This is a genomic window from Stutzerimonas stutzeri SDM-LAC, assembly GCF_000235745.1.
Lineage (GTDB): Bacteria > Pseudomonadota > Gammaproteobacteria > Pseudomonadales > Pseudomonadaceae > Stutzerimonas > Stutzerimonas stutzeri_H.
Map to the genome: position 1 here is coordinate 1 of NZ_AGSX01000043.1, position 113,809 is coordinate 113,809.

Sequence of the window (113,809 nt, forward strand, 5' to 3'; positions counted from 1 at the left end):
CCACCTGGCGCATTACCTGAGCTGGCTGTAACGCCTGCCGCTTCCGAGTTTGTAAAAGAGGACCCTGAAATGACCCGTTTCCGCGACACCGAAATCCGCGCCGCCCGCGGCACCACCCTGACCGCCAAAAGCTGGCTCACCGAAGCGCCGCTGCGCCTGCTGATGAACAACCTCGACCCGGAAGTGGCCGAGAACCCCAAGGAGCTGGTGGTGTATGGCGGCATCGGCCGTGCCGCGCGCAGCTGGGAATGCTTCGACAAGATCGTCGAAGTGCTGACCCGCCTGGAAGACAACCAGACCCTGCTGATCCAGTCCGGCAAGCCTGTCGGCGTCTTCGAAACTCACAAGGATGCGCCGCGGGTGCTGCTGGCTAACTCCAATCTGGTGCCGCATTGGGCGAACTGGGAGCACTTCAACGAACTGGATCGCAAGGGCCTGGCCATGTACGGGCAGATGACCGCTGGCAGCTGGATCTACATCGGCAGCCAGGGCATCGTCCAGGGCACCTATGAAACCTTCGTCGAGGCCGGCCGCCAGCACTATGGTGGCGACCTCAAGGGCCGCTGGGTACTGACCGCCGGCCTGGGTGGCATGGGCGGCGCGCAGCCACTGGCCGCTACCCTGGCCGGGGCCTGCTCGTTGAATATCGAGTGCCAGCAGAGCCGTATCGATTTCCGCCTGAAGACCCGCTACGTCGACGAGCAGGCCAACGACCTCGACGACGCCCTGGCGCGTATCGACAAGTACACCGGTGAAGGCAAGGCGATCTCCATCGCGCTGTGTGGCAACGCCGCCGAGATCCTTCCGGAACTGGTACGTCGCGGCGTGCGGCCGGACATGGTCACCGACCAGACCAGCGCCCACGACCCGCGCCACGGCTATCTGCCGATCGGCTGGAGCTGGGACGAATACGTCGCCCGCGGTAAGACCGAAGAAGAGGCGGTGGTCAAGGCCGCGCGTCAGTCCATGGCGGTGCACGTGCGGGCCATGCTGGACTTCCAGAAGATGGGCGTGCCGACCTTCGACTACGGCAACAACATCCGTCAGATGGCGCTGGAGGAGGGCGTCGACAACGCGTTCGACTTCCCCGGTTTCGTGCCGGCCTACATCCGCCCGCTGTTCTGCCAGGGCATCGGCCCGTTCCGCTGGGTAGCGCTGTCCGGCGATCCCGAGGACATCTACAAGACCGACGCCAAGGTCAAGGAGCTGATCCCCGACGACGCGCACCTGCACAACTGGCTGGACATGGCCCGCGAGCGCATCAGCTTCCAGGGCTTGCCGGCACGCATCTGCTGGGTCGGCCTGAAAGACCGGGCGCGCCTGGCCCAGGCCTTCAACGACATGGTCGCCAGTGGTGAGCTGAAGGCGCCGATCGTGATCGGTCGCGACCACTTGGACTCCGGCTCCGTGGCCAGCCCCAACCGCGAGACCGAGGCGATGCAGGACGGCTCCGACGCCGTCTCCGATTGGCCGCTGCTCAACGCCCTGCTGAACACCGCCGGTGGCGCCACCTGGGTCTCGCTGCACCATGGCGGCGGCGTCGGTATGGGCTATTCGCAGCACGCCGGGGTGGTCATCGTCGCTGACGGTACGCCAGAAGCCCGGGCCCGTCTCGGACGGGTGCTGCGCAACGATCCGGGGACCGGGGTGATGCGTCACGCCGACGCCGGTTACGACATCGCCATTCAGTGCGCCCGCGAGCAAGGACTCGACTTGCCGATGATCGCCGCTACCCAAGGAGCCGACGCATGAGCCTGTTCAACCTGATTCCGGGCCAATTGACCCTGGCACAGCTGCGCGCGGCCTACCACGCGCCCCTCCAGCTGCGGCTGGACGACAGCGCCCACGCCGCGGTCGAGGCCAGCGTTGCCTGCGTCAACGCGATCATCAGCGAAGGCCGCACCGCTTACGGCATCAATACCGGTTTCGGCCTGCTGGCCTCGACCCGCATCGCCAGTGAAGACCTGGAAAAGCTGCAGCGCTCGCTGGTGCTGTCGCATGCCGCCGGGATTGGCGAGCCGCTGGACGACGCCATGGTGCGGCTGATCATGCTGCTCAAGGTCAACAGCCTGGCGCGCGGGTTCTCCGGCATTCGCCTAAAAGTCATCGAGGCGCTGATCGCCATGATCAATGCCGAGGTCTACCCGCATATTCCGTTGAAGGGGTCGGTCGGGGCTTCCGGCGATCTGGCACCGTTGGCGCATATGTCGCTGGTGCTGCTCGGTGAAGGTCGGGCGCGTTACCAGGGCCAGTGGCTACCGGCCCGGGAGGCGTTGGCGGTGGCCGGGCTCGAACCCATGACCCTGGCCGCCAAGGAAGGCCTGGCCTTGCTCAACGGCACCCAGGTCTCCACCGCCTACGCCTTGCGGGGTCTGTTCGAGGCCGAGGACCTGTTCGCCGCGGCCACCGTGTGCGGCGGGCTGACCGTCGAGGCGGCGCTGGGCTCGCGGGCTCCGTTCGATGCCCGCATTCATGCCGCGCGCGGTCAGCGTGGGCAAATCGATGCGGCGAGCGCGTTCCGCCACCTGCTCGGCGACAGCAGCGAAGTCGGCCACTCCCACGAGGCGTGCGACAAGGTGCAGGACCCGTACTCGCTGCGCTGCCAGCCGCAGGTCATGGGCGCCTGCCTGACGCAGTTGCGCCAGGCCGCCGAGGTGCTGGCGGTGGAAGCCAATGCGGTCTCCGACAATCCGCTGGTGTTCGCCGCTGAAGGCGATGTGATCTCCGGGGGTAACTTCCATGCGGAACCGGTGGCCATGGCCGCCGACAACATCGCCCTGGCGATCGCCGAAATCGGCGCGCTGAGCGAGCGGCGCACTTCGCTGATGATGGACAAGCACATGTCGCAGCTGCCGCCGTTCCTGGTGGCTAATGGCGGGGTCAACTCCGGTTTCATGATCGCCCAGGTCACCGCCGCGGCCCTGGCCAGCGAGAACAAGGCCCTGGCGCACCCGCACAGCGTCGACAGTCTGCCGACCTCGGCCAACCAGGAAGACCATGTCTCCATGGCTCCGGCCGCCGGCAAACGCCTGTGGGAAATGGCTGCCAATACCCGCGGCGTACTGGCCATCGAATGGCTGGGCGCCTGCCAGGGCCTGGACTTTCGCGAAGGGCTGAAAAGCTCGCCGTTGCTCGAACGGGCGCGTCAGGTGCTGCGGGCCAAGGTGCCCTACTACGTCGAAGACCGCTTCTTCGCGCCGGATATCGCGGCGGCAGAGGCCCTGCTCGCCGAGCGCGTGCTCAACCCGCTGCTGCCCAACGGGATGCTGCCTTCGCTGAACCCATAACGCTGTGACGCTCTCCTGGCCTGTGCCAAGGCGCGGGCCAAGGGGGCGCTTTGTCGCGAAAAACAACAATAAAAAACGAAAGGAACTCCAATGAATTCAATCGTATTGGCTGTATTGGCCATGGTCACGCTGTCGATGATGCGGGTCTCGGTGGTCTTTGCCCTGGTGATCTCCGCAGTAATCGGCGGGCTGACAGCGGGGATGCCTATCGAGGCGATCATCGAGGCCTTCAACGAGGGGCTCGGCGGGGGCGCCTCGGTGGCTCTGGCGTACACGACCCTGGGCGCGTTCGCCGTGGCCCTGTCGCGTACCGGTATCGCCCAGCGATTGTCGGCCCGGGTCGTCGAGCACCTGGGGCACAGCCGACACAAGTCCGGCGAGCTGGCGCTGGTCAAGTGGATCATGCTGACCTGCCTGGTGCTGGCCGGCTTTGCCGCTGAAACCGTGATTCCGGTACACATCGCCTTTATCCCGATCCTGGTGCCGCCGCTGCTGCATGTGATGAACCGCCTGCAACTGGACCGGCGCCTGACCGCCTGCGCGATCACCTTCGCCATCACCGTCACCTACATGTCGCTGCCCATCGGCTTTGGCACCATCTTTCTCAACGACATCCTGATCGGTAACGTCAACGATGCCGGCGCGGCTCAGGGTTTGGCGGTCAGCCGGGAAATGGCGCCACAGGCCATGGCGATCCCGGCGCTGGGCATGGTTCTGGGGCTGGCGATCGCAGCGTTCAGCTATCGCCGCAAACGGGCCTATCAGGACTTGCCGGTCGCCGGTGAGCATCTGCGCAGCAACGCCAAGCCGTTGGGTGCGCGCCAGCTCGGGCTGATCGCCGCGGCCCTGCTGCTTGCGCTGGGGGTGCAACTGTGGAGCGGTTCGATGATTTTCGGCGGGCTGGTGGGCTTTGCCGTGATTTCGGTGAGCGGCGTGATCCGCTGGGGCGAGCAAGACGATGTGTTCACCCAGGGCATGCGTTTGATGGCACTGGTGGGCTTCATCATGATCGCGGCGGCCGGTTTCGCCGCGGTGATGAAGGCCACCGGAGAGATCCCCAGCCTGGTCAGCAGTTCGGCAGAGCTGATCGGCGACAACCGCGGCATGGCGGCGCTGATCATGTTGCTGGTGGGGCTGCTGATCACCATCGGCATTGGTTCGTCGTTTTCCACGGTGCCGATCATTGCCTCCATCTACGTCCCGCTGGGGCTGGGCTTCGGCTTCTCGCCGCTGGCGATCATCGCCCTGGTCGGCACCGCTGCGGCGCTCGGCGACGCCGGTTCGCCGGCTTCAGACTCGACTCTGGGGCCCACCGCGGGGTTGAATGCCGATGGCCAGCATGACCATATCTGGGACACGGTGGTGCCGACCTTCCTGCACTTCAATCTGCCGCTGATTGCAGCCGGCTGGCTGGCGGCGATGCTGCTCTGATTGCCCGGGCACACTCGGGTCCCTGCACCTCGGCCACGGTGAACGTTATCATCCGCGCATCGCGCGTCGACATTAAGGGGGCCTGAGTGGCCAGCAATACACCACGCTACCGGGTCATCGAGGAGTATCTGCTCGAACGCATCAGCGCCGGCGATTTTCCGGTCAATCATCAGATCCCCGCCGAGGAGCAGCTGGCGCGGGATTTCGGCGTCAGCCGGATGACCGCCAACAAGGCCATCCGCGATCTGGTGCAGAAGGGCTACCTGATTCGCCAGGCCGGGCTCGGGACCTTCGTCACCGACCGCAAGGCCGAGTCGTCGCTGCATGAGGTACTGAATATCGCGTCTGAGGTCAGGGGTCGGGGCAACGACTACAGCAACCAGGTTCTGCGCTGCGAAGCGATCGAGGCGGATGACGAAGTGGCGTTGCGGCTCGCTGTCCGGGTGGGCACACCGACCTTCCACAGTATCCTGGTGCATCGTGAGAACGGCGTGCCGATCCAGTTGGAAGATCGCTACGTCAATCCGCGCTGGGTACCCGATTACCTACAGACCGATTTCGCCCGCCACACGCCCAACGAGGTGCTGGTTGCGGCCTGCCCGATCTCCGACGTCGAACACGTGGTCGAAGCCGTGCTGGTCGATCGCCAGACCGCCGAATGGCTGGCCATGGACTCGGCTATCCCCTGTCTGAGCATGATTCGCCGGACTTGGTCGGAGGACCACCTGGTCAGCTACGCGCGGCTGATCCATCCCGGAGACCGCTACAAGTTGCGCTCGGCGCTGGGGCCGCGCGATTTCGCCTCGGCGTCGCCGCGACGGGGCAGATGAGGCCGCGGTCCCGGTCGCTCGGGGCGGGCAGGGCTAATCCGGTCCGTTCGCTGTCAGGCTGACGCGGGTCCCCGCCTGCCCCTGGATGATCGCCTCGATATCGCCGAGCGAACCGATGACCGCCGTCTTGCCGGTCTTGCGGGCAAACTCGCAGGCCGCCTGTCCCGTGGGCCCATCGAGCCAGCTGCAAACAGCGCATCCGCCAGTGCGCTCGCAAACCAGGTGTGCATCTAAATCCGGATTTGCTGTTTGGATTGCATGCTGGTTACGCCCCGTTGTCCGAAGAGCTGCGACCAGTTGCATGGGCATATCAGGCGGGTCTGTCGGTATTGAGCGCGTTCTGCTGGGCGGCGATTCAGTTGCGGTCAGCGACTACGCCGATGATGAACAGCACCAGTAAAAGAACCGGTGCAAGCGTGTAGTTATTGAATTGCGCCAGGCCCTTCGCGAGCCAGGGACTGAGATAGATGATGCCGAGCCCGTAGACCAGGGCGCAGAAGACCACGAAGGCGAGGGTGCGCAGGATGAAATTCAGGCCACCGATGTTCTTCTGTACCCAGGCGTTCAGCGCCGGTCCGAACAGCACGAAGAGCGTGGCCATGATCGCCAGGGAAATATCGAACAGGTGGTGACGGCTCCAGCGCGACAGGGTGGCGATGAGGTCGAGTACGAGATCCATGCAGGGTCCTTAGGGCAGGAAAAGTTGTAGCAGGTCGTTGAGAAACAGCTGGCCTTTGGCGCTCGCAACCAGCCGCTGCGGGTCTGGCTCCAGCAGACCGCGCGCTTCGGCTTCATGCCTGCCGCTTGCGAGCAGGTCCGGGTCTAGACCGGTGCGCTGAGTGAACAACAATGAAGGCACGCCGTCGGTGAGGCGCAGCACGTTCATCAGGAATTCGAAGGGCAATTCGTCCGCGGCGAGTTGCTTGTCGCCGGCACGAAAGCGCTTCGCGGGGTCCAGGTAGTCCTTCGGCAGGCGGGTTTTCCAGTGGCGCCGGATCGCTCCGTTCGGCCTTGTCCATTTGCCGTGTGCACCGGCGCCCAGGCCAAGGAAATCGCCAAAGGTCCAATAATTGAGGTTATGCCGCGCCTGCCGACCGGGTTGCGCGTATGCCGAGGTTTCGTATTGCCGATAGCCGTGTGCAGCGAGCAGCGCCTGTCCGGCTTCCTGAATATCCCAGAGGGTTTCATCTTCAGGCAATCGGGGTGGCTTGTTCCAGAATTCGGTGTTCGGCTCGACCGTAAGCTGGTACCAGGACAGGTGCGTTGGCTGTTGGGCGATGGCAATGCGCAGGTCGCTCAGCGCGTCCTCCAGGCTCTGCTCGGGTAGGCCATGCATCAGGTCCAGATTGAAATTATCGAAGCCCGCGGCGCGCGCCATGTCAGCGGCCCGGATCGCTTCGTTGCCATCGTGGATGCGGCCGAGGGCTATGAGCTTGGTGGGCTGAAAGCTCTGCACCCCGATCGACAAGCGATTGATACCGAGGCTGCGATAGTCACGGAATTTCGCCTGCTCGAACGTACCCGGGTTGGCTTCCAGGGTGATTTCAATGTCATCGGCGAACCCGACCCGTTGCCGCATGCCTTCGAGGATTCGCTCCAGCGCGCTGGCGGAAAACAGGCTCGGCGTGCCGCCGCCGAAAAAGATCGACGTCAGCCTGCGGCCCTGTACCTGCTCCAGATCCGCATCCAGGTCCGCCAGCAGCGCGTCGACATAAGCGTCTTCGGGAAGCGAGGCGCCGGCAGCGTGGGAATTGAAGTCGCAGTACGGGCATTTGCGCACGCACCAGGGAATGTGAACGTAGGCCGCCAGTGGCGGCAGCGCTAGGCGCGATGCCGCAGGCGGCTCCGGAGCGCCGCCGCTGGGAACTGCGATCATGCGATCCCCAGCCGCTGCTTGAGCAGGGCCATGGCACGGGCGCGGTGGCTGAGCTGGTTCTTGTCCTTCGGTGTGAGCTCGGCGCTGGAGCAGTCACGTTCCGGCACCCAGAACAGCGGGTCGTAACCGAAGCCATGCTCCCCTTGGGCGCTGTGCAGAATGCGGCCCTGCCAGAGCCCTTCGCAGAGAATCGGCAGCGGATCGTCGGCATGCCGCAGCAACGCCAGCGCGCAGACAAACTGAGCGCCGCGCTCGGCGTCCGGCACGTCCTTCAGGGCGTCGAGCAGCTTGGCATTGTTTGCCGCATCGCCCTGGCCATTGGCATAGCGAGCCGAGTAGATGCCGGGTGCGCCGCCCAGATGATCCACCGCCAGGCCGGAATCGTCGGCCAGTGCCGGCAAGCCGGATATGCGCGCCGCGTTGCGTGCTTTGAGAATGGCGTTCTCGACGAAGGAAAGGCCGGTTTCCTCAGGCTCGACGTCGCTGAACTCACCAATCGAGCGTACGCGCACGGCGTCGCCGAGCATGGCTTGCAGTTCCTTAAGCTTGCCGGCGTTGTGGCTGGCCAGCACCAGTTCTTTGAAAAGCATCATTCGTCCGGGAAGACTTCTTGGCTGAAGTCGAAATTGATTGCCGCGGCGCCGGCAGGCTGCACGTTCAGGTTGAAGCGCAGGGTTTCTTGCGAGTCGAAGGGGAACTGTGCCAGGTAGTAGATGGCCTGCTCACCTTCTTTCAATTGCTTGAAACTCAGCGGGTAATCCTGCCCGAGCAGGTTCTTCACCGTGCCACTGACCTGCGCCGCGGTCGGTTTGCCGGACTTGAGTACCGATATGTTGACCACACCTTGAGCCTTGCTGCGCACGAGCCCGGCTGCAGCGGCGATGTCGGGCTGCAGGAAGCTGGAATTGAAGGCGATGTAGTGCACATCGTATTCGCCAACGCTGTGTTTGCGCTCGGCCACGGCGGGCAGAGCAAACAGCAGGGCGAGCAGGCATATCAGGCTAGATTTCATGGGTTACCTCCAGCGATGAGCGGTCAGCGGACAGCTCCGGTGACACGATAGATACCGATTTCACCAATCAGATTAGGCCACAAGCGACTCGCCACGCCGTGCTTGTGATGGCGATCCACGGCCAGACGTTCAAGCACCCGGGCACCGAGTTCGTGGGACAGTCGCTCGAAGTCCTCAAAGGTGCAGAAGTGAATGTTTGGCGTGTTGTACCAGGTGTAGGGCAGAAAATCCGATACCGGCATGCGGCCCTTACTGGCCAGGTACCAGCGGCAGCGCCAGTGACCGAAATTGGGGAAGGTGATGATGCATTCGCGGCCGACCCGTAGCATCTCCTCGAGCAGCTTGTCCGGGTAGTGGACCGCTTGCAGCGCCTGGGTCATGACGACCATGTCGAAGCTGTCACTGGCGAAGTTGCCGAGGCCCTTGTCGAGGTCCTGCTCAATCACGTTGACGCCTTTCTCAACGCAGGCGGCGATGTTGTCGGGGTCGATTTCCAGGCCATAGCCGCTGACCTGCTTGTTGTCCCGCAACCACGCCAGCAGGTCACCGTTACCGCAGCCCAGGTCGAGCACGCGGCTTCCCGCCGGTATCCAGTCTTGGATGATGTCCAGGTCGGCGCGCATATGGGTTCCTTATACGGCGATGCGGTTCATGTAACCGCGAAAGGCCTGCAGATAACGAGGGATCGGAATCAGAAAGGCGTCGTGGCCCTGCGGAGCGTCGATCTCCAGGTAACAGACGTTTTTGCGCGCCGCCATCAGCGCGTCGACGATTTCGTGCGAGCGCTCAGGCGAGAAGCGCCAGTCGGTGGTAAACGAAATCACGCAGAAATCCGCCTTCGCCGTCGACAGTGCCTTGGCCAGGTCATCTTCGTAGGCTGCGGCCGGGTCGAAATAGTCCAGTGCCTTGGTCATCAGCAGATAGGTATTGGCATCGAAGCGGCCGGAGAACTCTTCGCCTTGATAGCGAAGATAGCTTTCGACCTGAAATTCGACGCTGTTGAAATCGTAATTCAGCTTTTCGCTCTTGAGCCCACGGCCAAACTTGGTGCCCATGGCGTCGTCGGACAGGTAGGTGATATGGCCGACCATGCGCGCAAGCATCAGGCCCCGCTTGGGGATCACGCCCTTCTCTTGAAAGTGGCCGCCATGAAACTCCGGATCAGAGAGGATGGCCTGGCGCGCGACCTCATTGAACGCAATGTTCTGCGCTGACAGCTTGGGTGCCGAAGCGATTGCTACGCAATGTCGCACGCGCTCCGGGTAACTCATGGTCCATTGCATGGCCTGCATGCCACCGAGGCTGCCGCCGACTACAGCAGCCCACTGCTCGATGCCGAGCATGTCGGCCAAGCGGGCCTGGCTGTTGACCCAGTCTTCCACCGTGACGACCGGGAAATCTGCGCCATAAGGTTTGCCCGTGGCTGGGTTGATGCTGCTGGGACCCGTCGAACCATTGCAGCCGCCGAGGTTGTTCAGGCTGACCACAAAGAAGCGGCTGGTATCGATGGCTTTGCCCGGACCGATACAGCTGTCCCACCAGCCCGGTTTGCGGTCGTCAGCATCATGGTAGCCGGCTGCGTGGTGATGGCCTGACAGCGCGTGGCAGATGAGCACGGCATTGCTGCACGAGGCGTTCAGCTCGCCGTAGGTTTCGTAGATCAGCTGGTAATCGTGCAGCGTGCGGCCGCAGGCGAGTGCCAGCGGCTCGGCGAAATGCGCGACCTTCGGACTCACCAGACCAACGGAATCGGCTGGAATAGCTGTGGGCATCGACCCTGGCTCGTGCTGGAAGAAGGCGGCAAAGTCTAAAGGTTAGCGCGCTTCAATTCATCCTCAATCGCAACGCTGGTGTCAGCCGAGGCAGGCGCCGGTAAGGCTGACGACCTTGCCTTGGCGCCGGATCGGTGCCGGTTTCCGTAGCAGCCGTAGCATTTCACCGGCCTCGGCCAGTTGTTGCTCCAGCTCAAGGCTGTAACGTGCCAGCAGGCGACCGCGTTGGCTGCTTTGCTGACTCTCCTGCGCCAAGCTCTTGAGGCGCAGCATGTGCGCTTCCAGTTGCTGCTTATGCTCCAACGAATGCTGCATCAACGGCAGCAGCGCTTCGTTGGCCCAATGCCCGGCTTCCTGGCGCAGCCGCTGATGCATGACAACCACTTCTTGTACGAGCGTAGCGAAGAAGCGTCGGGTCAAGGTGCGCTGCTCGGTGAGCAAGGTCTTGAGCTGCAGACGGAACTGATCAGCCTTGCTTTGCAGGCCTTTGAGTTCCTTCTGGTACTGCTCCAGGCGGAACAGCGGAGCGTCCACACCGTGCAGCGGGTTTTCGTCGTTATGGCGCCGGTAGATGGCCGAGACCATCTTGTTGGCCAACGCCGCCTCGTGCTCAAGAGCACTGAGGTCCTGCTCTACGGAACGGAAGAAATGCACGATGCTGAGGTTGATACCCAGTGTGGTCAGGCTTCCGGTCAGGCTGCGGCGCAGGCGAGAGAGGTGTTCCTCGAGGCGTTCTGGGCGCACTGTCGAACGCAGAAGCTCGCCCTGGCGTTGCAGTAGGCGCTGGTTGGTTTTCAGTTGCAGCAGGCGCTTGTGGTGCTGGTTATGGTCATGGCGGGTACGGGCTGTCAGCTCCAGGAGCATCTGGCCGCTGTCCTGGCGATGGCTGTCGAGCAGTTGGCATTGCTCGCGGACCTTTGCCAGTCGCTGGGTCAGGATGTGCTGGCTGTTTTGCAGTAGCGCTAGTACCTGGCGTACCACCTGCTGTTCCAGCAGATGTTCCTTCTGAGCGAGGATGCGCTCGCTGAGCAAGTGCTCCAGCGCAACCAGTTGACTGCGCTCCAGCAGCTGCTGATCGCCGCGGATCTTAGCCAGCAGCGCCTGCTTGGCTGAGAGTGGAAGCACATCCGCGACGGCAATTCCCAGCTGTTGCGCCGTGGCGGCCTGCATCCTTTGGATTGCGGCATTGACGAAGGCTTCGCCGGAGACGTCGTCCCACAGGACATCGATCTTGTTCAGCACGGCGAACAGACGGTTGCGTCCACCGTCGTCGAGTTGGCGAATATGCTGTTGCCAGATCCCCATGTCGCTGGCCGTCACGCCAGCGTCGGCAGACAGCAGGAAAATCACCGCGTGGGCGTTAGGCAACATCGACAGGGTGAGCTCCGGCTCGCTGCCGAGCGCGTTGAGGCCGGGCGTATCGAGGATGCGCAGGCCCTGGCGCAGCAGGGGATGGTCGAAGTTGACCATGGCGTGTCGCCAGGCCGGCACCATAACCTCTCCGTCTGCATCCGAGCCCTCTAGCGCGTCGGGATGGAAGCCCAGCTGGATGGCCTCCTCCACGGGCATCGACTTGGTGGAAGCCACCTGGCCGAACGCTTCGACCATGGCGTCAGGGTTGGCGGGATCCAGCGCAATGTTTGTCCATAGGCGTGGGGCTCGCTTGAGCTGGGCGATGCTGGTGTCGTCCAGGCGGGACTCGATCGGCAGCAGGCGGATGTACGAACGATCAGCACGCGGATCGAAGAACAGCTCGGTTGGGCACATGGTGGTGCGGCCGGCACGCGACGGCAGGATGCGCTGGCCGTACTCGGAGAAAAACAGGCTGTTGATCAGCTCCGTCTTGCCGCGGGAGTACTCGCCGACAAATGCAAGGGTTATATGATCGGTGCGCAGCAGCTTCAGCGCGCGGTCGAGCCTGGCTTCAACCACATCCGAGTTCAACCGGTTGTGCGCCAGCCAGCTGCGGTAACGCGTTATTTCGCGGATAAGGTCGCGTTTCCAGGAGACGTAGGCATCCACTTGCCGATCGAGTCGTTCCATGGTCGTGTTGCTTCCTGAAAGGCGTAAGGGGCGATTATCCCTGTCGCCTGGTGTGGGTCAATCGAGCCTTTTGTGAACCACCGCCCAAAGACTGCACAAGACTTTAGGCGGTTTCGGTCTCAGATCAGCGAGCGCAGGATGTTGGGCATGTGAGTCATCATTGCCAGGTTGCCAATCACCAGCATGTCGATCAGTTTGATCGCCAGAAACGCGAAGATCGGCGAAATATCCAACCCACCCATGCTCGGCAGCAGACGGCGGAAGGGCGCCAGCGCCGGCTCGCAAATCTGGCTGACCAGTTGGGCGCCTGGGTTGTGACTGCCCGGTGCAACCCAGGACAGGATCACGCTGATGATCAGCGCGTAGAAGAAGATGTTGATGAACAGCCCGGTCACACCAATGACGGCCCAGACCAAGAGCTGCAGCGGATTTCCGATGGTGCCGAATGCAATCATCAGGATTGCGGCCATCAGCAACACTTGGACGATGATCGCCAATACCAGCGACGACAGATCGAGTCCGCCGACGCTGGGGATCACCCGGCGCAAAGGCTTCAGCAGCGGGTGCGTAGCGCGCACGATGAACTGGCTCAGTGGATTGTAGAAATCAGCTCGGACCAACTGCAGAATGAAGCGCAACAGAACGATCAGCAGGTAAAGGCTGCCGAGCGTCTGGACGATCAGGATCAGGGCTTGCGAGAGTTGTGACATGAAGGTTCCTTATTTGCCCAGTTGTTCGGCGAGCTCGGCCGAGCGTCGTGCGGCTGCGTTCATCGCCTGTTGTACCAGGGTCTCGAAGCCGCTCGCCTGAAATGCTTGGATCGCCGCTTCGGTGGTTCCGTTCGGTGAAGTGACCCTGCGCCGCAATTCGGCCGCTTCGACGTCGCTTTCGCAGGCCATCCGCGCGGCGCCGAGTGCGGTGTGCATGGTCAGCTGAGCCGCCGTGGCGCGAGGTAGGCCCAGCTGTTCACCAGCGGCGGTCATGGCTTCGATCAGCAAAAAGAAATAGGCCGGGCCGCTGCCGGAAACCGCGGTCACGGCGTCGATCAGTTCTTCCTTATCCAGCCAGAGTGCCAGACCCACCGCCGACAATAGCTGCTCGGCCTGTTGCCGTTGTGCATCGTTGACCTGGGCGTTGGCATAAAGGCCGCTAACGCCCTGACGCAGCAGCGACGGCGTATTCGGCATGCAGCGCACGATGGCCCGTGGTGTTTGCTCGCCGAGCCATGTTTGCAGGCTTGCGCAATTGATGCCGGCAGCGATCGATACGATCAGCTGGTTCGGCTGCAGATGCGCGGCCAGATCACGACAGACCGCTTGCATCACCTGCGGCTTGACGGCGAGCACGATGACATCGGCTCCAGCCAGCGCCTGACCGTTATCGGCAAAGGTCTCGACGCCGTGGGTTGCGTTCAACTCATCACGTTTGTCGGCGCCGGGATCGCTGGCGCAAATGGATGCGGCTGGAATGCCCTGGGCACGCAGCCCGCCGATCAGGCTGGCGGCCATGTTGCCGGCGCCGATGAAGGCGATACGGGGTGTGCTCATGCGTGGGTTCCTTTATTCATTCGGAGGGACATCCGTAGCTGTCTGCGACGGATAAGCGCGGGCGCCGAACAGGGCGGTGCCGATGCGGACCCAGGTGGCGCCTTCGGCGATGGCAGCCTCCATGTCGTGGCTCATGCCCATGGAGAGGGTGTCGAGACCGAGGTCGAGCTCGTGCCGCAACTGACGCAGGCGGGCGAAAGCGGCGCGTTGCTCGGCCGGGTCTTCAGTCGGCTCGGGGATCGCCATCAGTCCGCGCAAACGCAGACGAGGCAGGGCGGCAATGGCGTGGGCCAGCACCGACACGGCCTGCGGTTCGCAGCCGGACTTGCTGGCTTCGCCGCTGACGTTAACTTGCAGGCAGATGTTCAGGGGCGGCAGCGACTCGGGGCGCTGGTCGGAGAGACGCTGCGCGATTTTCAGACGATCCACCGAGTGGACCCAGTCGAAGTGCTCGGCGATCTGCTTGGTCTTGTTCGATTGGATCGGCCCAATGAAGTGCCAGGTGAGAGGAAGCTCGGCAAGCTCGGTCTGTTTCTGCAAGGCTTCCTGAAGATAATTCTCACCAAAATCGCGCAACCCGGCGTCGCTGGCCTGGCGAATGGCCTCGGCCGATTGAGTCTTGCTTACCGCCAGCAGATGCACCTCGCCGGGATTGCGCGCTACAGCTTGCGCCGCCTCACGGATGCGCGTTCCGACCTTTGCAATATTCGTCGCTATCGTGGACATTACCTGCGCCTGCCACCTTAGGGTCTGCGCGGCATTCTACCTGCTTGCTTGTAATTGGGGAGTCCCATGGATATCACAGAGCTGCTGGCCTTTAGTGCCAAGCAGGGAGCGTCGGATTTGCACCTGTCTTCCGGCTTGCCGCCGATGATCCGCGTCGACGGCGATGTACGCCGGATCAATCTCCCCGCGATGGACCACAAGCAGGTACACGCGCTGATCTACGACATCATGAATGACAAGCAGCGCAAGGATTTCGAGGAGTTTCTCGAAACCGACTTCTCGTTCGAGGTGCCTGGCGTCGCCCGCTTCCGGGTCAACGCCTTCAACCAGAATCGCGGTGCTGGCGCAGTATTCCGGACCATTCCGTCCAAGGTGCTGACCATGGAAGACCTCGGCATGGGCGAGGTCTTCCGCAAGATCACCGATGTACCGCGCGGGCTGGTGCTGGTCACCGGGCCGACCGGTTCGGGCAAGTCGACCACCTTGGCGGCCATGCTCGATTACCTGAACAACACCAAGTACCACCACATCCTCACCATCGAGGACCCGATCGAATTCGTTCACGAGTCTAAGAAGTGCCTGGTCAACCAGCGCGAAGTGCACCGTGACACGCTCGGCTTCTCCGAAGCACTGCGCTCGGCGTTGCGTGAAGACCCGGACATCATTCTGGTCGGAGAGATGCGCGACCTGGAAACCATCCGCCTGGCGCTCACCGCCGCAGAAACCGGCCACCTGGTATTCGGCACCCTGCACACCACCTCGGCGGCCAAGACCATCGACCGGGTAGTCGACGTGTTCCCGGCTGAAGAAAAGTCCATGGTCCGCTCGATGTTGTCGGAATCATTGCAGGCCGTGATTTCCCAGACCCTGCTGAAGAAGGTCGGCGGTGGTCGGGTAGCGGCGCACGAGATCATGATCGGCACCCCGGCAATCCGCAACTTGATCCGCGAAGACAAGGTGGCGCAGATGTACTCCTCGATCCAGACCGGCGGATCGCTGGGCATGCAGACGCTGGACTCCTGTCTTAAAGGCTTGCTGGCCAAGGGGCTGATCTCGCGCGACGCTGCCAAGGAAAAGGCCAAGCAGCCGGAAAACTTCTGAGAACTATTGGGCCTGGCGCTAGGCCGGGCCTCTTCGCATTGCTATAGCGCGGCTACGCCCGACTACGAGAACGACGATGGAATTCGAAAAACTGTTGCGCCTGATGGTCGAAAAGGGCGGCTCCGACCTCTTCATTACAGCGGGCGTGCCGCCGTCGATGAAGGTCAATGGCAAGATCCTACCCGTCAACAAGACCCCGATGTCGCCGGAGATGACCCGCGAGACGGTCCACGCGGTGATGAACGAGCAGCAGCGTCGAGAGTTCACTGCAAACCACGAATGCAACTTCGCCATCAGCGCGCGTGGCATTGGTCGTTTTCGGGTCAGTGCCTTCTATCAGCGCAACCTCGCCGGCATGGTATTGCGCCGTATCGAGACCACCATTCCCACGCTGGAAGACCTGAAACTTCCAGAAGTGCTGAAAAAGCTGGCGATGACCAAGCGCGGCCTTGTGCTGTTTGTCGGTGCGACCGGTACCGGCAAGTCCACGTCGTTGGCCGCGATGATCGGCTACCGCAACAAGAACTCCAGCGGTCATATCATTTCCATCGAAGACCCCATCGAATTCATTCACCAGCACCAGAGCTGCATCGTCACTCAGCGTGAGGTCGGTATCGATACGGACTCGTTCGATGTGGCGCTGAAGAACACCCTGCGCCAGGCGCCGGATGTGATCCTGATCGGAGAGGTGCGGACCCGCGAGACCATGGACTATGCCGTGGCATTCGCTGAAACCGGTCACCTCTGTCTTGCAACCCTTCACGCCAACAACGCCAACCAGGCGCTGGACCGAATCATCAACTTCTTCCCGGCTGATCGGCAGCAGCAGGTCTGGATGGACCTGTCGCTGAACCTCAAGGCCATCGTTGCCCAGCAACTGATCCCGACGCCCGATGGCAAAGGCCGTCGCGCGGTGATCGAGGTGCTGATCAATACGCCGCTGGCGGCTGATCTGATCCGCAAGGGCGAAGTCCACGAGCTCAAGTCGTTGATGAAACGCTCCACCGACCTCGGCATGCAGACCTTCGACCAGGCGCTGTACAACCTCTATGTCCAGGGTGAAATCACGTACGAAGACGCCTTGGCGCATGCCGACTCCTCCAACGATCTGCGCTTGATGATCAAGTTGGGTTCGGAAACCGACGGCGAACACCTCACCAGCGTTTCACAAGGGCTGACGCTGGAAGTCAGCGACGACGATACGAGTCGCAGCTTCCGCTAATCATGCCTGTCCGGGTCGCTCGATGCGCTTGCCTGGACGGGTGGCGACACGCTCTGCCTGACCGTCACGTTGCGCTCCAGCCCGGGCATGGCTCATCAATTGGGGGATCAGCGGCCCTTCCGGCAGGTTTTTCCAAAAACGTACCGGCAGATTCGACTGCAGCACGTCAGGGTTGAGCCGCGCCGGATTGAAGGTGCTTTCGTAATAGGTCTTCCACAGTTCGGCCTCGGGATCCTGCGCGGTCTGCGCCAGCTCCCGCCAGGTGGGCGGGCAAGGATTGGCGTAGTGCATCACCTGGCCATCCCACAGCACCGCATCATCGGGCGTTGCGATCATCCATGAATGCAGCCCCATCCGTTCGGCGAAGTGCGGCGTCGCGCTGATCAGAATGTCGTGCGCGGGCTCGAACCAGGCTGCATAGTCCGGCGCGTTGCCTCGGTTCGTTGGTTTGAAGCGCAAGAATGCATGCAGATGATGTGCTTCGCGGCGTACCGCCTTGATCCTGGCATGGAGCTCGCTGCCATCAGCATCGCCGACCAGTCGTGCCGTGTGGTCGCCTTTGGCGACTCGCCAGAGAATGCGGTACAGCAAGCTCCAGCGGTCAGCTGTACGAAAGCGCGCAGCACTTTCCAGCTCGACGAGCAGCTGTCGAGGGATGCGTATGGGTGGCCTGGGCTCGAGTGGTTCGGGCGCAACGGACTCGCCGAACAAGCCACCCGTCTCGCCTCCAGCCAGCCATTCCACCTGATGCGGGGCGATTGCGCTGCGGAGCAAGCCGCGCGCCGCCTCGCGCCAGCCATCGAAACGACCGTCGAAACGAACCTGCAGCATCACCAGAGCCCCATCTGCAGCGGGCCGTCGCTAAGCTGTTGGCGCAGGGCGGACGACTCCCGGTAGGCCAGGCTCGGGCGATAGTCATGGGTAATAACGAAGGGCTTGGCTTTTTCCAGCGAGCAGCGAAGTCGTGTCAGGTCTTCGAAGCGGATACGCTTCTGCCGGCGCAGGGCGACCAGTCGTTGAGCGCTGAGCATGCCTATGCCGGGAATGCGCGCGATTAGCGTGGGCTCGGCACGATTCAGGTCAACGGGGAAATGCTCGCGATTGGACAGCGCCCATGCCAGTTTCGGATCGATATCCAGCGGCAGATTGCCCGGGCCAGCCAGCAATTCGCTGGCCTTGAAGCCATAGCCGCGCATCAGGAAGTCCGCCTGATACAGGCGATGTTCGCGCAGCAGTGGTGGGGCATCAAAGGGCACGGTCTTGGGGCTGTGCGGAATTGGGCTGAAAGCCGAGTAATAGACGCGCCGTAGCCTGAAGTCGCCATATAGCGATTGGGCGGTGTGCAGAATGGTGCTGTCATCAGTGGAGTCAGCCCCGACGATCATTTGTGTACTCTGACCTGCCGGTGCGAAGCGTGGCGCTCGCTGTTCCGCTTTTGCTTCGGCCTCGCCTTCATGAATGGCATGCATTGCTTGCTTGATGGTCGCCACCTGTTTTTCAGGTGCCAGACGAATCAGGCTGGCCTCGGTCGGCAGCTCGATGTTCACGCTCAGGCGGTCAGCGTAACGGCCCGCCTCCGCGATGAGTTGCGGGTCGGCATCCGGGATCGTTTTCAAATGTATGTAGCCGCGAAATTCGTGCTCTTCGCGTAGCAACCTGGCTACGCGGTTGAGCTGCTCCATGGTGTAGTCAGCCGAGCGAATAATCCCGGAGCTGAGAAACAGCCCGCTGATGCAATTGCGGCGGTAGAAATCCAGTGTCAGCGTCACCACTTCTTCTGGAGTGAAGCGTGCGCGCGGCACATCGCTGGAGCGCCGGTTGACGCAGTACTGGCAGTCGTACAGGCAAAAGTTGGTCAGCAGAATTTTCAACAGGGCCACACAGCGACCGTCCGGGGTGAAGCTGTGGCAGATGCCCATGCCATCCGTGGCGCCGAGCCCGCTGCGGCCTTTTGAGCTGCGTTTGGGCGCACCGCTGCTGGCGCACGACACATCGTATTTGGCGGCATCAGCCAGGATGCTGAGCTTTTCAATCAACTGCATAACGGTCACCATGATACTGGTTGTATGTACAGTATCATGGCGAATCAGGTGAGTGGTGTCCGCTCGGCAGGCGCTGCAATTGGCGGGAATCGGATAAGCTCACGAAATACCGAACCGGACTACGAGGCTCAGATGCGTCAAAACACCCATAGCACCCTGATTGGCTACCTCCTGTGGATATTCGGCTTTCTCGGCTCGCACCGTTTCTACTATGGCAAGCCGATTACCGGCACCATCTGGTTCTTCACGCTCGGGTTGTTTTTCGTTGGATGGATTATCGACCTGTTTCTGATCCCGTCGATGGACCGTGAAGCCGACCTGCGCTTCCAACCTGGGCCCATCGATTACACCGTCGCCTGGATTCTGCTGACCTTTCTAGGGGTATTCGGTGTGCATCGGATGTACCAAGGCAAGTGGATTACCGGTCTGATTTACCTCTGCACGGGCGGGCTGTTTTTCATCGGTGTGCTCTATGATTTCTGGACGCTGAACAGCCAGGTGTCGATGCAGAATATGGAAAAACGCATCGATCGGTAATCGTGCGCCGACCGTTCGCAGTCCTGTTCGGCTGCGAACGACCGGTGACCGGGGCTAGCCGACGAAGGCAACCCGTCCATCAACCAGGGTGTAGCGTACCGCCCCGGGCAGGCAATGCCCGATGAAGGGGCAATTACGGCCTTTCGAGTGCCAGCGTTCGCCGGCAAGGGTGGAGCTGCTCGGGTCGAAAAGGACGAGATCTGCGGCTCCGCCAATCGACAGCTGGCCAGCCGGCAACTGTAGCGCTGCCGCCGGACCGCTGCTCAGACGAGCCAGCAGCGTCGGCAAATCCAGCATGCCGTCTTCAACCAAGGTCAGGGCGAGAGGCAGGAGAATTTCGGCGCTGCTGATGCCCGCTTCGGTCTCGCCAAACGGGGCTTGCTTGGCATCCGCTTCATGCGGTTGATGATGGCTCGAGATCACCGAGATGACACCGCTCTTCACCGCCTGACGAAGACCTTCACGGTCGGCAGCACTGCGTAGAGGCGGCTGCACATGGTAGAGACTAGAGAAACCGTGCAGCGCTTCGTCGGTGAGGATCAGCTGATACATCGCCACATCGGCGGTGACTGGCAGGCCGCGAGCCTGCGCATCGGCGATCATCTGCGCGCCGCGGGCCGTGGTGAGCTGGCTGAAATGCGCGCGCACACCGGCCTGCTCTACCAGCAACAGGTTACGCGCCAGGGCGATGGTTTCCGCTGTTTCCGGAATCCCTGCCAGGCCGAGAAAGGCCGCCGCCGGGCCTTCATGGGCCAGGCCGCCCACGGACAGATCGCTGTCCTGAGAATGGATGACAACGGTGAGATCGAAGGTTGCGGCGTATTCCAGCGCCCGGCCAAGATTGCGGTTGCTGGTGAAATTGGCCAGGCCATTGCCGAAGGCGACGCAGCCAGCATCGCGTAACGCCACCAGCTCGGCGAGCTGCTCACCCGCCAAGTTGCGCGTCAGGGCGCCGATCGTGAAAACCTTGGCATGACCGGACTCGCGGGCGCGGTCGAGGATCAGCTCGGCAACCGCCGCAGTGTCCAGTACCGGCTTGGTCTGCGGCGGGCAGCACAAACTGGTAATGCCGCCAGCCGTTGCTGCGAGCGTTTCGCTGGCGATGTTGCCCTTGCGGCTATAGCCCGGCTCGCGGAGGGCGACGGACAAATCGACCAGGCCGGGTGCGGCGACCAGGCCCTGGGCGTCGATGGTGTGTGCTGCGCTGAAGCCTGCTGGCGCCTGGCCGATCGCAACGATCTTGGCGTCCTGGCAGTAGATATCGGTGATCTCATCGCGCCCGCTGGCAGGGTCGATCAAGCGTGCACCGAGGATTTGGGTTGGCATCAGTTCTGCTCCTCGGCTGCGTATTCATTTTCGAGCTGCCGTTGGGCAGTCTGGCCGCTCATCGCCATGGAAAGCACCGCCATACGGATTGCGATGCCATAGGTCACCTGGTTGAGAATGACCGACTGAGGACCATCCGCCACTGCCGACTCGATCTCGACGCCACGGTTGATCGGACCGGGATGCATGACGATGGCGTCCGGCTTGGCCAGCGCCATACGCTGGGTGGTCAAGCCATACAGGCGATAGAACTCGCCTTCGCTGGGTAGCAATCCGCCCTGCATGCGTTCGCGTTGCAGGCGCAGCATGATCACCACGTCAACGTCGCGCAGGCCCTCGTTCATGTCGTGATAGACGCTGACGCCGTACTGCTCCAGGCCAACGGGCAGCAGCGTCTTCGGGCCTATGACACGGATGTCCGGGCAGCCCAGTGTTTTCAGCGCAAGCATGTTCGAGCGAGCGACGCGCGAATGCAGGATGTCGCCGACGATGGCCACCGAGAGTTTTTCGAAATCGCCTTTGTGCCGGCGAATGGTGAGCATGTCGAGCATGCCCTGGGTCGGGTGGGCATGGCGCCCATCGCCGCCATTGATGATTGCCACGTCAGGGCAGACATGCTCGGCGATGAAGTGTGCGGCGCCGGAATCGGCGTGCCGCACGACGAACATGTCGGCCGCCATCGCCTCGAGGTTGCGCAAGGTATCGGTAAGCGTTTCCCCCTTGCTGGTCGAGGAGGTCGATACGTTCAGGGTAATCACATCCGCCGACAGCCGCTTGGCCGCTAGTTCGAAGGTCGTGCGGGTGCGCGTGGAGTTCTCGAAGAATACGTTGCAGACGGTCTTGCCCCGCAACAGCGGGACCTTTTTGACCGCCCTGGCGCCAACTTCGAGAAAGGAGTCGGCGGTGTCGAGGATTTCGGTAAGTAGCGCGCGCGGTAAGCCATCCAGCGAGAGGAAATGGCGTAACTGACCATTGTCGTTCAGCTGGAGTGGGCGCTTGGCGTCGGTTGGCGTCATCGCGAGGGTCTCAATTAGGGGAGGCGAGGGTCTGGAACTCGAGCGTTAGCGGGGATGGGCCGAGTAGCTTTACCCGTTGGTCAGGACCCAGCGAAAGTGTCGCGCCGACGACGTCCGGCCGGATCGGCAGCTCGCGGGCATTGAGGTCTAGCAGGCACACCAGGCTGACGCTGGCCGGCCGACCGTAGTCGAACAACTCGTTCAGGGCTGCACGAATGGTGCGGCCGCTCATCAGCACATCATCGATCAGGATCAGATGCTGACCTTCGATTTCGAACGGTAGGTCTGAAGGACGGACCTGGGGATGCAGACCGTTCTGAGTAAAGTCGTCGCGGTAGAACGAGACGTCCAGGATCCCCAGTGCTTCGTTCTTGGCTCGTTGTTCAAGCAGCGCCTGGGCGACCCAGACACCACCCGTGCGGATGCCGATGAATCGAGGCTCGCTTATGCTCCGGCTCTTGAGGTGCTGATCCAGCATTGCATCCATTTCCGGGAGCAGCTGGTCGGGATTGGGTAGGGTCATGATTTCTCCTGAGACCGCTTCAGGCGGTTTGCTGGGCGCTCAGCCAGCCTTCGAGTAAAAGAGCCGCGGCCAGGGCATCGACGGGGCGCTCACGATAACCACCGCTCTGGCCGCCACGCAGGCGCTCGCCTTTGGCTTCGTATGTCGTGAGGCGCTCGTCGTGGGTGTGTACCGGCAGGTTGAAGCGGCCGTTGAGGCGGCGGGCGAATTTCTCGGCGCGCGCGCTCATCTCGCTGGCACTGCCGTCCATGTTCAGAGGCAAGCCAACTACCAGCGCATCCGGCTGCCACTCACGCAGCAGCGCCTCGATCTGCGACCAGTTGGGCACGCCATTTTCCGCCTTGAGCACGCAGAGCTCGCGGGCCTGGCCGGTGACCGCCTGGCCGACGGCGACGCCGATCTGTTTGGTGCCGTAGTCGAAGCCGAGCAGCAGACGTAGCGTGCTCATGCGTGGCCCACCTGGCTGCTGAGCAGTCTCAGATCGACCCCCAGCGATGCCGCAGCAGCATTCAAACGCTGACCGTAGGGCAGGTCGAACAGAATCTCTGGCTGTGCCTGGCAGCTCAGCCAGGCATTTTCGGCCAGCTCCGCTTCCAGTTGACCGGGCTCCCAGCCCGCATAGCCAAGGGCAATGAAATGCTGCTTGGGACCGTAGCCGTCGGCAATGGCGAAGAGAACATCCTGGGACGTGGTTACGCCGAGCGGGCCCAGGTCAAGCGTTGCCTGAAACCGGGCGTCGGCAGGGTGCAGCACGAAGCCTCTATCGGTCTGCACCGGGCCGCCGGAAAAGATCGTGAGGTCCTGGCTGCTGGCATCGCCAGGCTGATCCGGGCGAAGCTGCTCGAGTATGTCCGCCAGATTCAATCCACTCGGGCGATTGACAATAAGCCCCATCGCGCCCTCCCGGTTATGTTCCACCAGATAGATCAAGGCCTGGGCGAAATTGGGGTCCGCCATATGCGGCATGGCGATCAGAAAATGATGCTTGAGGTAGCTGGGCGAGGTTGCGTTCATGGCTGCTAGCTTAAGCGTTGCGGGCTGGGCCGTGAAGCGGCCGCGCCAGATGCCGTGACCGGATACGGTGTGCTCGTTTCCGGCTAGCGGCTGGACAGACGGTCGCCGCGCTCGAAGCGCCAGGTTCTGATGATTTCCACCTGATCGAAGTTCTGCGCCAGCTCACCCGAAAAAGGCGCGAAAGGTGCGGCAAGCCTGACAATGCGCATGGCGGCCTCGTCGAGCATCGGCTGGCCCGAGGACTCGAGCACTCGAAGCTCCTGTACCGCGCCGTTTCGGTCAACGACCACCAACATGCGCAAGCTGCCGTAGATGCGTTGACGGCGCGCCTCGTCGGGATAGTTCAGGTTGCCGATGCGCTCGACTTTCTTGCGCCATTCGTCACGATACCAGGCGCTGATGTCGCGCATGGTGGCTGCGCTGTTCTGACGGCTGACACGCGGCCGCTTGGCATACTGCTCGACCTGTTGGGCGAGTTCGGCTTCAAGGCTGGCTATTTCCGCGCTGAGCTGCGAACTGTCATAGACGGGAGCCGGTTGCGCCTGCGGCTGTGGCTTGTTCTTTTGTGGCTTTGCCGGTGTTTTTTCAGGCTGCGGGGCACGCGTCGCTACGGCTGTCTTGGGCGCCTCGCTGGGGCTGCTCGGCGGTGGCGATGAAGCGGGCGACACCTTGCGCACCTGAGTGTCCTGGAACGGCGCTTGCTCGGTTGTTTTTGGCGAGGCCTTATGCTCCAGCGTGCCGCTGCCTTGCTGGTTGTCCTGGGCCAGGAAATCTGCGTCCTTGGGCTTCTCTTCGCTTTTGAAGGTGGACAAGGTTATTTCGAGCGATTTGCTGGTCTGCTTCGGTTCGGACAGGGTAAATCCGAGCCCAAGGATAAGCGCGCCGTGCAGCGCGGCTGCAAGAAAAATTGTGAAGCCGAGACGGTCCGCCGGACGGACGTCAGAGCGCGCAGTGGAGGGTTGGCGTGTAGCGGCGTTCATCGCATTACAGTCGGCTCGAAGTGCGCGCAGTCTGCCCAGCACGACCGTAAAAGTCTATGAACCAGGCGGCAGGTTTGATGAGTCGGTATGACGGTGCGTCTACCAATGTGCAGTCGGTAATCCCGTCTGCATCGAACCGGAGATTGCGGTTGGCGGGGCCGCCAACCGCGTGTCCGTTAAGCGTTGGACTTGCTCGGCAATTTCGCTGCAATAGCGTCCATCAAGTGCTCGCCGATGCGGGTATCGAACGCATTGTCGATCTCGCGGATGCAGGTCGGGCTGGTGATGTTGATCTCAGTCAGGAAGTCGCCGATGACGTCCAGTCCGACGAACAGCAGGCCGCGTTTGCGCAGCTCCGGCCCCACAATTGCCGCGATTTCCTTGTCGCGCGCTGAAAGTGGCTGCGCGACCCCGCGTCCGCCAGCGGCAAGATTTCCGCGGGTTTCGCCAGCAGCCGGGATGCGCGCCAGACAATAGGGCACCGGCTCACCGTCGATCATCAGGATTCGCTTGTCGCCATCCTTGATCGCCGGGATATAGCGCTGCGCCATAATCTGGCGCCCGCCATGCTCGGTCAGCACCTCGAGAATCACCGACAGGTTCGGGTCGCCTTCGCGGTGGCGGAAAATCGACGCGCCGCCCATTTCATCCAGCGGTTTGAGAATGATGTCACGCTGCTCGCGGGCGAACTCCCGCAGAATGTCGGACCGCCGACTGACAAGCGTCGGCGGCGTGAGTTGCGGGAACTGGGTAGCAAAGAACTTCTCGTTGCAATCGCGCAGGCTCTGCGGACGATTGACTACCAGCGTGCCGGCCTGCTCGGCAAGCTCCAGCAAGTAAGTAGCGTAGACATACTCGCTGTTAAAAGGCGGGTCCTTGCGCATCAGGATGACGTTGAGGTCAGCGAGAGCGCTGTCTATCTCTTCCCCTGTTTCGTACCAGTGTTGGGGGTCGTTGAAGACCTGGATTGGGCGCATGCGGGCGCGCGCCTCGCCCGCAAGCTGGTAAAGATCGCGCTGTTCCATGTAGTAGATCGTCCAGCCGCGGTCCTGGGCTGCCAGCAGCATGGCCAGGGAGCTGTCTTTCTTGAAGGCGATCTGCGCGATTGGGTCCATGATGATCCCGACGCGAACAGTCATGTGGTGGTCTCCAACGAGGGGCAGGTCGTGCTGCCAGAGGCTTGAAATACCGATGCAGATTGGCGGCGGATGTGCGCTGGGTCAAGGAAAATCCCGTTGCTCCGGCGGCAGATAGCTTGCATTTGAGGAGTGTGCTAAAAAGGTCCGGCGATTGGGTGCAGCCCATCGATGACAGGGCCTCCGGCGCACTGACATAACGATAAACTACGACTCACCGAGGCGATGGTAGGGCGAAATGGAACAGCACTCCGAGGGCTTGAAGGTCATGGTGATCGACGATTCGAAAACGATTCGTCGCACCGCCGAAACGCTACTGAAGAAAGTAGGTTGTGATGTGATCACGGCGGTGGATGGCTTCGATGCGCTTGCCAAGATCGCGGATAGTCACCCGCGCATCATCTTCGTCGATATCATGATGCCCCGGCTTGATGGCTATCAGACCTGCGCGCTGATCAAGAACAACAGTTCTTTCAAGTCCACGCCGGTGATCATGCTGTCCTCAAAGGATGGTTTGTTTGACAAGGCCAAGGGCCGGATCGTGGGGTCAGACCAGTACCTCACCAAGCCTTTCAGCAAAGAAGAGTTGCTCGGTGCTATCAAGGCTCATGTGCCTGATTTCGCACCGGTAGAGCAAGTATCCTGAAGTTCGGCCCTGTGCCGCTGAAGCCTTTCCCACGGAGTAACCATGGCTCGCGTTCTGATTGTTGATGACTCGCCGACCGAGATGTACAAGCTGACCGCCATGCTGGAAAAGCATGGTCACGCCGTTCTAAAAGCCGAAAACGGTGCCGATGGCGTAGCGCTTGCGCGCCAAGAGAAGCCGGACGCGGTCTTGATGGATATCGTCATGCCCGGCCTGAACGGTTTTCAGGCCACCCGTCAGCTGACCAAAGATGCTGAAACCAGTCACATTCCTGTGATCATTGTGACCACCAAGGACCAGGAAACCGATAAGGTTTGGGGCAAGCGCCAAGGGGCCAAGGACTACCTGACCAAGCCGGTGGACGAAGCGACACTGCTGAAGACCCTGAACGCCGTACTTGCCGGTTAATCGACGTTCGGGATTCGGACAAGGGAAGTTGCCAGCATGTCGGATACGTTTACGCCTTTTCAGCGACTTCTGGAAATCGACGCCCGTTGCCGAGCGTTGGCGGCTGGTCTGCCTTCGCAGCAGGAAGCTATCCAGACCTGGGCTGGCATCGGTTTTCGAATGGGGGGGCGTTTGTTCGTTGCCCCGATGGGGGAGGTTGGCGAAATACTCCACGAGCCACGCTATACCTTGCTGCCCGGTGTTAAATCCTGGGTTAAAGGTGTGGCCAACGTCCGCGGTAGGCTTTTGCCTGTCATGGATTTGTGCGGTTATCTCGGGCTTGAGTTGTCGCCGCTACGCAAGCAACGTCGTGTGTTGGTGGTGGATCACCAGGAAGTGTTCGCGGGATTGACGGTCGACGAAGTGTTCGGCATGCAACATTTTCCGGTAGATGCTTTCTCTGAACAGTTGCCTCCTGTCGAGGCATCGATTCAACCATTCATTCACGGTGTCTTTCAGCGCGAGCAGCCCTGGCTGGTCTTCAGTCCGCATGCGCTTGCCGCGCACCAGACATTCCTGGACGTGGCGTATTGATTTAGGTGGGGTCGGCTGATGCCGGCCTTTTGGTTCTTGGAAGGAAACGTAAGGGTGGTCCAGGCGGGGGCCGGAAAAAATGAAAAAAATGAACGCGAATGCATTGCTGGCAGGGGTACGTAGCAATACGTTGATCGCCGGCCTGTTTATCCTCCTGATCGTTTCGATGGTGTTGCTGTTCGTGAACTTCGCGTACATCAATACACAGGCCGACTACGATAACGAGTACGTTGGACACGCCGGTGAGCTGCGAGTTCTCTCCCAGCGCATTGCGAAGAACGCGGTTGAAGCGGCCACCGGTACTCCCGAGGCATTCGACTCGCTGAAAGATGCTCGCAACGACTTCAGTGAGCGTTGGGGCTATCTCTCCCTTGGCGATGAGCGCATTGGACTGCCAGCAGTGCCGGATTCGCTCCAGTCTGAAGTGGCGGCAGTGCAGCAGGATTGGGATACGTTGCGGCAGAACACCGACGCGATCCTTGCGAGTGAGCAAACCGTACTGTCTTTGCATCAGGTTGCAGCCACCCTCGCCGAAACCATTCCGCAGCTCCAGGTCGAGTATGAGGAGGTCGTGGACATCCTTCTCGAAAGTGGCGCCCCAGCCGCCCAGGTTTCCGTGGCGCAGCGTCAATCTCTGCTCGCCGAACGTATTCTGGGTTCGGTCAACAAGGTGCTTTCTGGCGATCAGGACTCTGTACAGGCGGCCGACATGTTTGGTCGCGACGCCAGCCTGTTTGGTCGGGTACTCAGCGCCATGCTCGAAGGCAACGAGGCCATGGGAATCAGCCGGGTCAGCGATGTCGAAGCATTGGACCGACTGGCCGCAATTTCCGAGCTGTTCCAGTTTGTATCGGGTTCGGTAGACGAGATTCTGGAAACCTCACCGGAACTGTTCCAGGTACGAGAGTCGTCGAATAGCATTTTCGAGGTCTCGCAGACCTTGCTCGACAAGACATCCGAGCTGACGCAGGGGCTGCAAAGCCGTGCCGAAGCCCGCTACATCAATACCCTGGCTGGCTATGTTCTTGGTGCCTTGGCGCTTGCCTCGATTCTGCTGATCGGCCTGGTCATGGTTCAGGTTACCCGTCGTCGGTTGAGCGAAACCGCGGAAAAGAACGAGCGTAACCAGACTGCGATTCTGCGTCTGCTTGACGAAATTGGCGACCTGGCTGACGGTGACCTGACAGTAGCCGCCACGGTTACCGAAGACTTCACCGGCGCCATCGCCGACTCGATCAACTATTCCATCGACCAGTTGCGTGACCTGGTGGAAACGATCAACCAGACCGCCGTGCAGGTGTCCGGTGCGGCTCAGGAAACGCAGGCAACCGCAATGCATCTGGCCGAGGCATCCGAGCATCAGGCTCAGGAAATTGCGGGTGCGTCGGCTGCGATCAACGAGATGGCTGTGTCGATTGACCAGGTATCGGCCAACGCCGCCGAGTCCTCGGCGGTAGCCGAGCGTTCGGTAGCCATCGCGAACAAGGGTAACGAGGTGGTGCATAACACCATCACCGGTATGGATAACATTCGGGAGCAGATTCAGGACACCTCCAAGCGAATCAAGCGTCTCGGTGAATCCTCACAGGAAATCGGCGATATCGTCAGCCTGATTAACGACATTGCCGACCAGACCAACATCCTCGCATTGAACGCCGCGATCCAGGCCTCTATGGCCGGTGACGCTGGCCGAGGCTTTGCGGTCGTTGCGGACGAAGTACAGCGTCTTGCGGAGCGCTCATCCGCAGCAACCAAGCAGATCGAAGCGTTGGTTAAGACTATTCAGACCGACACCAACGAAGCCGTTATCTCCATGGAACAGACCACCTCCGAAGTGGTACGAGGTGCTCGCCTGGCCCAGGACGCAGGGGTCGCTCTGGAAGAAATCGAAAAGGTATCCAAGAGCCTTGCGGCGCTCATCCAGAACATTTCCAACGCAGCTCGCCAACAGGCGTCGTCGGCTGGTCACATTTCCAACACCATGAACGTCATTCAGGAAATTACCTCGCAAACCTCGTCGGGTACCACCGCTACTGCGAAGAGCATTGGTAACCTCGCCAAGATGGCCAACGAGATGCGGCATTCGGTATCCGGCTTTACCTTGCCGGATGCGCAGGATCAGGCCTGACTTGAGAGCGCAGCGGCCTGAAATGGGCCGCTGCGGAAGTTCATGGATAAGGGGCAGGGCATGCAGCCAGGTGTTGATTGGTCACTGAGACCCTTGGCTGATATGTCAGCTGCAGAGTTCAACGACTGGCAGGCCCTGCTCGAGGAACGCTCTGGCATGGTCGTAACCGAACAGCGTCGGACCTTTCTTCAAACCAATCTGAGCAGCCGTATGCGCGAAGTCGGGGCGCAGGACTACGCGAGTTATTATCGTCAGGTCACGGACGGCCCCCGGGGCGCTGTGGAATGGTCCACCCTGATGGACCGTCTGACGGTCCAGGAGACCCGCTTTTTTCGTCACCCTCCGTCATTTGCCGTGCTTTCGGCTTACATGAAGCAGCGTGTCGAGTCGCGAGGCGCCACGCGGCCCTGGTCGTTGTGGAGCGTCGGTTGCGCGAGCGGCGAGGAAACCTACTCATTGGCGATTTGTGCAGCCGAGGCGCTTACCTGCACCAGCGGCGAAACACACTTCGGTGTGATAGGAACCGATATCAGTCTCAGCGCCTTGAACCGTTCGCGCGACGGCCTCTATGTTCGTCGCCGGCTCGAGCAACTGGACCCCGGCTTGCGCGATCGGTATTTCCAAGCGCTGGCGGATGATCGCTTCCGAGTGGTACCCAGCCTGGCAGCAAGGGTGTGCTTTGCCCGACTTAACGTGCTGGAGTTGGCCAGTGCGCCAATGTCCGATGTGGACGTCATTTTTTGTCAGAACCTATTGATCTACTTCCGTCGCTGGCGCCGCCGCGAAATCCTCAATCGTCTTGCCGAGCGCCTGGCGCCGGGAGGGCTGTTGGTTATTGGTGCGGGTGAGGTGGTCGGTTGGCAGCACCCGGAGCTGGTTCCGGTGGCTGATAGTCAGGTTCTGGCCTTTACCCGGAAATGTTTATGAGCGGAGTCGCTATGGGTGATCGGCACGATTATGTCGCCCTGGAGTGGGTGAAAGGCGAGATTGCCGAAACGCTGAAGCAGGCACGGCAGGCCTTGGAAGCGTTCGTCGAAAACCCGCAAGACTCGACGCGGATGCGCTTCTGTCTGACCTACGTGCATCAGGTGCAAGGCACCTTGCAGATGGTTGAATTCTATGGCGCTGCACTGCTTGCCGAGGAAATGGAGCAGCTTGCCCGCGCGCTGTTAGACGAAAGCGTCGCCAGCCAGACCGAAGCGCTTGAAGTGCTCATGCAGGCGATTTTGCAAATGCCGGTTTATCTGGATCGTATCCAGAGTGCTCGGCGCGATCTGCCCATGGTTGTGCTGCCGCTGCTCAACGATCTCCGGGCGGCGCGTGGCGAGAAGCTGTTGTCGGAAACCAGCCTGTTTTCGCCAAACATGTCCGCGCGGGCGCCGGCCTTATCGGGCGAGTTTTTGGCGCAGCGGCAGACCGAAGATTTGCCAGGTCTGTTGCGAAAGCTACGGCAGATGCTGCAGGTCGCCTTGGTCGGGGTCATTCGCAATCAGGATCTAGCGACCAATTTAAGCTACATGGCGCGAGTTTTCGCGCGTCTGGAAATGCTTTGTAAGGATGCACCTTTGGGCGCGCTGTGGCAGATCGCGTCCGGCGTGGTCGAGGGGCTTGCCAGTGGCGCTGTCGCAAATGGCACCACGGTTCGGAACCTGTTACGCCAGGTCGACAAAGAGCTGAAGCGTCTGGTTACGCAGGGCGCTGAGGGCATCAATCAGGCGGCTCCTGACGAGCTGACCAAGAATCTCCTGTTCTATATCGCCAAGGCGCCGGCCCAATCGCCGCGCATCCAGGCGTTGAAGGCTGAGTACAGCCTGGATGATGCGTTACCCGACAGCACTTTGGTCGACGAAGAACGGGCACAGCTGGCGGGGCCGGATCGCGGCGCCATGCGCTCGGTTGTGGCGGCGTTGTGCGAGGAGCTGGTTCGGGTCAAGGATAGCCTGGACCTGTTCGTACGCAGCGACCGTATGACACTTACGGAGGTGGGCGCACTGCAGCCGCCTCTGAAGCAGATTGCCGACACGCTCGCCGTGCTCGGTTTCGGTCAGCCACGGCGGATCATTCTGGAGCAGATCAGTCTGGTCGAAGCCCTGGCCAATGGGCAGCAGGAGCCTGACGATGCGGCGTTGATGGATGTCGCCGGTGCCCTGCTGTATGTCGAGGCGACGCTCTCCGGCATGGTCGGCGGTAATGCAGTCGAGCATCGAGGTGAAGAAAGTCACCTCCCGACCACCGATGTCGGTCAGATTCATCGCTTGGTTATCCGTGAGGCGCGTACGGGACTGGAGCAGGCGAAAGACGCGATTATCGAGTTCATCGCCTCCCAATGGAACCATCAGCATCTGGCCCGCGTTCCTGAACTGCTGACCCAATCCCGTGGGGGACTGGCGATGGTTCCCCTTGCCCGAGCCGCAGCGTTGCTGGATGCCTGTAACCGCTACATTCAGGAACAGTTGCTCGCGAAGCAGGCGATTCCGGACTGGCAAAGCCTGGATACGCTTGCTGATGCAATAACCAGCGTCGAGTACTACCTCGAGCGTCTCAGCGAAGATTGCGGCTCGCAGGGCGACCTGATTCTAGACGTCGCCGAAGAGAGTTTGCAGGCGTTGGGCTATCCGCTCAGCGTGCAGCTTTCGAGTGAGGTTGAAGAAACCAACCCTGAGAGCGCTTTTGAACTGTCCGATCCGCTCGATGAGATCGAGGTGCTGTCCTTCGAGCCAGCTCCGGAGCTTGAGCCTGCCATTGAGATGCAGGACCAGCGCTCGACCGAATCAGACTTACCGCAGACTGAACCGCATTCGTCGGCATATGCCGAGTTGGCTAGCCAAGATGGGTTGGCCAACGACAGTGCGGCCGAGGCTGAAGCGTTCGACTGGTCTGGAGAGACCATTGAACTGACTGAGCCAGAAGCCACGCAAGCAAATCCCGTCGGGACGGAGGACGTCACGAGCGACACCGAAGGGCCTGCCAATGATTTGCTGGGCTACGAGGTGGAGTGGAACGAGGCTGAAATGGCCGCGCTCGATATGCCCGAAGTCTTGCTACCCGGCCTGATGGCGCAATCGGTTCCCGACGAACCGGCTATGACCATGCAAGACGTAATGGTTGCGCCTGTTACCGCCATCAATCCTCCGGCGCGGGATGTACCACCGAGTCTGCTGCCGCCGCCTGAAGGTGAGGAGGCAATCGATGATGACTTGCTCGAAGTGTTCATCGAAGAAGCCGCCGAGGTTCTCGAAACCATTGCCGAGCACCTGCCACGCTGGTGCGAAGATCCTTCGGACAAGGACGCGCTTGGCGAGGTGCGGCGCGCGTTCCATACGCTCAAGGGCAGCGGGCGTATGGTCCGGGCGTTGGTCATTGGCGAACTCGCCTGGGCTGTCGAAAACCTGCTCAATCGGGTTCTTGACCGCAGCATTGAGGTAGGCGAGCCGGTCAAGAAGCTAGTGGGTGATGTGGTAGCGCTGATGCCAGCACTGGTCGAAGAGTTCGCAGCCAAGGCACAACGCCAGCGCGACGACGTTGATCGCCTGGCCGCCAGCGCCCACGCTTTGGCCCGAGGGCAGTTGCCCGAACCGGACCCGGAGGGCGGTGCCGCGCTTGAGGAGCAGGCCCGGGAAGAAGTCGGTGAAGAGGTACTGGATCCGCAGTTGCTGGAAATATTCCGCAACGAGGCTGAAGCGCATCTTGCCACGCTTGTCGATTTCCTTGCCGATTGCGCGCAGCGCCTGCCGCAACCTGTGACCGACCCTTTACAGCGCGCGCTGCACACGCTCAAGGGCAGTGCGCATATGGCCGGAATTCTGCCGATGGCGGAAATCGCCACGCCGTTGGAAAGAATGGTCAAAGAGTTCAAGGCCAACCTGATTCAGATGGATCTGGCTGAGGCTGAACTTCTACATGCCGCAGAGCAGTTGCTCAGACGCGGATTGGAAAATCTCGAGCATAAGCCGCTGGCGCCCATCGAGGGAGCGCAAGCGTTCATTGCTCGCGTGCATGAGTTGCATCAGGCCCGACTGGCGGACGCCAGCGAGCGAGGTGACAGAGAGCACGGCGAGCCGCGCGACCCTGGCATGATCGCGCTGTTTCTGTCGGAAGGTATGAACATTCTTCTAGACGCCGAAGCGCTTCTGCAGAGCTGGCGTGAGCATCCTGCCGAGCGGCAGGAATTGACCGCGTTGTTGGAAGAGTTGACAACGCTGGGACTTGGCGCCCAGATGGCCGAGTTGCCACAGATCGACACACTGTGTCAGGTGCTGCTTGATCTCTATGCCGTTGTGCAGGAAGGGCGTCTAGCGGTCAGCGCTCGGTTCTTCGACGATGTCGAACAGGCACATGAAGCCCTGGTCGGGATGATGGATCAGGTCGCGGCAGGCCTGCAGGTGACCGGCCAGCCCGAGCTAGTGGCCAGACTTGAGAAGTTGCTTGCCGAGGCGATTGATCCGCTTACGCTGGAACAGCCGCTCGACGAAGTTTCCGTAGATACATCTGCCACCTTTGCTTCGGCAGACAGTGCCCCCGAGCCTCTAGCCGAAGCCGAAGCCGAAGCCGAAGCCGAAGCCGAAGCCGAAGCCGAAGCCTGGCCTGTCGAGCCTGCGGTGGAGGACGAGCTGGACGGAGAAATGGTCGAGATTTTTCTCGACGAAGCCGTCGACCTGCTTGAGAGCGCTGGTGGTGCACTGGAGCGCTGGCTAGGGGACCCGTCTAACCAGTTGGCGTTATCGGCCTTGCTGCGTGACTTGCATACACTCAAAGGCGGCGCGCGCATGGCACAGATTCGGCCGATCGGCGATTTGGCACATGAGCTCGAGACGCTCTATGAAGGGCTTTCAGACGGGCGCTACGTACACACGAATGACCTCGCCACGCTGCTGCTGCGCAGCCATGATCAGCTAGCGGTGCAACTTGAGCAGCTGCAGGCGCACCAGCCAATGGGTGCCGCTATGCGGCTCATCGAGCAGATTCGCGCGTATCGGCAAGGTGTTGCGCCGAGCTTCGACCCGGCTGTTTCGTCCGACGACGAAATGCCAACGGCCAACGCGGCCCCGCAGGGGGCTGGGCTCATTGCCGAGCTGCCTGAGCAGGTCGAAGCTGCAGAGCCCCCTGACGACTTTTTGAGTGGGTCTGACACGGACTCCGATGGCCTTGATGCCAGCCTTCCAGCGGACGATGCGCTCGCGTTTGAAGCGTTGGATCAGCCATTGGCGCAGGCCGCTGTAGAACTTTCCGAAGAGCCCGAGCCAGCCGAGTCACAGGAGCCAACCCCGGCGGCCGATTCAGGCGATACCGGTGAGGTCCGTTGGGAAAGCCGAGATCCCGAGCTCGTTGAAATCTTCCTCGAAGAAGGCTTTGACATCATCGAGCGTGCCGGAGCATCGCTTCAGCGTTGGATGGAAGATGTCGGCAACAGCTTTGAAATTGAAGCGCTGCAGCGGGACCTGCATACCTTGAAGGGCGGCGCGCGGATGGCCGATATCCGCGAGATCGGCGATCTAGCCCATGAACTGGAGTATCTGTACGAGGGACTCTGCGCCGGTCACTACCGCGCCAGCGAGACTTTGTTCACCCTGCTACAGACCTGCCATGACCGGCTCGCAGCGATGCTCGATGCCGTACGCGCATTCCGGGAACTGCCGGACGGACAAGACCTGATCGCGACCATTCAGCGTTTCCGGGCTAACCCCGACGAGCAGTTGAGCATGCCCAGCAGCGTTGCTCTGAAGGCAGCGGAAGAGGCTGCTCAAGGTGCCGCCGAAGCTGAGATTCTGGACATTTTCGTCGAGGAAGCGGACGAGTTACTGGAGGAAATGGAGACCGCCCTCGAGCGCTGGGAAGCCACGCGAGATAGCGCGGGTCCTCTGGCCGACATGATGCGCGTGCTCCATACGCTGAAAGGTGGTGCACGGTTGGCGGCGCAAGGTCGCCTGGGCGATATGGCGCACGACCTGGAACAACGTCTCAGCGAGGCGCAGCTGCAGGGTAACCCGTGGACCGACAGTCTGTTCATGGACGTGCAGGGCGGCTATGACGCGTTGCTCAACGAGGTCGAGTCGATGCGCTCGCGGCTTATAGCTGAGCCTGAGTTTGCGACAGACCGACAGCTGCAGGAAAGCCAGCCGGACGACCACCCTGAGTCGTCGGTGATCATGCTCGAAACCCCCATTGTGGCCGCCAGTGCTCAGGCTTCGGTCAACAGTGCGCCGGCCAAGGTCCTGCCATTCATCCGGCGCGCTGAGCAGGCCGCACTGGATGCCGCATCGCGCCGCGCACCGCAGGAGCTGGTGAAAGTACCGGCTGAGCTTTTGGAAGGATTGGTCAACCTGGCGGGTGAAACCTCGATTTTCCGCGGACGGGTCGAGCAGCAGGTCAGTGACGTAGGCTTCACGTTGGGCGAGATGGAAGCCACCATCGAACGCGTGCGCGACCAGCTGCGGCGGCTGGATACCGAGACCCAGGCGCAAATTCTCAGCCGCTATCAGGCCGAGGCGGAGCGTGCGGGATACGACGATTTCGATCCGCTGGAAATGGACCGTCACTCGCAGCTGCAGCAGCTGTCACGGGCATTATTCGAGTCCGCATCTGACCTGCTGGATCTGAAGGAAACCCTGGCCGCACGTAATCGCGACGCCGAAACCCTGCTGCTGCAGCAGGCGCGGGTCAACACGGAACTGCAGGAAGGCCTCATGCGCACCCGCATGGTCCCCTTCGATCGCTTGGTGCCGCGGTTGCGCCGAATCGTTCGTCAGGTGGCTGGTGAGTTGGGTAAGCAGGTCGAATTCCATGTCGGCAACGCCACGGGTGAAATGGACCGCAGTGTGCTCGAGCGCATCGTTGCGCCGTTGGAGCACATGCTGCGCAATGCCGTTGACCACGGTATTGAGGTAGGCACCAAACGTGTTGCGGCCGGTAAGTCCGAGCAGGGCAACATTCGTCTGGATCTGAGCCGCGAGGGCGGCGATATCGTTCTGGCGTTGAGCGATGACGGAGCGGGTATCAATCTCGAAGCCGTCCGTCGCAAGGCGATTGAGCGCGGCTTGATGCAGCCCGGTAGTGAACTGTCGGACCATGATGTGCTGCAGTTCATCCTGGAGGCGGGATTCTCTACAGCTGAACAGGTGACCCAGATATCCGGGCGTGGCGTCGGTATGGATGTGGTGCACTCCGAAGTCAAGCAGCTCGGTGGCTCCATGAGCATCGAGTCGACGCTGGGCAAGGGAACACGCTTCCTGATCCGTTTGCCATTTACCGTGTCGGTCAACCGGGCGCTGATGGTGTACTCCGGTGAGGATCTTTATGCGATCCCACTCAACACTATCGAAGGTATCGTGCGCGTATCGCCGTACGAACTCGAGGCCTATTACCAGCCTGGGGCGTCGCGCTTCGAATACGCTGGCCAGACCTATGAGTTGCGCTACCTCGGCGAGCTGCTGAACAACGGTCAGCGACCCAAACTGGTCGGGCAAAGCCTGCCGTTACCGGTGATCCTGGTGCGTTCGAACGAGCACAGTGTAGCGGTACAGGTCGATAGCCTCGCCGGCTCCCGCGAGATTGTGGTGAAGGGCCTGGGCCCGCAGTTTGCCACTGTCCCGGGTATTTCCGGCGCGACCATCCTCGGCGATGGCCGGGTGGTGGTGATCCTCGACCTGCTCGCGACGATTCGAGTCCTGCATGCGCACCTGCTTACCCAGCAGCAGCCATTGCGCCTGTTGGGCGACGAGGAACCGGCCGAGGTTGAAGTCGATCGGCCGACCTTAGTGATGGTGGTGGACGACTCGGTAACTGTGCGCAAGGTCACCAGCCGTCTCCTCGAGCGGAACGGAATGAACGTGCTGACGGCCAAGGACGGTGTCGACGCGATTACGCAGCTGCAGGAGCGTAAGCCGGACATCATTCTGCTGGATATCGAGATGCCGCGAATGGATGGCTTCGAAGTGGCAACGCTGGTGCGCCACGATGAGCATCTGAAGGACCTGCCAATTATCATGATCACCTCGCGTACCGGTGATAAACACCGGGATCGGGCCATGGCCATTGGCGTCAACGAGTATCTGGGCAAGCCCTATCAGGAATCGCTGCTGCTTGAGACGATCCAGCAGTTGGTCGCCCGTCATGAGTGAAGTCAGCCTCGCGCGCATTGGGGTGATCGCAGACACCTCGCTGCAACGCCATGTGCTGCAGCAGGCTCTGAGCGCAAACGGTTACACCGTCGTACTCAATTGCGACCCGGCACGGATTGAGGAAGCCGACCTCATGGCGGCGCAAGCTGATCTGTGGCTTGTCGACCTGGCGCAGACGGAAGACTCTCCGCTGGTCAATGCCTTGCTCGAGCGGGACAGCTGTCCGGTGCTGTTCGGCGAGGGGCACGCACCGGAGCGGCACTCCGAGCATTATCCGCGCTGGGAACGGCGCATGTTTGGCAAGCTGAAGCGGTTGGTCGGCGACCCATCCCGGGTAGTGGGTCCGCGCCTTGAAGTGCTTCGCGGAGAAGCGGAACGTGCCACTCGTCTGACGTTGCCTGGCGCGCTACTGGCTGCGGCTGATTCGGCGTCCGGCGAGCCTGCCCGCGAGGTGTGGTTGCTGGCTGCGTCGCTGGGTGGCCCCGAGGCGGTAAAAGCTTTTCTCGATGCCTTACCGGTAGGGCTGCCGGTTGGCTTTGTCTACGCCCAGCATATCGAGGCAAGCTTCGAGTCGGCCCTGTCGCAAGCGGTGGGACGACACAGTGAGTGGAGCGTCAATCAAAGCCGGGCAAACGACTCGATTCGTTGTGGCGAAGTTGTGGTGGCACCTGTCAGCGAAGAAATGGGCTTTGGCAAGGACGGCGCCATGCTGCTCTCCGGGCGCAGCTGGCCGGAGCCTTACAGCCCGTCGGTGGATCAGATGATGCTCAATCTGGCGCAGCAGTTCGGTAACCGCTGTGGTGTCATCGTCTTCAGCGGCATGGGCAGCGATGGCAGTGCTGCAGCCGCGTATGTTCTACGTCAGGGCGGCAGGGTCTGGACTCAGCGTGCCGACTCCTGCGTCTGCTCGAGCATGCCCGACAGCCTGCGCGAGGGCGGCTATAGCTCGCTCAGCGGCGATCCGCGCGAACTGGCTCAGGCTATGGTCAATCACTTTGCGCAGCAGGCCAGCCAGCCTGTTGCCGCTCTGCAACTGGATAACCCATGAGCCAATCCGCTATTACGCAAAATGCTTCTGCCAGCCTGACCGGGCTGCTGGTTCCCTTGGCCGACCGTACGCTGCTGTTACCCAACGTTGCGGTTGCCGAGCTGATTCCATATCGCGCTCCTAATTCAGCGCACGGTAACCCATCCTGGTTTCTTGGGCAGGTGTCCTGGAGAGATCTGACATTGCCTCTTCTGTCGTTTGAGGCGGCATCCGGCGGTCAGCCTGAAACGGGCCCAAGGGCACGTGTGGCCGTGCTCAACGCCTTGGGCGGCCGCGATCACGTCAAGTTCATCGCTTTGCTCGTTCAGGGCATTCCACGCTCGGTCAAGGTTGATCCAAGCTTGGCGCGCTCGGACGTCACGCTCGCGCCGCTGGAGTTGGACGCGGTCAATCTCGGTGACGTTCAGGCGCGCATACCGGACCTCATCGCGCTGGAGCAGAAACTGGCGGATGCTGGCCTGATCTGAGTAGGGTCAAGCCGGCGGTGCGGGAAGCCGTCTGGTCAGCCACCCTCCGTATTTCATTCATGCGCCCGGCTGGAAATCGCCCCAAAGTTGCTGCGCGAGACTAAGCGCTACCACCGGTGCGGTCTCGGTGCGTAGCACTCGTGGTCCCAGTCGGGCCGGTTGAAATCCGGCGCTACGCGCCTGCCCGATCTCGGCGTCATTCAGGCCACCTTCGGGGCCGATCAGAAACGCTAGCGTGGCTGGCGGCTTATGTGCCGATAGCGGTTCAGCCACAGGGTGCAAGACCAGCTTCAACTCCGCTTCCAGCTTGATCCACTCCTGTAGCGGTGTTGGCGGATGGATGATCGGAATGACCGAACGACCGCACTGCTCGCACGCGCTTACGGCGATCTGACGCCAGTGCGCCAGGCGCTTATCGGCCCGCTCATCCTTCAGGCGGACTTCACAGCGCTCGCTGATGATCGGTGTGATCTCCGCAGCCCCTAGCTCGGTCGCTTTCTGGATTGCCCAGTCCATCCGTTCGCCCCGCGACAGGCCCTGGCCGAGATGAATGTGCAGCCTCGATTCCGGCAGCCCGGCGAATTGTTCGCGCAGCGTTACCGCCACCTGCTTCTTGCCCACCTCGGTGAGTTCGCCGCGATATTCCGCGCCGCTGCCATCGAAGAGCTGTACGGCTGCACCTACGTTCAACCGTAGTACTCGGCTGATGTAGTGAGCGGAGGCCTCCGGTAGCTGCTGGAGGCCAAGCGATAATGGCGTGTCGATGAAAAAGCGGGAAAGGCGCATGGCTGGCTACGGGATAGAAAGGGAGAGGGAGTTTAATGGCCAACCGGGCGCGCCGGTAACCTCAACCGGCTAACCGGGATCACGAAATTCATCCGGCGCGCCTGCTGGGACCGTAACGCTGATATCTGCTCGTGTCGCAATGTCGATGCCCTCGGTTGCGACCTCGGCAAGAAAGTCGATCTGTTCCTCGGTGATGGTGTACGGCGGTAGAAAATACACAACGCTACCTAGCGGGCGCAGCAGCGCACCTCGCTGTAGCGCGTGTTGGTATACCTTCAGGCCGCGACGTTCCTGCCATGGATAGGGCGTCTTGCTGGCGCGGTCCTGGACCATTTCGATGGCGAGCGTCATTCCGGTCTGGCGCACCTCGGCAACCTTCGGATGATCGCTTAGGTGAGCCGTGGCTGTTGCCATGCGTGCTGCCAGTCGCTTGTTGGCTTCGATGACATTGTCTTGTTCGAAGATATCCAGCGTGGCCAAAGCCGCTGCGCAGGCCAGCGGGTTGCCGGTATAGGTATGCGAATGAAGGAAGGCGCGCAAGGTGGCGTAGTCGTCGTAAAACGCCTGGTACAGCTTGTCTGTGGTCAGCACGGCTGCCATCGGCAGGTAACCGCCGGTCAGGGCTTTAGACAAGCAGAGGAAATCCGGCGTGATGCCGGCCTGTTCACAGGCAAACATGGTGCCGGTGCGGCCGAAGCCAACCGCAATCTCGTCATGGATAAGATGCACATCGTAGCGGTCGCAGGCCTCGCGCAGCAGCGTGAGATAGATCGGATGGTACATGCGCATACCGCCTGCACCTTGAATCAGGGGTTCGACGATCACTGCGGCAATCTCGCCATGATGCTCGGCCAGCGTCTGTTCCATTTGGGCGAACATGGTGCGCGAATGTTCTTCCCAACTCACGCCGTCCGGGCGCAGGTAGCAATCCGGGCTCGGTACCTTGAAGGTGTCCAGCAGGAGCGGCTTATAGGTGTCGGTAAACAGTGCGACATCGCCCACAGACATGGCCGCAACCGTTTCGCCGTGGTAGCTGTTGGTCAGGGTGACGAACCGCTGCTTGTCCGGGCAGCCGATATTGCGCCAATAGTGGAAACTCATCTTCAGCGCGACTTCGATGCCGGTCGACCCGTTATCGGTGTAGAACACCCGATCAAGCCCGGCAGGCGTGATATTAACCAGCCGTTCCGACAGCTCTACGACCGGCTGGTGGCTGAAGCCGGCAAGCATGACGTGCTCGAGCTGATCGAGCTGATCCTTGATGCGCTGATTGATACGCGGATTGGCGTGCCCGAACACATTGACCCACCAGGAGCTGACGGCGTCGAGATAACGCTTCCCATCGAAGTCCTCAAGCCACACACCGTCGCCACGTCGGATCGGGATCAGCGGCAGCTGCTCGTGGTCTTTCATCTGGGTGCAGGGGTGCCAGAGTACGGATAGGTCACGCTGCATCCAGCTGTCGTTCAGGCTCATCGTTGCTCCTCGGCATAGGCATCGGCGCAGCCTAGCAGAAACCGGCCTGCGGTCTGATTGGCGGAGGTGATCTATCTACCAGGCCGATATTTTGAAACGAAAAAATGCGATTCATTTCGATCTGTTAGCCGTTAGGCTAAGCGCGTTCATCAACTCGGGACTTTTAACAATGCGATGGCGAAACACTTCCAGCAACTACGGTCTGGTCAGCATCACGATGCACTGGCTGGTAGCGGCTGCTGTGGTTGGGCTGTTTGCGCTGGGCTATTGGATGGTCGGGCTGACCTATTACAGCAGCTGGTATCGGACTGCACCGGACATACACAAGAGCGTCGGCCTGCTCCTGCTGGCGTTGATGGTCTTGCGCGTTGTCTGGCGATTCCTCAACAGCGGCCCAGCGCCCGTCCCGAACCATAGTCGAATAACGCGGCTGGCGACCAAGGTCGGTCACGGTGTTCTTTACCTTGGCCTGTTCGCGGTGATGATTTCCGGCTACCTCATATCCACGGCTGAGGGTCGTGGTATCAGCGTGTTCAGCTGGTTCGAAGTGCCTGCGCTGATCACATCGATTCCGGACCAGGAAGACATAGCCGGCCTGCTCCACGAATACCTCGCTTGGGGGCTGGTGATTCTCTCCGGTCTGCATGCGCTGGCGGCTCTCAAGCACCATTTCATCGATCGCGACCCGACGCTCAAGCGAATGATCGGACGCGCCGATGCCTGACAAACCTCGAAAAAGGAAAATTAAATGTTGAAGAAACGCTTTGCTGCACTGGCCCTGGGCTCGATGATGCTTGCTGGTCAGGCGCTTGCCGCTGACTACGCGATCGACACCAAAGGCCAGCATGCCTTTGTCAATTTCAAAATCAGCCACCTCGGTTACAGCTGGCTGTGGGGCTCCTTCAAGGAGTTCGACGGCAACTTTAGCTTCGATGCGGCCAAGCCGGAAGCGAGCAGCGTGAAGGTCACCCTGCAGACCGACAGCGTTTTCTCCAACCACGCCGAGCGTGACAAGCATCTGCGCAGCGAAGATTTCCTGAACGTCTCTGAGCACCCAACGGCGACCTTCGAGTCCACATCAGTCAAGCCAACCGGTGACGGCACTGCGGATATCACCGGCGACCTGACGCTAAATGGTGTTACCAAGCCCGTGGTCATCGCGGCCAAGTTCCTCGGTGAAGGCAAGGACCCATGGGGCGGCTACCGTGCAGGCTTCGAAGGTACGACGACGCTCAAGCTGAAAGATTTCGACATCAAGATGGACCTGGGTCCAGCTTCGCAGACTGTTGATCTGATCATCTCGGTGGAAGGTGTGCGTCAGTAACCAAACGCAGTTCATCGGGCGCCGGCGTAAGCCGGCGTTCTGGTTTCTGCGCCCAGCTACCGTCGTTCTAGAGAAGCCGGGCTGCTTACTCGAATGGCTTGTGCAATGGGCACAATAGAGCACTGGAGAGCTGATCGACTGTTTACAGACAGTCTTGAATGTAAGTATATTCCTCGCATTCTGCCATTCGAGTCCGCCCGGGCTGTTCTGCTCTGGGCTACCTGTTCAATGAGGTCGCTTTCGATGTCTATAAAGTCAGCCCGTGCTGCTGTGCTCAGTTTCTCTATTGCTGCGGCGCTGCTCAGCGGTTGCCAGGAAGAACAAGCGGCGGCGCCGGCAGAGCAGCCGGCTCCTCAGGTAGGCATTGTGACGCTCGGCGCCGAGCCGTTCGAGCTGACCACCGAACTGCCGGGCCGAACCACAGCTTTCCGTGTCGCCGAAGTCCGTCCGCAGGTAAACGGGATTATTCACAAGCGCCTGTTTAACGAAGGCAGCGAAGTGAAAAAGGGGCAGCAGCTCTATCAGATTGATCCGGCGGTCTACGAGGCGACCTTGAAAAGCGCTCAGGCGAAGCAGGTCTCGGCCAAGTCGTTGTCGGATCGCTATGCGTTGCTGGTCGAGGAGCAGGCGGTGAGCCAGCAGGCCTATGATGAGGCTCGGGCCGCGTCGCTGCAGGCGCAGGCCGAGCTCGAACGGGCGAAAATCGATCTGCGTTATACCAAGGTGCTCGCGCCCATCTCCGGACGCATCGGCCGCTCTGCCGTGACGGAGGGTGCGCTGGTCAGCAATGGTCAGGCGCAGGAACTGGCGACTATCCAGCAGCTTGATCCGATCTATGTCGATGTGACCCAGCCGGTGCAGGATTTGATCGCCCTGCGGCGTGATCTGGAAAGCGGCCGGCTGCAGCAGGCCAGTGACAGCGCGGCGAAGGCTCGGTTGATCCTTTCAGACGGTTCCGAGTATCCGCATGACGGTACGCTGGAAGTTGCCGAGGTGGCCGTGGACGAAGGGACGGGCTCGGTCACCATCCGCGCCAAGTTCCCAAACCCTGAAAAAAACCTGCTGCCCGGAATGTTCGTCCATGCGCGGCTGCTCGCAGGTGTGCGTGAGCAGGCCTTGCTGGTGCCTCAGCAAGGCGTGACCCGTAACGCTCGTGGCGAGCCGACGGCGATGGTTGTTGGTGCCGACAATAAGGTCGAACTGCGCAAGATCAAGACCGAGCGGGCAGTGGGCAATCGCTGGCTGGTCAGCGAAGGTCTGCAGCCGGGTGATCGCTTGATTACCGAAGGCCTGCAGTTCATTCGTCCGGGTGTCGAGGTCAACCCGCAGCCAGCCGGTAATGTCCGGCAGGCCGCGCAGAGCGATGCCCAGGCTGGCACAGCCGCTGCTGGCCAAAAGGAATAACCAGACATGTCCAAGTTCTTCATCGATCGGCCGATCTTCGCCTGGGTGATTGCTCTGGTGCTGATGCTCGCCGGTGCGCTGGCGGTCCTTAATCTGCCAGTCAACCAATATCCGAGCATCGCACCGCCGAACGTATCGATATCGGTCAACTATCCGGGCGCCTCGGCGCGGACCGTCCAGGACACCGTCGTTCAAGTCATCGAGCAGCAGCTCAATGGCCTCGACGGGCTGCGCTACATCTCCTCGGAAAGCAACTCCGATGGCAGCATGAGCATCAACGTGACGTTCGAGCAGGGCACCAACCCTGACATCGCCCAGGTGCAGGTCCAGAACAAGCTGCAGCTCGCCACGCCGTTGCTGCCCCAGGCAGTTCAGCAACAGGGCATACGTGTGTCGAAATCGGCACGCAACTTCCTGATGGTGGTGGCGCTGGTGTCGAAGGATGGACAGCAGACCAACTTCGACCTGGCCAACTACATCGTCGCCAACGTGCAGGACCCGATCTCGCGCACGCCGGGTGTCGGTGACTTCCAGGTGTTCGGCGCGCAGTACGCCATGCGCATCTGGCTCGACCCGGCCAAACTGCAGCAGTACCAACTGACGGCAGTGGACGTCCGGTCCGCGGTACAGGAGCAGAACGTTCAGGTTTCATCCGGCCAGCTCGGCGGCTTGCCGGCTGTAGAAACCCAGCAGCTCAACGCCACGATCATTGGCAAGACGCGTCTGGAGACGCCGGAGCAGTTCGAAAAGATTTTGCTGAAGGTCAATGCTGACGGATCACAGGTACGCCTGCGCGATGTCGCAAAAGTTGAACTCGGCGCCGAAAGCTATGCGATCCGCGCCGAATACAACGGCCGGCCAGCCGCGGGATTGGGGATACGCCTTGCCGCCGGCGGCAACGCACTCGATACCGCAAATGCGGTGCGCGAAACCATTTCCGAGCTGGAGCCTTTCTTTCCGCCGGGCGTCGAGGTGGTTTACCCCTACGACACCACACCGGTGATCTCGGCGTCCATTGAAGGCGTTGTGCATACGCTGTTGGAAGCCTTCGTACTGGTCTTCCTGGTGATGTTCCTGTTCCTGCAGAACCTGCGGGCGACGCTGATCCCGACGCTGGCTGTGCCGGTGGTGATTCTCGGCACCTTCGCGGTCCTGCTGACATTCGGATACAGCATTAATACGCTCACCATGTTCGCCATGATTCTGGCCATTGGCCTGCTCGTGGACGATGCGATCGTAGTGGTGGAGAACGTCGAGCGGGTGATGCGCGAGGAGGGGCTTTCCGCACGGGAGGCGACGCGCAAGTCGATGGGGCAGATCCAGGGCGCGCTGGTGGGTATCGGCGTGGTGCTTTCCGCCGTGCTGTTGCCGATGGCGTTCTTTGGCGGCTCCACCGGGGTTATCTACCGGCAATTCTCGATCACCATCGTCTCGGCCATGGTGCTCTCGGTGCTGGTGGCGCTGATCTTCACCCCGGCGCTGTGCGCGACCATCCTCAAGCCGCATAGCGGCGATCACGAGGGTAAGCGCGGTTTCTTCGGCTGGTTCAACCGTACCTTCGAGCGCGGCACACTGCGCTACGAGCGTGGCGTGGTTGCTGTGCTGCGGCGCAAATTGCCCTACCTGCTGATGTACCTGCTCATCGTGGGCATCATGATCTGGATGTTCACGCGTATCCCTACTGCGTTCCTTCCAGAGGAAGACCAGGGTGTGCTGTTCGCACAGGTTCAGACACCGGCTGGATCGACCGCGAATCGGACGCAGGAGGTCGTCGAGCAGATGCGCGATTATCTGCTGACCGAGGAAAGCGAGACGGTCCGCTCGGTATTCACCATTACCGGCTTCAACTTTGCCGGCCGTGGCCAGAGTTCAGGCATGGCCTTCATCATGCTCAAGCCCTGGGAAGAGCGGACCGAGCCTGGGCAGGGCGTATTCGACCTGGCGCAGCGTGCGCAGGGCTACTTCTTCAGCCTTCGTGACGCCATGGTGTTCGCCTTCGCGCCGCCTGCGGTCATGGAGTTGGGCAATGCCACCGGTTTCGACGTGTATCTGCAGGATCAGGCTGGGCTTGGTCACGAAGCGCTGACCAAGGCTCGCGACCAGTTCATGCAGCTCGCCTCAGAGGACCCGACGCTCACCGGTGTTCGCTTCAACGGGATGCGTGACGAGCCGCAGTATCGGCTGATCATTGACGATGAAAAGGCGCGTGCGCATCAGGTTTCCCTGGCGGCGATCAACGATTCACTCTCCATTGCCTGGGGCTCAAGCTACGTCAATGACTTCATTGATCGGGGGCGGGTCAAGCGCGTCTACATGCAGGGCGAGCCTACCTCGCGGATGAATCCGGAGGACCTTGGAAAGTGGTACGTGCGCAATGCTGAGGGCGAGATGGTGCCGTTCACCGCCTTTGCCACGGGTGAGTGGACTTATGGCCCGCCAAAGCTGACGCGTTTTAATGGCGTGCCGGCGATGGAAATTCTGGGCGCGGCTGCACCAGGTTACAGCTCCGGTGAGGCCATGGCAGCGGTTGAGCGGATCGCCGAGCAGTTGCCGGCGGGCATCGGTTACTCATGGACGGGCCAGTCTTATGAGGAACGTTTGTCCGGGTCACAGGCGCCGGCGCTCTATGCGTTGTCGCTACTGGTAGTATTCCTTGCCCTCGCGGCACTGTACGAAAGCTGGTCGGTTCCGCTCTCTGTCATGCTGGTTGTACCGTTGGGCATTGTCGGCGCGCTGGCCTTCACCATGGGCCGCGGATTGTCCAACGACGTCTTCTTCCAGGTCGGGCTGCTTACCACGGTAGGCTTGTCGGCACGTAACGCGATCCTGATCGTCGAGTTCGCCAAGACCCTGCATGAGCAAGGCATGACACTGACCGCTGCTGCGGTTGAAGCCTGCCGTATTCGTTTGCGTCCTATCGTGATGACGTCCCTGGCGTTCATGCTCGGCGTGCTTCCGCTGGCAATCTCCAGCGGGGCGGGCGCAGGCAGTAAGCATGCAATCGGTACCGGCGTGATCGGCGGCATGCTCAGCGCCATGGTGTTGGCGATTTTCTGGGTGCCGCTGTTCTATGTCCTGGTGTCTTCCCTGGGTAAGCGCAAGAAAACCGTCAGTGACGAGCAAAACGGAGAGGCGCAATGAACAAGTCACTACTGAGCCTGGCGCTGTTGGCAGCGCTGAGCGGCTGCTCGTTGATCCCCGATTACCAGCGGCCTGACGCACCTACAGCGGCGAGCTGGCCTGAGGGTGAGGCGTACATCGGCTCTGCCAGTGCGGCGAAAGGGCCGCAGATGGAGATGGACTGGCAGACCTTTTTCAGGGATCCCGCGCTGCGTCAGTTGATCAGCGTGGCGCTGGAGAACAACCGTGACCTTCGTGTCGCGGCACTGAACGTCGATGCCTATCGCGCGCTTTACCGCGTACAGCGAGCCGATGTGCTGCCGGTGGTAAGCGGCGATGCAGCCGGCAATCGCACTCGAACGCCGGGTGATCTCAACCAGACGGGCGAAAGCGCCATCAGCAGCCAGTACAGTGCGACGCTCGGAGTGTCCTGGGAGCTCGATCTGTTCGGGCGTCTGGGCAGTCTGCGCGAGCAGGCATTGCAGGAGTACTTCGCCACGGAGGCGGCGCAGCGGAGCGCGCAGGTCAGCCTGATTGCCAGCGTGGCTAATGCCTGGCTGACCTTGCAGGCCGATCAGGCTCTATTGCTGGTGAGCCGCGACACGCTTAAGGCCTTCGAAGAAAGCCTCTCGCTCACTCAGCGCAGCTTCGATGTTGGCGTAGCCTCAGCACTCGAACTAAGCCAGGCGCGCAGCGCGGTCGATACCGCACGGGTAGGGATCGAGCGTTACACCCGCCAGGTGGCCCAGGATCGAAACGCCCTGACGCTGCTGCTTGGTCGCAATATTCCGTTGGAGTTGCCGGCTGATGGTCGGCTGGAGCGCGACCTGTTGGCGGCGGTTCCGGTGGGGCTGCCGTCGGACCTGCTCTATAAACGTCCGGACATCATTCAAGCTGAATACCAGCTGCGTGCCGCCAACGCGAATATCGGTGCGGCGAGGGCGGCATTCTTTCCACGCATCAGCCTCACCGGTGCGGTGGGTACTGCGAGCAGAGAGCTGTCCGGGCTGTTCGATGGCGGCTCCAGCTACTGGAACTTCGCCCCGAGCATCAGTGTACCGATCTTCAACGCCGGGCAGCTGCGTGCCAACCTCGACTATGCCGAGATCAGTCGCAACATCCAGGTGGCGCAGTATGAGCAGGCAATCCAGACAGCCTTCCGTGAAGTGGCGGACGGACTGGCCGCGCAGGCGACTTATGTTCGCCAAGTGCAGGCTCAGCGCGATCTGCTGGAGACCAGCGAGGACTACTACCGCCTTGCCGAACGCCGCTACCGCACCGGTGTGGACAGCTACCTGACCCTACTCGATGCACAGCGGCAGCTGTTCGAAGTTCAGCAGCAATTCATCAGCGACCGACTGGCGCAGATGGTCAGCGAGGTCGAGCTGTTCAAGGCATTGGGCGGCGGTTGGGATGCCCAGACCGAGGCTATCCCAGGGCAGGGTTGAGGATGCTTAACCGCGCTTGCCGTCGTTCGATGGTGTTCTTGCCGAGCTAGTGCACAAACAACAACGCCGCCTCTGAGGGCGGCGTTGTTGTTTGTGCTGCATTTTCAGCGATTGCGGGTCAGCAATGCCGGCTTCTCACCGCGAGGCTTGGTCGGAAGCTGCTCCAACTGATCGAGGCTGGGCAATCGATCCAGCTTCGACTCCTTGTGGATGATGACCGGCTGCTTTTCCTTCGGCTTCTCCGCCATGTCTCGACGAGCGCCACCGTTGCCACCGTCGATGCGGCGTCCTTCATTCTTGCGGCGTGGCTGACCGCCACGGGTCGATTGCCCCTGGCGCTTGCCTTTGCCCTGAGCGCCGGTGCCGCTGCGCGGCGCTGCCGCGGCACGTGGTTGGCCACCGGGTTGAGCTGGGGCGCCGGGGCGGCGGCCACGTCCCTGCTTGTTCTGGTACGGGCTGACGTAGTCGATGCTGTTACCGAAGTTGTCGACTTCATCATCGAGAAACACTTCCGGATCGCGATCATTTGGCAGGCGAGGCGGACGGCTCACTGGCGCCCCAGCCGCCTGCTCTGTCGCGCCCTGCGCAGGACGCGCATTGCGCGGCTTGTTGCGTCCACGACGGTTGCGGTCGCCCGCTTTCGGCTCGCCGGCTGCAGCTTCGGTGGTTTTCGCGGCGCGCTCGCCCCGAGGCTTACGTTCACTGTTGCGGGCAGGCCGCGGCTGGCGTGGCTCACGAACTTCGGGCTTTTCCGCCTCGATGGTGCTGGCATCGAAGCCCATCAGATCGCCGTCCGGGATCTTCTGCTTGGTCATTCGCTCGATGCCCTTGAGCAGCTTTTCCTCGTCGGGAGCCACCAGCGAGATGGCCTCACCGCTGCGTCCGGCACGGCCGGTACGACCGATACGGTGAACGTAGTCTTCCTCGACGTTCGGCAGCTCGAAGTTGACTACATGGGGCAGCTGATCGATATCCAGGCCGCGTGCGGCGATATCGGTGGCGACCAGGACACGTACCTGGTTGGCCTTGAAGTCGGCCAACGCCTTGGTGCGCGCGTTCTGGCTCTTGTTGCCATGAATCGCGACCGCCGGCAGGCCATGCTTGTCGAGGTATTCAGCCAGGCGGTTGGCGCCATGCTTGGTGCGGGTGAACACCAGCACCTGTTCCCAGGCGCCCTGAGTGATCAGGTGGGCCAGCAGGGCGCGTTTGTGCGAGGCAGCTAGGCGGAATACCCGTTGCTCGATACGCTCGACCGTCGTGTTCGGCGGGGTGACCTGGATTTTTTCTGGCTCGTGCAGCAGCTTGCTGGCGAGATCGGTGATGTCCTTGGAGAAAGTCGCCGAGAACAGCAGGTTCTGGCGCTTGGTCGGCAGCTTGGCCAGCACCTTCTTGACGTCATGGATGAAGCCCATGTCGAGCATGCGGTCGGCTTCGTCGAGCACCAGAATTTCGACATGCGACAGGTCGACGGCTTTCTGGTTGGCCAGGTCGAGCAAGCGGCCAGGGCAGGCGACAAGCACATCAAGACCCTTGGCAATCGCCTGGACCTGCGGATTCATGCCGACGCCGCCGAAGATGACGGCACTTTTCAGCGGCAGATCGCGGGCGTACAGCTTGAAACTGTCATGAACCTGGGCGGCCAGCTCGCGTGTTGGCGTCAGCACCAGTACGCGCGGCTGTCGTGGGCCGTGGCGGTGTTCGCGATCGGGATGGCCACCCGGGAAGAGGATTTCGAGAACGGGGAGCGCGAAACCACCGGTCTTGCCGGTTCCCGTCTGTGCGGCGACCATCAGGTCGCGGCCTTGCAACACGGCGGGGATGGCCCGCTGTTGCACCGGTGTAGGCTGGGTGTAACCGGCGGCCTCGACGGCACCGGCCAAAGCCTCGGAGAGACCGAGGGAAGCAAAGGACATGAGTAATCCTGTCTTGTATAGGGCGATGCCCTGGGATGGTCATGCCTGGCTCGAATCGCGACTGGCGTGCGATCCCGTCCGGTCCTGCCGCATTGGAAGATGCTGACATCCGGGCGTAAGCCTGGCGGAAGCGCGGAGTATAACAGAGCCTGTTACCACCGCATTGGTAGGACAGTGTGGCAGTTCGCAGGTTCATTGACCAGCTCCCTGTTTCTGCAGGGAGCCGGATCGATGATTCAGCGGGTCAGCTTGAGGTTGTTCCAGATCGCCAGGCTGGGTTCGGCCTGGTTCAGGGTATAGAAGTGCAAGCCCGGCGCACCGCCGGTCAGCAGCTCCTCGCACATCTCGCTGATTACCTGCTCGCCGAAGGCCTGGATGCTTTCCATGTCATCGCCATAGGACTCCAGCTGCTTGCGCACCCAGCGCGGGATTTCCGCACCGCAGGCATCGGAGAAGCGCGCTAGCTTGCTGTAGTTGGTGATCGGCATGATGCCCGGGACGATCGGCGTCTCTACGCCCAGCTTGCGCACGCGCTCGACGAAGTAGAAGTAGCAGTCGGCGTTGAAGAAGTACTGGGTGATGGCGCTACTAGCCCCGGCCTTGGCCTTGCGCACGAAGTTGGCCAGGTCGTCCTCGAAGTTGCGCGCCTGCGGATGCATCTCCGGGTACGCCGCGATTCCAATGTGGAAATGATCGCCCGTTTCGCTGCGAATGAACTCCACCAGCTCGTTGGCATAGCGCAGCTCGCCGCTGGCCATGCCCATGCCGGATGGCAGATCGCCGCGCAGCGCAACGATGCGTTTGATACCGGCGTTTTTGTACAGGTTCAACAGCTCGCGCAGTTCCTGTTTGCTATCGCCGACACAGGAGAGGTGCGGTGCGGTCGGCACATTCACTTCGCCGTCGAGCTGCAGCACGGTGTTCAAGGTGCGGTCGCGGGTCGAACCACCCGCACCGTAAGTGCAGGAAAAGAAGTCCGGCTTGTATTCGGCCAGCCGGCGCGCGGTGACCATCAATTTTTCATGCCCAGCGTCGGTCTTGGTGGGGAAGAACTCGAAGCTGATGGCGGGTTTCGATTGGGGTTTGCTCATGACAAATCCAGGGGCTGTCGGACAGCACGCTGCCCGAGACTTCCTTCATCGACAAAGGCTGGAGACTAGCGGCTGGATCATTTCGTCCAGCCTCCAGCCTTCCGGCCTCCGGCGGTCTTAGTAGCGGTAAGAGTCTGGCTTGAACGGACCTTCGACTTCCACGCCGATGTACTCGGCCTGGGTCGGCGTCAGACGGGTGATGACACCACCGAAGCCCTTGACCATTTCGGCTGCGACTTCCTCGTCGAGCTTCTTCGGCAGCACCATCACGGTGACGTTCTTGGTCTTCTCGACGACCGGCAGGTCAGCGAACTTCTCGTTGAACAGGTGGATCTGCGCGAGCACCTGGTTGGCGAACGAACCGTCCATGATTCGGCTCGGGTGACCGGTGGCGTTGCCCAGGTTCACCAGACGGCCTTCGGCCAGCAGGATCAGGTAGTCGTCGTTCTGTGCATCGAAGCTGCCAGCGCCAGTGCGGTGGATCTTGTGCACCTGCGGCTTGACCTCTTCCCAGGCCCAATTCTTGCGCATGAAGGCGGTGTCGATCTCGTTGTCGAAGTGACCGATGTTGCACACCACGGCGCGCTTCTTCAGGCCTTTCAGCATGCCGGCGTCGCAGACATTGGCGTTACCGGTGGTGGTGACGATCAGATCGATCTTGCCCAGCAGTGCGGTGTCGATACAGCCGTCAGTACCGTCGTTGAGACCGTCCTTGTAGGGGGAGACCAGCTCGAAACCGTCCATACAGGCCTGCATCGCGCAGATTGGATCGACTTCCGAGACCTTGACGATCATGCCTTCCTGGCGCAGCGACTGCGCTGAGCCCTTGCCCACGTCGCCATAGCCGATCACCAGGGCCTGTTTCCCAGAGAGCAGGTGGTCGGTAGCGCGCTTGATGGCGTCGTTGAGGCTGTGACGGCAGCCGTACTTGTTGTCGTTCTTGCTCTTGGTGACCGAGTCGTTGACGTTGATCGCCGGGATCTTCAGGGTGCCTTTCTTCAGCATGTCCTGCAGGCGATGCACACCGGTGGTGGTTTCTTCGGTGACGCCGTGAACACGCTCCAGTACCTGCGGGTACTTGTCATGCAGGATCTGGGTCAGGTCGCCGCCGTCGTCGAGGATCATGTTGGCGTCCCACGGCTGGCCGTCCTTGAGGATGGTCTGCTCGATGCACCACTCGTATTCTTCTTCGGTCTCGCCTTTCCAGGCGAAGACCGGGATGCCGGCGGCGGCGATGGCGGCGGCGGCCTGATCCTGGGTCGAGAAGATGTTGCAGCTGGACCAGCGTACTTCGGCGCCGAGGGCGGTCAGCGTCTCGATCAGCACGGCGGTCTGGATGGTCATGTGGATGCAGCCGAGGATTTTCGCGCCTTTGAGCGGCTGCTCGCCGGCGTACTTGTGGCGCAGGCCCATCAGGGCGGGCATTTCCGATTCGGCGATGATGATTTCGCGGCGACCCCAGTCGGCCAGGGAAATGTCGGCGACCTTGAAATCGTTGAAACCGGCAGGCGTCATGACAGCGCTCATTGAAGAGTTCTCCATTCGTTTTGTGCGAATGGGCGCCGTTGATGCGTATGGTTAACGCCCTGTCCGAGCCTGACAGGTGATACCTGATTGGGATCTGCTGCGGCGCGACAGATAAGCCGCGTGGCTTGCTAGATCCAAAACAGGCTTTCGCCCTGCTGCAGCGCCCCTCGGACAGGTGGCGGGCACGGCCGAACGGTGTCGGCAGTGTGAAGCCCGGCGATTATAGCTGTGACTGCGGGCAATCCCAAGCCCGGCGCAGCGCTCTCGGTCAGTGAACGTCGCTGCGCGCGCGAGTGCAGATCTGGCGGACCAGCCGCCCGATACTCAATCCCTGGACCAGAATCGAGAACAGCACGATCAGATAGGTGATGTTCAGGAGCAGATCGCGCTCGTCACTGGCTGGCAGCGCCAGCACCAGCGCCACCGAAATCCCGCCTCGCAGCCCGCCCCAGGTGAGGATGCGCACCGTGCCGTTGGGCAGTGCGCGGCCCATTTTGCGCAACAGGAAGGCTGCGGGGCCGACCGCCACCAGGCGGGTGCCGAGGATGAGTAGCGTCACGCACAGCGCAATCAGCAGGTAATGCGCGCTGAATGGCAGCAGCACCAGCTCCATGCCGATCAGTACAAAGAGCACCGCGTTGAGGATCTCGTCGAGCAGCTCCCAGAAGTTGTCGAGGTTCTCCCTGGTGTGATCCGACATCGCGTGCTGCCGACCCTGGTTGCCGATGATCAGCCCTGCTACCACCATGGCGATGGGGCCGGAGACGTGCAGGTGTGTGGCCAGGGTATAGCCGCCCAGGACCAGCGCGAGGGTCAGCAAGACCTCCACCTGGTACTGATCGATGCTCTTGAGCAGGGCGAAGGTCAGAGCGCCAAGCAAGGCGCCGAGCAGGATGCCGCCGCCGGCTTCTTCGAAGAACAGCCAGACGGCCTCGCCAGCGCCCGGGGCTTCGCCGCGCGCCAGCACGCCCAGCAGCACGGTGAATACCACCACCGCGACGCCATCGTTGAAGAGTGATTCGCCGACAATGGTGGTCTCCAGTGCCTTGGGCGCACCGGCTGAACGCATGATGCCGAGCACGGCGATGGGGTCGGTTGGCGAAATCAGTGCGCCGAACAGCAGGCAATAGAGCAGCGGCGGCTGCTGTCCGAAAAGATCAAGAATCCACCAGCTGCCGAAACCGATCACGGCAGTGGAAAACAGCACCCCGACGGTCGCCAGCAGGCCGATGGCCCAGCGGCGGGCGCGCAGGTCGGCCAGGTTGATGTGCAACGCGCCGGCAAAGAGCAGAAACGACAACATCCCATCCATCAGCAGATGGTTGAAGTCGATCCGGCCAACCAGGGTTTCGATCTGCGCTTCCAGCCGCGGCAGGCCCAGCATGGTCAACCCATGCAGCAGGAGCGAGAACACCAGCGCCGTGGCCATCACACCGATGGTTGGGGGCAAGCCGATGAAACGGTAGTTGAGGTAGGCGAGCAGCGCTGTGAGGCTGATGAAAATGGCCGAAAGTTCGAGCATGGGGTCCTCAGGTCAGCGTTCATGGGATGCAGAGTGGACTAGGTCGCGGTGCAAATGGTGCCAGGCGAGTCGCGAACTCAGCCAAGGGCAGGAGGGTCGTACCTTAAGGTTCGGTGAACCTCGCCGGGCGAATGACCCCTCAGGAGCTGCCAACATGAACCTCTTGTTTCGTTCCGTTCTGCTAGCCATTGCGGTCGGGTTGAGCCTGCCGGCTGCCGCCAATTCCTGCTATGTCAGCGCCGAAACCTCCGGCGCGGTGCCGCCGCCGGTGGTGACCGAAAAGTGTTTTCGCTACGAAGGCATGGAAGACAACGACATCGACTGGGTCTGCCAGAACAACGAGGCGGTGAAGAACTCTCGCCGTGAGATTCTCGACAGTTGCCCGTCCGGCCATTTCGGGGTTTGTACGGCACCGTTGACGCCCGCTACGCTAGCCAACGAGCGAGCCACCGGTAGTCAGGCCAACAGCACGCCCGCGCCGACCACGGTGCCTGAGCAGGCGCGAATCGTCACTTACCACTACAAGGCAACAGATCAAGCCCAGGCCAAGATCGACTGCGAATCCGCAGGCGGTGAATGGTCGCAATAGAGGGGCGCGGTTTGGTGATACGGCTGGCAGGGGCGATAATCGCCGGCCGTTTGTATTCCGAGTGGTCGAACCATGAAGTTGTTGCCGTTGAGTGTGTCGCTGGTCGCCATGTTGGCGTTGTTGGCTGGCTGTGATCGCATCGATCCCAATTCGCCACTCGGCAAACGCAAGGCCATCTACCAGCAGATGCTCGACGTCAAGGAAGACCTGGGCGGCATGCTCCGCGGGCGCTTGCCGTTCGACCCGGAAGGCTTCACCAGCGGTGCGGCGAAGCTTGATCAGCTGTCGCGTCAGCCTTGGCAACATTATCCGGAGGTCAAGGAGGCGCAAAGCGACGCCCGTGACGACGTCTGGCAACAGCAGGAACGGTTCAAGGAGATGGCCCGTGAGCTTGAATCCCGAACTGCCGCGCTGGTTGCCGCGACCACACAGGGGCCGGTGACGCCCGAAAGCATCGCGCCGGCGTTTCAGCAGGTAGAAGACGCGTGCGAAGCGTGCCACCAGGAATTTCGCGCCTATTGATAGAGGCGGTGCGCTACGCCGTCAGTGCTTGGCTGCCTCCAGTTGCTTGCGGGCATGATCCAGGCGCCGCTTGCTCACTTCAATCACCTGCGGATCACCCGTCCCCAGTGCCTCGCGCAGCTGCGCCTCGCGTGTCGTAGCCAGACGCATCGCCCGTTCGATCTCGGCGTGGTTGGGCTGCAGCGGGACCACGCCCTGGCAGCGCTCGGTCAGGTTTTGTAACTGAGCCTCCAATAGCGCTCGTTGACTGCTGTCGCCCTTCAGGCGCGCGTCCTTGATTTGCTGGCTGATGCGCTCGCGCTGGTCGCTGCAGGTGGCATCCGTCTCTGCGGCAACCGTTGCTGGCTGGGTGCCGCAAAGACAGAGCAGCATAAAAGTGACGAGATTGTGCTGACCGGCCATGCACAGGTCCTTTTTCTTGTTGTGATGTCATATGACTGGAGGCGAGCGGTGAAGTGCCGCTAAAAGCCGACAATCCCGACCTCATGCAGCTGCTGACGCAGCCGGAGTACCTCCGGTGCCCTGAAGAAGGCTTGCAAGTGCTGGGCGCGTGTTGCGCCAATACCGGGTTCGGCCTGCCATTGCGCCAGGCTGATGTTGGTCAGCGCGTGCCAGTTCTTAGCCTGTATGGCATCAGCCCCAGGTGGCGCGCCGAGCGCCCGGAGCCAGCTGTCGAGGGGACGCGTGCGTGCCAGCTGGAAACTGGCGATCAGGCTGCTGGCGCTGGCTTCGCCGATACCCGGAACCTGTTGCAGCCGCCGCTGATCGAGCTGCAGCCAGTCAAGCAGATCGACGACCAGCCCAGACTCCACCAGAGCCTGCCAGGTCCCCGAACCCAACTGTGGCAGGTCGAGACCGTGCTTGCCGCTGAGCCAGACGAGCCGTGCGACAAACTGCTGTTCGCAGCCGGGGCTGGCTTGCCAGCAACTGAGAAAATGGTAGTCGCTCGGCTTAGGCGCCTCGACTCGCCGCCGTTGCTGCATGCGCCAGACGACATGCTCGAAGCGCGGAATAGTCAGGCCCGCCAGGGCGATGGCGACCTGATCGTCTGGCCGTACGTCTTCCTGCTGCCAGCGCCTCAGGGAACCGAGGCTGACGCGGCTGACAAGGCGGTCATCCAGCTGTACCGGCTCCAGCTGCAAAACCGGCGTGATCCTGCCGCTGCGACCAATGTTGAACGTGACCTCGCGCACCCGGGCGACCGCTGTACGCAGCGGGTATTTCCAGGCGACCGCCCAGTGCGGTGGTTGCGCCTGCCACCGGGAAGCGTCCGGCCGTTGGCCTTGGCGCAGCACGATGCCATCGCTGGCGAACGGCAGTCGGTGGCGAAACCAGTAATCGCGCCAGTGCCCGGCTTGCTCGGCGGTCTCCAGCGGTCGGGTCAGTGCGGTGCTGTCGCCGAAGCCCATTGCGACCAGGCCCGCGAGGCGTGCCTGCATGTCGGTTGGACCGTTGGGCCAGTCCCAGACGAACAGGCCGATCTGTGTCGCTGTCGCCTCATCCAACACCTGCCTCGCCATCGCTCCGGCGACACGGCTGCGCGCGCCGGCGCTGCCGGCTTTGGCCTGGACATGCGCCTGCAGGCGCCAGTACAACTCGCCTTGCAGGATCAGCTCTTCGCTGACCGGGAGTTGAAGCGGTATGGCCGGTAGCGTCCGGGCCCGGTCGGTCCAGTCCTGCCCGTGGCTGCCATTGCCGCGGCTCACCATCCGGACCAGCGAGCCATTCCGGTAGTGCAGCGTCACCGCGACGCCATCCACCTTTGGCTGCATCCAAACGTCCGAGCGAGTCGCGAGCCAGTCCTTGACCGCCTCGGCGTCTGCGAGCTTGGCCAGCCCGGTCTGGACGACTGGATGGGCAACGGGGCCGTCGGCGCCGTCAAGCGGGTCTGCTTCTGGCGCTGTGCTGATTGCGACAAAGCAATCTCGCCACTGCTGCAGGCGCTGTCGAGTCTGGTCATAGATTTCGTCGTCGACCAGCGAGACGCCGCGCCGATGATAGGCGTCGTCCCACTGCGTCACTTGATGGGCCAAGGCTGCGATTTCGGTTTCGGCGCGGCGGTTTGGCCAGTCGGGGCAATCGGCCATTACCAGGGAGGAGAGGGTGCAGAAAGTGAGCGCGATGAGGCGTTGCATTGATAGAGCATCCTTGCTCGTTGGGGGCAGAACCCATTCTGCCCAGTTGGTGCGGCTCGGGCCGTGCGCTAACGCATGTTGAACAGTTCCTGATGGAAATCGCCGGCTGGCAGGCCGTGCTCGGTCAGATCCTGGCGCAGTTCGCTGCCGAAGCGCGCCGGCCCGCAGAACCAGACGTCACGTTGCTGCCAGTCCGGAATGACCTGGCGGACCTGGCCAGGCGTGAGCCGGCCCTGCTCCGCTGCCACCTGTACGTGCAGGCGTATTCGCGCGGACCCTGCGAGCGCTTGTAGCTGCGCGATGAAGCGTTGGTCCGGTGCGCTGGTGCAATAGAACAGATCGATGTTGTTGTCCTTGTCACTGCTCGCCAGCGCCTGCAGACGACTGATAAAGGGGGCGATGCCGATGCCTCCCGCTACCCAGATCTGCCCCGGCTTATGTCCGCGGAAGTCAAAGCAGCCGTAAGGGCCTTCCACCGTAACTGCATCGCCGTTGTGTAGGGTTTGCGGCAAGCGACGGGTGTAGTCCCCGAGTCCCTTGATCGAGAAGGAGAGCTTGCCGTCGTTCTGCCAAGCGCTGGAAAGGCTGAAGGGATGTGGTCCTTCCTGTTGGTCAAAGCTGGCAAAGGCGAATTGTCCGGGTTTGTGACCGGGCCAGGGCCCTTCCAGCGCCACATCCACACGCAGGACCTGGTTGTCGGGGTGATAGCTCAGGCCATCGACGTGGCCGATGACCTGATGTGCACGCCCGACCTGACGCAGCAGCGAGACACACGCAGCGAGGCCACCAGCAATAAGCAACACGGCCATCACCGCCCCCAGCGCTGACGGCCAATAGGCGGGCGGCATCAGCACAAGGCTGTGCACAACGAGCACCAGATAGACCAGTGCCAGCCACCGATGTGTTTTGAAGAACCAGCGGTACGGAAACTGTTTGATCAGGGCGAGAACGATCAGTAACGCCGCCAGATCGAAAGCCCATTCGCCGATGTCCTCAGCGAACCCCCGCTGTGCATGTAACCAGCCGAGCAGGCCGTTCTCGGCCCGGTCGGCGCCGCGTCGAGCAGGGCTGGCGAGCCAGCCAAATTTCACCAGCCATTTGGGGATCTGCGCCCAGCCCCAATGCACTGCTGCGATCACCAGGACGGCGATGCCCAGCCATTTGTGCAACCGGTAGCTCTTGTCCAGGCCACCCAGCAGGCGCTCCAGCCACCGGGGGCGGATGGCGAGGTAGATCGCCACGCTCATTGCGGCGATGGCAAGAGCGCCACTGTAGTGAACCATGTCTGCACGCAGCGGCCAGAAACGGGAGTAGTCGCCAGGGATGACGCTAGCTGTGGTGAGCCAGAGAAGGGTCACGCTTATGAACAGCGTGACAAAAGCCAGTCTGATCCGCTGCATGCGGTGCCACTCCTGCTGTGATGACATGCGCAGCATGCGCTTGCGATGCAGCAGTGAGCATGATCGGTATCAACGGCATTGATTAGTGAGCTAACCAGCAGCACCGTACAATCGTCAGCCAACTGTTTTTGCGGAGTGATTCATCAGTGCAACCCGTGATCACCATCGAGCACCTGACCAAGACCTACGCTTCAGGGCATCCAGCGCTTAAGCAGATTGACCTAGAGATCCACAAAGGCGAGATCTTTGCGCTGCTCGGCCCTAACGGCGCCGGCAAGACCACGCTGATCAGCATCATCTGCGGCATCGTCAACCCCGGCAGCGGACGCGTGCTGGTGGATGGGTTCGACATCATCAGCGACTACCGCGCCGCGCGCTCGAAGATCGGCCTGGTGCCGCAGGAGTTGTTCAATGAAGGCTTCGAAAGTGTCTGGGCCACGGTGCGCTTTTCCCGCGGGCTGTTCGGCAAGGCGCCGGATGACGCCTATCTGGAAAAGCTGCTGCGAGATCTGTCGCTGTGGGACAAGAAAAGCGCGCGGATCATCGAGCTTTCCGGTGGCATGAAACGCCGGGTAATGATCGCCAAGGCCCTGTCTCACGAGCCGAGCATCCTGTTTCTCGATGAGCCGACCGCGGGCGTCGATGTCGAGCTGCGCCGGGACATGTGGGAAATGGTTCGCGGCCTGCGCGAGCGCGGGGTGACCATCATTCTCACCACCCACTACATCGAAGAGGCCGAAGAAATGGCCGATCGAATCGGGGTGATCAGCAAGGGCGAGATTATCCTGGTGGAGGACAAGAAGGCCTTGATGCAGAAGCTTGGCACCAAGCAGCTGACCCTGCATCTGCAACGGCCGCTTGCGGAAATCCCCGCGGAGCTGGCCAGCTATCCGCTTGAACTCGTCGACTCAGGGAATCAATTGGTGTTCACCTTCGACGCCCAGCACGAGGACACCGGCATCGCCGACCTGCTCAGGCGTCTCGCCGCGCACGGCATCGATTTCAAGGATCTGCAATCGAGTCAGAGTTCGCTGGAAGAAATCTTCGTCAGTTTGGTAAAGGGCAGCCGCACATGAATTTCCACGCAATCCGCGCCATCTACCTGTTCGAACTGGCGCGCACCTGGCGCACGCTGTTGCAGAGCATCGCTACACCGGTGATCTCAACTTCGCTGTACTTCGTGGTGTTTGGCTCGGCCATTGGCTCGCGTATGGAGGCGATGCACGGCATTCCGTACGGCGCGTTTATCATTCCCGGCCTGATCATGATGGCGCTGCTGACCGAAAGCATCTCTAACGCCTCGTTCGGTATTTACATGCCGCGTTATTCAGGGACGATCTACGAGGTTCTGTCGGCGCCGGTTTCCTATCTGGAGATCGTCATCGGCTATGTCGGCGCGGCGGCGACCAAGTCGATCATTCTGGGGCTGGTGATTCTGCTAACTGCTCGATTGTTCGTCGATTACGAAATTGCCCACCCGTGGGTGATGGCGCTGTTCCTGGTACTGACGGCGGTGACCTTCTGCCTGTTTGGTTTCATCATCGGCATCTGGGCGGACGGGTGGGAAAAGCTGCAGATTGTTCCGTCACTGATTGTCATGCCGCTGGCTTTTCTGGGTGGCAGTTTCTACTCGATCGAGATGCTGCCGCCGCTGTGGCAGAAGGTCACTTTGTTCAATCCAGTGGTGTATCTGATTAGCGGCTTCCGCTGGAGTTTCTATGGCGTCTCGGACGTCAATGTCGGGATCAGCCTGGCGATGACGCTGGGCTTCCTGGCGCTGTGTCTGGGCTTGATCTGGTGGATTTTCAAGACGGGTTACCGGCTGAAGAACTGAGCCTGGCCGTCTTACGGCTACGTACTCATCGCAAAAAAAGCCCCGCTCAGCTCTCGCTGGCGGGGCTTTTTGCTGCGGTCTGTACTTACAGGCCAGCAGCCGCGCGCAAGGCGTCGGCCTTGTCGGTCTTTTCCCAGGTGAAAGCGGTGAAGGTGTCGCCACCAACCGTCATTTCATAGGGGTCACGGCCAAAGTGGCCGTAGGCCGCGGTGGCCTTGTACATCGGGTGCAGCAGGTCGAGCATGGTGGTGATCGCGTAGGGACGCAGATCGAAATGCTCGCGCACCAGGGCAACGATCTTCTCGTCGCTGAGCTTGCCGGTGCCGAAGGTGTTGATTGAGATCGAGGTCGGCTGGGCCACGCCAATGGCGTAGGACACCTGGATTTCGCAGCGATCGGCCAGGCCGGCGGCGACGATGTTCTTGGCCACGTAACGACCGGCGTAGGCGGCCGAACGGTCGACCTTTGACGGGTCCTTGCCGGAGAATGCGCCGCCGCCGTGACGGGCCATGCCGCCGTAGGTGTCGACGATGATCTTGCGTCCGGTCAGGCCGCAGTCACCCACCGGGCCGCCGATGATGAACTGGCCGGTCGGGTTGATGTGGAACTGGGTGTCCTTGTGCAGCAGTTCGGCCGGGATCACGTGCTTGACGATCAGCTCCATCACCGCGTCCTTGAGGTCGGCATGCTTGACCTCAGGGTTGTGCTGGGTGGACAGGACGATGGCGTCGATGCCGACCACCTTGCCACCTTCGTAACGGCAGGTGACCTGGCTCTTGGCATCGGGGCGCAGCCACGGCAGCAGGCCGTTCTTGCGGGCTTCGGCCTGGCGTTCGACCAGTGCGTGGGAGAAGCGGATCGGGGCGGGCATCAGTACGTCGGTTTCATTGCTGGCGTAGCCGAACATCAGGCCCTGGTCGCCAGCACCTTGGTCTTCCGGCTTGCTGCGGTCGACGCCCTGGGCAATGTCAACTGATTGCTTGCCGATGATGTTGATGATGCCGCAGGTGGCGCCATCGAAACCGACGTCCGAGCTGTTGTAGCCGATGTCGATGATGACATCGCGCACCAGTTGCTCCAGGTCGACCCAGGCGCTGGTGGTGACTTCACCGGCAACGATGGCGACGCCTGTCTTGACCAACGTTTCGCAGGCCACGCGGGCGTGCTTGTCCTCGGCGATGATGGCGTCCAGCACCGCATCGGAGATCTGGTCGGCAATCTTGTCCGGGTGCCCTTCGGACACGGATTCGGAGGTGAAAATCGAGTATTCGCTCATCTATCGGTTCCTAATTACCGGTGGGTGAGTCGGCTGTCAGCGGCGAGCCGGGAAAAGTACCGGGTCTGGATCTGAAAACCGTTCTTCAAGCCAATGTAGAGGCTCTCGCCGGGCGTGAGCCCCGCGGCATCGGCCCAACGGGCCAGATCATCCTGTTCGAAGCCCAACCACAGATCGCCGCAGGCCTCCTTGGCCCAACTCTGGTTGTGGCTGCACAGCTCGGTGATCAGCAGGCTACCGCCCACGTTCACCAGCCGCGCCAGTTGCTTGAGTGCTTCACCCGGCGCGGCCAGATGATGCAAAACCATGTTCAGCACAACGCAGTCGGCTGACGGACATTCGTCCTGTAACGCGTCTGCAAGTTTCAGCTCGACATTTTCCAGCGCGTCCTGCTCGCAACGTGAGCGAGCCAGCTCGAGCATTGCCGGGCTGTTGTCCACCGCGACCACGCGAGCGAAGCGATGGGCCAACACGGGCAGAAAGCTGCCGTCGCCAGGGCCGACTTCGAGTGCTGTGGAATCCGAGGACAGATTCAGCGCATCGAGCAGCGCGACCACGCTGTCGTGGTACTGAGGAAGCCCGGCGATCATGTCTTGTCGCGCCTGGAAACTGCTTGCCATTCTTGCGAAGAAGTCTTCGCTGGCTGCGCTGCGTTGGGCATGCACGGCAGCGATGCGCCCTTGTACATCAAACGGCAGGCTCAACTGATCGACCTCTTCGAGCAGGGCAGCCTGCAGCTTGCCACCAAGGCTATCGAGTTGGGGCAGGGCGCGGCGGTAGAAGATCGCGTTGCCTTCCCGGCGCGTCGCCAGCAGGCCGGCCTGGGTCATTACTTTGAGGTGATGGCTGATGCCGGACTGGCCGATGGCAAAAATCTGCGCCAGTTCGAGTACACCGAATGAGTCGTTGGCCAGCGCGCGCAGCACGTTCAGACGCAGCGAATCGCCGCCGGCCTTGCACAGGGCGGCGAGCTGATCGCTGTCGTCGAAAGATATCTGGGGAATGCGCAGGCTCATAGGCAGCGCAGTCTAGTCGCTCGATTTTCGTCCAGCAATGCCAATATCAAAAAGTTTTGATATTGGACAAGCAGCGCTTTAGCTGATCAGGCTGTTGATGCCCATGCCGCAGGACACCAGACCCAGGGCCAACAGAAAGAAGTTCGGCAGCAGATCGAGCAGTCCCTGCAGACGGTCATTGCTCGACAGTTGGCGTGACACCAGGCTGTAGGTGATCAGGATCGAGATGTCGACCAACGCCCAGATGGCGATCAGCGCTAGCGCCTGCGGTGCGAAGGGTTGCGCCGGCAGAATGAAGCCCGGCAGAAAGGCGAGAAAGAACAGGATGTCCTTGGGGTTCGATAGTCCGACCGCCATGGCTCGCCAGAAGTAATGTGCCTGCGAGCGCGGCAGTTCCCTGGCTTCCCCACCGCCGCCACACAGGCCATCAGCGCCGAGCCAGATCAGGTAGAGCCCGCCGAGCACCTGGCCCCATTCTAGAATCACAGGTTTCAGGTCCAGGGCCAGGTAGATCACCATCAGCGCAGCGATCAACAGCATCTGCGCCGAAAGCACACCGCCGAGAATGGTCCAGGCCGGCCAGCTGCGTCGGGCGTCAGCGACAACCAGCGCGACGACCGGGCCAGGGGAGGCGATCAGCAAGGCGACCGCGGCGGCAAAGGCGAGATAGGTGGCGTTCATAGCTCGGTTACCAGTTCGAAGATGCGCGATTGCTTGCCCAGCCTTTCGGTGTAGAAGCGCAGGTTGCAGCTGGCGAAGGTGCGCTGCATCCAGCGGTCGCTGCCATCGAAACGGGCGGTGAAGGGGCTGCGTGCGTGCGCGGTGCGGCGGTTGTCGATGATCAGCAGGTCGCCGCGGCTGAGCCGCACCGGCTCGACCGCGTCCCAAGCAACGGCGCGCAGTCGGTCCAGCGCCTGCTGAGCCCGATTGCTGTAGGCGACCATGAATTGCGGATCGAAGCGCAGGAAAGGCGCGTCAGGGTCACCGTACAGCACCGTCTGATGCTTGTTGATGTCGATGCGCTGGTTCTTTTCGCTGGGGCCGTAGTCGGAGAGAAAGTTGTAGGGCTCGTTGAGAAAGAACGCCTGATCGTCATAGGAAAGTCGTTCGAGGATGCGTTCTACCGAAGCGATGTAAGTTACGGCTTCGGCAGCCGGGTCTTGGCGCAGGCAGAGCAGCAGTAGATAGTCAGGCTGGATCGCGTGGAAGGCATTTTCGGTGTGCAGGTCGAGTTCGGTGTCGAAGCTGTCCGAGGTCGCCGCGCGTGACTGTGTCTGCTGCGGGAAGAAGTTGTTGACGATGCAACCGCCCGATTCCTGCACGTAGCCGATCGGCTCGCCCAGCAAGGCGGTGGCTTGCAGTAGCAGTCGCTCGCTGCGGTCGTCGAGCTTGTTCAGTTCGGTGCGTTTGGCGGGCGTCGGTGGGATCTCGCCGATGTCCGTAATCTGCAGACGGACAAAACCCTTGGTGTTGCCCAATAGCTTGAAGTCGAGGATATCCGCTATCTGCGCCTGACTGAGCCCCCCGTGACGAATACTGGCAGATAAAAGTTGATCGAACTCGCGAGTGGGCATGTCATCCTTCCCTAGCGTTACAAGGCAGAGGCCTCTTATTGAATCGGTGCGAGCACGCGGCGGGCCCGATTGCAGGCGAGTATTGGTGGGCCCTGGAGGGTTGCAAAATGGAAAAAACGGCCATGTCCGATGAGTTTTACTCATGCCAGGGGCCGGCGGCATGACGTTGCGTATGCCGCCGCTTTACGCGCTGCGTGCCTTTGAGGTCGCGGCACGCTTCGGCTCGTTTACACAGGCCGCTGAAAGCCTGTGCATCACCCAGAGTGCGGTCAGTCGGCATGTGAAGACGCTGGAAGAAAGCCTCGGTTGCCCACTTTTCGAACGCCGCGGTTCGCGGTTGGCGCTGACCGATACTGGGCGGCGGCTGGCGCAGGAGCTCAAGGTCGGTTTCCGTACCATCGAAAACGCCTGCATCGCTATCAATCGCCAGCAGGACGCGCTCCGGCTGAAAGCCCCGTCGACGCTGACCATGCGCTGGCTTCTTGGCGCGCTGGAGGGTTTCCAGCTCGACCATCCGCAGGACCGCGTGCAGTTGACCAGTGCCTGGATGGACCTCGATTCGGTGGACTTCCACAACGAGCCTTTTGATTGCGCCATCCTGCTCGGCCATGGCGGGTTCCCGGCGGACTGGAACCGGGTCAAGTTGTTCGATGAGTGGCTGGTGCCGGTCTGTTCGCCGGATTTTCAGAGCGGCTCGCCCTGGACAGCCGCGCGTCTCGCCGATGCAGCGCTGATTCACCCTTCGCGTGACTGTCGGGATTGGCGACGCTGGTTGCAGCGGGTCGGCTGGGTCGAATCAGTCAACTGGCAGCAGGGTAAACTGTTCGACACGCTGGAACTGGGCATTTCCGCGGCGGCGCAAGGGCATGGCATCTCGATCGGCGACCTGGCTCTGGTCGACGCCGAACTGCGCAAAGGCTCGCTGATGCTGCCGTTCGACCAGGCGGTACGCTCCGGCGACAGCTATTACCTGGTCTGGCCGGCGGCCGGTGAAACGCCGCTAGCCCTGACGCGAATGAAGGACTACTTGCTGCAGCATCTGCCGGACATCGCCAGCTGTGGTGTCAGGCTGCTCGGCTAACAGGCAGCGTTGGGGTGGCGTGCCCTTATTCAGTCATTGCCCCGCCCGCCCCGGTAGGGGAAAATGGCCGCCTTTTTCCGCCCCCTTCGTTTCAGAAGCTATCCCGCAGGAGATTCAGCGATGTCCAGCCGTCGTGAGCGAGCCAATGCCATCCGCGCCCTCAGCATGGATGCCGTGCAGAAAGCCAACAGCGGCCACCCGGGTGCCCCCATGGGCATGGCGGACATCGCTGAAGTGCTCTGGCGCGACCACTTGAAGCACAGCCCGACCAACCCGCAGTGGGCCGACCGCGACCGCTTCGTGCTGTCCAACGGCCACGGCTCGATGCTGATCTACTCGCTGCTGCACCTGACCGGCTATGACCTGTCCATCGATGATTTGAAGAACTTCCGCCAGTTGCACAGCAAGACGCCTGGCCATCCCGAATTGGGCTATACCCCTGGCGTCGAGACCACGACTGGTCCGCTGGGTCAGGGCATCGCCAACGCCGTGGGCTTCGCCCTGGCGGAAAAAATCATGGCCGCGCAGTTCAATCGTCCCGGCCACGACATCGTCGACCACAACACCTATGTATTCATGGGTGACGGCTGCCTGATGGAAGGCATTTCCCATGAAGTCTGTTCGCTGGCCGGCACGCTTGGGCTGAACAAGCTGATCGCTTTTTACGATGACAACGGCATCTCCATCGACGGCGAAGTGCACGGCTGGTTCACTGACGACACCCCGCGCCGCTTCGAGTCCTACGGTTGGCAGGTGATCCGCAACGTCAACGGCCATGACGCCGACGAGATCCAGATCGCCCTGGAAACCGCGCGCAAGAGCGACCGCCCGACCCTGATTTGCTGCAAGACCATCATTGGTTTCGGCTCGCCGAACAAGCAGGGCAAGGAAGAATCCCATGGCGCTGCGCTCGGCGATGCCGAGATCGCCCTGACCCGCGAGGCGCTGGGCTGGAAACACGGTCCGTTTGAGATTCCCGCCGAGATCTATGCCGAGTGGGACGCCAAGCAGAAGGGCGCCGACGCGGAGAATGAATGGAACAAGCGCTTCGCCGCTTATGAAACTGAATTCCCTGCGCTGGCATCCGAGTTCAAGCGCCGTATGGCGGGCGAGCTGCCAGCCGACTTCGCCGAGAAGGCGTCCGAGTTCATCCGTGAAGTCGCTACCAAGGGCGAAACCATCGCCAGCCGCAAGGCCAGCCAGAATTGCCTGAATGCCTTCGGCCCGCTGTTACCAGAGTTGCTTGGCGGATCGGCTGACCTCGCCGGCTCCAACCTGACCCTGTGGAAAGGCTGCAAGCCGGTGGTCGCCGAAGATGCTTCGGGCAACTACATGTATTACGGCGTGCGCGAATTCGGCATGAGCGCCATAATGAACGGCGTCGCCCTGCACGGCGGCCTGATTCCGTACGGCGCGACCTTCCTGATGTTCATGGAATACGCCCGTAACGCGGTGCGCATGTCCGCACTGATGAAGCAGCGCGTGCTCTATGTCTTCACCCATGATTCCATCGGGCTTGGCGAGGATGGCCCGACGCATCAGCCGATCGAGCAATTGACCAGCCTGCGCACTACGCCGAACCTGGACACCTGGCGTCCGGCTGACACGGTTGAATCCGCGGTGGCCTGGAAGCACGCCGTCGAGCGCAAGGACGGCCCGAGCGCGCTGATCTTCTCGCGCCAGAACCTGCCGTACCACATCCGCGACAACGAAACCGAAGCTGCCATCAGCAAGGGTGGGTACATCCTCAAGAACTGCGTTGGCGAGCCTGAGCTGATCCTCATCGCCACCGGTTCGGAAGTCGGCCTGGCCGTGCAGGCCTACGACAAACTGACTGAGCAGGGACGCAACGTGCGTGTCGTCTCGATGCCGTGCACCAGCGTCTTCGACGCCCAGGATGCCTCGTGGAAGCAGCACGTGCTGCCGGTCGAAGTCGGCGCGCGTATCGCCATCGAGGCGGCCCACGCAGACTACTGGTACAAGTACGTTGGTCTCGACGGTCGCATCATCGGCATGACCACTTACGGCGAGTCGGCCCCGGCTGGTCAGCTGTTCGAGGAGTTTGGCTTCACCGTCGACAACATTCTCGCGGTCGCCGAAGAGTTGCTGGAAGACTAACGAGTCGCTGCATGCCTCAAGCTTCAAGCTGCAAGCCGGGTCGCCCGCGTTTCTCTTGCAGTTTGAGGCTTGAAGCCTGGAGCTCCGCTTATGCTCAACCGACCCTACCGCATCGCGCTCAACGGCTACGGCCGTATTGGCCGTTGCGTGTTGCGTGCCTTCTACGAGCGCAACGCAGCGTTCGATTTCGAGATCGTCGCGCTCAACGATCTCGCTGATATGGCGAGCCTTGAGTACCTCACCCGTTTCGACTCGACCCATGGCCGCTTCCCTGGCGAAGTGACCGTGGACGGCGATTGCCTGCACCTGAACGGCGATTGCGTGAAGGTGCTGCGCGAGCCGACGCCGGAAGCGGTGGACTGGCGCGGCATGGACGTCGACCTGGTGCTCGAGTGTTCCGGCGCCTACAACACGCGTGCCGGTGGGGAACGCTTTCTCGCCGCGGGCGTTCCTCGGGTATTGTTTTCCCAACCCATGAGCGGGGCCGCTGACGTCGATGCGACGGTGGTCATGGGCATCAACCATGAGCAACTGACCGGAGCCGAGCGGCTGGTCTCCAACGCGTCCTGCACGACCAACTGTGGTGTGCCGCTGCTCAAGCTGCTCAACGATGCCATCGGACTCGATTACGTTTCGATCACCACGATTCACTCGGCGATGAACGATCAGCCGGTCATCGACGCCTATCACCATGACGACCTGCGCCGCACCCGCTCTGCGTTTCAATCAGTGATTCCGGTGTCCACCGGGCTTGCGAAAGGCATTGAACGACTGTTGCCGGAACTCTCGGGGCGGATTCAGGCCAAAGCGGTGCGTGTACCGACGGTGAACGTCTCTTGCCTGGATATCACCGTGCAGACGTCCCGCGATACCGATGCCCAGACGATCAACCGGATTCTGCGCAAGGCCGCTGAGTCCGGGCCGCTACATGGCCTGCTTGCCTACACCGAGCTGCCCCATGCCAGTTGTGATTTCAACCACGACCCGCATTCGGCAATCGTCGATGGCAGCCTGACGCGGGCGTCCGGGCCGCGGTTGGTGAACCTGCTGGCCTGGTTCGACAACGAATGGGGGTTCGCCAACCGCATGCTCGACGTGGCCGACCACTATTTGCAGGTTGCCCACCGCTGACCCTGCACCGCTTTAAGACATCGCCGTTCTTGAACTTAAGGAAGATCACATGACCGTTTTGAAGATGACCGACCTCGACCTCCAGGGTAAGCGCGTGCTGATCCGCGAGGACCTCAACGTGCCGGTCAAGGATGGCGCAGTGAGAAGCGACGCGCGCATCCAGGCCTCGCTGCCGACCATCAAGCTGGCGCTGGAGAAGGGTGCTGCGGTGCTGGTTTGCTCGCACCTGGGTCGTCCCGAAGAGGGCGTATACAGCGAGGAAGACAGCCTCAAGCCGGTTGCCGACTACCTGAGCAAGGCGCTCGGCCGCGAAGTGCCGCTGGTCAAGGATTACCTCGATGGCGTTCAGGTGCAGGCCGGTGAGCTGGTGCTGCTGGAAAACGTGCGCTTCAACAAGGGCGAGAAGAAGAACAGCGACGAGCTGGCGCAGAAGTACGCCGCGCTCTGTGATGTCTTCGTCATGGATGCCTTTGGTACTGCCCACCGCGCCCAGGGCTCGACTCACGGCGTGGCCAAGTTCGCCAAGGTCGCCTGTGCAGGCCCGCTGCTCGCTGCAGAACTGGATGCGCTGGGCAAGGCGTTGAAGACTCCGGCTCAGCCGATGGCGGCCATCGTGGCCGGTTCCAAGGTGTCGACCAAGCTGGACGTACTCAACAGCTTGAGTCAGGTCTGCAACCAACTGATTGTCGGCGGTGGCATCGCCAATACCTTTCTCGCGGCGGCTGGCTTCCCGGTAGGCAAGTCGCTGTATGAAGCCGATCTGGTCGACACCGCCAGGGCCATCGCGGCCAAGGTCAGCGTGCCGCTGCCGGTCGACGTGGTGGTCGCCAAGGCCTTCGCCGAAGATGCCGAAGCTACCGTCAAGGCGGTGGGCGATGTTGCCGATGACGACATGATTCTGGATATCGGCCCGCAGACTGCGGCCAACTTCGCCGAACTGCTGAAGTCCTCGAAAACCATTCTCTGGAACGGCCCGGTCGGCGTGTTCGAGTTTGATCAGTTCGGTAACGGCACCAAGGTGCTGGCTCAGGCCATCGCGCAAAGCCCTGCGTTCTCCATCGCGGGCGGCGGTGACACCCTCGCGGCGATCGACAAGTACGGTGTCGCTGAACAGATTTCCTACATCTCTACCGGCGGCGGTGCCTTCCTCGAGTTCGTCGAGGGCAAGGCTCTGCCCGCTGTCGAGGTGCTGGAGCAGCGCGCAAAGTAGAACGGCTGATGGCCTTTTGTCGTTACAAACGTAACGGCAAAAGGCAACCCCTGCGGCGGGTTGCGGTCTCTGTTCTGTCCAGACAAGGAATGGAGACTCACCATGCGTTTTTTCGCACTAGCTGTTTGCTGTCTTGGCCTGGCCGGTTGCGCCGGGGGCCCGCCGGACTCGCTCTGTGAAGTGATCGACCCGCCACCGGCACAGAGCCCGACCGCGCAGAACGATCAGCGTATCGAGATGCAGAGCACGGGTGACCCGACCGTAGGAACCGCTGCAGATATGCAGGATTGTCCCTGAACCAGCTTGGAGGACCGATGAAAGGCCTGCTCATTTCGATCGCTGCGTTACTGCTTGGCGGGTGCGGGCACTGGCAATCCGGCCCGGATGCGCCCTTCGTGGGCTGGAAATGCCAAAGTGCGCAAAATATCGCCTGGCGCTACGCGGATGAAAGCCACCAGACGGTGGAGCTTAAAATCGGAAGCAGCGAAGAGGTCCATAGGTTGCGCAAGGAACCCGTGACCCGCGGCGCTTTCTATAGCGATGGCGTTGTGGCCTTCCATGACAAGGGGACTGGTGCGCTGGTCTATCGACTGGCTGATGACAAGCTGCTCGCCCATGGCTGCAACGCGTCGCTGATCAATATTTGATCGAAAGACCGGCGATTTTCCCTGCTTTAAGGCCTTTTTACCGGGTCTGATGGCTTTTGAGCCGTCCACCACTACAATGCCGCGCCATACCGCGCGGTGCTTGAACACCGTCAGCCCTTGCGGCAGGCTTTACACGATTAATCGACCCTAACCGGGAGAAAGGAAAACATGGCACTCATCAGCATGCGCCAGATGCTCGACCACGCTGCCGAATTCGACTACGGCGTGCCGGCCTTCAACGTAAACAACCTCGAGCAGATGCGAGCCATCATGGAAGCGGCCGACAAGACCGACTCCCCGGTGATCGTCCAGGCTTCGGCCGGTGCTCGCAAATACGCCGGCGCACCGTTTCTGCGCCACCTGATTCTCGCAGCGGTGGAAGAATTCCCGCATATCCCGGTGGTCATGCACCAGGACCACGGCACCAGCCCTGACATCTGCCAGCGCTCGATCCAGCTGGGCTTCAGCTCGGTGATGATGGACGGCTCGCTGCGTGAAGACGGCAAGACACCGTCCGACTACGAATACAACGTCCGCGTCACTCAGCAAACCGTCGCCTTTGCCCACGCCTGCGGTGTATCGGTGGAAGGCGAGCTGGGTTGCCTGGGCTCTCTGGAAACCGGTATGGCCGGTGAAGAAGACGGCGTCGGCGCCGAAGGCACCCTGGATCACAGCCAACTGCTGACCGATCCCGAAGAGGCTGCGGACTTCGTCGCCAAAACCAAGGTCGACGCCCTGGCCATCGCCATCGGCACCAGCCACGGCGCCTACAAGTTCACCAAGCCGCCAACCGGCGACACCCTGTCGATCCAGCGCATCAAGGAGATTCACCAGCGCATCCCGGACACCCATCTGGTGATGCACGGCTCCTCCTCGGTCCCGCAGGAGTGGCTCAAAATCATCAATGAGTACGGTGGTGACATCAAGGAAACCTACGGCGTGCCGGTCGAGGAGATTGTCGAAGGCATCAAGTACGGCGTGCGCAAGGTCAACATCGATACGGACCTGCGGCTGGCCTCTACCGGTGCGATCCGCGAGTTCATGGCGAAGAACCCCAGCGAATTCGACCCTCGCAAGTACCTGGCAAAGACCGTGACCGCGATGCGCGATATCTGCATTGCGCGTTACGAAGCGTTCGGTACGGCTGGCAATGGCTCGAAGATCAAGCCGATTTCCCTGGAAGGCATGTTCGAGCGCTATGCGCGCGGCGAGCTCGACCCGAAGGTCAACTGAGTCGATGCGTTGAATAACGAGCCCGCCCAGTGCGGGCTCGTTGCGTTAAGGAGAAACGCGAAGCTACTGCGGTCAGGCTAGCAGCTGCTGAATTTGACTGCGCAAGGTGTCTAGCGAGAACGGTTTGGCCAGAATCGGCGCGGACCGCGCGATTTCACTACCGGATTCATGGATTTCGATGGGGTAGCCGCTGATAAAGATGACCTTGAGTTCGGGGCGCAGCTTCAATGCTGGCTCAGCGATCATCACCCCGGAAACACCGCCAGCAAGACGGTAATCGGTCACCAATAAATCGAGTTGCGGCATAGTCGCCAGGATCTCGAAAGCCCGTGGTGCATCGGCTGCCTCCAATACCTTATAGCCTTCGCCAGCGAGGTAATCAGACAGCAGGGAAAGGATGTGAGGTTCGTCTTCGACGAGTAGAACGACTTTATCGGGTGCTTGGCTCATCGGAGCAATTCTCGATGTGTTTCATGAAACATAGTGCGGCGCTGAGGCATTGATCCACGCGGATCAGCGTTGGAGCCAGCGCTTTCCAGCAAGTTCAGCGATGTGCGGCCATCCGTCAACTGCTTGCTGTGCTTTTACGCGATTTCCGCGGTTTCACATGCGTTGGCAATCGATAATCGTGCCGTTAGGCTCGCCTCTTCATCACCGGAACTCGCTCATGCCTGAAGAAAATCATCGTGCCATTTCAGAACTGACGTTGGACGATTACCGTACCAACGCTGAAGCGTTTCGTGAGGGTACTCGGGACCACGATGTCAGCCAGAACATCGACGCCTTGCTTCGACATATTCAGGGCGAGCCGCCGCTGCGTATTCTCGATTTCGGCTGTGGCCCTGGCCGGGATCTCAAGGCGTTCACCGCGCGCGGGCACATTGCGGTCGGCCTAGATGGTGCAGAGCCGTTCGTCGAAATGGCGCGTGCCGAAACCGACTGTGAGGTGGTGCACCAGAACTTCCTGGAGCTGGATCTGCCAAGCGAGTCGTTCGATGGCATCTTTGCCAATGCCGTGCTGTTTCATCTGCCCAGTCGCGAGATCGCCAGCGTCTTGTCGAAGCTGCACGCGGCGCTTCGTCCCGCAGGGGTGCTGTTCTGCTCCAATCCACGTGGCGACAATCAGGAAGGTTGGAGTGGCGCGCGCTACGGCAGCTGGTATGACTGGCCGACGTGGCGACGTTTGCTGCAGTCAGTCGGGTTCATCGAACTGGAGCATTACTATCGCCCCTCGGGGCTACCGCGCGAGCAACAACCGTGGCTTGCAAGCGTCTGGCGCAAGGCTTGAGCGCTCGACAGCGAACTTCGTTTTTTGTTCGTCAGCAACGCAGAATGCATGCCGTAAGCGTAACTGTCATGCGTTTTGCATGCGTACAAAACGCTATTATGTGACGCAAGTCGCTGAAATTATGCGGATTTTTATGGTTGCCCGGTTGGCATGAACGATGCTCTAGCTACGTACGCTGGAACATAACCGGAGTACACAATAATGATTGCCGCTGAAAAAGTTCTCTCTGCCGCGTTTCCCGAATTCGAAGTCATCACCGCACCTCGTCCGGACGGCGGGCTTCTGCTAACGCTTCGTAACGATGATCGTGAGGTCATCAAGCGGGCCCTGTCCAAAGGACAGACCCAGACGAATATCCAGCTTGAGTGGGTCATCAGTTCGGTCCGCCGTGACCTGGCGCTGGAAGCGGGAATGTCGCCCGCTATCGCCCGGCTGCAGAGCCAGAGCCGCACCGGACTGCCCACTTACGATTACGCCTGAGTCAAACGGCAGGTCTGCACCGCTGTAGAGCTGCCGTTTTCAGCTGCGCCCCCGTGCTGACGATCAGGCCGAAGAGCCTAATGCAGCACAAACCTGATAGAGGAACTCCCCCATGAACGCCATCGACCTGTTGATCGACGATCACGAGAAAGTCAAAGACATCCTGACGCGCCTCACCGACACCACCGAGCGCGCGGTCAAAACCCGTACCGAACTGCTGCAAAAGCTGGAAATGGAAGTATCCATCCATACCCAACTGGAAGAGCAGATTCTCTATCCGGCCTTCAAGGAAGCAGGCGGCAAGGAGGAAAAGTCCATGTATCACGAGGCCAAGGAAGAGCATCGCACGGTCGATTCACTGGTATTGCCAGACCTCAAAGCGACTGACCCCTCGACGCTTGAGTTTTCCGGACGTGCAAAGGTCTGCAAGGAATTGCTCGAACACCACATCGAGGAAGAGGAATCCGAGATGTTTCCGGCGGCGCGTGAGCTGTTCAGCGAAGACAAGCTGAACGAGATGGGGCAGCAGATGGAAGCGCTGAAGAGCCGTCTGAAAAAGGAATTCGCTGCCAAACAGGCCGCCTGATCGAATGGTGCCGGGGCGCAATGCCCCGGTGTAGTCGGTCGGCCCAAAGCAGCAGCTCCGCTCCGCCCCGCTGATCTGCATTAGCTTTTACTGCCAGACTTAATGGTGCTATTGCCTGGTGCGCTTAGCTGCCCGTCGTTGATCAACATATACGCACGCAGTACTCGCAACCGCCGGGCGGACTGGGCATCCAGGCGTGGCACTCCAGACTGCCTGCAGGGTCAGTTTTCATAAGGATTGACTCATCGCCCGCAGGCTGCATGCGGGCAGGCTGTATGCGCGATAGACGCTTGGAGGTATTGATGCGATTGGCCTATTTATGTGCCCCTATCATCGGCTTGGTTCTGGTGGGTTGCGGCCAGGATGATGCTGATCGGGAGGTGGCGACGCCCGAGCCTGCAATCGAAAAGCCTGAGGCCCCTTTCACGGGCGCGCCGCCCTCCAACGACGGACAGGGTGCTGGCCCCGAAGCCGGTGCGCCGCTGGCTACCGGTGCGGAGGGCAACATGGACACAGCGCCAGCGGACAACGGCAGCGGGCTGGGCACAGCATCCGGCGCCGGTACCGCGCCCAACACCACACGCGGTGCGCCAGGCGCCGCTCAGTAAATGCCGGAACTAACCAGATGCACGTGTCGGTCTTCGTGATGCATTGGCGTAACGTACCGCACGGCAGGAGACTGAGATGACATCCAGACTGATCGCCATGACAGCGGCACTTCCACTGGCACTGACATTGGTCGGCTGCTCGCCAGACGAAGAACCTTCAGCGCTGCGCAACAACGAACGAAACCAGCAGGAGTACCAGAACACCGCAACCGACCCGGCTGGCCCGCGTGAACTCTCGCCGCCGTCCAACCTGGCCAACGAGTAGCTAGACGTACTGCGCCGCGGCATAGCCCGAGGCCCAGGCCCACTGGAAGTTGAAGCCGCCAAGGTGGCCGGTGACGTCCAGTACCTCGCCGACGAAATACAGCCCCGGCGACTTCTGCGATTCCATCGTCTTGGATGACACCTCCCTGGTATCCACGCCGCCGAGGGTCACCTCGGCGGTGCGATAGCCTTCGGTGCCCGCCGGCACCAGCCGCCAGCAGGCCAGCCGCTCGGCGATCTCGATCAGCTCGTTGGCTGAGTACTGTTTCAAGGGTTTAGAGACGAACCAGTGTTCCGCCAGGAGCCCTGCCATCTTGCGCGTGAACAGTTCGCCAAGCAGCGTTTTCAGTTCGGAGTTGGGACGCTCCTGGCGCTGTTCCTCCAGCCATTCGCTCAGGTTCAGATGCGGCAACAGGTTGATTTCGATCGCGTCGCCCGGCTCCCAGTACGAGGAGATCTGCAGGATCGCCGGGCCGGACAGGCCGCGATGAGTGAACAAGATGTTTTCGCGGAAGCTCTGGTCATTGCAGCTGACCAGGCAATCCTCGACTGAGGTGCCAGACAAGGCCTCGCACATCGACTTCAATTGCGGCTCGGTGATAGTGAAGGGGGCCAAACCTGCACGGGTCGGCAGTACCTTGTGGCCGAACTGCCGCGCCACTTGATAACCGAATCCGCTCGCGCCGAGTGTCGGAATCGACAAGCCGCCGGTGGCGATGACCAGTGACTGACAGGCTACCAGTCCCGCACCGGTCTGCAGCAGGTAGCCATCTTCCGTTTTGGCGATGTTTTGTACGGCCGTCTCGAGCCGCAGGTCGACGCCGGCCTGCTCACATTCTTTCAACAGCATGCCGAGGATGTCGCTTGCCTTGTTATCGCAGAACAACTGGCCCAGCTTTTTCTCGTGGTAGGGCACGCCGTGGCGGCTGACCATCTCGATGAAGTCCCACTGGGTATAGCGGGCGAGCGCGGATTTGCAGAAATGCGGGTTGCCGGACAGGAAATTGGCCGGCTCGGTGTAGAGATTGGTGAAATTGCAACGGCCACCGCCCGACATGAGGATCTTCTTGCCGGCCTTGTTGGCGTGGTCGATCAGCAGCACCCTACGGCCCCGCGCGGCGGCTGAGAATGCGCACATCAGCCCGGCGGCACCTGCGCCGATCACCACCACGTCCGTCTGCACTGCCAGCTACCTCGCCCGGAAAATGCGCGATGGTACTCCTGCCGCTCGTTGGCTGCAGCCTGGACTCCCGCCATCCGACGGGCCGGGCATCCCAAACGGCGCTGGTTGTGATTAGCTGAGGTCACCTACACTGAGGTGCCCTGGGAGCGGACTGTGCTGGGGTTACAGCAAGGTAGGTACGACATCATCAACGACTGGTTCACGGTCAGGCATGCGGACTACGCAACGTACAGCCGTCCCTTTCTGCAAAACCGGGTGCGTTGGGTGCAGCGGAAGGGTGACGGCATCCAATATGAGGGACGTGAAAGTCTGCGCACTTACGAAATCGTGCTGACCAATGGTTATGCCTATAGCGATGAGCTGGCAGACGACTCAACACTCAACAAAGGCTACGCCAATAACTTCGTACAGGCGGCACGAATGCTGCTGGCCGATCGCGCTGATCTGGCCCTTGAGGACGAGCGTACTGTGCTGTTTCACTTCAATAGTTCGCTCAAAGAGGTGAGTGATGGGCTGAGTTTCGTGCCGGGTGAATTCAGCATTCGCGATTTGTCGTTAGTGGTGCGTAATGACCATCCGCAGCAGGCTGCAATCATTGCGGCCTTCAACCGCGAGATCGAGGCGATGGTCGAGGACGGCACCTACGCGGCCATCTTCTCGCGCCATGGTCTGCCTTCGCCGAATTCGCTGCCTCAGCCTTGAGGCTGCGGATGTTGCCGCAACAGGTGCGCGGCCATGCTGCGTAGTGGCGCCAGCTGACGGCAGATCAGGCCCAGTTGGGTTTGCAGCAGCCGGTGGCTGTCGTCGATGTCCTCCGAAGCCTGCTCCAGCTGTTGCGCCAGCGCTTCTTCGGCCTCGCTGTAAACAGCGACCGGTTGGTTGTGTTGCAGCCCGTTGGCCAGTTCATCGAGGCTGCTCGCCAGTTGCTCTGCGGCGCTTTCCAGCATGTCGTCACGGGCATCGACCGGCAGGCTCTCGCGGTGCGCACCCAGGCCTGACAGATAGTTGAGCAACGTGTGCGAGAGGATCAGGAAGCGAAAGCCGGTTTCGGCGTCCTTGCGAAAGTGCCCGGGCTCCAGAAGCATGTTCGACAAGGTGGTGGAGAGCGCCGCGTCGGCGTTGTGCGCGTTGCGCCGCGCCAGTCGATAGGCCAGATCATCGCGCTTGCCGCTTTCGTACTGCGTCATGATCTGCCGCAGATAATCGGCACTGCGCGCGAGCGTATTGGCCACGACCTGATTCAGGCGCCGACCCTGCCAGTCCGGCAACACGAAGAATACGGCGACCGCCGCAATCAAGCTGCCCAGCAACGTATCGACCAGGCGCGGCCAGAACAGCCCGTAACCGTCACCCACCTGATTGAAACAGAACAGCACCAGCAGGGTGATCGCGGCGGTTGCCAGGGTGTAGCGGCTGCTGCGAGTGGCGAAGAACACGACGCCGGCGATCACCGCGAACAGCGCCTGTATCTGCTGGCTCGGAAACAGGTCGAACAGCGCCCAGCCAACCGCCAGGCCAAGCGCCGTGCCCGTCACGCGCTGGACCAGCTTGATCCGGGTGGCGCCGTAATTGGGTTGGCAGACGAATACAGTGGTCAGCAATACCCAGTAGCCCTGTTCGGGGTGAATCGTGTGAAGCACGGCATAGCCGCAGAGCAGCGCCAGGCTCATGCGCAGGGCGTGGCGAAACAGCAGCGAGGTGGGTGTCAGCTGCAAGCGGATACGGTTGAACGCATCACGCAATGACTGCGGCTGTCGGTCCAGCAGGCTGCTGTCCTGCTCGCCTTCCAGGGCGTCTGGATTGGTCGCCGTGGACAGCTGGCGCTGCATGGTCGCCAGATTGCCGGACAAGGCGCGCAATGAGCGCAACAGCCCACGCCATGCTGGGTTGCTCTGCAAGCGCAGGTGTTCGAGCGACGACTCCAAATCGGCCAGCGCCTGTGCATTGGCTTCGCTGTAGCGAAACGGCTGGCGCAGCTGAACGGCATTGGCGAGGTCCGCGCATGCCACGCCTTGCAAGCGCAGCAGCCTTCCGCAACGGAATAGCACGTCGCTATGGAAGAACGCCTCGGCCAGTTCCTGGTAAGGATAGTGCGAAGAACTGACGCGCTCATGCAGGTCCTGTGCAAGGAAATAGAGCTTGAGGTAGTGGCTGATCTTCACCCCGGGCCGACCATTGCCCAGGCGATGCAGAAGGGTTTCCTTGGTGGCGTTCAGCGCGCTTACCACTCGGCCATTCTGCTGCGCCAGTTGCAGGCGACGTTCTTCGACATCCAGCTGGCGCACTGGCTCGAAGAGCGCGGCCTTGAGTTTGTAGTACTGCCCCAGCTCACGGTACAGGCGGGCCAGGCTCTGCTGTACGGGTTGGTGCGCGAACAGCGCATTCCAGAGAACCGAAAGCAGGCCGTACCAGGTCGCGCCCGCCAACAGCAGCAGCGGATCGCGCCAGGGGTGCAGCGCTTCGCCGCCGCGCTGGTCGGCAGCGATCATGCCGTAGATCGATAGAATCAGCGTCGCCTGGGCGATGGTCGCGTAGCGCTCGCCCAGCGCGCCGAGCATCACCAGGCTGAACGCCGACGCGGCCATGCCGAGCGCGAATAACAGCGGATAGGGGAACAATAACTGCACTGAAGCCGCGGCGATGCTGAAGCACACCAGCGTGACCAGCAGCGCCGATAAGCGGCCTAGCCAGCTGTCGTCGGTTTCTGCCAAGGCGCTGGCAATGACGCCGAGGAACAAGGGGATCGCCATTGCGGGCTGTGCGAAATACCAGCTCAAACCCATGCTGCCGGCGAGTGCGATCAGTACGCGGAAGCTGTAGCCGAACTTGTCCAGCGCCCAGAGCTGGCGCAGGGAGTGGCTGAGCAAGGGTGAGCGCATATATGTGAGTCGGGCCTGGCTTCGATAAGAAGATTGGACGTCGGTCGTGCGCTGACGTCACGGCAATCGAAGCAAAGCTTATACCGTCCATCCGTCTCGCATCACCGGAACGAAACCGCACGGTCATCGTTTAGCCGTATTCGTCAGGCTTCATTCATGCCGCCCCCTCCCATTCCTATAAAAGAGGACACCGCATGAACCGTGAACACGATGCCAGCCGCCGCAGCCTGCTCAAAGGCGGCGCCATCACTGCCGCAGTCGTCGCCAGCACGCCGTTTTTGGGTACGCTCGAAGCCTTCGCTGCACGTAATGCACAAGGTCGCGGTGCCGGCCTGGTTCGCAGCAGCTACGGCCCGTTGCGTCCGACCAAGGACCTGAGCACCGGCCTGGAGTTGCTCCAGCTGCCCGATGGATTCCAGTACAAGAGCTTTTCATGGACTGGCGACCTGATGGAAAACGGCCAGCCTGTACCGACATCGCATGACGGCATGGGCGTCATCGAGGTGCGTCGCGGCCAGCATGGCCCGGAAATCGTGCTCGTGCGTAACCATGAAGCCAGCACCGGCCCGCTGATCGACGCCACCGGCATCTACGATGACGTGACCCTGTCCAACAGCCAGCGTCCGGCCGGCGGCACCACCAACCTTTATGTCTCCCGCGACATCATGCAGCCGGTACGCACCCTGCCGAGCCTAGGCGGAACCCGTACCAACTGTGCCGGCGGCGTCACGCCTTGGGGCACCTGGTTGTCCTGTGAGGAAACCACTGCGGATTACAGCTCGGTGGGTGGTCGCGCTCACGGCTACGTATTCGAAGTGACTGCAGATCCCGCCCTGACCACCGGCGAGCCGATTATCCAGATGGGACGCTTTGCCCATGAAGCGGTTGCCGTAGACCCGCGCAACAGCTACGTCTACCTGACCGAAGACGCCCGCAACCGCGCCGGCTACTACCGTTACATTCCCACCGATGCCAGCCAGCAACCGGGCTCGCTGGCCGTGGGCGGCATCCTGCAAGCCGCGCGGGTTCGCAACCTTGCGTCGGCCGACTTGCTGGCGCCGAAACAAGGTGACAGTTATCAGCTCGAGTGGGTCGAAGTGCCTAACCCGGACCTGGAGCCGCAGCCCGAGGGCAGTGGGCCGTTCGCCCAGGCTCGTCGTGCCGGCGGCTTGAGCATGAGCCGCGGCGAAGGCATCTGGTACAGCGAAGGCAAGCTCTACATCGTCGATACCAGCGCCGGAACCGACAGTCAGGGACGTGCCGGTTATGGCAACGGGGCGGTGTGGGTGCACGACCTGGCCAACGACCGCTTGACCTGTCTATTCGCCTCCACCGACGCTGAAATCGCCAACAACCCGGACAACATCACGGTCAGCCCGCGCGGTGGTTTGCTGCTCTGCGAAGATGGCGGCGGTGTGCAGGATACCTACGGCTTCGGTGAGCGCCTGTTGGGCCTGACCACAGCAGGAGAGGCTTACATCTTCGCCAAGAACAACGTGGTGTTCGATGACGTCCAGGCCGCTGCGGCCGGGAAGAACGTATCCGGTGGCGACTACCGCAACCGTGAGTTCTGCGGCGCCTGCTTCGACCCGACCGGCCATTTCCTCTTCGTCAACATCCAGACCCCCGGCATCACCTTTGCCATCTGGGGTCCCTGGGCGCGCGGTTCGCTGTAACCCGAGTCATCGGCGAGTCGAGCGAAAGGACTTCTCGGCTCGCCAGCAGCGCCGTTCGCTTGATCGGTCGAGTGAGTTGGCGCTGTTTCTTCGAGACGGGCAATCCGTTTCGTCACGAGCCTGTATGCGGAGATGCGACAGGCTCGTTTCTTCCAGTTCGGCTAGAGCGTGCGGACTTTCAGTGAGCGGCCTTTGATCTTGCCGGCGTTGAGGCGATTCAAGGCCTGCTTGGCCACGTCGCGCTCGACGGCAACGAACGCCTGGAAGTCGAAGATCGCAATCTTGCCCACCTGCTTGCCGGGAATACCCGCATCACCCGTCAGCGCGCCGAGAATGTCGCCCGGCCTCAGTTTGTCCTTGCGTCCAGCACCGATGCACAGCGTGACCATCGGCGGCTGCAGCGGGCCGCCCGGCTGCGCTTTTAGCTCGCCCAGCGGCTGCCAGTTGAGCGGCGCTTTCTGCCGGTCCTCGATCGCCTGGGCGCGGTGGCCTTCGGCTGGAGCGACAAGGCTGACAGCAATGCCTTTCTTGCCAGCACGACCGGTACGTCCCACCCGGTGAATATGAATTTCTGAATCTCGCGCCAGTTCGACATTGATCACCATGTCCAGCGCATCGATATCCAGCCCGCGGGCCGCGACATCGGTGGCGACCAGCACGGACAGGCTGCGGTTGCTGAACATGGCCAGTACCTGATCACGGTCGCGCTGTTCCAGGTCGCCGTTCAGCGCCATGGCGGAGATGCCTTTCGCGGTGAGGGCGTCGACCAGTTCCTGGCACTGCTGCTTGGTGAAGCAGAAGGCCACGCAGGTCTCCGGTCGGAAGCTGGCCAGGACATGAATCACGGCCTGCATGCGCTCTTCGGAGTCGATTTCGTAGAAGCGCTGCTCGATCTGGGTGTCGTCATGCAGGGCTTCGACCTTGACCTGCTGCGGGTCGCGCATGAAGGTCGATGCGAGTTGCTTGATGCCGGCCGGGTAGGTCGCCGAGAACAGCAGGGTTTGCCGCTTGCTCGGGGTCTGCCCGATGATTTCGGCAATCGCGTCGTAGAAGCCCATGTCGAGCATGCGGTCGGCTTCGTCGAGGATCAGCTTGTTCAGGCCGTCGAGTTTCAGGGAGCCCTTTTTCAAATGCTCCTGAACGCGCCCAGGCGTGCCGACGATCACATGCGCGCCATGTTCCAGCGAGCCGATTTGCGGACCGATGGACACGCCGCCGCACAGTGTCAGGATCTTGATGTTGTCTGCCGAGCGCGCCAGCCGGCGCAGTTCCTTGGCAACCTGATCGGCCAGTTCACGGGTCGGGCAAAGTACCAGCGCCTGACAGCCGAAATAGCGCGGGTTGATCGGTTCCAGCAGCGCAATACCGAAGGCGGCGGTCTTGCCGCTGCCGGTCTTGGCCTGCGCGATGAGGTCCATGCCCTTTAGCATCACGGGCAGACTCTGAGCCTGAATCGGCGTCATCTCGGTGTAGCCGAGCGCGTCGAGGTTGGCCAGCGTCGACGCGCTGAGGGGCAGGGTGGTGAAGGCTGAACTGGGCACGGTAGTCATCTGCAAGAGGAAGTGGCGCGCAGTCTAGCAGGCAGCCCACTTCCACGCGTGCCGTCCGTGGCCGTCCGTGGCCGGCACTTCGGGCGGAACGGATCGCGGCGATGATCGGTCCCACTGGAATCAATACAAAGTCAGGAGGCCGTTTTGTCCCGTTTGTTGTTGCTGTTGAGTGCGTTAACCCTTCCCGCCATCGCCGCCGAACCAACCTTGTTCGGCCGCTATGAGCAGATCAAAATCGAAGACCTCGGCAAGACCCTCAAAGCCAAGATGGACACTGGCGCGATGACTGCCTCGCTGTCAGCGCGCGATATCGAGCGTTTCGAGCGCGACGGGGAAGACTGGGTACGATTCCGCCTGGCTGTCGAAGGTGCTGGAGACACGTTCTATGAACGCCCGCTGGCGCGTATCGCCGAGATCAAGACGCGTGCAGAGGAGGCTGATCCCGACGATGACACTGACCTCGAGCGTGGCCCCGATGTCGCTGAGCGGCCAGTGGTGGAAATGCAGCTGTGCATCGGTGATCGGTTGCACGAAGCGGAGGTCAACCTCACCGACCGCAGCCATTTCCGCTACCCCTTGCTGATTGGCGCCACGGCGATCCGCGACCTCGAGGCTGCCATTGACCCTGCGCAGAAGTACACCGCAGGGCGGCCCACTTGTTGAGGGCCTCCGGTCGCGAGCGGCGCTGCGAGTGAGATGAGTTCCGGGCGCACTGCACTGCACCGCCACGCCGTTCGGCAAAGGGCTATCGGAATCGTATTGACGCCGCCCAACCCTTTCTTCTTGTCATGTCTCGTTCAAATGATCGGCGGCATCTATTTATGCCAAGTCTTACGGGAGATGGCGTTGGTAATTAGAGCTGTTAAAGCCGAATTAAAGTAGTTAGGTGCCTGGCTATAAAACAGTCGCTATTAGTTAATGCCGCTTATTAGTATTGTTTTGTTTAATAGCCGTGCATTGGGTAACTGTAATCTGTATGCGCAAGAGTTAACTTGTTCATGCAGGATGGTTTTAAGGCCTGATGCCTGTTTGCAGACGCAGCGGCTTGAGTTCCTATACTTCGGATTGTTCGTGACCGATAAGTCAAAAAAAGGCTGGCAGGATCCGCTCTGGCATCGGGCGTCAGGAGCCAAGCAGCGATATCTCCATGGAGCGAAAGAGAGGACTGTCAGGGGCACTTGCTCATCGCTGTCTACAACGAATACCGATCCTTACTAGCCGGGTCATGCGGCCGGCGTTGAAGCATTGTATAGGTCCGGTCGGCATGTGACGTTAGCGGCAGTCAGACTAAAGTCGGGGCTATCTTTCTGTAACACATCCTTGGTAGATTCACGATGTAGTTCCCTTCACCCGTAATAAAAATAAGACGGAGAACGTCATGGCCGACGCCGATAGAATAAATGCTGATGCGTACTGGAAGGCGAATGTTCGCCTCATAACATGGAGCTTGGTTGTTTGGGCTCTGGTCTCATATGGCTTCGCCATTGTCCTGCGTCCAATGCTCTCCGGCATTGCGGTTGGGGGATCGGACTTGGGGTTCTGGTTTGCTCAACAAGGATCCATTCTGACGTTTCTAGTTATCATCTTCTTCTATGCGTGGCGGATGAACAAACTGGACCAGAAATTTGGTGTTGAGGAGTAAGCCAGCATGAGTCAATTTTGGATCAACATGTTGTTTGTGGGCGCCTCCTTTGCGTTGTACTTCGGTATCGCATATTGGGCCCGTGCTGGATCGACTAAAGAGTTCTATGTCGCCGGTGGTGGCGTTCATCCCGTCACAAACGGTATGGCGACTGCGGCGGACTGGATGTCTGCAGCGTCTTTCATTTCCATGGCGGGTATCATCGCTTCCGGCGGTTATGCCACATCAACCTATCTGATGGGTTGGACGGGTGGCTACGTTCTGCTGGCCATGCTGCTGGCACCGTACCTGCGCAAGTTCGGCAAGTTCACTGTGCCTGACTTCATCGGCGATCGCTTCTACAGCCGTGGCGCGCGCCTTGTCGCTGTTGTTTGCTTGATTCTCATCTGCGTAACTTACGTAATCGGACAGATGTCCGGTGCCGGTGTAGCGTTCTCGCGCTTCCTGGAAGTAAGCAACAGCGCCGGTATCTGGATCGCTGCAGGCGTCGTGTTCTGCTACGCCGTATTCGGCGGCATGAAGGGTATCACCTACACGCAGGTTGCTCAGTACGTCGTGCTGATCATCGCGTACACCATTCCTGCCGTGTTCATCGCCATGCAATTGACCGGCAATCCAATCCCCGCATTTGGCCTGTTTGGTACTCACGTCGAGTCCGGTATACCGCTGCTGGAGAAGCTGGATGCCGTAGTCAATGACCTGGGCTTCCAAGACTACACTGCTGACGTCGATAACAAGCTGAACATGGTGCTGTTTACCCTGTCGCTGATGATCGGTACGGCTGGTCTGCCTCACGTCATCATCCGCTTCTTCACCGTACCGAAAGTATCAGATGCCCGCTGGTCCGCCGGCTGGACTCTGGTGTTCATCGCGCTGCTGTACCTGACTGCTCCGGCCGTTGGTGCCATGGCTCGTCTGAATCTGCTGGACACCATTTATCCGGAAGGTCCGCAGGCCGAAGCGATTCGCTTCGAAGAGCGTCCTGAGTGGATGAAGACGTGGGAAGAAACTGGCCTGATCACTTGGGCAGACAAGAACGGCGACAGCCGTATCCAGTTCTACAACGATGCCAACGCTGACTTCGCTCCGACTGCTGCAGAGCGTGGCTGGAGTGGCAGCGAGCTGGTGGTTAACAACGACATCATCGTCTTGGCTAACCCGGAAATTGCCAACCTGCCAGGGTGGGTCATCGGTCTGATCGCTGCGGGTGGTATTGCGGCTGCGCTCTCGACTGCTGCGGGTCTGCTGTTGGCGATCTCCTCTGCCATCAGCCATGACTTGATCAAGAACATCATCAATCCGAAGATCAGCGAGAAGGGCGAGATGATGGCTGCCCGTATCTCGATGGCGTGTGCGATCGTTCTCGCAACCTGGCTGGGTCTTAACCCGCCTGGCTTCGCGGCACAGGTGGTGGCATTGGCGTTCGGTATTGCCGCTGCGTCCCTGTTCCCGGCCCTGATGATGGGTATCTTCTCCAAGCGCGTGAACAGCAAAGGCGCAGTAGCAGGCATGATCGTGGGTCTGTGTTCCACACTGGTCTACATCTTCCTGTACCTCGGCTGGTTCTTCATCCCGGGCACGGCGTCCTTCGCCAACACGCCTGACAACTGGATGCTGGGCATCTCCCCGCTGTCCTTCGGTGCAGTAGGTGCGATCATCAACTTCGCAGTTGCCTACGCTGTGTCGATGGCCACCGAGGCCCCGCCGCAAGCGATTCAGGATCTGGTCGAAAGCGTTCGTACCCCAAAAGGTGCTGGCGCTGCGCTTGATCACTAATGTAGCCAAAGGTCAGATGTTGCATCTGATCCGCGGTTGAGGCACAAATCGGGCTTCCATCTGGAAGCCCGATTTTTTTAAGGAAGCAGTACATGTTCTGGCATCTAATCGCTGCAATCGTTGCCGCATTGGCAGGCGCGGGGATCGCGCTGTTGCTGCGTAACCTGTCTCGCAAGAGACTGCCGAAGTGGATCGTCCCGGCATTCGCTGGGCTGGGCATGCTCGCCTACACCATCAACTATGAATACACCTGGTTCGAAACCAAGCAAGCGCGGTTGCCCGAAGGCTCTGTGATCGTTGCAAGCGAGGAGGGCGAGATGTTGTGGCGCCCGTGGACCATGATGTTCCCAATGCCGCTGGGCTATACGGTACTGGACGGCGCCAATGTGCAAACCGAAGAGACGAGCAAGGGGCGCGTTGCCCGTTTCGTTCTATACCGATTCAAAAAACAGCATCTGATGTCCACCGTAACGAGCGGCCCGCATCAGTTACTCTGCGATGAAAAGGCGCTGTTCAGGTTGAATGAGGCGGGCCAGGCGAAGATCGAAACCATGACCCTGCTGGATGCCGATGCGCCGCTTTATCGGGTCATCTGTGCTGGCGAAAAGCCGTAATTCTCGCAAGTGGGAGTCGCGGCCCAGCAGCTATGAAATGTTGGCGGCGCGCATCTGAACGGATGCGCACCGGCCTGAATCAAGCTGGCGGATGTCAAGACGTGCGCTCGCAGCAGGTAGTCTGGTGATCCGCAGCGATCACCAAGCGTGGCGGACGCCGCAACGCAATCACCTGAGCTAAAACCCATCTCGCAGAGCGCTTTTCGGCGATTTACTCACCGCATAACCCGCATTACTGCCGCGTGGCACGGGGGCTCGGTTTCTCGCTAGCCGCGTCTCCACGACGAGTCAGAGCCCAGACGCTGAGTAGCGCGGGTAGACCAAGGCCAAGCCAGGCTGCCACATCCCACCAGCCATCACCGAGCAGAGCAGCAAAGAGACCGGCAAAGCCGAGCATGGCAATTAACGTTGGCAGTATGAAGGTCGAATCCCGCCAGCTCATGCGGACACCTCGCGCATGGCCGCTTGCGCCCCTCGACGACGAACCCACCACAGATACAACCCGCTACCCAGCACGATGATCGTTAGCACGTCGAGAACGGCCCAGAGAATCTGCATCGGCCGACCGCCGTAGTCACCGAAGTGCAGGGGTTGTGACAGGCCGAGGGCATCCATGTACCACGGGCGCTCGCCTACTGCAGTCACGTCCAGCGTCTGGGCATCGATCAGCACAGACGTGAGCAGATGCGAAGTCAGATGAGTGCTTCCATTCATGAATACGGAGTAGTGGTGCTCACTGGAAAAACGGGTGCCTGGAAAAGCGATAAAGTCCGGCTGCATACCCGGCGCTGCCTGCGCGGCGATTTCCAGAAGGTTGCTTGCGGGCGCGCGCGACGTCAGCGGTGGCGCGTCACGGTAGGGCTCGAGCATCGCCGTCAGCGACTCGGCACGCCAGGCCTCGATCAGCAGGTCTGCGCAGGCACTGACGACACCGGTGACGCCAACCACCAGCGCCCAGCTGAGTGTGACTACGCCAATCAGGTTATGCAGGTCCAGCCAGCGGGTACGACTGGAGCGATCACGCCGGACCTGAGCGAATTCCAGGCGGCGCATGAACGGCGCATAAAGCACGACGCCAGAAATGATCGCCACGATAAACAGAATACCCATGACGGCCAGGAACAGCTTGCCGGGCAACCCCGCAAACATGTCCACATGCATACGCAGGAAAAACATCATCAGGCCGCCGTTGGCCGCGGGCATCGCAACCGCTTCGCCGGTACGGGCATCGAGCATGAAGGTATAGGAGGAGTTCGGTTCGGTGCCGGCCGTTGCGGCCGTGATCGCCACGACGCCATTGGGCTCGTCCGCTTCCCAGCCAAAATACTGCACCACCTCGCCCTCGCGGTGCCGCTCGGCGGCGGTCACCAGTTGCTGCAGATCGAGATGTGGCGTATCGGGCGCCATCTCGCGCAACTCTGGAGCGTCGCCAAGCAGATGCTCCAATTCGTGATGGAAGATCAACGGCAATCCCGTGACCGCCAGCAACAGCAGAAAAAGCGTGCAAATCAGGCTGGTCCAAGTATGGACGAAGGACCAGCGGCGGATGGTTTTGCTTTGCATCGGGTAAATCCTGTAAAGACAAAAGCCGGCCCAGAGGCCGGTCTTGAATTGACGCTGAGTCAGAACTCCAGTTGCGCCGAAAGCTCTATGGTGCGAGGAGCGCCAAGGTAGTGGCTGCTCAGCCAGTATTCTTCGTCGGTCAGGTTGCTCAGATTGGCGCGTAGTGTCAGTGCACGGTCATCGGCTAGTGCGAGGCGATAACGGCCACCCAGGTCGAAGGTGGTGAACGAGGGAATGGTGTTGTCGTTGGCTTCGTCGGTGTATTGCTCGCCGGTGTAGAAGGCACCGCCTGTGAGCGTCAGGCCGGGTACGGCAAAAATTGCGTACTCGCCATACAGTTTGGCCAGTCGCCGCGCCACGTCGACCGGGCGATTGCCGTCGTTGGCAGCGTTCGCCGCGCCCTCTACGACCGGATCGAGCAAAGTGACGCCGCCCACCAGCGTCAGTGCTGGGGTAACGTTGCCCGTTACGCTGAACTCCAGGCCCTTGTTGTTCTGCATGCCATCCTGAACGAAGAAGTTGGCTGCATTGGTGTAGGTGTTGGGCTTCTCGATGTCGAACAGCGCAACGGTGTACAGGGCACCGCCGAGCTCGGCTTTCGCGCCGATCTCATACTGTTCGCTGACGATCGGCGCCAACGCCTGGCCGGCGTTGTTGGTGCCGCTTGGCGCCACGCCGCCCGTCTGCAAGCCTTCGATGTAGGTCGCGTAGGTGGTCAGCCATTCCACTGGTTTGTAGACGAGCGAAACGTTGGGCGAGGTTTTGGTCTCGCTGTAATTCTCGATGGCCGGAGCGCTGCCGAACGCCTCGACCCAGACGAAGTTGTCGCTGAAGGTCTTGATGCGCGAGTGGGTCACGCCAAGTATCGTCGACCACTGCTCGTTGAAGGTGATGACATCTCCGACCAGCACACTGTCGGACTGGGTGCGGCTGGATAGATGGTAGTCGCCATCGCCCAAGTCGTAATCCGGCTTGGCGACTTGGGGAGATTTGTCGAAGGAAGCTGCGCCGCACAGTACATCTACATATTGCGGTCCATTACCTGTATTGCCGCAGAAGGTACCTGCTGTATAGGGGATGTAATCGCTGTTATAGCGCACCCGGGCGATGTTGCCCTGGTAGCCGAGGGTCATCTCGTGGCCGATGCCTGCGGTGTCGAAGGCTGCATCGAGGAACAGGTTGCCCGAGGTCTCTTCGGTCTCTACCGGGGCGAAGGCATACAGCGGCTGCGTATACAGGCCGGCAGAGTAGACGGTCGGCCCGGTGTAGGCGTACTCGCTGGTGTATTGGCTGTAGCCCAGCGCGCCGCGCAGGCTGAACACATCGTTCAGGCGCCACTGGAAGCGGCTGCCGATACGGTCGTGGCGGCTGTCGTTGTAGGCCCAGCGCTGGCTGTAGAGCTGGTCGTTCTCCAGATCGTCGGCGTCGGGCCGAAACGCCTGATTGCCGAAGTACCAGTAGCTGGTCAGGCCGCGCGTCTCGCTCTGCTTATGTGAGGCGTCGAACTGGATAAGCAGGTCGTCGCTGACGTTCCAGTCCAGCGCGACGCTGGCCATGTGGCGGCGTTCGACCTGGCCGTCGATGGCCGTCTCACCATCCTGGGCGAGCAGGTTGACGCGGTAGGCGAAGCGACCTTCGCTGTCGATCGGCCCGCCGAAGTCGCCGTGCAGGTACTGGTTCTCGCCGCCGGGAGTGCCATAGGTCACGCTGTTGTAGCGTTCGGCAGTGGGGCGTTTGAGCACGTAATTGACCAGTCCGCCAGGGCTGGCCGGACCATAAAGAAAGCCGGACAGGCCACTGAGGATCTCCAGCCGCTCCATTTCCTCGATGAAGTTGCCGCCATCGTAGCCGTTGCTGAAGCGCAGGCCGTCATTGGCAATGCTCAGGTTGCCGACGCCGCTGAAGCCACGAATGGCCACCGCACTGGCGTAGCCGGCGCTGGTCGGGGAGGTAAACTGCGTGGTCGGGCTGAGCTTGAAGATGTCGTCGCTGGAGGTGGCCTGAATATTGTCCATCAGCTCCGAGGAAATCACCGTGACCGAATAGGGTGCATTCTGAAGTTCCATTCCTCCCAGGGCGCCGACGTTTCGTACGGCGCTGGCGCGATAGCCGCTTTCTTCGCCACCGTTGGCCAGCGCCTCGGTTGCCGTCACGGTCACGTCCGGCAGCGCCATTGCATTGGTCGCGGCAGGCTGCACGCTGTAGCTACCTGCCGCACTCTGGCGCAGCTCAAGCCCAGTCCCTCGCAGGGCTTCGTGCAGCGCACCCTGGCCATCGAAGCGGCCTTGTACCGGCTCGGCCATGCGGCCGCGGGCCAAAGCGGGATCGATACTGAGCACAAGTCCTGCTTCGGCGGCGATGCGGTTCAAGGTCGAGGCCAGAGGTGCGGCGGGCAGGGAGTACTCGCGGACCTCGCTAACAGCCGTTTCGCCGTTGGGCGTCTGGGCCATTAGTGGCAGTGGCGCGACGGCAATAGCAACGGCCAGAAGGCTGGGGCGGAACAGTGAAAGCGATGGCATTTGTGAATAACTCCCGGATAGGAATATGTCTCAGTTATTCAGCAGGCCGGATGAGAAATGAAAAGTGATAGGGGGCGCTGAATTTTTTTGGAGTCTGCTGGGCCGCTGCCGTTACCTGGCCGGATCGCCGGTGGGTTGCGCTGGAACCACCTTGACCCACCAATCGGTGTGCCGCTCGATCCGCACAGGCAGGCTGGGTGGCAGCGCTGCCAGCGCACGATCAGTGTCGTGCAATGGAAAGCTGCCGCTGATGCGCAGGGATTCGAGGCTCGGATCGAGACCCAGATAGCCCTGGCGGTACTCGCCGAGTTTTGCCAGCAGCGCACCCAGTGGAAGGTCTTCCGCCACAAGCATGCCCCGGCTCCAGGCGTCTGCAGCAACCGGCGCTGCCTGGTTCTGGTCGAGATGATCGCGGTGCATCAGTACCTGCTCGCCAGCCTGCACCGTGCGACCAGCCTGCAGGTCACCCGGAAGCGCTGCTACAGCGGATCGGAGTACCACCAGACGGGTTGCATCACCTTCTCGCCGAACGATGAATCGCGTACCGAGCGCGCGCAAATCGCCTTGTTCGGTTTCAACGATAAAGGGCCTTGGGTCGTTGCCCGGTGCGGTTTCAACAAGCAACTCGCCGCTGTGTAGATACAGTCGGCGCTGTCGCTGATCGAAGCGAATATCTACCGCGCTGCGGCTGTTCAATTGAAGTCGGCTGTTGTCAGCCAGCGCAATGCTCCGCTGTTCTCCAGCACCGGTGCGCTCGTCGGCTATCCACGCTGAGAGCGGCTGCGATTGCAGTGCCAACCCCACACCCAAGGCACACAGCACTGCCAGGCCGAGAAACGCACGACCAGCTGTCCGTCGTCCGGAATGCGGGTTGATCTGCAGCGCCCGCCTTGCAGGCGGGGAATTAATGGTGCCCAGGTGCTGGTCGATGCCGCCCAGTTGTGCCCAGGCTTTGGCATGTTCGGCACTCTGATTCAGCCAACGCTGAAGCTCCATTCTGACCTGAGCGCTTACGTCACCATCGCCAAGACGCAACTGCCAGGCGATAGCCTCATCGAGTACCGAGGCCGATACCGGTTGCCGGTCGATACTCATTTTGGTTCACCGTAAACGGCGATATAGCATTGGCGCAGCGCCTGAGCGAGGTACTGGCGTACGCGGGGAACCGATACGCCGAGGCATGACGCGATTTCAGCGTGCGTCAGGCCGTCCAGGCGGTTATAGAAGAAGGCTGCACGTGCGTTGGCTGAAAGCTCGCCGAGCATCAGGTTGACTTCGCGCAGTGCCTGAAGCACCTGCAACTGTTCTTCTGCGCCAGGTTGCGTTTCTTCTGGCTGCAACGCCAGTTCATCGAGGTAGGCCCGCTCCAGCGCACTGCGACGAAAATGATCGATTAACAGACCGCGGGCGATCGTCGCCAGCAAGGTGCGTGGCTCACGCAGCTCGCCCATATCGTCACGCTTGAGCAACCGCAGAAAGGTGTCCTGACTCAGGTCCTCGGCGCGGTGAGGGCACGCCTGATGGCGGCGTAGCCAGTTCAACAGCCAATCGCGATGATCGCGATACAGCGAGCCCACGAACTGTTGATGGGTCGACCCAGCCGACAAGCGAATGCTCCAAGGCCGACGAACGGCCAGTAACGAGAACTATTCGCACATGATCGCAAGTTGCCGCCAATGGCGCAATGTGGATATCGCCCGGCGCTGTCCCGCACTGCTTGGTCGAGCGTTACATGAACTGAGCCTGTTGCCGCTTGCGCCAGTTCGCCAGGCGCTGGTTAATGGCGTTCAAGCTATCCAATCCCTGTCGGTGTGCCTTGCTGAACAGGATCAACGCCAGCTCGGCAGTGGCCAGCGCATCGGCGCTGGCGTGATGGCGCTGCAGCACATGCAGACCGAAATGCGCGCACCAGTCGTCCAGACCATTCTGTTTCGGACGGTTGTCAGGGCAGAGCATCGGCGCGAGCTCGGCGACATCGATGAAAGGATGACGCAGCTTGTAACCGAGCGTCTGTCTCAAAGCCCGATTCAGCATGCGCTGGTCGAAACCTGCATGGAACGCCAGGATAGGACTATCACCGACGAATTCCATGAGATCCAGGAGCGCTTCGGCGGGGTCTTCACCGGCTTCGAGTTCGCTCGGTGCAATTCCATGGATCAGGACGCTTTCGTTGACCTTTTGCGCCGGGCGCAACAAGGTCGACTCGAACTGATGTCCCAGCTGGATTCCGCCTTGATCGATCACCACCGCGCCAATAGACAGGACGATGTCGCGGCGCATATCCAGGCCGCTGGTTTCCAGGTCGAGCACGACCATGCGCTGCGTCTGCAGAGGACAAAGGCCCAGCGCAGTCGGCGCCGCAAGCTGATCGCGCCGTTGCAGCTGTTGCAGTTCGAGGGTCGGGCCGCGACGTTTGAACCAGGGCATATTCATAGCTGATAGCGAACCGCCAGGCTGCTCTGCAGGCGCTGCGCCTGGCGAAAGGATTCACGCAGGATACGCCGATCCAGGTGATTGAGGGTGTCGGGGTCGAGCCGGTTCGAGTAGGGCTGGCCGTCGCGCGCCTGCTGTTGGTGCTGCAGCATGCGGGTTTGCTGGATGAACTGGTAGGCCTCTTCATAGGCCGCGCCGTCTTTTTCGTCGACGATGTCCTTTTCGACCAGCTGGCGCAATCGGTCCAATGTGTTGCACGCAGTGATGCCGTGGCCCAGCGCAAGCAGGCGAGCGCCGTCGACGAAGGGTGTCAGGCCCTGCACCTTGAGATCCAGAGTCGCCTTGCCGTCACCTTTACGGGTCACAACGAAGTCGCGGAAACGCCCTACAGGCGGACGATGGCGCAGCGCGTTTTCCGCCATCATGCGCTGGAACAACCGGCTCTCACCGACTTCCTCAAGCATGTTGCTGCGCAGTTGCTCGCAGCCCTCGCTGGGGCCCCAGACCGCACGTAGGTCGAAATAGATGGTGCTGCTCAGCAGGTTCTCCGGCGTGGATTCCCGAACGAAGGTACTGAAGCGCCGCCGCCATTCCAGCCGTGACAGGCACAGCTGCGGGTTGCTGGCCATGATGTTGCCCCTGCACAGGGTGAAGCCGCAGGTGTCCAGATCGCGGTTGATACGCTCTGCGAGCGGCAGCAAACGGCCGCGGATATGCGCGGCTTCGGCCGCATCGGCGGCCTCGAAGAGGATGCCGTTGTCCTGATCGGTATGCAGGGTCTGCTCGCGGCGCCCTTCACTGCCGAAACACAGCCAGGTGAAGGAAATGCCCGGGTCGCCAAGCGCTTCGATGGCCAGTTCGATTACGCGACACACCGTATGGTCGTTGAGCAAGGTGATGATGTGGGTGATCTGCGTAGAAGACGCGCCGTGGGCCAGCATGTTGTCGACCAGCTGCAGAATCCGGCTGCGGATGATCACCAGCGTCTCGACGCTGTCGGCGTGGGAGATCGCCTGCGCCAGGTGAACGAGGTCGACGCGCTGCAGCGAGAACAGATCGCGCTCGGAAATTACCCCTCTGAGCAGGCCTTTATCAACGACGCAGACGTGAGCGATGTGGCGCTCGGTCATTGCAATGGCGGCGTTGAACGCGGTTGCATCCGGTGGGAGATGGAAGGGGTCTTGCGTCATGAACTCAGCGATCGGCGCGGACAGGTCAGTCGTCCCGGTGCCGATCACCCGGCGCAGATCGCGCAGAGTGAATATGCCCTGCGGGTGCAGTTCGAGGTCGGTAATTACAATGCTGCCGACGTTGTTCTCGTGCATCAATGCCACCGCATCGGCTAGCGGCATGGATGGCAGGCAGGAGACCGGATGGTGCAGGGCAAGATCACCGATACGTGTCTCCAAGGAGTATTGCTCGCCCAGGCTTTCCACCGCCCGCATCTGCGCCTGCTGGTTGACCAGGTCGAGCAGGCTGCTGACGCCACGCATGGCGAAGTCACGGAATGCCGCGGATTTGGACACCAGCTTGACGAAGGCGGGCTTGCTCAGCAGATAGCAAAAGGTATCTTCGGCGGCGAAGTGCCCGGTACGGGTAGCGCGCTCGCCCATCAGTGCGGCCATGGGAAAGCACTCGCCGACGATCACTTCGAAGGTGGTGTCGGTGCCGCGCTTGCTGGTGTGTGGGCGTTGGCCGTGCACGCGACCCTGCTTGATGATGTAGAAGTGCTCGACGACACCGTCATCGGGCGAAATGATGCAATCGCCTTCGCTGTAGAAGCGCAGCTGGCAGTTCTCCACCAGGTAGGCGAGGTGTCCCGGCTCCATCTGGTTGAACGGCGGGTACTTGCGCAGAAACTCCATGGTCCCGTGGATGTTCTGCAGCACAGCGGTCTTGCCTGCCTCGGCGAACGCATCGGCTTTGCTCATGGTTCGGTTCCATTTTTTGCGCCCAATGGTGGGTTGTGGGTCCGGCGGGGCACATTGGACGTAAGTCTAGTCGCTGGTGGGCTACGTCCGGCTGACACGAATCAGTGCATGCAGCCGCAGTGTTGCAGGGTTTATACGCATAAAAAAACCGCCCGATGCTGACGCAAGGGGCGGTTCCTTCAATGGCAGGAGGTCATCACGGCAGCGTGAACAACACCTTGACCGAATCGTTGACCGCAGCGCTGTCGACATAGCCGATGGCGTCGGCTTCCGCCGCGACCTTGGCGACCACCGCCGCCTCGTCGGCGACGCTGGCCATCGGCTGGCCTTTGCCGGTGAACACCAGGCCGGACCAGTAGGACTTCAGCTGCGACTCGTTCTTACTGGTCACTGCCGAGTAGAAGCTTTCCTTGGCCGGTGTCCAGTCTTTCAGGTCGACGCCCTTCATGGACTTGTCCTTGCCCAGGAAGATATTGGCGACCTCAGATTGCGAAGGCGCCTTCGCCGCGCCTGGATTGACGATGACGGCGACCTCGGCCTGAGCCAGGGAAGCCAGGCCGAACAGCGCGGCAGCGCCGAGGATGCGAATGGATGCTTTCATCGGGACGCTCCTCAGAATACGAAATCGACGCCGACGGAAACGATGTCGCCGTCGTAGTTGCGGGCCGGGGCGCCACGGGTGCCAGCGCTGAGGTCGTACACAGCGTTGTTGAACACTTCTTGAGCGTTACGAGTAAACACGCCGTCATAGCCGTTCTTGGTGTCGACGCGCTTGTACTCGCCCTTGACCACGACGGTCGGGGCGGCCTGGTAGTTCAGGCCCAGGGTCCAGGAGCTCTGACGACCGCCGTTGTCATCCAGCTGAGCGTAGGTGACGTGTGGCAGGAAGTCGCCGAAACGGCGGCCACCCATCAGGTAGAAGGAATCGATCGATTCCATGTCGTCATTCTCGATCATGCGCGAGGTCCACTCGTTGCTGCTGACCCAGGTACCGTTGTCGTACTGGTAGCCGATCGAGGTGAACTTTCCTTTTTCTTTGTCCAGTGTGAGCAGGCTCAGGGGCGCAACCACACCCGGGGCTACGGTGACGGTGCCGCTGATGTCGGTGGTGATGTCGGCTTCCACGTAACCGATGCGCAGGGTGCCGAAATCGTTGGTCGCCATGCTCACGCTGGCGCCGAAGAGGTTGCCGTAGTCGATATCGAACTGCTCGTCGTAGGCATAGTAGTCACGGTTCTTCGACTGGCCACCGGCAACCTGGAAGGTCACCGAGCCGTAGGACAGCGGCACGGTGTAGACCGCGTCGACACCTTCGTAGTTGGTCACCTGGACCTGGCTGTAGACCTCATCGGGCAGGCGCAGCCAGGGGTAGCTGTAGCCAACGTCGAGGCTTTCGGAATACATATAGACCGGGCTACGCAGTCGACCGGCACGAAGCATCAGCTGATCGTTAGTCTGCCAGGACAGGTAGGCCCACTCCAGATTGACTTTCCAGTCGTCCTGTTCAGCCTTGGCAGTGGCCTGAAGGGTCATGCCAACGGTATCGGTGATGCCATAGCTCAGCTGCGCGCCGAACTTGGACAGTTGGTCGCCGCGCCAGGAGTCGTTGGTCTGGCCCTGCACACCGTAGCTGCGACTGTCGTCCTCGCCACCCAAGTAAGTGAAGCCAACAGTGCCGAAACCGTTGAAGCGGTATTCGCCTTGGTCCAGCGCGAACGCCGGGGTAGTTGCCAGGCAGACTGCTGCCAGGCCGATAACACGTACTGCGGTCATCAGGATGCTCCTAGAACAATTAAACGCGGAATTGGGCCGTGGCCGCACGCAGGTGATCGCCCGTGCTGACCAGTTGCTCGCCCAACCGGGCGGTGGCTTCGGCGCCGTTTGCGGTTGCTTGTGCGTCCTGCTGCAACACTTGGGTTTCTTGTTGGATAGAACTCGACAGGCCGATCTGCTCCTGAGTGAACTGGGCGATGCCGGCGTTGAGTTCGTCGATCTGGTTGACGGTATGCGTGATGGTTTCGAGCAGCTGAGTGGCCTCGATCGAGCGCTCAATACTCGAGCGGGACTTGTCGCTATTGCTGTTCATGACATTGAGCACGGTATTGGCGCTTGTTTGCAGGCGCTGAATGATTTGCTGGATCTCGGCGGTTGAGGCGGCTGTTTTCTGCGCCAGGTTGCGCACTTCGTCGGCGACCACCGCAAAACCGCGGCCTTGCTCACCGGCGCGGGCGGCTTCGATGGCGGCATTGAGTGCGAGCAGGTTGGTCTGTTCGGCGATGCTGCGGATCACCGTGAGGACCGAACCCACCTCTTGCGTTTCCTCCTCCAGCTGCTCCATGGCCTGAACCGCGCTCATCACGCTGCTGCCCAGATCAGTGATGCCTTTGGACAGGCTGCTCACGTGCTCACGCGCCGTGGTCGCCTGACGCGCGGCGGAGTTGGCTTCTTCGGAGGCCTGCTGCGAGCGCTGGGCTACTTCTTGAATGCTGCCCGTCATGGTGAGGATGTCGCGCGTGATGGAGTCGGTGTGGTGCTGCTGCGACTTGGCGTTTTCTTCCGAGCCTTGAGTCAGGTTGTAGAGCTCTTTCGATACCTGACCGAGCGGGCTGGCCGCTTCGACGATCTGGCGAATGGTGCGTTGCAGCTTGTCGAGGAAACCGTTGAACAGCTCGATCATCGCGCCGATTTCGTCGTTCGATTGCACATTCACGCGTTGGGTGAGGTCGCCATCGCCACGGGCAATCGACTGCAGTGATGCGATCACGCCCCGCACGTTGATCATGACGCTGCGAATCACCAGCCAGGCACCAAGGCCTACCACGACGATCAGCACCAGGCTGAGAATGATGCCCAGCCGCGTCGTGGTTTCGTTGGCTTCGCGGGTTTCGGCGAGGGTTTGCTGGAAATCGGCGTAGGCACCTGCACGGAACTCGCTTGCCAGTTTCTGTGCCTGCGCCAGATCACTGGCCATGCGATCCAGGCTCGGTCGCAGGTCATCGAACGAGGCACTCCCGTCTATCAGCTTTGCGGAGGCGCCGAGCGCGTTATCGGCGTAGCCCTTGACCGCATTGCGCCAGCTATCGAGTGCCTGTCGGCGTTGCGGTTGGCCGCTGAGCAGCGTCGTCAGCGCCTGTTGTTGTGCATCTATCTCGCTCAGCACCTCTCGTGCTTCGCCCAGAATGCCCGCTTCGCCCGCCGCCACCGCGTTATTCAACAACCCCGGTAGACGCGAGAACTGGAAGATCACCGCATCGGCTTTTTCGAGTGTCGGGTAGCTGTGACTTTCCAGCATTTCCAGCCGCGAATCGGTCGCCGATAGCTGCAGCGAGGTATAGCCGACATAGAGGATCAGCCCGAGCAATGCTACGGCGGGCACCAGCGAAAGCTTGGCGGTCAGTGAGAGGTTCTTGAACATGCATGGCTCCACATCGGCTGCGAAAACTACGAAATGACGCGTGATAGCTATGAGCCATCTATAGGAGCATAGTGTGACTAGATTTGCTCGTCTGGTCACGATATCGGTTGCCGCACGCCGAACTTGAGCGCCGCTGGGCGGATTCGGAAGATAAAAAAACCGCCCCGTAGGGCGGTTCGTTTGCAGCTGGGCGAGTCTTACAGACCGTTCTTGGCCTTGAACTCGCGACGGCGGCGGTGCAGGACCGGCTCGGTGTAACCGTTGGGCTGCTTGGTGCCTTCGAGGACCAGCTCCAGGGCAGCCTGGAAGGCCACGCTGTTGTCGAAGTCCGGCGCCATCGGGCGGTACAGCGGGTCGCCCTGGTTCTGACGGTCAACCACCGGCGCCATGCGCTTGAGGCTCTCGACCACCTGATCCTTGGTCACCACGCCGTGGCGCATCCAGTTGGCCACGTGCTGGCTGGAGATACGCAGGGTGGCGCGGTCCTCCATCAACGCGATGTCGTTGATGTCCGGCACCTTGGAGCAGCCGACGCCCTGTTCGACCCAGCGAACCATGTAGCCGAGGATGCCCTGCGAGTTGTTGTCCAGCTCGTTGCGCTTCTCTTCCTCGCTCCAGTTGATGTCTGGCGCCAGCGGGATGGTAAGGATGTCGTCGATGGATGCCTTCTCGCGCTTGGCCAGTTCGACCTGTCGCGCCTGCACGTCGACCTTGTGGTAGTGCATGGCGTGCAGCGTGGCGGCGGTCGGCGAGGGGACCCAGGCGGTATTGGCGCCGGCCATGGGGTGGCCGACCTTCTGCTCGAGCATGGCGGCCATCAGGTCAGGCATGGCCCACATGCCCTTGCCGATCTGCGCCTTGCCCTGCAGGCCACAGGCCAGGCCCACGTCGACGTTGTTGTTCTCGTAGGAGGCGATCCACTTCTCGGCTTTCATGGCTGCCTTGCGGACAACCGGGCCGGCCTCCATGGAGGTGTGGATCTCGTCACCGGTGCGGTCGAGGAAGCCGGTATTGATGAAAACCACGCGCTCGCGCGCTTCCTTGATGCAGGCCTTGAGGTTGACCGTGGTGCGGCGCTCCTCGTCCATGATGCCGACCTTGAGGGTGTTACGCGGCAAGCCGAGAACATCCTCGACGCGACCGAACAGCTCGGTGGCGAAGGCGACTTCTTCCGGGCCGTGCATCTTCGGCTTGACGATGTAGACCGAGCCGGTGCGAGTGTTCTTGCGCGTGGTGTTGCCCTTGAGGTTGTGCATGGCGGCGAGGCTGGTGAACAGCCCGTCCATGATGCCTTCGGGCACTTCGTTGCCGTCCTTGTCGAGGATGGCGTCGTTGGTCATCAGGTGGCCGACGTTGCGGATAAACAGCAGGGAGCGACCATGCAGGGTCAGGTCGCCGTTGCCATCGGCCTTGGTGTAGACGCGGTCCGGGTTCATCGCGCGGGTGATGCGCTTGCCGCCCTTGTCCAGCTCCTCGACCAGATCGCCCTTCATCAGGCCGAGCCAGTTGCGGTAGACGATAGTCTTGTCGTCGGCGTCGACGGCGGCGATGGAATCCTCGCAGTCCATGATGGTGGTCAGTGCCGATTCCATCAGGATGTCTTTTACGCCGGCGGCGTCGGTCTGGCCGATGGGGCTGGCCGGGTCGATCTGGATTTCGAAATGGATACCGTTGTGCTTGAGCAGCACCGCGATCGGTGCGTTGGCGTCGCCCTGGAAGCCGCGCAGCTGCGCTGGGTTCTGCAGGCCAGTGGTGCTGCCGTCCTTCAGCGAGACGACCAGCTTGCCGGACTCGATGCGGTAGCCAGTGGTGTCAGCATGCGAGCCGGTTTCCAGTGGTGCGGCTTCGTCAAGGAAGGCGCGGGCATAGGCAATGACCTTGTTGCCGCGCACTTCGTTGTAGCCGGGGCCTTTGCTGGCGCCGCCTTCTTCGGAGATCGCGTCGGTGCCGTAGAGCGCGTCATACAGCGAGCCCCAGCGGGCGTTGGCGGCGTTCAGGGCGAAGCGCGCGTTCATGATCGGCACCACCAGCTGCGGGCCTGCCATGCTGGCGATTTCTTCGTCGACGTTCTGAGTGGTGGCCTGGAAGTCCTCGGCTTCCGGCAGCAGGTAGCCGATTTCCTGCAGGAAGCGTTTGTAGGCCGCTGCATCGTGTGCCTGACCAGCACGGGCCTGATGCCAGGCGTCGATCTGCGCTTGCAGGTCGTCCCGCTTGGCCAGCAGCGCGCGGTTCTTCGGCGCCAGGTCGTGGATGACGCTGGAAGCGCCGGCCCAGAAGGCATCGGCATCGACGCCGGTACCAGGAATCGCTTCGTTGTTCACGAAGTCGTACAGGACTTTGGCGACCTGCAGGCCACCGACTTGAACGCGCTCAGTCATTACTCGCCTCACTTGGTTCTTCTTCAAATCCGTCGGACTGTTCTTCTTGTAGTCCGGGTCGACGGATACTACATGAAGCCGTTCGGAAAATCAGTCCGCCGAATGGGCGCCTCTAGAGCGCCGCGGGGCGGGGGTTGATGCCGTATCGTCGGCCTTTTCGGCGTGCTTTGGCCCGGCGCGCACGGTGGTTTGTTCTATACCTATGGAGCCGGACGCTGCGGATGTGGTCCATAGCGTTCACGGTCCGCACGGCCCGTATCCGGCGCCGTCTACCCCCACGTCAAGGAGTCACAGATGGATCATCTCGTTCTAACCGTCATTGCAGAGGATCAGCCGGGGCTGGTCGAGCGAGTGGCCAAATGTGTCGCCGAACACGGCGGCAACTGGCTGGAGAGTCGCATGTCACGTATGGCTGGACAGTTCGCCGGCATTCTTCGTGTCGCAGTGCCCGCCCACGCGCATTCCGGCCTGATCGAGGCATTGCAGCAACTGGAGCAGCAGGGCATTCGTGTGCTGGTTGCGCACAGCGGCGCCGAACCCGAGCGCCGTTGGCAGATGATTCAGCTTCAGCTGGTGGGCAACGACCGCGCCGGGATCGTCCGTGACATCACCCAGCTGCTAGCCCGGCACGGTGTGAACCTGGAAAGCCTGGACACCGACGTGATGCCCGCGCCGATGACCAACGAATTGCTATTCCGGGCCGATGCACGGCTGGCGGTACCCACCGAGCTGTCGCTCGATCAGCTGCAGCAGCATCTGGAAACCCTGGCCGACGACCTGATGGTCGAGCTTGTGCTGCAGCCGGTGGACTGAGCGGCAGGCACCCAGCCTGTGAGAGCGGTCTTGACCGCGAAGCTTCCAATCCGCCAGCGGAGGCAGGGGGCCGCTGGACAGCACCTGAAACCAGACGACCGCATTCCGGGCCACCGCGGCGCGTCATTCGCGGTCGAGACCGCTCCCACAAAGTGAGGGCTATGCATTTACCGTGGAATGTCCCGCTCCAAAGGACATTCTTAAGCTTCAAAGCGAGGCGTTTAAAGACCTCGGGACTGATGCCGCCCGTTGCCTCAACCCGCCTTACGCATCAGTCGCCAGGCATCGTAGCTGTACACGGCAAGCCCGGCCCAGATGCAGATGAATGCCAGCTGGCGGTCCGAGGGGAAGGGCTCGTTGAAGACCCAGACCGCGAGAATCAACACCAGCGTCGGCGTTATGTATTGCAGAAACCCCAGCGTCGAGTACGGCAGATGCCGTGCTGCAGCGTTGAAGCACAGCAGTGGCAACAGGGTCACCGGCCCCGCGGCCACCAGCCAAAGGGCCTGTGGTTCGGTCCAGAGCGACCACTCGGTGCTCGGGCCGGTGCCAAAGAAAAACAGCCAGCCAAGCGCAATGGGTAGCAGCAGCCAGGTTTCCACTACCAAGCCTGGCAGGGCGGCGACCGGTGCCTGCTTGCGCAACAGGCCATAGCTGCCAAAGCTCAACGCCAGCGCAATCGACACCCAGGGAAAATCGCCGAGCGTGGCCAATTGCAGTAGAACGCCGACCGCGGCCATCGCCACGGCAACCCATTGCAACGGCCGCAGCCGTTCACGCAACACGATCAGCCCCAGCAGCACGTTGACCAGTGGGTTGATGTAGTAGCCCAGGCTCGCTTCGACCATGTGACCGTTATTCACCGCCCAGACGTAGATCAGCCAGTTGCTGGCGATCAGCACGCTGGAAATCATCAGCACGCCGATTCGTCGCGGATGGGCCAGCAACTCCTGCCACCAGCCGGGGTGCCGCCAGAGGCTCAGCACCAGCGTGCCGAACAGGGCCGACCAAATGGCGCGCTGAGTGACGATTTCCAGCGCCGCGTACTGTTCGATGGATTTGAAGTAGAGCGGAAACAGGCCCCAGATGGAAAAGGTCAACAGACCCAGCAGGTAACCCTTGCGCAAATCGACGGTGTCCATGGACGTCCTGAAAACGGGGGCGGTAGAGAGCCGGCCATTTTGCGCTCGGCGATCCGCTTTGTCTGCCGTTGAGCCTGTATTGGAGCGATGCCCGAAGCATTCGCAAACAGGCTTCGTTGAACGCGTCTGGTCACTGCCCGTCTCACCTTGGGAGGACTCAGCGGTCGCCACTGCGGCCCGACAGCCACACGAGGTGTTCGATGAAACTGCAGAACAAGGTCGCCCTGGTTACCGGCAGCTCCCAGGGCATCGGCCGCGGCATCGCCATACGCCTGGCCCAGGAGGGTGCCGATCTGGTGATCAATGGGCGACGTGATGACGAGCAGGCGCGTGAAACACTCGAGCAGGTGCGCGGCCTGGGGCATCGCGTCTGCTTCATCGCCGCGGATGTGGCGGAACCCGCCAATTGCTATCGGCTGGTCGAGCAGGCCGTCGAGCAAATGGGCCGGCTGGACATTCTGGTCAATAACGCCGGCGTGCAAAGGCACGACGCCTTCCTCGATGTGAGCGAGGCGGATTACAACCAGGTGCTGAACGTCAATCTGCGCGGCCCGTTCTTCCTGTCTCAGGCCTTTGCCCGTCACCTGTGCGACACCGGGCGAGGCGGGCGAATCATCAACAACAGCTCGGTTCACGAAGAGCTGCCCTTTCCAAACTTCAGTGCCTACTGCGCCAGCAAGGGCGGCCTCAAGATGCTGACGCGCAACCTGGCGATCGAACTGGCGCCGCTGGGGATCACGGTCAACAACGTTGCACCGGGAGCGATCGAGACGCCCATCAATCAGACCCTGATGAACCAACCGGAGAAGCTTGCCGGGCTGCTTCAGAACATACCGGCCAAACGCCTGGGGCAGCCGCACGATGTGGCGGGCGCGGTGGCCTTTCTCGCCTCGGACGATGCCGACTACGTCACCGGCACTACACTGGTGATAGATGGTGGACTGCTATGGAATTACAGCGAGCAATGACCGATACCTCTTCGAGCGCTTTCGATTACGACACCCGCGCGGTTTCGGCCGCAGACACCCTGAGTCCGGCGGACCGTTACCAGGAGCTGTTCGTTGCTGTGCAGATGCAACGTGTGTTTGCCGACAGCAAGACCTTCGTCGACTGCGCCCCGCGGCAGCATCCTGAACGCATCCTCGAAGCCTACCGGGCGCAGAACGGCCAGCCGGGTTTCGATCTGCGCGGCTTTGTGCTGGAGCATTTCGAGGTCTATCAGCGGCGACCGACCGAGTTTGTCTCCGACCCCGACAATACCCTGATTGAGCACATCGACCGACTCTGGCCCGTGCTGACCCGTCACCCGCGCCAGCACCCGGAATTTTCCTCGCTGCTGCCGCTGCCCCACGACTATGTAGTGCCGGGCGGTCGTTTTACCGAGCTGTATTACTGGGATTCCTACTTCACCATGCTCGGCCTGGATGAGAGCGGGCATTGCGAGTTGCTGCGGGCCATGGCCGACAATTTCGCCTACCTGATCGACACCTACGGCCATGTGCCCAACGGCAACCGCTCCTACTATCTAAGCCGCTCGCAGCCGCCAGTGTTCGCGTTGATGACCGACCTCTTCGAGGAGACCGGAGTGCATCCGGCCAGCGCTTACCTGCCGCAGCTGCGCAAGGAACATGCGTTCTGGACCGACGGCGACGATCAGCTGCGGCCCGGCGAAGTGCATCGACGCTGCGTCTGTCTGGCCGATGGCAGTGTGCTGAATCGTTATTGGGATGAGCGCGACACGCCACGCGAGGAGTCTTATCTCGAAGACGTCGAAACGGCGCGCTCATCCAGCCGGCCCGCACATGAGGTTTATCGCGACCTGCGCGCCGGTGCCGAGTCCGGCTGGGATTTCAGTTCGCGTTGGCTGGCGGATCCTCAGCGGCTGTCGAGCATTCGCACCACACAGATCATCCCGGTGGACCTGAACAGCTTTCTCTACAACCTCGAGCGGCAGATCGCCCGTCTCAGTCACGCCAAGGGCCAGCATGATTGCGCCGAGGCGTTCGATCGGCGCGCCGAAAAACGTCTGGCTGCGATCGATCATTACTTGTGGAGCGAGCAGCACGGTGCCTATTTCGACTACGACTGGTGCCTGGCGCAGCCGCGGGACAATCTCACCGCCGCGACCCTGACGCCGCTGTTCATCAGGCATGCCAGCGCCGAGCAGGCAGCCCGGGTGGCTGAAGTTGTCCGTGAACGGTTGCTGGCCCCCGGCGGATTGTCCACCACCGAAGCCAGCGGCACGGGTGAACAGTGGGACCGTCCGAACGGCTGGGCGCCGCTGCAATGGATGGGCATCCGTGGACTGCAACACTACGGCCACGATGCACTGGCGCTACAGATCGAAGAGCGCTGGCTGAAGATCGTTTCTTTGCTGTTTGAAAGCGAGAGCAAGCTGGTAGAGAAGTATGTGCTGCGACCCTGCACCGAGCATGCTGGCGGGGGTGAGTACCCGTTGCAGGATGGCTTCGGCTGGACCAACGGCGTGACCCGCAAACTGATGCAGGCAGACCCGACTCATGAAGCTCACCGTTGCCGCGCCGGCCACTGCCGGGTGGAGTGAGCAGGGCGGACAGCCGCGACTGTGGCGGCTCGGCAGCCCTGCCATTTGCGAGCGAGCGTTCCTACTCAACGAGATAGGATGCCTTTTGTAGGAGCGAGCTTGCTCGCGAAGCGTTGGGAGATACCGGCGGCTAACTGACCCGCTTGCAAGAGCGCGCCTGCCAGCAGCGAGCTCTGGCGATCTACCGCCGATACGGGCTCGGCAGCGCGCCGTTCAGATCAAACGTGCCCTTCTCCACGAACCGCTGCGTGCCGAACGTCCTGCCGCCCGCCAGCTTGCCTCGCAGCACATAGGGCACTTCATCCATGCCGATATGCTCAGCCAGGCCCAGCGCTTGCCGCGCGGCAGAGAATGCCGAGATGGTCATCGGCACGCTCAATACGGTCTCGCCGAAACGTGGGATGGTGCCGCTTGCGTCACTGACGCCGCTGGCCAGGTTGCGCCCGTTGATTTCCAGCTCCAGCGCTATGCCGTCGTAATCCAGTGGCCGATCGTTGGGGTTCTGCACCCGCAGTTTCACCGCCATGCGCAGCTCCAGTCCCTCGCCGGGCAGGGCCTGGATGCCGGCGACCTGCACGTTGAGTGGGTCGCGCTGAGAGAAGGCCGCGCAGGCGCCAAGCGTGAGCGTCAGCATGAACATCGTGAGCAGGCGAACAACGGATACGGCTGAGCGTTGGGACATAAGTGCGGTTACTCGGATTTCTTGGAGAGGTTGCCCATGCCTTGCAGCAGCTCCATGGGCAGCGGGAAGACGATGGTCGAGTTCTTGTCGCCAGCGATGTTGCTCAGCGTCTGCATGTAGCGCAGTTGCATGGCGCCGGGTTGGCGGCCGAGCATTTCGGCGGCCTGCATCAGTTTCTCTGATGCTTGCAGCTCGCCTTCTGCATGAATGACCTTGGCGCGCCGCTCGCGTTCCGCCTCGGCCTGCCGGGCAATGGCGCGGATCATCGATTCGTCGAGGTCCACATGCTTGATTTCGACGTTGGCGACCTTGATCCCCCAGGCATCGGTCTGCGCGTCGAGCACCTGCTGGATGTCGTTGTTGAGCTGCTCACGCTCGGCCAGCATGTCGTCCAGATCATGCTTGCCCAGCACTGCGCGCAACGTAGTCTGCGCCAACTGGCTGGTAGCCGAGTGGTAATCCTCGACCTGAATGATCGCTTTTTCGGCATCCAGCACGCGGTAATACACCACCGCGTTGACCTTCACCGAGACGTTGTCGCGCGAGATTACGTCCTGGGTCGGTACGTCCAGCACCAGGGTGCGCAGATCGACCCGGACCATTTGTTGAATACCAGGAATGATCATGATCAGTCCCGGCCCTTTCACCTTCCAGAAGCGGCCCAGCTGAAACACCACGCCACGCTCGTATTCGCGCAGGATGCGGAAGGTGGATGCCAACAGTGCGATCACCAGCACCGCAACGGCGATAAAACTCATTTCAAGCCCCATGTTTCACCTCTTCTCGGTTGACGGCCCGTTGGCCGCAATCACATCCAGTTGCAAGCCATGCCGTGCCACCACGCGAACCTGCTGGCCCACCTGCAGCGGCGCCGTTCCCCTCACTTGCCAGTGCTCGCCGTGCAGCTGCACCCAGCCATTGCCGGGACGATCGGCCTCGACACTGGTGATTCGGGTCAGCGTACCGATCAGCTCGCCATCACCGGTGACCACGGGCTGCCGCCGGGCTTTGAGCGCCATGCTGACGATGGCAAAGACAAGCAGTGCGCTGATGACTCCAAGGGTGCCGATCAGCGCCAATGGAATGCCGAAGCCTGGCACCTCCGTGTCGATCAGGATCACCGAACCGGCGACAAAAGCAGCAACGCCGCCCAGGCCTACCACGCCGAAGCTGGGGACGAAGGCTTCGGCGACCATGAACGCAAGGCCCAGGAGAATCAGGGCGACCCCGGCATAGTTGATTGGCAGCAGTTGCAGCGAAAATAACGCCAGCAGCAGACAGATACCGCCAATGACGCCGCCGGCGCCGGTGCCCGGGTTGGAAAACTCGAAGACCAGTCCGTAGATGCCGATCATCATCAGGATCAGCGCAACGCTGGGGTTGGTAATCACCGCCAGCAGACGGACTCGCCAGTCCGGGTCATGGCGCTCGACCGTGGCGCCAGCTGTCCTCAATGTCTGCGGGCCAGTGGCGGTCTGGATGGTTTGCCCGTCGAGCTGGGTCAGCAGGTCATCGAGGTCGTCAGCCAGGTAGTCGACTACGTTCAGCTCCAATGCCTCGGTTGCCGACAGGCTGACCGCCTCGCGCACGGCCCGTTCGGCCCATTCGGCATTGCGCTCGCGCAGTTGCGCCAGGCCGCGGATATAAGCGGCTGCATCGTTCACCTGCTTGCGGCTCAAGGCGTCGCCGCTCTTTTCCTCTTTCTCGGCGTCCGGTGAAGGCGCCGGTGGGCCGCCACCGCTGCCACCGATCTGCACCGGAGTCGCGGCGCCGAGGTTGGTGCCGGGCGTCATTGCGGCGATGTGACTGGCGTAGAGCATGTAAGTACCAGCGCTGGCCGCCCGCGAACCGCTGGGGGTGACATAGGTGGCAATCGGCACCGGGCTTGCGAGCATCTCCTTGATGATGCCGCGCATCGAAATGTCCAGCCCGCCGGGTGTGTCCAGTTCCAGCACCAGCAGCTGGGCCTCTGCGTCCTGGGCTCGCTGGATTCCCCGAATCACATAGTCGGCGCTGGCCGGGCCGATGACCCCATCGACACGCAGCACCGTGATTGGGCCAGCTCCATGGCTGGCGCCTGGGAAGGCCAGCAACAGCATCAGCCAGAGGAGGCGTTGGGCGACGTAACGGCACATCGAACGTGACCTCGCGTTTCGGCCGGGAGGGATTGCGACAGTTCTAGGAGGATAGTTCAGCTAGACGGAGGTTCCCTGCGACCAGGGTGGTCATTGACTCAAGTCATCAGTGAGGCCCTGCGTGTCTGAACTCTGCCACGCTGCTCGGCCTCACACTGATACGAGACAGAATTTCCAGGACGACAACACAGCCTGGTTGATGGCGTCCTCCCGGCCCTGAGGAGTTTGTATGCGCGTTCATCATCTCAACTGCGGGTGCATGTGTCCGGTGGGGGGCAAGCTGTTCGACGGCTTCAGCTCCGGACTTACCGCGAGTCTGGTGTGTCACTGTCTTCTGATCGAGACCGACACGCACGGGTTGGTGCTGGTGGATACCGGCTTCGGCAGCTGTGATGTGCTGGAGCCGCGCAAGCGCCTCAGCAGCTTCTTCATCACGGTCAACAATATCCAGTTCGAGCGGCGCTTCACGGCGTTGGAGCAGGTGCAGCAATTGGGCTTCAGCCCGCAGGACGTGCAACACATCGTGTTGACGCATCTGGATTTCGACCACGCCGGTGGGCTAGTAGATTTTCCGAGCGCACAGGTTCACGTTCTGCAGCGGGAGATGGACGCGGCGCGCACGACCCACAGTTTTCTCAGCGATCGTCGGTATCGTCACCAGCAATGGGACGACGTCCGTAACTGGCAGTTCTACGAACCGGGCGGCGACACCTGGTTCGGCTTCCAGGCGGTGCGTGAGCTGCGTGGCCTGCCACCGGAAATCATGCTTATCCCGCTGACGGGGCACACTCACGGACACGCGGGAGTCGCATTGCAGACGGATAGTGGCTGGCTGTTGCACGCCGGTGACGCATACTTTTATCGAGACGAAGTTGGCCAGGCCGAGCGTCACTGCACGCCGGGGCTGCGTTTGTACCAGCGGATGATGGAAGTGGATCGACCGGCTCGCCTGGCCAATCAACATCGTTTGTGGACTCTATCGCTGGAACACAAAGATGAGGTGACGCTTTTTTGCAGTCATGATGCCAAGGAGCTGGAGCGCATGCGGGCGAGGACGGTTTGATGAGGCAACCAGACGATGATCGCGTTGGCGGCGCGGTACGCACCATGATGGGCTATGTAAGGTGGATCGGCTTCGTAGCCTGTTCGCTCGCGGCACTAGGGTATGCAGCGATCGGTAACTACAATATGACCGGGCTGATGCTGGCATTGGCCGTGCTGTCATGGCTCAACATCCGGCGCAAGCGCAACAAATCCGAACCGCCTACGGGTTACTAGCGGCGCAGAACCCGACGGCTGACTGTCATGTTCGACCATCCGCTTATGGCGACGGGCTGGGCGTATCTGCGATAGTCGGCGGGCTGAAGCGATACCTGCTCGGCGTTGCACGCGGCTCACAAGGCCGGCGGCATCAACGCATTCAGCTGACCGCATTCCAAGGCCAGCCGCGTTCTCTCCCTCTTGCGCCCGTCGGGTGCCCCAGGCGACTCAAACGGTCGCTACCGGATGCTAGAAATCGCTGCCTTTCCCGGTTGCGGTTGCTCCATCGAAACGCCCCGGCGCGCGGTCTACAGGCGCGCCGATTGCCGCAGGAAAAGGAACCCCTTTGCGCCTACCCGGTCGATTCACAGTAGACCGATTGGCTAATCCAGACCTAAGGGGAACCACAATGGACCTGATCCGCATCATCGTCGCGATATTGCTGCCACCGCTGGGGGTGTTCCTGCAAGTGGGCCTTGGGGGCGCCTTCTGGTTGAATATCCTGCTGACCCTGCTGGGCTATATCCCGGGGATCATCCATGCGGTCTGGATCATCGCCCGTCGCTGACCTACGGCTGTAGCGACTGAAGCCTGGCCATTCGGCCGGGCTTTTTTGTGCTTGCAAGCGAGGCGGTGTAAAGTCCTCGGTCGACTTGCATGCGTGACGCCTCCATTTCACGCGAAAGACCTTGAACGTGCCGGGATCGACGCATTGCAACGCCATACGTCGCTTTTCGCGCTGATGTGGGTGGCTGCCACGTGCTCCCCGTAAAGGAACCCAGATGGGCGATTCATTCATCGATCAGAATCATTTCAAGCGCATCCTCAACCGCAACGTGGCAGTACCGCTCGGTTTTGGCTTTCTAAGTGCGTTCTTCTTCAGCACCATCGTCTATTTTCTGCTCAACGTCAGCCACTGGGTCGAGCGCTCCGTGGAGGGTGTTGCATACGCTCACGACATGCTGAAGGTGATGGGTGAGCTGGAAGCCTCGATGCGTGGCTACCTCATCGCGGGAGAAGAGGTTTTTCTCGAACCCTATCGCCGCGCATTGCCGGTTTACGACCGCCATCTGGAGCGGATCGAGCAGTACGCAGGCGATGACCCGGTACAGCTGAATCGGGTCGAGCGCGTGGCTCAGTTACACGATCTGTGGGTGGCCTTTGCCGAGGTGGCGATTGCGCGCCGGGCCCGCAACGAGCCGATCACGGAGTACGTGCGCAGCAAAGAAGGACTGGAGCTCAAGGAGGAGCAGCGTCGGCTGCTCGACGAGTTCATCGCCTACGAAAGGCAAGTCCGCGCCGAACGTACCGACACGACCGAAACGATCACCACCGCGCTAATCGGCGGTTTTTTGCTGTTCAGCCTGATCTTCAGCGGCCTGCTGGTTTATTTCGGGCGGCGCGACCTGATCAGTTTGTCGGACAGCTACTCGGAATCGCTTGAGCGGCAACAGGCGCATGCTGCCGCACTGGAAAAGCAGGCCTGGTACCGAACCGGCCAGACCCAGCTCAGCGAATCGATGATCGGCGAGCAGGCGTTGCCGACCTTGGGCCAAAGCGTGCTTGGCTTCCTCGGGCGCTACCTCGGCATGAGCGTTGGCGCGCTCTATGTTACCCAGGACGGCAAACTGCAGCGCGTCGCGGAATTCGGCTGGGATCGGGATCGCTTGCAAGCGGGTCGCGCGTTGGAACTTGGCGAGGGGCTGGTGGGCCAGGTGGCCCTGGAGCGCCGCCCGATGTCGCTCGACAATGTGCCGCAGGGTTACCTGAACGTCAGTTCGGCGCTGGGTAGCGCTGACGCTGCGTCGGTACTGATCTTCCCGGTGGAAGACAGCGGCCTGGTCAACGCCGTGCTTGAAATCGGCTTCCTGCGGCCCTTGCTTGATGAAGACAGCGAGTTGCTGCGGCGGGTTAGCGAGAACATCGGCTCGGCCATCGAAGCCGCGCGCTACCGCCAGCGTCTGCAGCGCATGCTCGCTGAAACCCAGCAGCTCAACGAGGAGCTGCAGGTGCAGCAGGAAGAGCTGCGCGCGGCCAACGAGGAGCTCGAAGAGCAGTCAAACGCCTTGCGTGAGTCGCAGGCGCACATGGAAGAGCAGCAGGCCGAACTGGAGCAGACCAACGAGCAGCTCGCCGAACAGACCCAGGCGCTGGCGCTGCAGCGTGACGAAACGGACCTGAAAAACCATCGCCTGCATGAGGTGCAGCTGATGCTCGAAGAGCGCGCCGATGAGTTGCAGCGTGCCAGTCGTTATAAATCGGAATTCCTCGCCAACATGTCCCACGAGCTGCGCACGCCGCTGAACAGCTCGCTGATTCTCGCCAAATTGCTGGCAGATAATCCCAACGGCAATCTGAAGGAAGACCAAGTGCAGTTCGCACGCTCGATCTACTCGGCGGGCAACGATTTGCTCAACCTGATCAACGACATCTTGGATATATCCAAGGTCGAAGCCGGCAAGCTGGATGTCCATCCCGAGCTGCTAGTCCTCACGCGATTGGTTGATGGGCTGAAGAGCCTGTTTCTCGCTCAGTCACTGGAAAAGACCCTGCAGTTCGACATTCAAGTCGACGAAAACGTGCCATCCAGCCTCTATACCGACCGCCAACGGCTGGAGCAGATTCTCAAGAACCTGCTGTCCAATGCCTTCAAATTCACCGAGAAAGGCTCGGTAGAACTTCGGGTCACGCGCCGCGACGACCAGCAGATCGCCTTTGCCGTGCGTGATTCGGGAATCGGTATCCCCGCCGATCAGCAGGAGGTTATCTTCGAAGCCTTCCGTCAGGCCGACGGCACCACCAACCGGCGTTATGGCGGCACCGGGCTGGGCTTGTCCATTTCCCGCGAACTGGCCCAGCTGCTCGGCGGCACTATCGAGGTCAGTAGCGAGCCGGGGGCCGGTAGTGTGTTCACCTTGATCGTTCCGGAGAACTACAGTGCCCCGGTGGCCGAGCAGGAGCCCGAGCCTTTACCTGCGGCGATCAATATCCAGGCAGCGCCTGTACCTGTGGCGACTCCGACTGCTGCAACGCCGCGACCGGTGCTGGAGCAAAGCCAAGGCGTGGCGACCGTGGCGGACGACCGCGAGCGCTTCCCGTTCGAGCGTTCGGTACTGGTGATCGAGGACGAGCCGCAGTTTGCCGGCATTCTTCGCGACCTAGCCCACGAACTGAAATACAGCTGCCTGATCGCGCAGAACGCCGACCACGGCTTCGACACCGCGGTGCAATACCGACCCGATGCGATCCTGCTGGACATGCGCTTGCCGGATCACTCCGGGCTGACCGTGCTTGAACGACTCAAGGAAAACCCCATCACCCGACACATCCCGGTGCACATCGTCTCGGTGGAGGATCGTAAGGAAGCCGCGATGCAAATGGGCGCCATCGGCTACGCGACCAAACCGACGACCCGCGAAGACCTAAAGGCCGTATTCGGCCGCTTCGAGGCGAAGTTGGCGCAGAAGGTCAAACGTATCTTGCTGGTTGAAGACGACGCCCGTCAGCGCGAAAGCGTGTCGCGCCTGATCGAAGACATCGATATCGAAATCACCGCGGTGGAGTTCGGCGAGCAGGCCCTCGAGCTGCTCCGTACCACGGTTTTCGACTGCATGATCATCGACCTCAAACTGCCCGACATGGACGGCCATGAACTGCTCGAACGCATGGCGCGTGAAGATATCTGCTCGTTCCCGCCGGTCATCGTCTATACCGGGCGCAACCTGACCCGCGACGAAGAAGCGGCACTGATGAAATATTCGCGCTCGATCATCATTAAGGGCGCCCGGTCGCCGGAGCGATTGCTCGATGAGGTCACGCTGTTCCTGCACAAGGTGGAGTCGGACATGCCGCCGGAGCGGCAGAAGATGCTCAAAAGCGTGCGCAGCCGGGAAAAGGCCTTCGAAGGCCGCAAGATCCTGGTGGTCGACGACGACGTGCGCAACGTTTTCGCGCTCACCAGTGCATTGGAGCAGAAGGGCGCGCTGATCGAGATCGCCCGCAATGGTCACGAGGCAATCGCCCAGCTGCAGAGTGTCGACGATATCGACCTGGTGCTGATGGACATCATGATGCCGGAGATGGATGGCTTCACCGCCATGCAAGAGATCCGCAAGGACCCACGCCTTGCCAAGCTGCCAATCATCGCCGTGACTGCAAAGGCGATGAAGGATGACCAGGATCGTTGCCTGCGCGCCGGGGCCAACGACTACCTGGCCAAGCCCATCGATCTGGATCGACTGTTC

At 61.3% G+C, this 113,809-nt stretch carries 99 protein-coding genes, 2 pseudogenes and 1 riboswitch (1 of these 102 cut by a window edge); of the genes and pseudogenes, 49 read left to right on the forward strand and 52 right to left on the reverse strand.

The window, feature by feature from the left end; translation table 11 throughout:
• The first annotated feature begins 69 nt into the window (after positions 1-69).
• The 4 genes from hutU (at position 70) to hutC (ending at position 5,548) form a co-directional block, all read left to right on the forward strand.
• Positions 70-1,752, forward strand: coding sequence for a urocanate hydratase (gene hutU / locus PSTU_RS0104055; protein WP_019339762.1), 1,683 nt, complete (start codon positions 70-72; stop codon positions 1,750-1,752).
• Positions 1,749-3,287, forward strand: coding sequence for a histidine ammonia-lyase (gene hutH / locus PSTU_RS0104060; RefSeq protein WP_019339763.1), 1,539 nt, complete (start codon positions 1,749-1,751; stop codon positions 3,285-3,287). The genes hutU and hutH overlap by 4 nt, the downstream gene beginning before the upstream one ends.
• A gap of 90 nt (positions 3,288-3,377) precedes the next feature.
• Positions 3,378-4,718 (forward strand): Na+/H+ antiporter family protein, encoded by a 1,341-nt coding sequence (locus tag PSTU_RS0104065; RefSeq protein WP_019339764.1) that lies wholly within the window; start codon positions 3,378-3,380, stop codon positions 4,716-4,718.
• 86 nt (positions 4,719-4,804) lie between these two features.
• Positions 4,805-5,548 (forward strand): histidine utilization repressor, encoded by a 744-nt coding sequence (hutC, locus tag PSTU_RS0104070; protein ID WP_019339765.1) that lies wholly within the window; start codon positions 4,805-4,807, stop codon positions 5,546-5,548.
• Positions 5,549-5,581: 33 nt separating this feature from the next.
• Here the strand turns inward: hutC and PSTU_RS21950 are convergent.
• From PSTU_RS21950 to PSTU_RS0104125, 11 genes and pseudogenes are all read right to left on the reverse strand, one after another.
• Positions 5,582-5,739, reverse strand: a pseudogene (locus tag PSTU_RS21950) (carbamate kinase); the annotation flags it as partial.
• Between the two features lie 164 nt (positions 5,740-5,903).
• Positions 5,904-6,227: a DUF3392 domain-containing protein gene (locus PSTU_RS0104080; RefSeq protein ID WP_019339767.1), complete on the reverse strand. Its 324-nt coding sequence runs from the start codon at positions 6,225-6,227 to the stop codon at positions 5,904-5,906.
• Positions 6,228-6,236: 9 nt separating this feature from the next.
• Complete coding sequence (gene hemW / locus PSTU_RS0104085; protein WP_019339768.1) at positions 6,237-7,424, reverse strand: radical SAM family heme chaperone HemW; 1,188 nt, start codon at positions 7,422-7,424, stop codon at positions 6,237-6,239.
• The gene (gene rdgB / locus PSTU_RS0104090) at positions 7,421-8,017 is read right to left on the reverse strand and encodes an RdgB/HAM1 family non-canonical purine NTP pyrophosphatase (RefSeq protein WP_019339769.1); all 597 of its coding nucleotides are present in this window, start codon (positions 8,015-8,017) and stop codon (positions 7,421-7,423) included. Before rdgB ends, hemW begins: the two co-directional genes overlap by 4 nt.
• Positions 8,014-8,436, reverse strand: coding sequence for a DUF4426 domain-containing protein (locus PSTU_RS0104095; protein WP_019339770.1), 423 nt, complete (start codon positions 8,434-8,436; stop codon positions 8,014-8,016). Before PSTU_RS0104095 ends, rdgB begins: the two co-directional genes overlap by 4 nt.
• Positions 8,437-8,459: 23 nt before the next feature.
• The gene (metW, locus tag PSTU_RS0104100; RefSeq protein ID WP_019339771.1) at positions 8,460-9,059 is read right to left on the reverse strand and encodes a methionine biosynthesis protein MetW; all 600 of its coding nucleotides are present in this window, start codon (positions 9,057-9,059) and stop codon (positions 8,460-8,462) included.
• A gap of 9 nt (positions 9,060-9,068) precedes the next feature.
• The gene (gene metX / locus PSTU_RS0104105; protein ID WP_019339772.1) at positions 9,069-10,208 is read right to left on the reverse strand and encodes a homoserine O-succinyltransferase MetX; all 1,140 of its coding nucleotides are present in this window, start codon (positions 10,206-10,208) and stop codon (positions 9,069-9,071) included.
• Between the two features lie 81 nt (positions 10,209-10,289).
• Positions 10,290-12,251 (reverse strand): dynamin-like GTPase family protein, encoded by a 1,962-nt coding sequence (locus PSTU_RS0104110; RefSeq protein WP_019339773.1) that lies wholly within the window; start codon positions 12,249-12,251, stop codon positions 10,290-10,292.
• 119 nt (positions 12,252-12,370) lie between these two features.
• Positions 12,371-12,961, reverse strand: a complete 591-nt coding sequence (locus tag PSTU_RS0104115; protein ID WP_019339774.1) for a YggT family protein — start codon at positions 12,959-12,961, stop codon at positions 12,371-12,373.
• A 9-nt stretch (positions 12,962-12,970) separates the two neighbouring features.
• Positions 12,971-13,798: a pyrroline-5-carboxylate reductase gene (proC, locus tag PSTU_RS0104120; protein WP_019339775.1), complete on the reverse strand. Its 828-nt coding sequence runs from the start codon at positions 13,796-13,798 to the stop codon at positions 12,971-12,973.
• A 12-nt stretch (positions 13,799-13,810) separates the two neighbouring features.
• The gene (locus PSTU_RS0104125) at positions 13,811-14,524 is read right to left on the reverse strand and encodes a YggS family pyridoxal phosphate-dependent enzyme (RefSeq protein WP_019339776.1); all 714 of its coding nucleotides are present in this window, start codon (positions 14,522-14,524) and stop codon (positions 13,811-13,813) included.
• A 66-nt stretch (positions 14,525-14,590) separates the two neighbouring features.
• Between PSTU_RS0104125 and pilT the strand changes: the two genes are divergently transcribed.
• A complete protein-coding gene (pilT, locus tag PSTU_RS0104130) occupies positions 14,591-15,625 on the forward strand; it encodes a type IV pilus twitching motility protein PilT (protein ID WP_019339777.1) in 1,035 nt (344 codons plus the stop codon).
• 76 nt (positions 15,626-15,701) lie between these two features.
• Positions 15,702-16,847, forward strand: coding sequence for a PilT/PilU family type 4a pilus ATPase (locus PSTU_RS0104135; RefSeq protein ID WP_019339778.1), 1,146 nt, complete (start codon positions 15,702-15,704; stop codon positions 16,845-16,847).
• Here PSTU_RS0104135 and PSTU_RS0104140 read toward each other — a convergent pair whose 3' ends face one another.
• Positions 16,848-17,678, reverse strand: a complete 831-nt coding sequence (locus PSTU_RS0104140; protein ID WP_019339779.1) for a TIGR03915 family putative DNA repair protein — start codon at positions 17,676-17,678, stop codon at positions 16,848-16,850.
• Entirely contained in the window at positions 17,678-18,889 is a 1,212-nt protein-coding gene (locus PSTU_RS0104145) for a putative DNA modification/repair radical SAM protein (protein ID WP_019339780.1), read from the reverse strand. Before PSTU_RS0104145 ends, PSTU_RS0104140 begins: the two co-directional genes overlap by 1 nt.
• A gap of 132 nt (positions 18,890-19,021) precedes the next feature.
• Between PSTU_RS0104145 and PSTU_RS0104150 the strand changes: the two genes are divergently transcribed.
• The gene (locus PSTU_RS0104150; RefSeq protein WP_019339781.1) at positions 19,022-19,426 is read left to right on the forward strand and encodes an NINE protein; all 405 of its coding nucleotides are present in this window, start codon (positions 19,022-19,024) and stop codon (positions 19,424-19,426) included.
• Between the two features lie 54 nt (positions 19,427-19,480).
• Here the strand turns inward: PSTU_RS0104150 and PSTU_RS0104155 are convergent, their stop codons facing one another.
• The 7 genes from PSTU_RS0104155 to gshB form a co-directional block, all read right to left on the reverse strand.
• Complete coding sequence (locus PSTU_RS0104155; protein ID WP_019339782.1) at positions 19,481-20,752, reverse strand: dihydroorotase; 1,272 nt, start codon at positions 20,750-20,752, stop codon at positions 19,481-19,483.
• Positions 20,752-21,768: an aspartate carbamoyltransferase catalytic subunit gene (locus PSTU_RS0104160; protein WP_019339783.1), complete on the reverse strand. Its 1,017-nt coding sequence runs from the start codon at positions 21,766-21,768 to the stop codon at positions 20,752-20,754. Before PSTU_RS0104160 ends, PSTU_RS0104155 begins: the two co-directional genes overlap by 1 nt.
• Before the next feature lie 10 nt (positions 21,769-21,778).
• Positions 21,779-22,291, reverse strand: coding sequence for a bifunctional pyr operon transcriptional regulator/uracil phosphoribosyltransferase PyrR (gene pyrR / locus PSTU_RS0104165; protein ID WP_019339784.1), 513 nt, complete (start codon positions 22,289-22,291; stop codon positions 21,779-21,781).
• Positions 22,292-22,310: 19 nt separating this feature from the next.
• Entirely contained in the window at positions 22,311-22,739 is a 429-nt protein-coding gene (gene ruvX, locus PSTU_RS0104170; RefSeq protein WP_019339785.1) for a Holliday junction resolvase RuvX, read from the reverse strand.
• Positions 22,736-23,305, reverse strand: coding sequence for a YqgE/AlgH family protein (locus PSTU_RS0104175; protein WP_019339786.1), 570 nt, complete (start codon positions 23,303-23,305; stop codon positions 22,736-22,738). The genes ruvX and PSTU_RS0104175 overlap by 4 nt, the downstream gene beginning before the upstream one ends.
• A gap of 83 nt (positions 23,306-23,388) precedes the next feature.
• The gene (locus PSTU_RS0104180) at positions 23,389-24,285 is read right to left on the reverse strand and encodes an energy transducer TonB (protein ID WP_019339787.1); all 897 of its coding nucleotides are present in this window, start codon (positions 24,283-24,285) and stop codon (positions 23,389-23,391) included.
• 176 nt (positions 24,286-24,461) lie between these two features.
• The gene (gene gshB, locus PSTU_RS0104185) at positions 24,462-25,424 is read right to left on the reverse strand and encodes a glutathione synthase (protein ID WP_019339788.1); all 963 of its coding nucleotides are present in this window, start codon (positions 25,422-25,424) and stop codon (positions 24,462-24,464) included.
• Positions 25,425-25,659: 235 nt separating this feature from the next.
• On the opposite strand from gshB, the gene pilG reads away from it, so the two are divergent.
• The 8 genes from pilG to PSTU_RS0104225 all read left to right on the forward strand — a co-directional run bounded on the left by pilG (position 25,660) and on the right by PSTU_RS0104225 (position 38,808).
• Positions 25,660-26,067, forward strand: coding sequence for a twitching motility response regulator PilG (gene pilG, locus PSTU_RS0104190; protein WP_019339789.1), 408 nt, complete (start codon positions 25,660-25,662; stop codon positions 26,065-26,067).
• Positions 26,068-26,109: 42 nt separating this feature from the next.
• Positions 26,110-26,475 carry a twitching motility response regulator PilH gene (gene pilH, locus PSTU_RS0104195; protein WP_019339790.1) on the forward strand — a complete coding sequence of 122 codons (366 nt, stop codon included), beginning with the start codon at positions 26,110-26,112 and terminating at the stop codon, positions 26,473-26,475.
• A 36-nt stretch (positions 26,476-26,511) separates the two neighbouring features.
• Positions 26,512-27,048, forward strand: a complete 537-nt coding sequence (locus PSTU_RS0104200; RefSeq protein WP_019339791.1) for a chemotaxis protein CheW — start codon at positions 26,512-26,514, stop codon at positions 27,046-27,048.
• Between the two features lie 79 nt (positions 27,049-27,127).
• Positions 27,128-29,176, forward strand: a complete 2,049-nt coding sequence (locus PSTU_RS0104205; protein WP_019339792.1) for a methyl-accepting chemotaxis protein — start codon at positions 27,128-27,130, stop codon at positions 29,174-29,176.
• 60 nt (positions 29,177-29,236) lie between these two features.
• Positions 29,237-30,103: a CheR family methyltransferase gene (locus tag PSTU_RS0104210; RefSeq protein WP_019339793.1), complete on the forward strand. Its 867-nt coding sequence runs from the start codon at positions 29,237-29,239 to the stop codon at positions 30,101-30,103.
• A gap of 11 nt (positions 30,104-30,114) precedes the next feature.
• Positions 30,115-37,293 carry an Hpt domain-containing protein gene (locus PSTU_RS0104215; protein WP_019339794.1) on the forward strand — a complete coding sequence of 2,393 codons (7,179 nt, stop codon included), beginning with the start codon at positions 30,115-30,117 and terminating at the stop codon, positions 37,291-37,293.
• On the forward strand, positions 37,286-38,341 hold the full coding sequence (locus PSTU_RS0104220; protein WP_019339795.1) for a chemotaxis protein CheB: 1,056 nt from the start codon (positions 37,286-37,288) through the stop codon (positions 38,339-38,341). Before PSTU_RS0104215 ends, PSTU_RS0104220 begins: the two co-directional genes overlap by 8 nt.
• Positions 38,338-38,808 carry a chemotaxis protein CheW gene (locus PSTU_RS0104225; RefSeq protein ID WP_019339796.1) on the forward strand — a complete coding sequence of 157 codons (471 nt, stop codon included), beginning with the start codon at positions 38,338-38,340 and terminating at the stop codon, positions 38,806-38,808. The genes PSTU_RS0104220 and PSTU_RS0104225 overlap by 4 nt, the downstream gene beginning before the upstream one ends.
• A gap of 57 nt (positions 38,809-38,865) precedes the next feature.
• On the opposite strand, the gene PSTU_RS0104230 is transcribed toward PSTU_RS0104225, so the two are convergent.
• On the reverse strand, positions 38,866-39,594 hold the full coding sequence (locus PSTU_RS0104230) for a 16S rRNA (uracil(1498)-N(3))-methyltransferase (RefSeq protein ID WP_019339797.1): 729 nt from the start codon (positions 39,592-39,594) through the stop codon (positions 38,866-38,868).
• Between the two features lie 69 nt (positions 39,595-39,663).
• Entirely contained in the window at positions 39,664-41,070 is a 1,407-nt protein-coding gene (locus tag PSTU_RS0104235; RefSeq protein WP_019339798.1) for an adenosylmethionine--8-amino-7-oxononanoate transaminase, read from the reverse strand.
• A gap of 169 nt (positions 41,071-41,239) precedes the next feature.
• Between PSTU_RS0104235 and PSTU_RS0104240 the strand changes: the two genes are divergently transcribed.
• From PSTU_RS0104240 to adeC, 5 genes are all read left to right on the forward strand, one after another.
• Positions 41,240-41,794, forward strand: a complete 555-nt coding sequence (locus PSTU_RS0104240) for a cytochrome b (protein ID WP_019339799.1) — start codon at positions 41,240-41,242, stop codon at positions 41,792-41,794.
• A gap of 24 nt (positions 41,795-41,818) precedes the next feature.
• A complete protein-coding gene (locus PSTU_RS0104245; protein WP_019339800.1) occupies positions 41,819-42,394 on the forward strand; it encodes a YceI family protein in 576 nt (191 codons plus the stop codon).
• 243 nt (positions 42,395-42,637) lie between these two features.
• Entirely contained in the window at positions 42,638-43,798 is a 1,161-nt protein-coding gene (locus tag PSTU_RS0104250; protein WP_019339801.1) for an efflux RND transporter periplasmic adaptor subunit, read from the forward strand.
• A 6-nt stretch (positions 43,799-43,804) separates the two neighbouring features.
• Positions 43,805-46,939 (forward strand): efflux RND transporter permease subunit, encoded by a 3,135-nt coding sequence (locus PSTU_RS0104255; RefSeq protein WP_019339802.1) that lies wholly within the window; start codon positions 43,805-43,807, stop codon positions 46,937-46,939.
• On the forward strand, positions 46,936-48,366 hold the full coding sequence (adeC, locus tag PSTU_RS0104260; protein ID WP_019339803.1) for an AdeC/AdeK/OprM family multidrug efflux complex outer membrane factor: 1,431 nt from the start codon (positions 46,936-46,938) through the stop codon (positions 48,364-48,366). The genes PSTU_RS0104255 and adeC overlap by 4 nt, the downstream gene beginning before the upstream one ends.
• Before the next feature lie 104 nt (positions 48,367-48,470).
• On the opposite strand, the gene PSTU_RS0104265 is transcribed toward adeC, so the two are convergent.
• The 4 genes from PSTU_RS0104265 to PSTU_RS0104280 all read right to left on the reverse strand — a co-directional run bounded on the left by PSTU_RS0104265 (position 48,471) and on the right by PSTU_RS0104280 (position 54,419).
• Positions 48,471-50,279: a DEAD/DEAH box helicase gene (locus PSTU_RS0104265; protein ID WP_019339804.1), complete on the reverse strand. Its 1,809-nt coding sequence runs from the start codon at positions 50,277-50,279 to the stop codon at positions 48,471-48,473.
• A gap of 236 nt (positions 50,280-50,515) precedes the next feature.
• Positions 50,516-51,370, reverse strand: a complete 855-nt coding sequence (gene metF, locus PSTU_RS0104270) for a methylenetetrahydrofolate reductase [NAD(P)H] (RefSeq protein WP_019339805.1) — start codon at positions 51,368-51,370, stop codon at positions 50,516-50,518.
• A 117-nt stretch (positions 51,371-51,487) separates the two neighbouring features.
• A complete protein-coding gene (ahcY, locus tag PSTU_RS0104275) occupies positions 51,488-52,897 on the reverse strand; it encodes an adenosylhomocysteinase (RefSeq protein ID WP_019339806.1) in 1,410 nt (469 codons plus the stop codon).
• Positions 52,898-52,920: 23 nt separating this feature from the next.
• A riboswitch (S-adenosyl-L-homocysteine riboswitch) is annotated at positions 52,921-53,072 on the reverse strand.
• A 93-nt stretch (positions 53,073-53,165) separates the two neighbouring features.
• A complete protein-coding gene (locus PSTU_RS0104280; RefSeq protein ID WP_019339807.1) occupies positions 53,166-54,419 on the reverse strand; it encodes a cation:proton antiporter in 1,254 nt (417 codons plus the stop codon).
• Between the two features lie 154 nt (positions 54,420-54,573).
• On the opposite strand from PSTU_RS0104280, the gene PSTU_RS0104285 reads away from it, so the two are divergent.
• Entirely contained in the window at positions 54,574-55,008 is a 435-nt protein-coding gene (locus PSTU_RS0104285) for a hypothetical protein (RefSeq protein ID WP_019339808.1), read from the forward strand.
• 72 nt (positions 55,009-55,080) lie between these two features.
• Entirely contained in the window at positions 55,081-55,530 is a 450-nt protein-coding gene (locus tag PSTU_RS0104290; protein ID WP_019339809.1) for a c-type cytochrome, read from the forward strand.
• A gap of 21 nt (positions 55,531-55,551) precedes the next feature.
• Here PSTU_RS0104290 and PSTU_RS20440 read toward each other — a convergent pair whose 3' ends face one another.
• From PSTU_RS20440 to PSTU_RS0104305, 3 genes are all read right to left on the reverse strand, one after another.
• Positions 55,552-55,932: a DUF1090 family protein gene (locus PSTU_RS20440; protein WP_019339810.1), complete on the reverse strand. Its 381-nt coding sequence runs from the start codon at positions 55,930-55,932 to the stop codon at positions 55,552-55,554.
• 59 nt (positions 55,933-55,991) lie between these two features.
• On the reverse strand, positions 55,992-57,665 hold the full coding sequence (ligB, locus tag PSTU_RS0104300) for an NAD-dependent DNA ligase LigB (RefSeq protein WP_019339811.1): 1,674 nt from the start codon (positions 57,663-57,665) through the stop codon (positions 55,992-55,994).
• Between the two features lie 68 nt (positions 57,666-57,733).
• Positions 57,734-59,065, reverse strand: coding sequence for a ferric reductase-like transmembrane domain-containing protein (locus tag PSTU_RS0104305; protein ID WP_019339812.1), 1,332 nt, complete (start codon positions 59,063-59,065; stop codon positions 57,734-57,736).
• A 146-nt stretch (positions 59,066-59,211) separates the two neighbouring features.
• Here PSTU_RS0104305 and PSTU_RS0104310 point away from each other — a divergent pair, with 146 nt between their 5' ends.
• Together PSTU_RS0104310 and PSTU_RS0104315 are read left to right on the forward strand one after the other, a co-directional pair.
• Positions 59,212-60,141: an ABC transporter ATP-binding protein gene (locus tag PSTU_RS0104310; RefSeq protein ID WP_019339813.1), complete on the forward strand. Its 930-nt coding sequence runs from the start codon at positions 59,212-59,214 to the stop codon at positions 60,139-60,141.
• Entirely contained in the window at positions 60,138-60,899 is a 762-nt protein-coding gene (locus tag PSTU_RS0104315) for an ABC transporter permease (protein ID WP_019339814.1), read from the forward strand. The genes PSTU_RS0104310 and PSTU_RS0104315 overlap by 4 nt, the downstream gene beginning before the upstream one ends.
• 85 nt (positions 60,900-60,984) lie before the next feature.
• Here the strand turns inward: PSTU_RS0104315 and metK are convergent, their stop codons facing one another.
• The 4 genes from metK to PSTU_RS0104335 form a co-directional block, all read right to left on the reverse strand.
• Positions 60,985-62,175: a methionine adenosyltransferase gene (metK, locus tag PSTU_RS0104320; RefSeq protein WP_019339815.1), complete on the reverse strand. Its 1,191-nt coding sequence runs from the start codon at positions 62,173-62,175 to the stop codon at positions 60,985-60,987.
• Between the two features lie 14 nt (positions 62,176-62,189).
• Positions 62,190-63,191 (reverse strand): ArsR/SmtB family transcription factor, encoded by a 1,002-nt coding sequence (locus tag PSTU_RS0104325; protein WP_019339816.1) that lies wholly within the window; start codon positions 63,189-63,191, stop codon positions 62,190-62,192.
• Between the two features lie 78 nt (positions 63,192-63,269).
• Complete coding sequence (locus PSTU_RS0104330) at positions 63,270-63,872, reverse strand: LysE family translocator (RefSeq protein WP_019339817.1); 603 nt, start codon at positions 63,870-63,872, stop codon at positions 63,270-63,272.
• Positions 63,869-64,765 carry a TauD/TfdA family dioxygenase gene (locus PSTU_RS0104335; RefSeq protein WP_019339818.1) on the reverse strand — a complete coding sequence of 299 codons (897 nt, stop codon included), beginning with the start codon at positions 64,763-64,765 and terminating at the stop codon, positions 63,869-63,871. The genes PSTU_RS0104330 and PSTU_RS0104335 overlap by 4 nt, the downstream gene beginning before the upstream one ends.
• A 160-nt stretch (positions 64,766-64,925) precedes the next feature.
• On the opposite strand from PSTU_RS0104335, the gene PSTU_RS0104340 reads away from it, so the two are divergent.
• From PSTU_RS0104340 to fba, 7 genes are all read left to right on the forward strand, one after another.
• Positions 64,926-65,846: a LysR substrate-binding domain-containing protein gene (locus tag PSTU_RS0104340; protein ID WP_085990175.1), complete on the forward strand. Its 921-nt coding sequence runs from the start codon at positions 64,926-64,928 to the stop codon at positions 65,844-65,846.
• A 120-nt stretch (positions 65,847-65,966) separates the two neighbouring features.
• Positions 65,967-67,964, forward strand: coding sequence for a transketolase (gene tkt / locus PSTU_RS0104345; RefSeq protein WP_019339820.1), 1,998 nt, complete (start codon positions 65,967-65,969; stop codon positions 67,962-67,964).
• A 90-nt stretch (positions 67,965-68,054) separates the two neighbouring features.
• A complete protein-coding gene (gene epd / locus PSTU_RS0104350) occupies positions 68,055-69,095 on the forward strand; it encodes an erythrose-4-phosphate dehydrogenase (RefSeq protein ID WP_019339821.1) in 1,041 nt (346 codons plus the stop codon).
• A gap of 49 nt (positions 69,096-69,144) precedes the next feature.
• Positions 69,145-70,305, forward strand: coding sequence for a phosphoglycerate kinase (locus PSTU_RS0104355; RefSeq protein ID WP_019339822.1), 1,161 nt, complete (start codon positions 69,145-69,147; stop codon positions 70,303-70,305).
• A gap of 102 nt (positions 70,306-70,407) precedes the next feature.
• Positions 70,408-70,602, forward strand: a complete 195-nt coding sequence (locus tag PSTU_RS0104360) for a hypothetical protein (protein WP_019339823.1) — start codon at positions 70,408-70,410, stop codon at positions 70,600-70,602.
• A gap of 17 nt (positions 70,603-70,619) precedes the next feature.
• Positions 70,620-70,952: an MliC family protein gene (locus PSTU_RS0104365; protein ID WP_019339824.1), complete on the forward strand. Its 333-nt coding sequence runs from the start codon at positions 70,620-70,622 to the stop codon at positions 70,950-70,952.
• A 168-nt stretch (positions 70,953-71,120) separates the two neighbouring features.
• Positions 71,121-72,185 (forward strand): class II fructose-bisphosphate aldolase, encoded by a 1,065-nt coding sequence (fba, locus tag PSTU_RS0104370; protein ID WP_019339825.1) that lies wholly within the window; start codon positions 71,121-71,123, stop codon positions 72,183-72,185.
• Between the two features lie 72 nt (positions 72,186-72,257).
• Here the strand turns inward: fba and PSTU_RS0104375 are convergent, their stop codons facing one another.
• On the reverse strand, positions 72,258-72,635 hold the full coding sequence (locus tag PSTU_RS0104375) for a response regulator (protein WP_019339826.1): 378 nt from the start codon (positions 72,633-72,635) through the stop codon (positions 72,258-72,260).
• A gap of 217 nt (positions 72,636-72,852) precedes the next feature.
• Here PSTU_RS0104375 and PSTU_RS0104380 point away from each other — a divergent pair, with 217 nt between their 5' ends.
• The 5 genes from PSTU_RS0104380 (at position 72,853) to PSTU_RS0104400 (ending at position 75,412) form a co-directional block, all read left to right on the forward strand.
• Positions 72,853-73,473 (forward strand): class I SAM-dependent methyltransferase, encoded by a 621-nt coding sequence (locus PSTU_RS0104380; RefSeq protein WP_019339827.1) that lies wholly within the window; start codon positions 72,853-72,855, stop codon positions 73,471-73,473.
• A 201-nt stretch (positions 73,474-73,674) separates the two neighbouring features.
• A complete protein-coding gene (locus PSTU_RS0104385; RefSeq protein WP_019339828.1) occupies positions 73,675-73,953 on the forward strand; it encodes a DUF3509 domain-containing protein in 279 nt (92 codons plus the stop codon).
• A 112-nt stretch (positions 73,954-74,065) separates the two neighbouring features.
• Positions 74,066-74,539: a hemerythrin domain-containing protein gene (locus PSTU_RS0104390; RefSeq protein ID WP_019339829.1), complete on the forward strand. Its 474-nt coding sequence runs from the start codon at positions 74,066-74,068 to the stop codon at positions 74,537-74,539.
• 302 nt (positions 74,540-74,841) lie between these two features.
• Positions 74,842-75,147 carry a hypothetical protein gene (locus tag PSTU_RS0104395; protein ID WP_019339830.1) on the forward strand — a complete coding sequence of 102 codons (306 nt, stop codon included), beginning with the start codon at positions 74,842-74,844 and terminating at the stop codon, positions 75,145-75,147.
• Positions 75,148-75,223: 76 nt separating this feature from the next.
• Complete coding sequence (locus PSTU_RS0104400) at positions 75,224-75,412, forward strand: hypothetical protein (protein WP_019339831.1); 189 nt, start codon at positions 75,224-75,226, stop codon at positions 75,410-75,412.
• Here the strand turns inward: PSTU_RS0104400 and PSTU_RS0104405 are convergent, their stop codons facing one another.
• Entirely contained in the window at positions 75,413-76,594 is a 1,182-nt protein-coding gene (locus PSTU_RS0104405; RefSeq protein ID WP_019339832.1) for an NAD(P)/FAD-dependent oxidoreductase, read from the reverse strand.
• 129 nt (positions 76,595-76,723) lie between these two features.
• Here PSTU_RS0104405 and PSTU_RS20445 point away from each other — a divergent pair.
• Positions 76,724-77,296, forward strand: a pseudogene (locus tag PSTU_RS20445) (substrate-binding periplasmic protein); the annotation flags it as partial.
• On the opposite strand, the gene yccS reads toward PSTU_RS20445, so the two are convergent.
• Complete coding sequence (yccS, locus tag PSTU_RS0104415; RefSeq protein ID WP_019339834.1) at positions 77,287-79,473, reverse strand: YccS family putative transporter; 2,187 nt, start codon at positions 79,471-79,473, stop codon at positions 77,287-77,289. The pseudogene PSTU_RS20445 and the gene yccS sit on opposite strands and share 10 nt — an antisense overlap.
• A gap of 194 nt (positions 79,474-79,667) precedes the next feature.
• Here yccS and PSTU_RS0104420 point away from each other — a divergent pair, with 194 nt between their 5' ends.
• Complete coding sequence (locus PSTU_RS0104420) at positions 79,668-81,149, forward strand: PhoX family protein (RefSeq protein WP_019339835.1); 1,482 nt, start codon at positions 79,668-79,670, stop codon at positions 81,147-81,149.
• A 161-nt stretch (positions 81,150-81,310) separates the two neighbouring features.
• On the opposite strand, the gene dbpA is transcribed toward PSTU_RS0104420, so the two are convergent.
• On the reverse strand, positions 81,311-82,690 hold the full coding sequence (gene dbpA, locus PSTU_RS0104425) for an ATP-dependent RNA helicase DbpA (protein ID WP_029404609.1): 1,380 nt from the start codon (positions 82,688-82,690) through the stop codon (positions 81,311-81,313).
• Between the two features lie 153 nt (positions 82,691-82,843).
• On the opposite strand from dbpA, the gene PSTU_RS0104430 reads away from it, so the two are divergent.
• From PSTU_RS0104430 to PSTU_RS0104445, 4 genes are all read left to right on the forward strand, one after another.
• Positions 82,844-83,362: an ATP-dependent zinc protease gene (locus PSTU_RS0104430; protein WP_019339837.1), complete on the forward strand. Its 519-nt coding sequence runs from the start codon at positions 82,844-82,846 to the stop codon at positions 83,360-83,362.
• A gap of 715 nt (positions 83,363-84,077) precedes the next feature.
• A complete protein-coding gene (locus PSTU_RS0104435; protein ID WP_019339838.1) occupies positions 84,078-84,341 on the forward strand; it encodes a DUF4212 domain-containing protein in 264 nt (87 codons plus the stop codon).
• Between the two features lie 6 nt (positions 84,342-84,347).
• The gene (locus tag PSTU_RS0104440) at positions 84,348-86,117 is read left to right on the forward strand and encodes a sodium:solute symporter family protein (protein ID WP_019339839.1); all 1,770 of its coding nucleotides are present in this window, start codon (positions 84,348-84,350) and stop codon (positions 86,115-86,117) included.
• 92 nt (positions 86,118-86,209) lie between these two features.
• Entirely contained in the window at positions 86,210-86,731 is a 522-nt protein-coding gene (locus PSTU_RS0104445; RefSeq protein WP_019339840.1) for a hypothetical protein, read from the forward strand.
• Between the two features lie 232 nt (positions 86,732-86,963).
• Here PSTU_RS0104445 and PSTU_RS0104450 read toward each other — a convergent pair whose 3' ends face one another.
• The 11 genes from PSTU_RS0104450 to PSTU_RS0104500 form a co-directional block, all read right to left on the reverse strand.
• Positions 86,964-87,173, reverse strand: coding sequence for a hypothetical protein (locus PSTU_RS0104450; protein ID WP_019339841.1), 210 nt, complete (start codon positions 87,171-87,173; stop codon positions 86,964-86,966).
• The gene (locus PSTU_RS0104455; RefSeq protein ID WP_019339842.1) at positions 87,170-88,294 is read right to left on the reverse strand and encodes a PepSY-associated TM helix domain-containing protein; all 1,125 of its coding nucleotides are present in this window, start codon (positions 88,292-88,294) and stop codon (positions 87,170-87,172) included. Before PSTU_RS0104455 ends, PSTU_RS0104450 begins: the two co-directional genes overlap by 4 nt.
• A gap of 59 nt (positions 88,295-88,353) precedes the next feature.
• Entirely contained in the window at positions 88,354-90,813 is a 2,460-nt protein-coding gene (locus PSTU_RS0104460) for a TonB-dependent receptor (protein WP_019339843.1), read from the reverse strand.
• A gap of 111 nt (positions 90,814-90,924) precedes the next feature.
• Positions 90,925-91,908 carry a FecR family protein gene (locus PSTU_RS0104465; RefSeq protein ID WP_019339844.1) on the reverse strand — a complete coding sequence of 328 codons (984 nt, stop codon included), beginning with the start codon at positions 91,906-91,908 and terminating at the stop codon, positions 90,925-90,927.
• The gene (locus PSTU_RS0104470) at positions 91,905-92,420 is read right to left on the reverse strand and encodes an RNA polymerase sigma factor (protein WP_019339845.1); all 516 of its coding nucleotides are present in this window, start codon (positions 92,418-92,420) and stop codon (positions 91,905-91,907) included. The genes PSTU_RS0104465 and PSTU_RS0104470 overlap by 4 nt, the downstream gene beginning before the upstream one ends.
• Before the next feature lie 121 nt (positions 92,421-92,541).
• Positions 92,542-93,246, reverse strand: coding sequence for a PolC-type DNA polymerase III (locus tag PSTU_RS0104475; RefSeq protein WP_019339846.1), 705 nt, complete (start codon positions 93,244-93,246; stop codon positions 92,542-92,544).
• Positions 93,243-95,177: a putative nucleotidyltransferase substrate binding domain-containing protein gene (locus PSTU_RS0104480; RefSeq protein WP_019339847.1), complete on the reverse strand. Its 1,935-nt coding sequence runs from the start codon at positions 95,175-95,177 to the stop codon at positions 93,243-93,245. The genes PSTU_RS0104475 and PSTU_RS0104480 overlap by 4 nt, the downstream gene beginning before the upstream one ends.
• Positions 95,178-95,373: 196 nt before the next feature.
• On the reverse strand, positions 95,374-95,778 hold the full coding sequence (locus PSTU_RS0104485; protein WP_019339848.1) for a hypothetical protein: 405 nt from the start codon (positions 95,776-95,778) through the stop codon (positions 95,374-95,376).
• An 11-nt stretch (positions 95,779-95,789) separates the two neighbouring features.
• Positions 95,790-96,950 carry a hypothetical protein gene (locus tag PSTU_RS0104490; protein ID WP_019339849.1) on the reverse strand — a complete coding sequence of 387 codons (1,161 nt, stop codon included), beginning with the start codon at positions 96,948-96,950 and terminating at the stop codon, positions 95,790-95,792.
• Positions 96,951-96,969: 19 nt separating this feature from the next.
• Complete coding sequence (locus PSTU_RS0104495) at positions 96,970-98,592, reverse strand: methyl-accepting chemotaxis protein (protein WP_019339850.1); 1,623 nt, start codon at positions 98,590-98,592, stop codon at positions 96,970-96,972.
• 197 nt (positions 98,593-98,789) lie between these two features.
• Positions 98,790-100,970, reverse strand: a complete 2,181-nt coding sequence (locus tag PSTU_RS0104500) for a malate synthase G (RefSeq protein ID WP_019339851.1) — start codon at positions 100,968-100,970, stop codon at positions 98,790-98,792.
• A 294-nt stretch (positions 100,971-101,264) separates the two neighbouring features.
• On the opposite strand from PSTU_RS0104500, the gene PSTU_RS0104505 reads away from it, so the two are divergent.
• A complete protein-coding gene (locus PSTU_RS0104505; protein WP_019339852.1) occupies positions 101,265-101,783 on the forward strand; it encodes a glycine cleavage system protein R in 519 nt (172 codons plus the stop codon).
• Between the two features lie 254 nt (positions 101,784-102,037).
• Here the strand turns inward: PSTU_RS0104505 and rarD are convergent, their stop codons facing one another.
• Complete coding sequence (gene rarD / locus PSTU_RS0104510) at positions 102,038-102,925, reverse strand: EamA family transporter RarD (protein ID WP_019339853.1); 888 nt, start codon at positions 102,923-102,925, stop codon at positions 102,038-102,040.
• A gap of 200 nt (positions 102,926-103,125) precedes the next feature.
• On the opposite strand from rarD, the gene PSTU_RS0104515 reads away from it, so the two are divergent.
• Both PSTU_RS0104515 and treF read left to right on the forward strand, forming a co-directional pair.
• On the forward strand, positions 103,126-103,893 hold the full coding sequence (locus tag PSTU_RS0104515; RefSeq protein WP_019339854.1) for an SDR family oxidoreductase: 768 nt from the start codon (positions 103,126-103,128) through the stop codon (positions 103,891-103,893).
• Positions 103,890-105,488 carry an alpha,alpha-trehalase TreF gene (gene treF / locus PSTU_RS0104520; RefSeq protein ID WP_019339855.1) on the forward strand — a complete coding sequence of 533 codons (1,599 nt, stop codon included), beginning with the start codon at positions 103,890-103,892 and terminating at the stop codon, positions 105,486-105,488. Before PSTU_RS0104515 ends, treF begins: the two co-directional genes overlap by 4 nt.
• Before the next feature lie 181 nt (positions 105,489-105,669).
• Here treF and PSTU_RS0104525 read toward each other — a convergent pair whose 3' ends face one another.
• From PSTU_RS0104525 to PSTU_RS0104535, 3 genes are read right to left on the reverse strand one after another with little or no spacing between them, the layout of a single operon-like run.
• Positions 105,670-106,170 carry an LEA type 2 family protein gene (locus PSTU_RS0104525; RefSeq protein ID WP_019339856.1) on the reverse strand — a complete coding sequence of 167 codons (501 nt, stop codon included), beginning with the start codon at positions 106,168-106,170 and terminating at the stop codon, positions 105,670-105,672.
• Between the two features lie 8 nt (positions 106,171-106,178).
• Positions 106,179-106,940 (reverse strand): slipin family protein, encoded by a 762-nt coding sequence (locus tag PSTU_RS0104530; protein ID WP_019339857.1) that lies wholly within the window; start codon positions 106,938-106,940, stop codon positions 106,179-106,181.
• 3 nt (positions 106,941-106,943) lie between these two features.
• Positions 106,944-108,305: an NfeD family protein gene (locus PSTU_RS0104535; protein ID WP_019339858.1), complete on the reverse strand. Its 1,362-nt coding sequence runs from the start codon at positions 108,303-108,305 to the stop codon at positions 106,944-106,946.
• Positions 108,306-108,534: 229 nt separating this feature from the next.
• On the opposite strand from PSTU_RS0104535, the gene PSTU_RS0104540 reads away from it, so the two are divergent.
• The 4 genes from PSTU_RS0104540 to PSTU_RS0104555 all read left to right on the forward strand — a co-directional run.
• Positions 108,535-109,368, forward strand: a complete 834-nt coding sequence (locus tag PSTU_RS0104540) for an MBL fold metallo-hydrolase (protein WP_019339859.1) — start codon at positions 108,535-108,537, stop codon at positions 109,366-109,368.
• The gene (locus PSTU_RS20450) at positions 109,368-109,583 is read left to right on the forward strand and encodes a hypothetical protein (RefSeq protein ID WP_019339860.1); all 216 of its coding nucleotides are present in this window, start codon (positions 109,368-109,370) and stop codon (positions 109,581-109,583) included. The genes PSTU_RS0104540 and PSTU_RS20450 overlap by 1 nt, the downstream gene beginning before the upstream one ends.
• Positions 109,584-109,974: 391 nt before the next feature.
• On the forward strand, positions 109,975-110,133 hold the full coding sequence (locus PSTU_RS21185) for a YqaE/Pmp3 family membrane protein (RefSeq protein WP_019339861.1): 159 nt from the start codon (positions 109,975-109,977) through the stop codon (positions 110,131-110,133).
• 214 nt (positions 110,134-110,347) lie between these two features.
• Positions 110,348-113,809, forward strand: the 5' portion of a protein-coding gene (locus PSTU_RS0104555; RefSeq protein ID WP_019339862.1) for a response regulator. 42 nt of this gene lie beyond the right edge of the window; 3,462 of the gene's 3,504 nt are visible here — the first part of the coding sequence; it begins with the start codon at positions 110,348-110,350; its stop codon lies off the right edge, out of view.

Excerpts from the sequence above, each read along its gene's own strand:
- PSTU_RS0104535 (WP_019339858.1), bottom strand. The coding sequence starts at position 108,305 with ATGTGCCGTTACGTCGCCCAACGCCTCCTCTGGCTGATGCTGTTGCTG.
- PSTU_RS0104485 (WP_019339848.1), bottom strand. The coding sequence starts at position 95,778 with ATGAAAGCATCCATTCGCATCCTCGGCGCTGCCGCGCTGTTCGGCCTG.
- rdgB (WP_019339769.1), bottom strand. The coding sequence starts at position 8,017 with ATGATGCTTTTCAAAGAACTGGTGCTGGCCAGCCACAACGCCGGCAAG.
- PSTU_RS0104095 (WP_019339770.1), bottom strand. The coding sequence starts at position 8,436 with ATGAAATCTAGCCTGATATGCCTGCTCGCCCTGCTGTTTGCTCTGCCC.
- PSTU_RS0104475 (WP_019339846.1), bottom strand. The coding sequence starts at position 93,246 with ATGAATATGCCCTGGTTCAAACGTCGCGGCCCGACCCTCGAACTGCAA.
- PSTU_RS0104340 (WP_085990175.1), top strand. The coding sequence starts at position 64,926 with ATGACGTTGCGTATGCCGCCGCTTTACGCGCTGCGTGCCTTTGAGGTC.
- PSTU_RS0104525 (WP_019339856.1), bottom strand. The coding sequence starts at position 106,170 with ATGTCCCAACGCTCAGCCGTATCCGTTGTTCGCCTGCTCACGATGTTC.
- PSTU_RS0104395 (WP_019339830.1), top strand. The coding sequence starts at position 74,842 with ATGCGATTGGCCTATTTATGTGCCCCTATCATCGGCTTGGTTCTGGTG.
- adeC (WP_019339803.1), top strand. The coding sequence starts at position 46,936 with ATGAACAAGTCACTACTGAGCCTGGCGCTGTTGGCAGCGCTGAGCGGC.
- pilT (WP_019339777.1), top strand. The coding sequence starts at position 14,591 with ATGGATATCACAGAGCTGCTGGCCTTTAGTGCCAAGCAGGGAGCGTCG.
- rarD (WP_019339853.1), bottom strand. The coding sequence starts at position 102,925 with ATGGACACCGTCGATTTGCGCAAGGGTTACCTGCTGGGTCTGTTGACC.
- PSTU_RS0104205 (WP_019339792.1), top strand. The coding sequence starts at position 27,128 with ATGAAAAAAATGAACGCGAATGCATTGCTGGCAGGGGTACGTAGCAAT.
- PSTU_RS0104480 (WP_019339847.1), bottom strand. The coding sequence starts at position 95,177 with ATGAGCAAAGCCGATGCGTTCGCCGAGGCAGGCAAGACCGCTGTGCTG.
- PSTU_RS0104390 (WP_019339829.1), top strand. The coding sequence starts at position 74,066 with ATGAACGCCATCGACCTGTTGATCGACGATCACGAGAAAGTCAAAGAC.
- fba (WP_019339825.1), top strand. The coding sequence starts at position 71,121 with ATGGCACTCATCAGCATGCGCCAGATGCTCGACCACGCTGCCGAATTC.
- PSTU_RS0104200 (WP_019339791.1), top strand. The coding sequence starts at position 26,512 with ATGTCGGATACGTTTACGCCTTTTCAGCGACTTCTGGAAATCGACGCC.
- proC (WP_019339775.1), bottom strand. The coding sequence starts at position 13,798 with ATGAGCACACCCCGTATCGCCTTCATCGGCGCCGGCAACATGGCCGCC.
- PSTU_RS0104325 (WP_019339816.1), bottom strand. The coding sequence starts at position 63,191 with ATGAGCCTGCGCATTCCCCAGATATCTTTCGACGACAGCGATCAGCTC.
- PSTU_RS0104515 (WP_019339854.1), top strand. The coding sequence starts at position 103,126 with ATGAAACTGCAGAACAAGGTCGCCCTGGTTACCGGCAGCTCCCAGGGC.
- PSTU_RS0104335 (WP_019339818.1), bottom strand. The coding sequence starts at position 64,765 with ATGCCCACTCGCGAGTTCGATCAACTTTTATCTGCCAGTATTCGTCAC.
- PSTU_RS0104365 (WP_019339824.1), top strand. The coding sequence starts at position 70,620 with ATGAAAGGCCTGCTCATTTCGATCGCTGCGTTACTGCTTGGCGGGTGC.
- PSTU_RS0104155 (WP_019339782.1), bottom strand. The coding sequence starts at position 20,752 with ATGCCAACCCAAATCCTCGGTGCACGCTTGATCGACCCTGCCAGCGGG.
- PSTU_RS20440 (WP_019339810.1), bottom strand. The coding sequence starts at position 55,932 with ATGGCCGGTCAGCACAATCTCGTCACTTTTATGCTGCTCTGTCTTTGC.
- PSTU_RS0104455 (WP_019339842.1), bottom strand. The coding sequence starts at position 88,294 with ATGCAAAGCAAAACCATCCGCCGCTGGTCCTTCGTCCATACTTGGACC.
- PSTU_RS0104290 (WP_019339809.1), top strand. The coding sequence starts at position 55,081 with ATGAAGTTGTTGCCGTTGAGTGTGTCGCTGGTCGCCATGTTGGCGTTG.
- PSTU_RS0104220 (WP_019339795.1), top strand. The coding sequence starts at position 37,286 with ATGAGTGAAGTCAGCCTCGCGCGCATTGGGGTGATCGCAGACACCTCG.
- PSTU_RS0104315 (WP_019339814.1), top strand. The coding sequence starts at position 60,138 with ATGAATTTCCACGCAATCCGCGCCATCTACCTGTTCGAACTGGCGCGC.
- hutU (WP_019339762.1), top strand. The coding sequence starts at position 70 with ATGACCCGTTTCCGCGACACCGAAATCCGCGCCGCCCGCGGCACCACC.
- PSTU_RS0104265 (WP_019339804.1), bottom strand. The coding sequence starts at position 50,279 with ATGTCCTTTGCTTCCCTCGGTCTCTCCGAGGCTTTGGCCGGTGCCGTC.
- PSTU_RS0104540 (WP_019339859.1), top strand. The coding sequence starts at position 108,535 with ATGCGCGTTCATCATCTCAACTGCGGGTGCATGTGTCCGGTGGGGGGC.
- ligB (WP_019339811.1), bottom strand. The coding sequence starts at position 57,665 with ATGCAACGCCTCATCGCGCTCACTTTCTGCACCCTCTCCTCCCTGGTA.
- PSTU_RS0104135 (WP_019339778.1), top strand. The coding sequence starts at position 15,702 with ATGGAATTCGAAAAACTGTTGCGCCTGATGGTCGAAAAGGGCGGCTCC.
- PSTU_RS0104435 (WP_019339838.1), top strand. The coding sequence starts at position 84,078 with ATGGCCGACGCCGATAGAATAAATGCTGATGCGTACTGGAAGGCGAAT.
- PSTU_RS0104180 (WP_019339787.1), bottom strand. The coding sequence starts at position 24,285 with ATGAACGCCGCTACACGCCAACCCTCCACTGCGCGCTCTGACGTCCGT.
- tkt (WP_019339820.1), top strand. The coding sequence starts at position 65,967 with ATGTCCAGCCGTCGTGAGCGAGCCAATGCCATCCGCGCCCTCAGCATG.
- PSTU_RS0104490 (WP_019339849.1), bottom strand. The coding sequence starts at position 96,950 with ATGACCGCAGTACGTGTTATCGGCCTGGCAGCAGTCTGCCTGGCAACT.
- PSTU_RS0104445 (WP_019339840.1), top strand. The coding sequence starts at position 86,210 with ATGTTCTGGCATCTAATCGCTGCAATCGTTGCCGCATTGGCAGGCGCG.
- PSTU_RS0104225 (WP_019339796.1), top strand. The coding sequence starts at position 38,338 with ATGAGCCAATCCGCTATTACGCAAAATGCTTCTGCCAGCCTGACCGGG.
- PSTU_RS0104245 (WP_019339800.1), top strand. The coding sequence starts at position 41,819 with ATGTTGAAGAAACGCTTTGCTGCACTGGCCCTGGGCTCGATGATGCTT.
- PSTU_RS0104505 (WP_019339852.1), top strand. The coding sequence starts at position 101,265 with ATGGATCATCTCGTTCTAACCGTCATTGCAGAGGATCAGCCGGGGCTG.
- PSTU_RS0104375 (WP_019339826.1), bottom strand. The coding sequence starts at position 72,635 with ATGAGCCAAGCACCCGATAAAGTCGTTCTACTCGTCGAAGACGAACCT.
- gshB (WP_019339788.1), bottom strand. The coding sequence starts at position 25,424 with ATGACTGTTCGCGTCGGGATCATCATGGACCCAATCGCGCAGATCGCC.
- PSTU_RS0104080 (WP_019339767.1), bottom strand. The coding sequence starts at position 6,227 with ATGGATCTCGTACTCGACCTCATCGCCACCCTGTCGCGCTGGAGCCGT.
- PSTU_RS0104360 (WP_019339823.1), top strand. The coding sequence starts at position 70,408 with ATGCGTTTTTTCGCACTAGCTGTTTGCTGTCTTGGCCTGGCCGGTTGC.
- PSTU_RS0104450 (WP_019339841.1), bottom strand. The coding sequence starts at position 87,173 with ATGAGCTGGCGGGATTCGACCTTCATACTGCCAACGTTAATTGCCATG.
- PSTU_RS0104125 (WP_019339776.1), bottom strand. The coding sequence starts at position 14,524 with ATGTCCACGATAGCGACGAATATTGCAAAGGTCGGAACGCGCATCCGT.
- PSTU_RS0104160 (WP_019339783.1), bottom strand. The coding sequence starts at position 21,768 with ATGACGCCAACCGACGCCAAGCGCCCACTCCAGCTGAACGACAATGGT.
- metF (WP_019339805.1), bottom strand. The coding sequence starts at position 51,370 with ATGAGCAAACCCCAATCGAAACCCGCCATCAGCTTCGAGTTCTTCCCC.
- PSTU_RS0104420 (WP_019339835.1), top strand. The coding sequence starts at position 79,668 with ATGAACCGTGAACACGATGCCAGCCGCCGCAGCCTGCTCAAAGGCGGC.
- PSTU_RS0104330 (WP_019339817.1), bottom strand. The coding sequence starts at position 63,872 with ATGAACGCCACCTATCTCGCCTTTGCCGCCGCGGTCGCCTTGCTGATC.
- hutH (WP_019339763.1), top strand. The coding sequence starts at position 1,749 with ATGAGCCTGTTCAACCTGATTCCGGGCCAATTGACCCTGGCACAGCTG.
- PSTU_RS0104285 (WP_019339808.1), top strand. The coding sequence starts at position 54,574 with ATGAACCTCTTGTTTCGTTCCGTTCTGCTAGCCATTGCGGTCGGGTTG.
- PSTU_RS0104240 (WP_019339799.1), top strand. The coding sequence starts at position 41,240 with ATGCGATGGCGAAACACTTCCAGCAACTACGGTCTGGTCAGCATCACG.
- PSTU_RS0104400 (WP_019339831.1), top strand. The coding sequence starts at position 75,224 with ATGACATCCAGACTGATCGCCATGACAGCGGCACTTCCACTGGCACTG.
- metW (WP_019339771.1), bottom strand. The coding sequence starts at position 9,059 with ATGCGCGCCGACCTGGACATCATCCAAGACTGGATACCGGCGGGAAGC.
- PSTU_RS0104235 (WP_019339798.1), bottom strand. The coding sequence starts at position 41,070 with ATGAGCCTGAACGACAGCTGGATGCAGCGTGACCTATCCGTACTCTGG.
- treF (WP_019339855.1), top strand. The coding sequence starts at position 103,890 with ATGACCGATACCTCTTCGAGCGCTTTCGATTACGACACCCGCGCGGTT.
- PSTU_RS0104230 (WP_019339797.1), bottom strand. The coding sequence starts at position 39,594 with ATGCGCCTTTCCCGCTTTTTCATCGACACGCCATTATCGCTTGGCCTC.
- PSTU_RS0104150 (WP_019339781.1), top strand. The coding sequence starts at position 19,022 with ATGCGTCAAAACACCCATAGCACCCTGATTGGCTACCTCCTGTGGATA.
- PSTU_RS0104210 (WP_019339793.1), top strand. The coding sequence starts at position 29,237 with ATGCAGCCAGGTGTTGATTGGTCACTGAGACCCTTGGCTGATATGTCA.
- PSTU_RS0104380 (WP_019339827.1), top strand. The coding sequence starts at position 72,853 with ATGCCTGAAGAAAATCATCGTGCCATTTCAGAACTGACGTTGGACGAT.
- PSTU_RS0104175 (WP_019339786.1), bottom strand. The coding sequence starts at position 23,305 with ATGAACGCAACCTCGCCCAGCTACCTCAAGCATCATTTTCTGATCGCC.
- PSTU_RS20450 (WP_019339860.1), top strand. The coding sequence starts at position 109,368 with ATGAGGCAACCAGACGATGATCGCGTTGGCGGCGCGGTACGCACCATG.
- PSTU_RS0104280 (WP_019339807.1), bottom strand. The coding sequence starts at position 54,419 with ATGCTCGAACTTTCGGCCATTTTCATCAGCCTCACAGCGCTGCTCGCC.
- PSTU_RS0104530 (WP_019339857.1), bottom strand. The coding sequence starts at position 106,940 with ATGGGGCTTGAAATGAGTTTTATCGCCGTTGCGGTGCTGGTGATCGCA.
- PSTU_RS0104355 (WP_019339822.1), top strand. The coding sequence starts at position 69,145 with ATGACCGTTTTGAAGATGACCGACCTCGACCTCCAGGGTAAGCGCGTG.
- PSTU_RS0104145 (WP_019339780.1), bottom strand. The coding sequence starts at position 18,889 with ATGCAGTTGATTGAAAAGCTCAGCATCCTGGCTGATGCCGCCAAATAC.
- PSTU_RS0104115 (WP_019339774.1), bottom strand. The coding sequence starts at position 12,961 with ATGTCACAACTCTCGCAAGCCCTGATCCTGATCGTCCAGACGCTCGGC.
- PSTU_RS21185 (WP_019339861.1), top strand. The coding sequence starts at position 109,975 with ATGGACCTGATCCGCATCATCGTCGCGATATTGCTGCCACCGCTGGGG.
- hemW (WP_019339768.1), bottom strand. The coding sequence starts at position 7,424 with ATGATCGCAGTTCCCAGCGGCGGCGCTCCGGAGCCGCCTGCGGCATCG.
- PSTU_RS0104140 (WP_019339779.1), bottom strand. The coding sequence starts at position 17,678 with ATGCTGCAGGTTCGTTTCGACGGTCGTTTCGATGGCTGGCGCGAGGCG.
- PSTU_RS0104255 (WP_019339802.1), top strand. The coding sequence starts at position 43,805 with ATGTCCAAGTTCTTCATCGATCGGCCGATCTTCGCCTGGGTGATTGCT.
- ruvX (WP_019339785.1), bottom strand. The coding sequence starts at position 22,739 with ATGAGCACGCTACGTCTGCTGCTCGGCTTCGACTACGGCACCAAACAG.
- PSTU_RS0104110 (WP_019339773.1), bottom strand. The coding sequence starts at position 12,251 with ATGGAACGACTCGATCGGCAAGTGGATGCCTACGTCTCCTGGAAACGC.
- PSTU_RS0104065 (WP_019339764.1), top strand. The coding sequence starts at position 3,378 with ATGAATTCAATCGTATTGGCTGTATTGGCCATGGTCACGCTGTCGATG.
- PSTU_RS0104440 (WP_019339839.1), top strand. The coding sequence starts at position 84,348 with ATGAGTCAATTTTGGATCAACATGTTGTTTGTGGGCGCCTCCTTTGCG.
- PSTU_RS0104305 (WP_019339812.1), bottom strand. The coding sequence starts at position 59,065 with ATGCAGCGGATCAGACTGGCTTTTGTCACGCTGTTCATAAGCGTGACC.
- pilH (WP_019339790.1), top strand. The coding sequence starts at position 26,110 with ATGGCTCGCGTTCTGATTGTTGATGACTCGCCGACCGAGATGTACAAG.
- PSTU_RS0104495 (WP_019339850.1), bottom strand. The coding sequence starts at position 98,592 with ATGTTCAAGAACCTCTCACTGACCGCCAAGCTTTCGCTGGTGCCCGCC.
- PSTU_RS0104460 (WP_019339843.1), bottom strand. The coding sequence starts at position 90,813 with ATGCCATCGCTTTCACTGTTCCGCCCCAGCCTTCTGGCCGTTGCTATT.
- pilG (WP_019339789.1), top strand. The coding sequence starts at position 25,660 with ATGGAACAGCACTCCGAGGGCTTGAAGGTCATGGTGATCGACGATTCG.
- PSTU_RS0104500 (WP_019339851.1), bottom strand. The coding sequence starts at position 100,970 with ATGACTGAGCGCGTTCAAGTCGGTGGCCTGCAGGTCGCCAAAGTCCTG.
- PSTU_RS0104385 (WP_019339828.1), top strand. The coding sequence starts at position 73,675 with ATGATTGCCGCTGAAAAAGTTCTCTCTGCCGCGTTTCCCGAATTCGAA.
- PSTU_RS0104465 (WP_019339844.1), bottom strand. The coding sequence starts at position 91,908 with ATGAGTATCGACCGGCAACCGGTATCGGCCTCGGTACTCGATGAGGCT.
- metX (WP_019339772.1), bottom strand. The coding sequence starts at position 10,208 with ATGCCCACAGCTATTCCAGCCGATTCCGTTGGTCTGGTGAGTCCGAAG.
- ahcY (WP_019339806.1), bottom strand. The coding sequence starts at position 52,897 with ATGAGCGCTGTCATGACGCCTGCCGGTTTCAACGATTTCAAGGTCGCC.
- pyrR (WP_019339784.1), bottom strand. The coding sequence starts at position 22,291 with ATGACCCTACCCAATCCCGACCAGCTGCTCCCGGAAATGGATGCAATG.
- metK (WP_019339815.1), bottom strand. The coding sequence starts at position 62,175 with ATGAGCGAATACTCGATTTTCACCTCCGAATCCGTGTCCGAAGGGCAC.
- PSTU_RS0104250 (WP_019339801.1), top strand. The coding sequence starts at position 42,638 with ATGTCTATAAAGTCAGCCCGTGCTGCTGTGCTCAGTTTCTCTATTGCT.
- PSTU_RS0104215 (WP_019339794.1), top strand. The coding sequence starts at position 30,115 with ATGGGTGATCGGCACGATTATGTCGCCCTGGAGTGGGTGAAAGGCGAG.
- yccS (WP_019339834.1), bottom strand. The coding sequence starts at position 79,473 with ATGCGCTCACCCTTGCTCAGCCACTCCCTGCGCCAGCTCTGGGCGCTG.
- epd (WP_019339821.1), top strand. The coding sequence starts at position 68,055 with ATGCTCAACCGACCCTACCGCATCGCGCTCAACGGCTACGGCCGTATT.